This is a genomic window from Tenacibaculum sp. Bg11-29 (assembly GCF_002836595.1).
Classification (GTDB): domain Bacteria; phylum Bacteroidota; class Bacteroidia; order Flavobacteriales; family Flavobacteriaceae; genus Polaribacter.
This window is the reverse complement of sequence record NZ_PJBB01000003.1, coordinates 4,110,514-4,225,856: the sequence shown is the minus strand read 5'-3', so window position 1 is coordinate 4,225,856 and position 115,343 is coordinate 4,110,514. Positions and strand designations below refer to the sequence as shown.

General features: G+C 30.0%; 92 protein-coding genes and 2 pseudogenes (1 of these 94 running past the window's edge). 27 read left to right on the top strand and 67 right to left on the bottom strand.

Going from position 1 to position 115,343, the window contains the following annotated elements; genetic code table 11:
• Nucleotides 1-42: 42 nt before the first annotated feature.
• Genes CXF68_RS18960 through CXF68_RS18945 form a run of 4 tightly spaced genes read left to right on the top strand, consistent with a single transcriptional unit; the run spans nt 43 to nt 3,071 of the window.
• Entirely contained in the window at nt 43-957 is a 915-nt protein-coding gene (locus CXF68_RS18960; protein ID WP_101046758.1) for a DUF6268 family outer membrane beta-barrel protein, read from the top strand.
• Between the two features lie 10 nt (nt 958-967).
• Nucleotides 968-1,363 (top strand): hypothetical protein, encoded by a 396-nt coding sequence (locus CXF68_RS18955; RefSeq protein WP_101046756.1) that lies wholly within the window; start codon nt 968-970, stop codon nt 1,361-1,363.
• A 1-nt stretch (nt 1,364) separates the two neighbouring features.
• Complete coding sequence (locus CXF68_RS18950) at nt 1,365-2,276, top strand: NmrA family NAD(P)-binding protein (protein ID WP_101046754.1); 912 nt, start codon at nt 1,365-1,367, stop codon at nt 2,274-2,276.
• A 54-nt stretch (nt 2,277-2,330) separates the two neighbouring features.
• Entirely contained in the window at nt 2,331-3,071 is a 741-nt protein-coding gene (locus tag CXF68_RS18945; protein WP_101046752.1) for a diphthine--ammonia ligase, read from the top strand.
• A gap of 159 nt (nt 3,072-3,230) precedes the next feature.
• Here CXF68_RS18945 and CXF68_RS21070 read toward each other — a convergent pair whose 3' ends face one another.
• The 7 genes and pseudogenes from CXF68_RS21070 to CXF68_RS18910 all read right to left on the bottom strand — a co-directional run bounded on the left by CXF68_RS21070 (nt 3,231) and on the right by CXF68_RS18910 (nt 14,727).
• The gene (locus CXF68_RS21070) at nt 3,231-3,611 is read right to left on the bottom strand and encodes a DUF6122 family protein (protein ID WP_101046750.1); all 381 of its coding nucleotides are present in this window, start codon (nt 3,609-3,611) and stop codon (nt 3,231-3,233) included.
• A gap of 230 nt (nt 3,612-3,841) precedes the next feature.
• Nucleotides 3,842-6,604 carry an Ig-like domain-containing protein gene (locus CXF68_RS18935; protein ID WP_101046748.1) on the bottom strand — a complete coding sequence of 921 codons (2,763 nt, stop codon included), beginning with the start codon at nt 6,602-6,604 and terminating at the stop codon, nt 3,842-3,844.
• 72 nt (nt 6,605-6,676) lie between these two features.
• Nucleotides 6,677-9,337, bottom strand: coding sequence for a glycoside hydrolase family 19 protein (locus tag CXF68_RS18930; protein WP_101046746.1), 2,661 nt, complete (start codon nt 9,335-9,337; stop codon nt 6,677-6,679).
• 570 nt (nt 9,338-9,907) lie between these two features.
• The gene (locus tag CXF68_RS18925; protein WP_101046744.1) at nt 9,908-10,669 is read right to left on the bottom strand and encodes a TIGR02757 family protein; all 762 of its coding nucleotides are present in this window, start codon (nt 10,667-10,669) and stop codon (nt 9,908-9,910) included.
• A gap of 1 nt (nt 10,670) precedes the next feature.
• Complete coding sequence (locus CXF68_RS18920) at nt 10,671-11,222, bottom strand: CPBP family intramembrane glutamic endopeptidase (protein WP_101046742.1); 552 nt, start codon at nt 11,220-11,222, stop codon at nt 10,671-10,673.
• 314 nt (nt 11,223-11,536) lie between these two features.
• Nucleotides 11,537-12,190 (bottom strand): annotated as a pseudogene (locus tag CXF68_RS18915) (ABC transporter ATP-binding protein); the annotation flags it as partial.
• Nucleotides 12,191-12,261: 71 nt separating this feature from the next.
• On the bottom strand, nt 12,262-14,727 hold the full coding sequence (locus CXF68_RS18910) for a DUF5916 domain-containing protein (protein WP_101046740.1): 2,466 nt from the start codon (nt 14,725-14,727) through the stop codon (nt 12,262-12,264).
• 227 nt (nt 14,728-14,954) lie between these two features.
• Here CXF68_RS18910 and sucC (CXF68_RS18905) point away from each other — a divergent pair, with 227 nt between their 5' ends.
• The 3 genes and pseudogenes from sucC (CXF68_RS18905) to sucC (CXF68_RS18895) form a co-directional block, all read left to right on the top strand.
• Entirely contained in the window at nt 14,955-16,151 is a 1,197-nt protein-coding gene (sucC, locus tag CXF68_RS18905) for an ADP-forming succinate--CoA ligase subunit beta (protein WP_101046738.1), read from the top strand.
• Nucleotides 16,152-16,267: 116 nt separating this feature from the next.
• On the top strand, nt 16,268-16,831 hold the full coding sequence (locus CXF68_RS18900) for a hypothetical protein (protein WP_101046736.1): 564 nt from the start codon (nt 16,268-16,270) through the stop codon (nt 16,829-16,831).
• A gap of 35 nt (nt 16,832-16,866) precedes the next feature.
• Nucleotides 16,867-17,046: pseudogene (gene sucC, locus CXF68_RS18895) on the top strand (succinate--CoA ligase subunit beta); the annotation flags it as partial.
• A 148-nt stretch (nt 17,047-17,194) separates the two neighbouring features.
• On the opposite strand, the gene CXF68_RS18890 reads toward sucC (CXF68_RS18895), so the two are convergent.
• The 15 genes from CXF68_RS18890 to CXF68_RS18820 form a co-directional block, all read right to left on the bottom strand.
• On the bottom strand, nt 17,195-18,055 hold the full coding sequence (locus CXF68_RS18890; RefSeq protein WP_101046734.1) for an SDR family oxidoreductase: 861 nt from the start codon (nt 18,053-18,055) through the stop codon (nt 17,195-17,197).
• A gap of 57 nt (nt 18,056-18,112) precedes the next feature.
• The gene (locus tag CXF68_RS18885) at nt 18,113-18,694 is read right to left on the bottom strand and encodes a Crp/Fnr family transcriptional regulator (protein WP_101046732.1); all 582 of its coding nucleotides are present in this window, start codon (nt 18,692-18,694) and stop codon (nt 18,113-18,115) included.
• A gap of 95 nt (nt 18,695-18,789) precedes the next feature.
• A complete protein-coding gene (gene uvrB / locus CXF68_RS18880) occupies nt 18,790-20,781 on the bottom strand; it encodes an excinuclease ABC subunit UvrB (RefSeq protein WP_101046730.1) in 1,992 nt (663 codons plus the stop codon).
• A 65-nt stretch (nt 20,782-20,846) separates the two neighbouring features.
• On the bottom strand, nt 20,847-24,926 hold the full coding sequence (locus CXF68_RS18875; RefSeq protein WP_101046728.1) for a choice-of-anchor L domain-containing protein: 4,080 nt from the start codon (nt 24,924-24,926) through the stop codon (nt 20,847-20,849).
• 64 nt (nt 24,927-24,990) lie between these two features.
• Nucleotides 24,991-26,370 carry a T9SS type B sorting domain-containing protein gene (locus tag CXF68_RS18870; protein WP_157822008.1) on the bottom strand — a complete coding sequence of 460 codons (1,380 nt, stop codon included), beginning with the start codon at nt 26,368-26,370 and terminating at the stop codon, nt 24,991-24,993.
• Nucleotides 26,371-26,750: 380 nt separating this feature from the next.
• Nucleotides 26,751-27,599, bottom strand: coding sequence for an ABC transporter permease (locus tag CXF68_RS18865; RefSeq protein WP_101046724.1), 849 nt, complete (start codon nt 27,597-27,599; stop codon nt 26,751-26,753).
• A gap of 8 nt (nt 27,600-27,607) precedes the next feature.
• Nucleotides 27,608-28,507: an ABC transporter ATP-binding protein gene (locus CXF68_RS18860; protein ID WP_101046722.1), complete on the bottom strand. Its 900-nt coding sequence runs from the start codon at nt 28,505-28,507 to the stop codon at nt 27,608-27,610.
• 111 nt (nt 28,508-28,618) lie between these two features.
• A complete protein-coding gene (locus CXF68_RS18855; RefSeq protein WP_101046720.1) occupies nt 28,619-29,317 on the bottom strand; it encodes a response regulator transcription factor in 699 nt (232 codons plus the stop codon).
• Between the two features lie 10 nt (nt 29,318-29,327).
• On the bottom strand, nt 29,328-30,893 hold the full coding sequence (locus CXF68_RS18850; RefSeq protein WP_101046718.1) for a sensor histidine kinase KdpD: 1,566 nt from the start codon (nt 30,891-30,893) through the stop codon (nt 29,328-29,330).
• 109 nt (nt 30,894-31,002) lie between these two features.
• The gene (coaE, locus tag CXF68_RS18845) at nt 31,003-31,593 is read right to left on the bottom strand and encodes a dephospho-CoA kinase (protein ID WP_232771686.1); all 591 of its coding nucleotides are present in this window, start codon (nt 31,591-31,593) and stop codon (nt 31,003-31,005) included.
• Nucleotides 31,593-32,516, bottom strand: a complete 924-nt coding sequence (locus CXF68_RS18840; protein WP_101046714.1) for a CdaR family protein — start codon at nt 32,514-32,516, stop codon at nt 31,593-31,595. The genes coaE and CXF68_RS18840 overlap by 1 nt, the downstream gene beginning before the upstream one ends.
• A 78-nt stretch (nt 32,517-32,594) precedes the next feature.
• Nucleotides 32,595-32,912: a preprotein translocase subunit YajC gene (gene yajC / locus CXF68_RS18835; RefSeq protein WP_101046712.1), complete on the bottom strand. Its 318-nt coding sequence runs from the start codon at nt 32,910-32,912 to the stop codon at nt 32,595-32,597.
• Between the two features lie 2 nt (nt 32,913-32,914).
• Nucleotides 32,915-33,382: a DUF1573 domain-containing protein gene (locus tag CXF68_RS18830; RefSeq protein ID WP_101047597.1), complete on the bottom strand. Its 468-nt coding sequence runs from the start codon at nt 33,380-33,382 to the stop codon at nt 32,915-32,917.
• A 43-nt stretch (nt 33,383-33,425) separates the two neighbouring features.
• Nucleotides 33,426-34,364 carry a transcription antitermination factor NusB gene (nusB, locus tag CXF68_RS18825; protein ID WP_101046710.1) on the bottom strand — a complete coding sequence of 313 codons (939 nt, stop codon included), beginning with the start codon at nt 34,362-34,364 and terminating at the stop codon, nt 33,426-33,428.
• Nucleotides 34,365-34,441: 77 nt separating this feature from the next.
• Nucleotides 34,442-35,542, bottom strand: coding sequence for a Glu/Leu/Phe/Val dehydrogenase (locus CXF68_RS18820; RefSeq protein WP_101046708.1), 1,101 nt, complete (start codon nt 35,540-35,542; stop codon nt 34,442-34,444).
• Nucleotides 35,543-35,704: 162 nt separating this feature from the next.
• Between CXF68_RS18820 and CXF68_RS18815 the strand changes: the two genes are divergently transcribed.
• Both CXF68_RS18815 and CXF68_RS18810 read left to right on the top strand, forming a co-directional pair.
• Complete coding sequence (locus CXF68_RS18815) at nt 35,705-37,459, top strand: ABC transporter ATP-binding protein (RefSeq protein WP_101046706.1); 1,755 nt, start codon at nt 35,705-35,707, stop codon at nt 37,457-37,459.
• A gap of 83 nt (nt 37,460-37,542) precedes the next feature.
• Nucleotides 37,543-37,914 (top strand): PUR family DNA/RNA-binding protein, encoded by a 372-nt coding sequence (locus tag CXF68_RS18810; RefSeq protein WP_028888017.1) that lies wholly within the window; start codon nt 37,543-37,545, stop codon nt 37,912-37,914.
• A 143-nt stretch (nt 37,915-38,057) separates the two neighbouring features.
• Here the strand turns inward: CXF68_RS18810 and CXF68_RS18805 are convergent, their stop codons facing one another.
• From CXF68_RS18805 to CXF68_RS18795, 3 genes are read right to left on the bottom strand one after another with little or no spacing between them, the layout of a single operon-like run.
• Nucleotides 38,058-39,104, bottom strand: coding sequence for a chorismate-binding protein (locus CXF68_RS18805; RefSeq protein WP_101046704.1), 1,047 nt, complete (start codon nt 39,102-39,104; stop codon nt 38,058-38,060).
• Nucleotides 39,101-39,940 (bottom strand): alpha/beta fold hydrolase, encoded by an 840-nt coding sequence (locus CXF68_RS18800; protein WP_101046702.1) that lies wholly within the window; start codon nt 39,938-39,940, stop codon nt 39,101-39,103. Before CXF68_RS18800 ends, CXF68_RS18805 begins: the two co-directional genes overlap by 4 nt.
• On the bottom strand, nt 39,941-40,357 hold the full coding sequence (locus CXF68_RS18795) for a PaaI family thioesterase (protein WP_101046700.1): 417 nt from the start codon (nt 40,355-40,357) through the stop codon (nt 39,941-39,943).
• Nucleotides 40,358-40,415: 58 nt separating this feature from the next.
• On the opposite strand from CXF68_RS18795, the gene CXF68_RS18790 reads away from it, so the two are divergent.
• Nucleotides 40,416-40,901, top strand: a complete 486-nt coding sequence (locus CXF68_RS18790) for a hypothetical protein (RefSeq protein ID WP_101046698.1) — start codon at nt 40,416-40,418, stop codon at nt 40,899-40,901.
• 96 nt (nt 40,902-40,997) lie between these two features.
• Here CXF68_RS18790 and CXF68_RS18785 read toward each other — a convergent pair whose 3' ends face one another.
• From CXF68_RS18785 to CXF68_RS18775, 3 genes are read right to left on the bottom strand one after another with little or no spacing between them, the layout of a single operon-like run.
• The gene (locus CXF68_RS18785; protein WP_101046696.1) at nt 40,998-41,453 is read right to left on the bottom strand and encodes a hypothetical protein; all 456 of its coding nucleotides are present in this window, start codon (nt 41,451-41,453) and stop codon (nt 40,998-41,000) included.
• A 2-nt stretch (nt 41,454-41,455) separates the two neighbouring features.
• Nucleotides 41,456-42,043, bottom strand: coding sequence for a Crp/Fnr family transcriptional regulator (locus CXF68_RS18780; protein WP_028888023.1), 588 nt, complete (start codon nt 42,041-42,043; stop codon nt 41,456-41,458).
• 19 nt (nt 42,044-42,062) lie between these two features.
• Entirely contained in the window at nt 42,063-44,447 is a 2,385-nt protein-coding gene (locus CXF68_RS18775) for a TonB-dependent receptor (RefSeq protein ID WP_101046694.1), read from the bottom strand.
• 128 nt (nt 44,448-44,575) lie between these two features.
• Here CXF68_RS18775 and CXF68_RS18770 point away from each other — a divergent pair, with 128 nt between their 5' ends.
• Both CXF68_RS18770 and CXF68_RS18765 read left to right on the top strand, forming a co-directional pair.
• Nucleotides 44,576-45,196: an L-threonylcarbamoyladenylate synthase gene (locus CXF68_RS18770; protein WP_064966197.1), complete on the top strand. Its 621-nt coding sequence runs from the start codon at nt 44,576-44,578 to the stop codon at nt 45,194-45,196.
• A complete protein-coding gene (locus CXF68_RS18765) occupies nt 45,197-45,646 on the top strand; it encodes a hypothetical protein (RefSeq protein ID WP_101046691.1) in 450 nt (149 codons plus the stop codon).
• Here the strand turns inward: CXF68_RS18765 and CXF68_RS18760 are convergent.
• Complete coding sequence (locus CXF68_RS18760) at nt 45,638-46,636, bottom strand: glycosyltransferase family 2 protein (protein WP_101046688.1); 999 nt, start codon at nt 46,634-46,636, stop codon at nt 45,638-45,640. The two genes, CXF68_RS18765 and CXF68_RS18760, sit on opposite strands and share 9 nt — an antisense overlap.
• Before the next feature lie 47 nt (nt 46,637-46,683).
• Entirely contained in the window at nt 46,684-47,127 is a 444-nt protein-coding gene (locus CXF68_RS18755; RefSeq protein ID WP_101046686.1) for a type I restriction enzyme HsdR N-terminal domain-containing protein, read from the bottom strand.
• 102 nt (nt 47,128-47,229) lie between these two features.
• Between CXF68_RS18755 and holA the strand changes: the two genes are divergently transcribed.
• Nucleotides 47,230-48,231: a DNA polymerase III subunit delta gene (holA, locus tag CXF68_RS18750; RefSeq protein ID WP_101046684.1), complete on the top strand. Its 1,002-nt coding sequence runs from the start codon at nt 47,230-47,232 to the stop codon at nt 48,229-48,231.
• A gap of 55 nt (nt 48,232-48,286) precedes the next feature.
• Here holA and CXF68_RS18745 read toward each other — a convergent pair whose 3' ends face one another.
• Complete coding sequence (locus tag CXF68_RS18745; protein ID WP_101046682.1) at nt 48,287-48,934, bottom strand: CbrC family protein; 648 nt, start codon at nt 48,932-48,934, stop codon at nt 48,287-48,289.
• 289 nt (nt 48,935-49,223) lie between these two features.
• Between CXF68_RS18745 and CXF68_RS18740 the strand changes: the two genes are divergently transcribed.
• From CXF68_RS18740 to CXF68_RS18725, 4 genes are all read left to right on the top strand, one after another.
• Nucleotides 49,224-56,471 carry an HYR domain-containing protein gene (locus CXF68_RS18740; protein WP_198553859.1) on the top strand — a complete coding sequence of 2,416 codons (7,248 nt, stop codon included), beginning with the start codon at nt 49,224-49,226 and terminating at the stop codon, nt 56,469-56,471.
• Between the two features lie 3 nt (nt 56,472-56,474).
• Nucleotides 56,475-57,389, top strand: a complete 915-nt coding sequence (locus CXF68_RS18735) for a PorP/SprF family type IX secretion system membrane protein (protein ID WP_101046676.1) — start codon at nt 56,475-56,477, stop codon at nt 57,387-57,389.
• A 600-nt stretch (nt 57,390-57,989) separates the two neighbouring features.
• Nucleotides 57,990-66,257 carry an HYR domain-containing protein gene (locus CXF68_RS18730; RefSeq protein ID WP_101046678.1) on the top strand — a complete coding sequence of 2,756 codons (8,268 nt, stop codon included), beginning with the start codon at nt 57,990-57,992 and terminating at the stop codon, nt 66,255-66,257.
• A 3-nt stretch (nt 66,258-66,260) separates the two neighbouring features.
• A complete protein-coding gene (locus tag CXF68_RS18725) occupies nt 66,261-67,175 on the top strand; it encodes a PorP/SprF family type IX secretion system membrane protein (RefSeq protein ID WP_101046676.1) in 915 nt (304 codons plus the stop codon).
• 125 nt (nt 67,176-67,300) lie between these two features.
• Here CXF68_RS18725 and CXF68_RS18720 read toward each other — a convergent pair whose 3' ends face one another.
• From CXF68_RS18720 to rapA, 6 genes are all read right to left on the bottom strand, one after another.
• The gene (locus CXF68_RS18720; protein WP_101046674.1) at nt 67,301-67,987 is read right to left on the bottom strand and encodes a DUF6058 family natural product biosynthesis protein; all 687 of its coding nucleotides are present in this window, start codon (nt 67,985-67,987) and stop codon (nt 67,301-67,303) included.
• Between the two features lie 11 nt (nt 67,988-67,998).
• Complete coding sequence (locus CXF68_RS18715) at nt 67,999-68,442, bottom strand: hypothetical protein (RefSeq protein WP_101046672.1); 444 nt, start codon at nt 68,440-68,442, stop codon at nt 67,999-68,001.
• A 43-nt stretch (nt 68,443-68,485) separates the two neighbouring features.
• Nucleotides 68,486-69,409: a hypothetical protein gene (locus CXF68_RS18710; RefSeq protein ID WP_101046670.1), complete on the bottom strand. Its 924-nt coding sequence runs from the start codon at nt 69,407-69,409 to the stop codon at nt 68,486-68,488.
• Between the two features lie 411 nt (nt 69,410-69,820).
• A complete protein-coding gene (locus tag CXF68_RS18705) occupies nt 69,821-70,411 on the bottom strand; it encodes a hypothetical protein (protein ID WP_101046668.1) in 591 nt (196 codons plus the stop codon).
• A 470-nt stretch (nt 70,412-70,881) separates the two neighbouring features.
• Nucleotides 70,882-72,093 (bottom strand): leucine-rich repeat domain-containing protein, encoded by a 1,212-nt coding sequence (locus CXF68_RS18700; RefSeq protein WP_101046666.1) that lies wholly within the window; start codon nt 72,091-72,093, stop codon nt 70,882-70,884.
• Nucleotides 72,094-72,283: 190 nt separating this feature from the next.
• A complete protein-coding gene (gene rapA, locus CXF68_RS18695; RefSeq protein ID WP_101046664.1) occupies nt 72,284-75,109 on the bottom strand; it encodes an RNA polymerase-associated protein RapA in 2,826 nt (941 codons plus the stop codon).
• Between the two features lie 880 nt (nt 75,110-75,989).
• On the opposite strand from rapA, the gene CXF68_RS18690 reads away from it, so the two are divergent.
• Nucleotides 75,990-76,328, top strand: coding sequence for a P-II family nitrogen regulator (locus CXF68_RS18690; protein ID WP_101046662.1), 339 nt, complete (start codon nt 75,990-75,992; stop codon nt 76,326-76,328).
• A gap of 4 nt (nt 76,329-76,332) precedes the next feature.
• A complete protein-coding gene (locus CXF68_RS18685; protein ID WP_101046660.1) occupies nt 76,333-77,553 on the top strand; it encodes an ammonium transporter in 1,221 nt (406 codons plus the stop codon).
• 192 nt (nt 77,554-77,745) lie between these two features.
• On the opposite strand, the gene CXF68_RS18680 is transcribed toward CXF68_RS18685, so the two are convergent.
• The 19 genes from CXF68_RS18680 to CXF68_RS18590 form a co-directional block, all read right to left on the bottom strand.
• Nucleotides 77,746-78,108 carry a hypothetical protein gene (locus CXF68_RS18680; RefSeq protein WP_101046658.1) on the bottom strand — a complete coding sequence of 121 codons (363 nt, stop codon included), beginning with the start codon at nt 78,106-78,108 and terminating at the stop codon, nt 77,746-77,748.
• Between the two features lie 237 nt (nt 78,109-78,345).
• Nucleotides 78,346-79,113 (bottom strand): hypothetical protein, encoded by a 768-nt coding sequence (locus CXF68_RS18675; protein WP_101046656.1) that lies wholly within the window; start codon nt 79,111-79,113, stop codon nt 78,346-78,348.
• A 178-nt stretch (nt 79,114-79,291) separates the two neighbouring features.
• Nucleotides 79,292-81,442 carry an MFS transporter gene (locus tag CXF68_RS18670; protein WP_101046654.1) on the bottom strand — a complete coding sequence of 717 codons (2,151 nt, stop codon included), beginning with the start codon at nt 81,440-81,442 and terminating at the stop codon, nt 79,292-79,294.
• Nucleotides 81,443-81,643: 201 nt separating this feature from the next.
• Nucleotides 81,644-82,369, bottom strand: a complete 726-nt coding sequence (locus CXF68_RS18665; RefSeq protein WP_232771685.1) for a tRNA-uridine aminocarboxypropyltransferase — start codon at nt 82,367-82,369, stop codon at nt 81,644-81,646.
• A 209-nt stretch (nt 82,370-82,578) separates the two neighbouring features.
• Nucleotides 82,579-82,878 carry a hypothetical protein gene (locus CXF68_RS18660; RefSeq protein ID WP_101046650.1) on the bottom strand — a complete coding sequence of 100 codons (300 nt, stop codon included), beginning with the start codon at nt 82,876-82,878 and terminating at the stop codon, nt 82,579-82,581.
• Between the two features lie 220 nt (nt 82,879-83,098).
• Complete coding sequence (locus CXF68_RS18655; RefSeq protein ID WP_101046648.1) at nt 83,099-84,016, bottom strand: PhzF family phenazine biosynthesis protein; 918 nt, start codon at nt 84,014-84,016, stop codon at nt 83,099-83,101.
• A gap of 87 nt (nt 84,017-84,103) precedes the next feature.
• The gene (locus CXF68_RS18650) at nt 84,104-85,126 is read right to left on the bottom strand and encodes an OmpA family protein (protein WP_101046646.1); all 1,023 of its coding nucleotides are present in this window, start codon (nt 85,124-85,126) and stop codon (nt 84,104-84,106) included.
• 833 nt (nt 85,127-85,959) lie between these two features.
• Nucleotides 85,960-87,093 carry a hypothetical protein gene (locus tag CXF68_RS18645; protein ID WP_101046644.1) on the bottom strand — a complete coding sequence of 378 codons (1,134 nt, stop codon included), beginning with the start codon at nt 87,091-87,093 and terminating at the stop codon, nt 85,960-85,962.
• 311 nt (nt 87,094-87,404) lie between these two features.
• The gene (locus CXF68_RS18640; protein ID WP_101046642.1) at nt 87,405-88,406 is read right to left on the bottom strand and encodes a hypothetical protein; all 1,002 of its coding nucleotides are present in this window, start codon (nt 88,404-88,406) and stop codon (nt 87,405-87,407) included.
• Between the two features lie 145 nt (nt 88,407-88,551).
• Nucleotides 88,552-89,322, bottom strand: coding sequence for a hypothetical protein (locus CXF68_RS18635; RefSeq protein WP_198553858.1), 771 nt, complete (start codon nt 89,320-89,322; stop codon nt 88,552-88,554).
• 1 nt (nt 89,323) lies between these two features.
• Nucleotides 89,324-90,046: a hypothetical protein gene (locus tag CXF68_RS18630; RefSeq protein WP_101046638.1), complete on the bottom strand. Its 723-nt coding sequence runs from the start codon at nt 90,044-90,046 to the stop codon at nt 89,324-89,326.
• Nucleotides 90,047-90,173: 127 nt separating this feature from the next.
• A complete protein-coding gene (locus tag CXF68_RS18625; protein WP_101046636.1) occupies nt 90,174-91,634 on the bottom strand; it encodes a hypothetical protein in 1,461 nt (486 codons plus the stop codon).
• 127 nt (nt 91,635-91,761) lie between these two features.
• Complete coding sequence (locus tag CXF68_RS18620) at nt 91,762-93,282, bottom strand: SGNH/GDSL hydrolase family protein (RefSeq protein ID WP_101046634.1); 1,521 nt, start codon at nt 93,280-93,282, stop codon at nt 91,762-91,764.
• A 1,016-nt stretch (nt 93,283-94,298) separates the two neighbouring features.
• Complete coding sequence (locus CXF68_RS18615) at nt 94,299-95,402, bottom strand: alkene reductase (RefSeq protein ID WP_101046632.1); 1,104 nt, start codon at nt 95,400-95,402, stop codon at nt 94,299-94,301.
• Between the two features lie 7 nt (nt 95,403-95,409).
• The gene (locus CXF68_RS18610) at nt 95,410-95,913 is read right to left on the bottom strand and encodes a DUF1097 domain-containing protein (protein ID WP_101046630.1); all 504 of its coding nucleotides are present in this window, start codon (nt 95,911-95,913) and stop codon (nt 95,410-95,412) included.
• Between the two features lies 1 nt (nt 95,914).
• A complete protein-coding gene (locus tag CXF68_RS18605) occupies nt 95,915-96,298 on the bottom strand; it encodes a cupin domain-containing protein (protein WP_101046628.1) in 384 nt (127 codons plus the stop codon).
• On the bottom strand, nt 96,288-96,707 hold the full coding sequence (locus CXF68_RS18600) for a DoxX family membrane protein (RefSeq protein WP_101046626.1): 420 nt from the start codon (nt 96,705-96,707) through the stop codon (nt 96,288-96,290). The genes CXF68_RS18605 and CXF68_RS18600 overlap by 11 nt, the downstream gene beginning before the upstream one ends.
• A 4-nt stretch (nt 96,708-96,711) precedes the next feature.
• Entirely contained in the window at nt 96,712-98,484 is a 1,773-nt protein-coding gene (locus CXF68_RS20740) for a polysaccharide deacetylase family protein (protein ID WP_157822006.1), read from the bottom strand.
• Nucleotides 98,485-98,491: 7 nt separating this feature from the next.
• A complete protein-coding gene (locus tag CXF68_RS18590) occupies nt 98,492-99,151 on the bottom strand; it encodes an NAD(P)H-dependent oxidoreductase (RefSeq protein WP_101046624.1) in 660 nt (219 codons plus the stop codon).
• Between the two features lie 95 nt (nt 99,152-99,246).
• Between CXF68_RS18590 and CXF68_RS18585 the strand changes: the two genes are divergently transcribed.
• From CXF68_RS18585 to CXF68_RS18575, 3 genes are all read left to right on the top strand, one after another.
• The gene (locus CXF68_RS18585) at nt 99,247-100,101 is read left to right on the top strand and encodes an AraC family transcriptional regulator (RefSeq protein ID WP_198553857.1); all 855 of its coding nucleotides are present in this window, start codon (nt 99,247-99,249) and stop codon (nt 100,099-100,101) included.
• 95 nt (nt 100,102-100,196) lie between these two features.
• Entirely contained in the window at nt 100,197-101,042 is an 846-nt protein-coding gene (locus tag CXF68_RS18580; RefSeq protein WP_101046619.1) for a helix-turn-helix domain-containing protein, read from the top strand.
• Between the two features lie 278 nt (nt 101,043-101,320).
• Nucleotides 101,321-102,166 carry an AraC family transcriptional regulator gene (locus tag CXF68_RS18575; protein ID WP_101046617.1) on the top strand — a complete coding sequence of 282 codons (846 nt, stop codon included), beginning with the start codon at nt 101,321-101,323 and terminating at the stop codon, nt 102,164-102,166.
• A gap of 210 nt (nt 102,167-102,376) precedes the next feature.
• Here CXF68_RS18575 and CXF68_RS21245 read toward each other — a convergent pair whose 3' ends face one another.
• The 4 genes from CXF68_RS21245 to CXF68_RS21240 form a co-directional block, all read right to left on the bottom strand.
• Nucleotides 102,377-102,568, bottom strand: coding sequence for a biotin/lipoyl-containing protein (locus CXF68_RS21245; protein WP_369800554.1), 192 nt, complete (start codon nt 102,566-102,568; stop codon nt 102,377-102,379).
• A 389-nt stretch (nt 102,569-102,957) separates the two neighbouring features.
• Nucleotides 102,958-103,086, bottom strand: a complete 129-nt coding sequence (locus tag CXF68_RS21135; RefSeq protein WP_255398699.1) for a hypothetical protein — start codon at nt 103,084-103,086, stop codon at nt 102,958-102,960.
• Nucleotides 103,087-103,187: 101 nt separating this feature from the next.
• Nucleotides 103,188-105,056: an alpha/beta fold hydrolase gene (locus CXF68_RS18570; protein WP_198553856.1), complete on the bottom strand. Its 1,869-nt coding sequence runs from the start codon at nt 105,054-105,056 to the stop codon at nt 103,188-103,190.
• A gap of 110 nt (nt 105,057-105,166) precedes the next feature.
• Nucleotides 105,167-105,370: a helix-turn-helix domain-containing protein gene (locus CXF68_RS21240; RefSeq protein WP_157822005.1), complete on the bottom strand. Its 204-nt coding sequence runs from the start codon at nt 105,368-105,370 to the stop codon at nt 105,167-105,169.
• A 198-nt stretch (nt 105,371-105,568) separates the two neighbouring features.
• Here CXF68_RS21240 and CXF68_RS18560 point away from each other — a divergent pair, with 198 nt between their 5' ends.
• Both CXF68_RS18560 and CXF68_RS18555 read left to right on the top strand, forming a co-directional pair.
• Nucleotides 105,569-105,823, top strand: coding sequence for a transposase (locus CXF68_RS18560; RefSeq protein ID WP_101046613.1), 255 nt, complete (start codon nt 105,569-105,571; stop codon nt 105,821-105,823).
• A gap of 229 nt (nt 105,824-106,052) precedes the next feature.
• Entirely contained in the window at nt 106,053-106,238 is a 186-nt protein-coding gene (locus tag CXF68_RS18555; protein ID WP_101046611.1) for a hypothetical protein, read from the top strand.
• Nucleotides 106,239-106,563: 325 nt separating this feature from the next.
• On the opposite strand, the gene CXF68_RS20730 is transcribed toward CXF68_RS18555, so the two are convergent.
• The 4 genes from CXF68_RS20730 to CXF68_RS18535 all read right to left on the bottom strand — a co-directional run bounded on the left by CXF68_RS20730 (nt 106,564) and on the right by CXF68_RS18535 (nt 109,678).
• Entirely contained in the window at nt 106,564-106,716 is a 153-nt protein-coding gene (locus CXF68_RS20730; RefSeq protein WP_157822004.1) for a hypothetical protein, read from the bottom strand.
• Nucleotides 106,717-107,464: 748 nt separating this feature from the next.
• Complete coding sequence (locus CXF68_RS18545) at nt 107,465-108,127, bottom strand: CPBP family intramembrane glutamic endopeptidase (protein ID WP_101046609.1); 663 nt, start codon at nt 108,125-108,127, stop codon at nt 107,465-107,467.
• Between the two features lie 125 nt (nt 108,128-108,252).
• Nucleotides 108,253-109,092, bottom strand: coding sequence for a LytTR family DNA-binding domain-containing protein (locus CXF68_RS18540; RefSeq protein ID WP_101046606.1), 840 nt, complete (start codon nt 109,090-109,092; stop codon nt 108,253-108,255).
• A 100-nt stretch (nt 109,093-109,192) separates the two neighbouring features.
• Nucleotides 109,193-109,678: a hypothetical protein gene (locus CXF68_RS18535; protein ID WP_101046604.1), complete on the bottom strand. Its 486-nt coding sequence runs from the start codon at nt 109,676-109,678 to the stop codon at nt 109,193-109,195.
• 172 nt (nt 109,679-109,850) lie between these two features.
• On the opposite strand from CXF68_RS18535, the gene CXF68_RS18530 reads away from it, so the two are divergent.
• Nucleotides 109,851-110,219, top strand: a complete 369-nt coding sequence (locus CXF68_RS18530; protein ID WP_101046602.1) for a hypothetical protein — start codon at nt 109,851-109,853, stop codon at nt 110,217-110,219.
• Nucleotides 110,220-110,491: 272 nt separating this feature from the next.
• Nucleotides 110,492-111,445 carry a CpXC domain-containing protein gene (locus CXF68_RS18525; protein WP_101046601.1) on the top strand — a complete coding sequence of 318 codons (954 nt, stop codon included), beginning with the start codon at nt 110,492-110,494 and terminating at the stop codon, nt 111,443-111,445.
• A gap of 498 nt (nt 111,446-111,943) precedes the next feature.
• Here the strand turns inward: CXF68_RS18525 and CXF68_RS18520 are convergent, their stop codons facing one another.
• The 3 genes from CXF68_RS18520 to tssD all read right to left on the bottom strand — a co-directional run bounded on the left by CXF68_RS18520 (nt 111,944) and on the right by tssD (nt 114,485).
• On the bottom strand, nt 111,944-112,279 hold the full coding sequence (locus CXF68_RS18520) for a hypothetical protein (RefSeq protein ID WP_157822002.1): 336 nt from the start codon (nt 112,277-112,279) through the stop codon (nt 111,944-111,946).
• A gap of 125 nt (nt 112,280-112,404) precedes the next feature.
• Entirely contained in the window at nt 112,405-112,791 is a 387-nt protein-coding gene (locus tag CXF68_RS18515; protein WP_101046597.1) for a hypothetical protein, read from the bottom strand.
• A complete protein-coding gene (gene tssD, locus CXF68_RS18510) occupies nt 112,791-114,485 on the bottom strand; it encodes a type VI secretion system tube protein TssD (protein WP_101046595.1) in 1,695 nt (564 codons plus the stop codon). The genes CXF68_RS18515 and tssD overlap by 1 nt, the downstream gene beginning before the upstream one ends.
• Before the next feature lie 190 nt (nt 114,486-114,675).
• Here tssD and abc-f point away from each other — a divergent pair, with 190 nt between their 5' ends.
• Nucleotides 114,676-115,343: the start of a ribosomal protection-like ABC-F family protein gene (abc-f, locus tag CXF68_RS18505; protein WP_101046593.1), read on the top strand. It continues 964 nt past the right edge of the window; only the first 668 of its 1,632 coding nucleotides appear in the window; the start codon lies at nt 114,676-114,678; its stop codon lies beyond the right edge, outside the window.

Below are 115,343 nucleotides of genomic sequence, written 5' to 3'. Positions count from 1 at the left end.
TTTCGGGCAATATTTGTATTAAACTTAATTAATACAAATAAAATGATTCGTAAAAAAATAGTAATAGTAGCATTGTTTCTTATCTGTAAAATGTACGGACAGGTAACAGGTGATGTTTTTGTTTTAAATGAAGATAGAGATATGTTCTATTTACATTATACACCCGAAATACAGGATAACTCATTGTATGATTATCAAAGAATGAGTACCAAATTTGGGATAGCTCCAATAGTTTTTAATAAAATAGCCTTGTATAATACTATTGGTATGGATTATCATTCAATAGCATATAAAGGGAATAAATTACCATTTCTTAGAGATAAAGAAAAATATTACAATATAAATTATAGCCTATTAGCTCAGTATCGAATTTTAAGAAATTGGTCGGTAAATGCGTTATTTATGCCGCATGTTGTTGCAAGTTTTAATGAGAAGATGACAACGGACGATTTAAATATAAATGGAATTTTATTTGCTGAAAAAAGGTTTAGGAGAAAAGGCAGTAATAATTATTATGTATTAACTTTTGGTGTTGGTTACTTAACATTGTCTGGTAAAACAAGAGTAAACCCAGTAGTAAATTTTATGGGGAATATTAATAATAAAATAACTTTTGCTGTTGGTTTGCCAAATACTTATGTGAAATATAATTTTAATAAAAAACATGCTATTAAAATTTTAGGAGATCTGAATGATTTTACGGCAAGTATTAATAGGCCATTAGTACAAAATCAACCAAATGCTACAATTGTAGACCGTTCTATTTTTACTGCTATTTCGGCAGGAATAGAGTATAATTATTGGCTTTCTAAAAATATTGGACTCATGGTTAGGGGAACACACTCGGTTTATGAAAAATATGGTTTTGAAGATGCTAACGAAAACGAAGTTTATAAGTATAATACGAAACTGCGAGGTTATTTATCAGTCGGAATAAAAATTAAACCATTTAAATAACTAGCAAATTATGAAAAATGAACATTTAATAGAGACTAATTTTACAACCAAAAATCTTTTATTAGTTGCAATACCTGCTTATTTTTTTCCGTCAGTAATGTCTTGGTTTTCTGGATGGATTTTAGATAATACAATTTTAATGAAGGCGAGTTACACCAGCATAGCAATACCATCGTTGGTTGCAACAATAATAGTATACTTTATTTTACGACAAATGCAATTATTTAAAAAATTTCCACAAAACAAGTATGTACGAATTTTTGTAATGATGGTATTAATGATATTATTTTCTTTAATAATAATTAAGTTATTTAAACTTGAAGTTTATATGTTAGATATTATTCCTTCATCAATATTAGGTGCAATGATTACAACTTGGAAATTCCCTTTAATACAATATAAATAGTATGAATTTAAAAAGATCAACTATTGTTGTTTTCGGAGTAACGGGTACCGTAGGAGTAGAGGTTTTAAAAGAATTGAATAAACGCAATTGTTTTGTAAGAGGTGTATTAAGAAATACAAAACGAAAGATTCCAATAGAATTAAATGGGCAGAATAATAGGATTACTTATATAGCCGTAAATTTAGATTCAAAAGAAGAAATTAAAAGAGCGTGTATTAACTCTGATGCTATTTTTTTACTAACAGGAACTTCACCCAATCAAATAACTTATGAAACAAACATTATTGAGGTAGCTGAAGAATTAAAAATTGAAAGAATTGTAAAATTATCAGCACCTGTTTTACCAAACAATACGCATGTAGAGGTTGGAGATTGGCATCGACAAATAGAAAAAAAATTAGCAAAAAGTAATATTGATTATTGTCTTTTACAACCACATTCATTTATGCAAAATTGGGAACGAAATACGTTTACAATTAAATATTTTGGTAAAATATTCGGTGTTATGGAGAATGCAAAAAGGAATTATGTAGACGCTAGAGATGTAGCAGAAATAGCGGTACATTATTTACTAAAACCAGAAAATTTAAAAGGTGAGGCTATCGTTATTTCAGGACCAGAGGCAATATCTCATACAAGCATGGCAAAAAGAATATCTCATGTTACTAATAGAAATGTTGTTTATGAAAATATATCTAGAGATGAATACATGAAAAAGTTAACAAAGCAAGCTAAACTGCCAACTTGGTTGGCACGACATTTAGTAGAGATAGATGTTTTAGCAATTAAACATCCTGAGCCAATAATTGATACTGTTGAAGCTATTTTAAATAGAAAACCTAGAATAATGGATGCTTACTTACAGGAGTCACGTGATTTATTTAAAACATCCAAATGGAATTTTTTCACCTAATAAAGAAATTATAATCCTGCTTTTTGCAGGATTATTTTTTACATCTTTACAATTATGAAAAAAGCCTATTTTAACTGGAGTTCAGGAAAAGATTCTGCATTTGCATTGTATGAAATTTTACAGCAAAAGGAATATCGTATCGAAAAGTTGATAACGAATGTAAATGAAGATTATCAACGAGTTTCTATGCATGGGCTTCATGAAAACTTATTAGAAGCACAAGCTAAAAGTGTTAATATTCCTTTAGAAAAAATATATTTCCCTGCGGATGTTACGATGGATTTGTATAACCAGAAAATGAAAGATAAAACAACTGAGTTAAAATCATTAGGACTTAACCATGCTGTTTTTGGAGATATTTTTTTAGAAGATTTAAAAAAGTATAGAGATTCTAAATTAAAAGAAGTAGGTATTACTGGCGTTTATCCATTATGGAAACAAGACACGAAAACAATACTTAAAGAGTTTTTAAAATTAGGTTTTAAAACCATTACCGTTTGTGTAAATGCTAAGAAATTAGGAAAAGAGTTTGTAGGTAGAGTTATAGATGAAGATTTTATAAACGAGCTGCCAGACAGTGTTGATGTTTGTGGAGAGAATGGCGAATTTCATACTTTTTGTTTTGATGGTCCAATTTTTAAAAATCCAATTGAATTTGAAATAGGAGAGAAGGTTTTAAAATCATATACTTTAAACAAAGATGATTCTCAAAATTGTCATGAAGGTACTTCAGAAAAGGTTAAAAATTACGATACTAGTTTTTGGTATTGTGATTTAACTTTAAAAGAGGCGTAGATTATTTTAGATATGTAATTAATTTTTTGTGATAGCTGATAGTTTATAAATATGCTTAGCCCTGATTGAAGGATTTGTTTGAGCTCCTTGCAAAGAGCGAGTGCGGAAAGCGGGAATTAGCTTCAAAGAATTCTCATTATAAAAAATTGTGATTGTGTATTAAAATAGACTCGTTATTTGTTTTAAAATAGCTTCAGCGGGTGTGTTTATGTAGCATTGTTTACAGTTGTTGTACATAAATAAACAATCTATCAAATCAGTTAGCATGTGTAGTAAAAGGCCTAAACCAATAATGTTATAAGGTTTTTTAAAAAAGAGTAATAGTATATATATAGCGATTGCATAATAAGTATGTAAAAGGTGAAAACCGAAGCTACATCTATTGGCTTGAAAAATAGGGGATGAAAGAAGATGGTCTAAATCGACCAACATGGTAGTAACTAAAATTAAATACACCTTTTTATAATTCTTTCTGAAGAAGAAATAAGCAATTATAAAAGGAAAGCCAAAATGTAAAAAGTAATGAATAAAGGATTGCATAAAATAAAATTAAACAATTTCTCACTTTAGAGCTAATAATGAGTTGGTTTTGTTTCTGATAAAGAGGAGAAGTGATACTTCACATTTATAAGATTTTTTGTCATTGTAAATTTACAGAAGAATATTCATAATTAGAACTGGTATGAATAAATGATTTATGAAAAAAAGATCCCTCTACAGTTTTACCTGTAGAGGGGTTAATTTATAGCTTATATTCTATATTATGAATCTTATTTTTTAAACACTTTTTTGAAATAAACAGCATCATCAATGTAAATTTTAAACAGATATAATCCATTTTCAAATTTCGATAGATCTTGTGTAAATAAATCAATAGTCTCTATTTTTTCTTTATTATAAGATTGTGTTTTTACCAATAGCCCAGCTAGGTTATATAATTCTATTTTTATAGAAGAACTGTTTTTTGCTTTTATATCTAAATTAACAACACTTTTTGTTACCGAAGGAAATAATGACAATTGGTGAGGGTTTTTAGGAGAAACATTTGAACAAGTTCCTGCTTTAGACCATGCCATTTCCCAATATGTTCCAGTTCCTGGTGCATACGCCCATGCTCCTGGAGATGAACACCAACCCGGAACATCGCAATTAAAAAATTCGGTACCATTAACTACTTCTTGGTTTAAAGCGTAAGATGTACCTGCTACATATTGTGGTAAGTTTCCGCAATTTCCACCTACTACTTTAGAAACAGTAATACTAACAGTAGCAGACATTGTTGTTGCTCCGCTATTATCAGTAGCTATTGCTGTTAATGAATAGTCTCCTACAGTTGAATTTGAAATAGTATAACTATATGGAGTTGCAATACTTTCTCCTAATTTAGTTCCATTATTGTAAAATTCCACTTTTGTAACGCTACCGTCGCTGTCAGAAGCATTTGCGGTAATTGAAATGACATCGCCTTCATTAAAAGAGGTGTTATTACTAGGTGATGTTATTGTTACTTTTGGAGCTGCATTTACAATATCTGAAACAGCAGCTGTAATGATTGAAGATGTTGTTGTTGCTCCTTCATTATCAGTTGCTATTGCAGTTAATGAATAATTTCCAGCAGTTGAATTTGTAATCGTATAATTATATGGAGTAATAGTACTTTCGCCTAATTTGTTTCCATTATTAAAAAATTCTACTTTACTAACAGTACCATCACTATCAGATGCGTTTGCTTTTATAGCAATAGACTCTCCTGTGCTAAAAGTAGCATTATTAGATGGTGATGTTATTGATACCTTTGGAGCTTCATTAGTAATAACTCCTTTTTCTTTTACTGTAAAAACAATTGATTTTTCAGAAGTTGCGTTTTTATCATCAGTAGCAACGGCTGTAATAGTGTATTGTCCAAAAGCAGTAGGTGTAAAGCTAGCTGTGTAGCTCGATCCTGATGCTGTTGCATTAATAACAGTATTATTATGTTTAAATATAAAAGTTTGAACAGTTCCTTCCTTATCTGTAGCAGTAGCATTTAAAGTTATAGCAGCTAATTTAGTTACTTCTATTACTTGGTTATTAGCAGGTGCTTGCCATGTTATTGTTGGTGGGTTATTTACTGTATTGTTGTTTCCTGCTGCTTCATTAATAGCCTTTAATATACTAGAAGAAGAGTTGTAGTCTACATCTTGAGTTAGCTCCCATATAATAACTCCTTGATGGCCATAATTTTTTGAGTGGGTTATTTTTTTACCTGCAGCTTTAGGAGTATCAAAATATATTTTTTTACCATTTTCTCCTACAAATCCATTTAAACCACTAGTGTCTTTAGGATCGTAGCTTGTAGCAGCGTTAGGAAATTCTGCTATTACATCTTTATAAGGAACAAATTTAGATCCGTTACCACCATTTGGTTTTTTTTCAGAAAAATCATATCCATACATAGGTACTCCAAAAACTAACTTTGCTTTTGGTACATTAAATCCACCTGCATGATTCCAAGTTGAAGGTGCAATTCCCATCCAATACTCTAACGCATCTTCTGCGCTATAAATAGGATTGTCTGCAGTTTGTTTAGGGTATGTTCCAGCCGGAACTTTATAGAGTGAAGAATGAGGTCCTTCAGGAGAAGCAGCCCAAGAACCAGTAAAATCATAAGACATTAAAGCTACCCAATCCATATAATCAGCAATACCATCATCATAATTGTTACCATACCAAGATGTTCCGAATACAGCAGCAGTAATTAATTTATTTGGCATTTTAGCTCTTAATTTTTGACTTAATTTCTTCAGTCCAACTCCTGCTGGGTGTGCTCCTTTATCAGCATCTCCCCATTTACTACCACGTACACGACCTCCTTGATCTTTAGTACCTTTTATTGTTTGATCAGCCCACCAACATTCTAAATCTAAATCGATACCATCAAGGTTGTTTACGGTAACATAATTTGCGATTAGTGTTGCTATTTCGTCTAATTTTTGATCGTTATTAGAATATTTTGTCATCAACCATAAAAAAGCATAATCTGTTGCTCCACCAAGTGCTACGGATACTTTTACATTTTTGGCTTTTGCTTTTTGAAGCACTCCTAAATCGTTAAGTACAGAATCGACTTTTCTTTCTTGAAATTTATCAAAAGAAATAGAAGCAAAGTCATTACTATTGTAATCATCATTATTCTTTTTAAACATTAAAAAAGAAATGTTCAGGTTTGTTACAACTTCTGGATTAAAATTATTTTTGATATCATAATCAGCTACCCAAGTAGGTAAATAACCAATAATTCTTTGTTTACCATTATATGGAGCTCCTAAGCCACCATCGCCACAGGCACTTATTAATTCCCAAGAGGCAGATTTAGGGGTGTCGTTTGACCAATATTTACATCGATAGTTATTACCTTCATATGAGGCTTTTTGATCTTGTTTATAAGGTTTTTTAGCAGGATCCCATTCAGGTGAACATGCAGGGAAATTATATTGGGCTTGTATAAATAATGCACAAAAAAATAGTGCAAAAAATAAATGTATTTTTTTCATAATATATATAGTTAATTATATAGATAGCTTATGTTTTGTTAATTTGAAGAGTAAACTATCTAAAAAAAGGTTTTAATTATTTTTAATTATTTTTTTGAAATAGATGTTATTATCTATATGAATTTTGAAAAAGTATAAACCACGTTCAAAATTTGTTAAGTATTCAGTAAATGCTTTTATATTTTTCACTTCATTTTTAGAGAAAGATTGTGATTTAATTAATCTTCCTGAAATATTGTATAGATCAATTTTAACAGCAGAAGCATTCTTTGCTTTTATAGTAAGATCTACAATATTATTTGTTGCATTAGAAGGTATAGTATAATTGTAATTTTTTTCTAATTTATTAGAGCATACGCCAACACTTTCCCATGCCATTTCCCAATAAGTACCAGTACTAGGAGCGTAAGCCCATGCTGCGGTTGATGAACACCATCCAGGAATGTTACATTTAAATTTTTCGCCTTGATTAACAACTTCTTCATTCAGTTTATAAGATGTACCTGCTGCGTATTGTTGTGTTGTTCCGCAGCCTCCACTTACAACTTCAGATACTGTAATAGCAATAGGAGAAGATGTTGTTTTTGCTCCTTCATTATCGGTTGCTATTGCAGTTAATGTATGATTACCTACAGTTGAATTTGTAATTACATAATTATATGGTGTAGTGGTACTTTCACCTATTTTAGCTCCATTATTAAAAAATGCTACACTAGCAATTGTTCCATCACTATCAGAAGCATTTGCTGTAATAGCAATAGTTTCTCCTACATTAAAAGAAGTATTGTTGCCTGGAGATATAATATTTACTGACGGTGCTTTATTGTCAACTACACCTACTTTTTTTACAGTAAAAGTAATTTCTTTTTCTGTAGTGTTATTGTCATTATCAGTAGCTGATGCTATAATTGTTACTTTCCCGTATGCTGTAGGTGTATAATTTGCCTCATAACTATTTCCAGATAGAGTAGCAGAAATAGTAGTAGTACCTTGTTTAAAATTAAATGATTTAATAGTACCGTCAGCATCTGTAGCTTTAGCTTCTAAGGTTATTGATGAAAGTACATCTTGTTCAATAATTTGTCCATTAGCAGGAGATTCCCATGTTATAACTGGAGCGGAAACATCAATAATATCACATTCTTTAATAAATTCCCATACAGAATCTATGCCAGGGGTACTACCGCTACCTGCATACCATTTGTTTCTATAAATGATATTATTATATTTAACATAATTATCTTTTTTGCTATAGATTTTGGTAGAACTCCATTCTGTAATTTCTTGACAATCTATATTCACTCCATCCCAAACAATAACTTTAATTGAAGATGTTGCGCTAGTTCCGTTTACAAAAACAGCATTTGATGTTATTGTATGCGCTTTATAGCTAGACGGTGTCCAGTTAAATGTTACACCATTAAAGGTTTGATTTCCTATTGATGTAGTAACGCTTTTTAATTGCGTATTTTTTTCATCTATTACTAAAGTAACAGGAATCGCTGTAAATGTAGTTTGCTTGAATATTTGGTCATTTACAGGGCTAGAAAATGTAATTTGAGGTTTTTGTGCACATGGTTCAGCTGTTAAATCAGCAGAATCACCACCGTACTTACTCATGTCTTTACATCCACAATCAGAAAGGTCATTAACACCATCCATATCAGTTCCGACTTCATAAATAGTTGTAAATCTTTTATAATATCCAATTCGATCTAATACTTGAGGCTTTTCTGTTCCTTGTCCACATTCTACACCTCCATTAATAATATTTACTGTCATTCCTAATCCAGGTACCCTATTTTTAGAAATATCTAATTCATTAGGAATCCATTCATTTACCATTACATTGTGTGCAGAAGGTTTAGGGTATTGTGGAGTCATCCAAAACCAAATGGCTGTTTGAAAAGCTAATGCAGCATCTTCTATTATTTTTTCAGGATTATCTAGCAAAACTTGTTTATCTCCAAATATAAACTCACTAGCAGGACCATAATTATAATTGTATGACAATTGAATTGGACCTCTACCTTTATAAGATTTACCAGGCGTTGGTGGATAATTAACATCTGGATATGCATATGAAGCTTGCGTTGGTTCTTCTCTAAAGTGAAGACCCCATGAAAATTGCCCTCCTGGAGCCGTTGGCCAGCCACCTGTTGTTTCATGTGATATGTTTGCAAAAAAAGCAGTTATTTCTCTCTTTCTAGTTTCAAGATTACCTTCTTTTAAAAATAATCCGTAATCAACTTCTTCTATAAGAATTTCTTTTTCACTGTTTCTAGGAGCATCAAAATCAACATCTGATCGAATTAGTTTAGAAACATTAGTTATTTTATCTACGCGAGTAACCTTGTATGCATTTGTACCACACCTGCGTTCAAAAATTACTTTAATTTTACTCATTCGATTAATAGCATCAATAAAAGATTCGTATGTGTAAAAATCATCAGCAGGGTCTAATACCCAACCATCGCTTCCTGTATTTTTAGCTCCGAATCTATATGGAAATAAAGTATTCCATAGTTCTTTATTTATTAACTCATTAATTTGAGTTGATGTGTTAGGGATTTCTGTTTTGGAGGAGTATTTTGAAGTTAATGTTTCAGAATAGACCTCTTTTTCACTAGAAAAAGTTTGATTGATAATTGAGAAAAAGAAAACGAGAATAAGCATCCGAATTTTCTTATTCATTAACCAATAAATTTGTGAGGGGACTAGATTTTTTTTCATTGTTTGTGTTTTAAATTACTTATTAATAAGTGGTTAAATCTCTATTTTTAAAGCCCCTTTAAAAAATAAAATATGCAAACAACTTATTTTAACCTATAAATAACTTTAAGGTACTTACAAATGACAATGATTATTAGCCTTATTTTGCTAGTTTGTTAATACATGAAAAAACGATTTAGTATAATTTTCTTTCATAATTTAAATAGTTTTTATGTTTTTTTGTTGTTGTTATTGTTTGAAAATGAATTGGTTAAGTGTTTGTTTTTTTCTTGTTTATTAACTGTGAAAATGATTGGGATTATATGGTTTAATGGGGAGATATTGATGAGGTAAAAAAATATAATTGCTGTTTGTAGTTCAGATTAGGTAAAACCTTATGTGATTTGGTACTAGACTTGTAAAAGGAAGGTGTTCTTTTTTTATGTATTTATAGCATACGTAAATAAAAGTAAAATTAATTTCGGTAGAAAAATACGAATGTACTAAGAGGTTACTAAACATAGAATATAGGTACTAGTATAGTAAGGAGAGATAGTTTGTATTTATAGAGATGAATATTTTAATAGATGTTTAAAATTTTTCAAAAACACCCAAACCAAATAAAGCAAAATCATATTTTACAGGATCACCTTCATCAAAACTTCGTAAAGTGATATCTAATTCAGTTAAAGCTTTCCAGTCGTTTTGTTTTCTAGTTAAAATTCCTAATTTACGAGCTACGTTTCCTGAATGTACATCTAACGGACAATGTAAATGAGATGGTGAATGTGTTTTCCAAACGCCTAAATCTACTCCGGTTTTATCATTACGAACCATCCAACGGAGAAACATGTTTATTCTTTTAGATGCTGAGCCTTTTAAAGGGTCAGAAACATGCTTTAAGGTTCTTTGTTGATGGTGTACTTCAAAGAAAATTTGTTTAAAGTGATGTATTGCTAATTGATAGTTATTGGTATTTTTAGTAGCTAAAACAGCTTCTAATCCGTTATGGTTTGTATAGATGTTTTTGAGTGATTTTATAAAGAATTTAAAATCGTCAGCATTAAAAGTACGGTGCACAAAGCCATCAAAATTAGCTAGATCATCTTCAGTATGATTCATAACAAAGTCATATGGAGAGTTTCCTAGTAACTCAACCATTTTTAATGCATTACGAATAATCATTTTTCTATTTCCCCAAGCAATAGTTGCTGCTAAAAAACCAGCTATTTCAATATCTTCTTTTAAAGAAAACTGATGTGGAATTTGAATAGGGTCACTTTCTATAAAATCAGGGTTATTGTATTTTATTACTTTTTCGTCAAGAAATTCTTTAAGTTCTGTTTTGTTCATATTATATTAAATCTACTGCAAAACTAATTAAAACAAAAAAAGCATTATAGCTAGCGTGTAAAAGAATACTCCAAATTAAACCGAAGCGTACTCTAATAAAGCCTAAATAGCCACCTAAAATTATTTGTGGAGCTACTAAAATAGGAGCTAATATAAGCACATTAGTGGTTATATGAAAATTAGATAAATGGATAAATCCAAAAACAATAGCAAAAACGTAAAAAACTATTTTGAAATATTTCTTATTATGAAATAATGTTACAGGTGCTCTAAAAAATAACTCTTCAAATAAGGGAGCGGCTAAGACTGCAAATAGAAAAACTTTTGTTTTAGACATGTTTTTCATTAACTCTTCCATAGCATGTGTATTCATATCTATCCAACCTAAATGCTCTATTAGAGCAAATAAAGGAGATAATAAAGCTGCTGTAAGTATACTTATAATAAGTAAATGGAAGAATTTTTTGAATCGGTAAAAATTATCTCGATTGTTATCTTCTTCTAAAACAGGTGCTTTTAAATATTTAATTAATTCACTGAATGTCTCTTTCATTATAAATCTATTTGCTAATAAGTAGTTAAAAAGAGATGTTTGTTACAAAAGGATTTATTGTAATATTATTTTTTAGTAAAAAAAATGTTTTTTGCCCCAAAAATAAAACCGTATAGTCCCACTAAAGTTAAAGGAATTCCTGTAATTAAACTCCAATTTGTTCCAAAAAATATACCAATAGAACCTGCTGTTAAAGCACCGATACCTCCTAAAAATAATTTTCGGGCTTTATATTTATTATTAGTTGATGTTAAATTATTAGTTGAAGTAAATTCAGTACTAACATTGTTAAGATTTATATTTTCAGGATTTGTTATAATTCCGTCTTTCATAGTTAGAGTGCGGTCTGCCATTTCAGCTAATTCTTTGTTGTGGGTTACTAAAACAAAGGTTTGTCCGAATTTATCTCGTAATTCAAAAAATAATTTATGTAAATTTTCAGCAGAAGTAGAATCTAAATTACCAGAAGGTTCATCAGCAAAAATAACTGAGGGTTCGTTAATTAAAGCTCTGGCAACAGCTACACGTTGTTGTTCTCCGCCAGAAAGTTCATTTGGTTTATGACTTTCTCTATGCGATAATCCTAAAAAATTAAGTAATTCTTTTGCTCTTTTTTCAGTTTGTAATTTGGGTTTTCCACCAATGAAAGCAGGTATACAAACATTTTCTAAAGCTGTAAATTCAGGTAATAATTGATGGAACTGAAATATGAAGCCAATATGTTTGTTTCTAAAGGAAGAAATTTCCTTGTCACTAAAATTTTTTATAGAAACTTCGTTAAGAAACAACTCGTAATTTTCTGTTGTTTGTGGTCTATCTAAGGTTCCTAAAATTTGAAGTAAAGTTGTCTTTCCTGCTCCGGAAGGACCAACAATAGCAACAATTTCTCCTTTTTTAATATGAAGGTTAACACCTTTAAGTATTTCAACATCACCATAGCTTTTATGGATATTTTTAGCAACAATCATAGTTTTATATTCAATATAACGAATGTATAAAAAAGAAATCAGATAAACTTTAAAGGTTATCTGATTTCAAATTATAAATATTTTTTTACGTTATTGTAATCAATAAAATAAACAAGTCTAACAGAAAAAGTATGTCGATTAGATTCTGCTAAAAGATTTTCTATGTTTTCAGAAAATTTTTGATTAGCATCTTCATTATTATTAGATATAGAATTTCTGTAAAAAGCAATTAATTGACTACCAGGAGCGAATTGCCACAAATAGTTTACATCTAAATTCCAACTGTTAAAATTTTTATCATGAATATCATTATAATTAGTTTCAGTTAACGCTCCATCCGTTTTGTTTAATGTGTAAAATTGATTTTCATAAGGAACTTTACTCCAATTATGTCTAAAAGATAATGAAAGGGATGATTTTGTACTAAAACTATATTTACCTGTTAAAGAATTATTGTAGGTTGTCCAATTTCTTTGGCCGAAAATAATTTCATCTAAAAAAGGAGCATGAGTAGGGTTTTCATCTATATCATCTTGATCAATTTTATTAGCAAAACCTTGATCGTTATTTGTATGCCCATATCTAAAGCCATAAATTAAAGAAAACTGGTTGTTAAAACGATACCTAGGAGATATTCTAAAACCGTAACTTTCTTTTGGATTGTTTTTAAAGAAAGTATAATACCAGTTATAATCAATAGCAAATTTCTTTCTGTAGTCGGTAGACCCCCAATGATTTATGTTTAGTCTTTCAGGTCTTTTAAAATAAATACCACTAGTATTACCTTCTCTTGATTCATTAAAATCTTTTCTTTCAGTGCTATAGTTAAGGTTTGCTCCGAAACCAAAACGTTTTTTAGTTTGCGCTCTAAAAGATAAATGTAAGTTAGTACCTGTATATGTATCAGGTTTATGTAAGAAATTAACATTGTAACGCATGTTAATTCTATAATCATTAAAAATACCTTTTGGTTTTAATAATAAATACGAAGCGAAACCATAGATAGTTTGTTCGTTATTACTAAATAAAATACCTAAATCGTTTGGATTGAAGTTTTTATCTTCTAAATTATAACCAACTTCACCTCTCCAATTACCAGATTGTTTACCAATACTAGTATCAAAGGTGTAACCTGTATTAGGATTGTCTTCATCATCATAAATATTACTCATTTTAAATGAGCCATCTATATTGTATCTGCTTTTTTTATCCTCAACATGCCAAAGTAAACCAGTAACATTTGCATCTCTAAAACTACCATCTCTAGTAACATTTGTATTTATTAATGTTACTGCTGAATTTTGATTAAATTGTTGATCTAAAACTAAGATATTGTAATTAGAAAGAGGATTAATAACTTCTTTTCGAACCTCTTTTGTTGTGTTGTTTTGAATGGTAGCTTCAGTTTTACCCGTAATGGCATTAAAAAAACCAATACCTAAACCGTTTTTTGTTCTTCCTGAAATTTTTATAGCATTAAGCATTTGTACTTTTTCAGGTGAATCAATTAGTGTTTCTATATCTTCATCTACTGATGCTGAGTTTATAGGGGAACCCCCAACTCTACGAGAATAAAACAAACGTCCTTTTGTAAATAATTCAGTTCCTTCTGTAAAAAATTGTCTTTGTTCAGAAAATTGTTGTTCAAAAGGGCCTAAGTTTAAAGTTACATTATCAAAAGCAGTTTGACCAAAATCTGGGATTAAAGTAGCGTCTAATGTAAAATTTTCTGTAAGTCCGTATTTTAAATCCATACCAACACTCCAATCAAAATCTGTTTTTCCTTCGAAAGTACTTGTTGTTGCAGAAGCATATGGGTAAAAGTTTAAACGAGTAGGTGGAGTAATGTTTTTAAAGTTTTCAACTAAACCATCATATTGTGTCCAGCTTCCTTTAGTATTATCAATATGACTCCAAGTAAAACGAGCATTTATGTTTTTTACTTCTCTGTGAAAATTAAAGCCCCATGATTGTATAGGTCTGTTCGCAAAACGTAATGCTCTATAGGGTATTTTCATTTCTACAGACCAATTATTATCGTTTATTTTAATAGCGCTTTCCCATACGGCGTTCCAATTAAAATCTTCTCTACCTGTAGAAACTTTTGAGTCTGCTTGAACTCCAGCCGCTGTTACAATAAATGATGTTGGATTTTGCCCATCATCATTTGGGTTAATCATTAACATAAAAAAATCAGAATTACCTATACGATCTCTATTGTTAAATTCAGCAGGTATTTTAGAAGGATCAGGAGAGTACATTAAAGCACTTACGTATATTGCTTCATCATCATAGACTAATTTAACTTCAGTCTTATGTGTATTAGGCTCTTTTTCGCCATTAGTAGGTCGCATCATTACAAAATCTTTTGCGACAGGTATGTTATTCCATACAGATTCTTCTAATATACCATCTATTTTTGGCGGAGAACCCACACGAGTAGCATTTAATTTCTTTCTGCGTTTATTACTTTCTTGCGCTGTTATTCCTAAAGAAATAAATAAGAAAGGAACTAATAATGTGATGCTTCTGTACATAATTGATCGATGGCTATAAATAGTTACAAAAATATTTAGGATTTATGTTTTTAAATCACAAATTCATGTTAATTACCTTAAGGACACGTTAAAAAAGTATTAGTTACAGTTATAATGTTAAAAAAATGCAAAAAAATGTTGCAATAAAAAAAGTAATAATTATAATAAATAGTAATGTATTATAATTTGAATTTGTATTTTTGTTCGACTTTAAAAATTCATATCTAATGAACTTACACGAATATCAAGGTAAAGAAATATTAAACAGTTTTGGGGTTCGTATTCAACGCGGAGTTGTTGCAAATACACCAGAAGAAGCTGTTGAAGCAGCAAAGAAATTAACTGAAGAAACAGGTACAGGTTGGCACGTAATAAAAGCACAAGTACACGCAGGTGGTCGTGGAAAAGGAGGTGGAGTTAAGTTAGCTAAAAACTTAGACGAGGTAAAAAGTATTTCTAATGATATTTTAGGAATGATGTTAATTACTCCTCAAACGTCAGCTGAAGGTAAATTAGTAAATCAGGTTTTAATCTGTGAGGATGTGTATTATCCTGGAGCTAGTGAACCAGATGAATATTATATGTCGGTTTTATTAAATCGTGCAACTGGTAGAAACATGGTTATGTATTCTACTGAAGGTGGTATGGATATTGAAACAGTAGCAGAAGAAACGCCACATTTAATTTTTACAGAAGAAATTGATCCTTCTTTAGGATTAATGCCTTTTCAAGCTCGTAAAATTGCTTTTAACTTAGGTTTAAGCGGAGCTGCATTAAAAGAAATGACAAAGTTTGTTACTGCTTTATATACTGCGTATGTAAAATCAGATTCAGCAATGTTTGAAATTAACCCTGTGTTAAAAACATCTGATGATAAAATTATGGCTGTTGATGCTAAAGTTACTTTAGATGAAAACGCTTTATATCGTCATAAAGATTATGCAGCAATGCGTGATTTACGTGAAGAAAACCCTATTGAAGTAGAAGCTAAAGCTGCAGGTTTAAATTATGTAGATTTAGATGGAAATGTTGGATGTATGGTTAACGGAGCTGGTTTAGCAATGGGAACTATGGATTTAATTAAACAAGCAGGTGGTGAGCCAGCTAACTTTTTAGATGTTGGTGGTACTGCAGATGCTGAGCGTGTTGAAAAAGCTTTTGGAATTATTTTAAAAGATACAAACGTAAAAGCAATTTTAGTAAACATTTTTGGAGGAATCGTTCGTTGTGATCGTGTTGCTCAAGGTGTTGTAGATGCATACAAAAGTATGGGAGACAAAATTAATGTGCCTATTATTTGTCGTTTACAAGGAACAAATGCAAAAGAAGCAAAAGAATTAATTGACAATAGCGGAATGGAAATTATTTCTGCTACTGAGTTTCAAGAAGCTGCAGATAAAGTTGCAGAAGTTTTAGGAGCTTAAAAATATATTTAATTCTTAGTTAGATTTAGATACTTAAAACGCCTCACAATTTGTGAGGCGTTTTTGTTTTTTTAAATTATCTTGTTAAACTCTAAATAATATATAATTTACAAATAATGAAAAAAATATTATTACTAATTTTATTTCCTCTACAGTTAATCGCACAAGAAAAATCGAATTCTGAATTATTTTGGAATAAACTAGAAGCTCATTGTGGAAAGGCTTTTGAAGGAGAAATAATAGCAGGAGGAAAAGAAGGAGATGGTTTTACTGGAGAAAAATTAGTAATGCATATTCGTTCTTGTAAAGAGAACACGATTAGAATTCCATTTTTTGTTGGTGATAATAAATCTCGTACTTGGGTTTTTACAATGAGCACAGATAAATTAATTAAATTAAAACACGATCATCGACATAAAAATGGATTAGAAGATAAAATAACTCAATATGGTGGCTCTAATCCAAATATGGGATTAGAAAATATTCAATTCTTCCCAGCAGATAAACACACCGCGAGTTTAATTCCGTATGCTTCTAATAATGTTTGGTGGGTAACTATTGATAAAACAAGTTTTACCTATAATTTACGTAGAATAGGAACCGATAGGTTCTTCTCTGTAAAGTTTGATTTAACAAAAGAAGTTGAAACTCCAAGTGCTCCATGGGGAAGTGAGAATTAAAGGTTTTTCCTCAAAATAACAATTATGAGGTCTAAATATTTCAAGGGAGATATTATTCGAATCATGTTGCTCAAGGTGTTGTAGCTGCTTACAAAAGCATGGGCGACAAAATTAATGTGCCTATTATTTGCCATTTACAAGGAACAAATGCAAAGGAAGCAAAAGATTTAATTGACAATAGTGGAATGGAAATTATTTATACTGCTGATTTTTAAGAATCTGTAGATAAAGTTACAGAAGTTTTAGGAGCTTAATAATTAGTTTTTAGTTAAATATAAAAAAATCCTCACTTTGTAAAAAGTGAGGATTTTTTATTCTAAAACCTTGTTATCGATATTGATTTTTTTTGAGTTTTACTTTTATTCATTTTTGCTTCATTTTTTTTACTTCTTGTTCAAAAAAATCTTCAAGATGGTGAGTTCCGTATTCATTAGCAATGTGGTCAAAAGCCATAGATGTTAAAAAGAATTCATAAGGGCCGTAGGTTTTTGAAGATGTAAATGTTCTTAGAAACCAAATAATAAATCTTCTACTCCAATCTGGTAAATAACTAATTTTAATAGGTTTTTTCCAAGCTTCTAATGCTAGTTTGGCTAAATCGTTCTGACTTAAAATATCTACTCCTCCAGCAGTCTCTTCTTTAATTCCTTTACTCAAATTATCTACACAAACTTTTGCTAAATCGGCTCCGTGTATTGGGTTTAATTTACATTTACCATCTCCAAATAAATATACCTTACCGTTTTTTGCCATATTTAAGAAATCTTTCATATCAGAGAAGAATCCATTTGGGCGTAAAATAGAATGGTTTATTTTTGAGTTTTTAAGTTCGTCAACAAACTTTTCTTTAGCTTCAAATATTTTTAAGTTTTTTAGTTTGTCTCCGTTAATAGCTGATATATATTGAAAAGCTTCAACTTTGTCTTTTAATGCTTCTTGTAAAAGATTTGAGTTGCCTTGATAGTCAACATCCATATATGTCATTCCATCTTTTTGCTTAGTAATACCAATTGAAGAAAAAACCCAATCAATATTATTCGTTACCCCTTTTATGCTGTCTGAATCTGTAATATGTCCAATGAAAAAATCATCAACATCTTGAAATTTATTTTTTTGAGTTTCTTTTCTAATTAATACTCTTACCCAAAAACCTCTATTTTTAAGTTCTTTTACCACATATTGCCCTAAATATCCCGTGGCTCCTGCTACTAGTACTTTCTTCATTTTGTTTTATTTAACAACAAAATTAATTATTGCAGGTATTATTTTTCTTGACGAACGTCAAGAACGTTCTTTATTATATACTCGTTTTTTTATTCTACTTAAAGTTTCAGGAGATATTCCTAAAAAAGAAGCTATATATTGTTGAGGTGCGCGTTGAAATAATTCTTTTTTAGTTTTAAGCAACTCGAGGTATCTTTCTTCGGGTGATTTTGTTACGAATGAAGCAATTACTTTTTGACTTGTTATAAGTTCGTTTTCTACAGCTACACGTGCAATTATTTCCATTTTAGGTAGCTGTTTCGTAAGAATTTCAATATCAGATTTTGTGAAAATTATTAATTCTGTATGGTCAATTGCTTGATAGTTTTCTATGGCAGGGATATTAAAGGTAAAGCTTTCACCTGCACAAATAAATTGACCTTCGGTATAAAAAAAAGCTGTTTTGTCCGTTCCGTCAACATTATAGAACAGTCTAACACAACCTTTAGATACAAAGTATATTTCATTAGATATTTTTCCTTCTTCAAAAATTATTTCCTTTTTATGGTAAGTTTTTTTTGTGGTTTTTTTTTCAAGGAGTGACAGTTCTTCTTTATTTAAAGTGATATAGGTTTTAATATTTTCTAGTAATACATCCATTTTTTCAATTTAAATAATTCTTTTTAGATTATTTACAAGGGTAAGTTGTCTGTTATTTTTATGATTTTCATGGTTTGATAATTATTAAGTTATAACTACCCCAAATTTTTCCTTAAAACAGCAATTTCATCACGCAATTGAGCGGCTACCATAAAATCTAAAGATTTTGCAGCTTCTTCCATTTGTTTACGTTTTGCACGAATACGTTTTTCTATTTCTTCTTTAGGTAAATATTCTAAATCTTGTTCTGCTGCTTTTTGGATTGCGTTATCGTATTGATAGGTAGCAGTTGTTTCTTTTGAAAGTGTGTTATCTAATTTCTTGTTAATTTGGGTTGGTGTAATTCCGTTTTTAGTGTTGTAGTTTATTTGCTTTTCTCGGCGACGATCTGTTTCATCCATGGTACGTTGCATACTATTGGTAACTTTATCAGCATATAAAATTGCACGACCGTTAACATTTCTTGCTGCTCTACCAACAGTTTGCGTTATAGATCGGTGGCTACGTAAGAAACCTTCTTTATCGGCATCTAAAATAGCAACTAAAGACACTTCGGGTAAGTCCAATCCTTCACGAAGTAAGTTTACACCAATTAAAACATCAAATATTCCTTTTCGTAAATCTTGCATTATTTGTACACGCTCTAAAGTATCTACATCAGAATGAATGTAACGACAACGAATTTGAATTCGGGTTAAGTATTTTGCTAATTCCTCTGCCATACGTTTTGTTAAGGTAGTAACTAAAGTACGTTCATCTTTTTCTACTCTTATTTGAATTTCTTCAATTAAATCATCAATCTGATTCAAGCTAGGGCGTACTTCTATTATAGGGTCTAATAATCCTGTTGGTCGAATTACTTGCTCAACAAATACACCTTCAGTTTTTTGTAACTCATAATCAGCAGGAGTTGCAGAAACATAAATTACTTGGTTTTGTAATAGTTCAAATTCATCAAACTTTAAAGGACGATTGTCCATCGCAGCAGGTAAACGAAATCCGTATTCTACTAAGTTTTCTTTTCTGCTTCTATCGCCACCATACATTGCGTGTGTTTGCGGAATGGTAACATGACTTTCATCAATTACCATTAAATAGTCTTCTGGGAAATAATCTAATAAACAGAATGGTCGAGTTCCTGGTTCTCTTCCGTCTAAATATCTAGAATAGTTTTCGATACCAGAGCAATACCCTAATTCACGCATCATTTCTAAATCGAACTCAGTACGTTCTAATAAACGTTTTGCTTCTAAGTGTTTCCCAATTTCTTTAAGATAAGCTACGTGATTTACCATATCATCTTGTATTTTATGAATGGCATTTTGTAATACATCTGGTGAGGTAACAAATAGGTTTGCAGGGTAAATTGTTAATTCACTTAATTTTTCAATTACTTGATTGTCTTCAATATTAAAAGTTTCAATTTCTTCAATTTCATCTCCAAAAAAGTGAATACGATACCCACTATCTCCATAAGATGGGTAAATAGTAACAACATCACCTTTTACTTTAAATGTTCCACTTTTTATTTCTACTTCTGTTCTTGAATATAAACTAGTAACTAATTGATGTAAGAATTTTGTACGTGGTACTTGTTGATCTACCTTTATTGGAATTACATTTTTTTTAAATTCATTAGGGTTACCAATACCATATAAACACGAAACAGATGCAATAACTATAATATCTCTACGGCCAGAGAGAAGGGAAGAGGAGGTGCTAATTCGTAAGCGTTCTATTTCATCATTAATAGATAAGTCTTTTTCTATAAAAGTACCGGTAACAGGTATGTATGCTTCTGGTTGATAGTAATCATAATATGAAACAAAATACTCAACAGCATTGTTAGGGAAGAATTGCTTAAATTCTGAATATAATTGTGCAGCCAAAGTTTTGTTGTGAGCTAAGACTAAAGTAGGACGGTTGACTTCTGCAACAACATTGGCTACTGTAAAAGTTTTTCCAGAACCTGTAACTCCTAAAAGAGTTTGGTGTTTTTCTTCTGATATTAGTCCGTTAACTAATTGTTTTATTGCTGTTGGCTGATCGCCAGTAGGTTTAAAATCTGAGTGTAATTCAAAGTCCATGCAACAAAAATACGGATAGTTTAGGTGAAAAACTATCCGTATTTATTTGTTGTAAAAAGTTATTATTACCTTCTAAGTAAAGAGAAGTGCCCTTGATGTTGATGTATTTTTCCTTTTCTATCAACAAGTTGAATTTTAAACCAGTAATCGCTAGAAGGAAGTATTTTTCCTTTGTAGGTTCCGTTCCATCCTAGATTATCTATAGGCACGATGGCTACAATTTTTCCATATCTGTTAAAAATTGTAATGTTACTTGACGGATAAAAACTAGAATTGGCTCCTTTAATTCTCCAGGTGTCATTATTTCCATCTCCATTAGGGGTAAAGAATTTAGGGTATTGAATTACCGAGATTTCTAGCATAGCATCCGGTAAGCATCCATTTTTGTCATTAACTATAACTTTATAAAGTCCACCTGTAATATTTTCGAATAAAGGTTCGTCTTGAAAACTAGTTTGAAGGTTATCTTCATCTATAATAGCGAATTGATAGTCACCAATACCTAAATTTTTATTTTCAGTAATTATTTTTATAGAATAGTTGTCAAGTCCATTGTTATTAGTATCATCAACAATAACAATATCATCATCATTTAAAGTTGGATTTATAGATTCATTTACTACTATTTCTCTACTTCTTTTGCAAGAAGTACCGTCTAACATTGTTGCTGTAAGAATATAGGTTCCGCCTACGCTAACATCATAAAAAGTATCAGTACTAAGAATTTTAGCATCACCTTTTAATGTCCAGTTATAACTATAAGTTGCATTAGGATTGATTGGCTCTAATCTCGTTTGTGGATTATTTAAGCAAACAATTATAGGACTATCTACAGTAAAACTAGGTAAAGGGTTAATAATAATATTAAAAATTAGGTTTGTATTTACACAAGAAGTTTTATTATTAACTACTCTAACGTAAATTATTTGATTGTTAGCTGTGTTTTCATATTTGTTTTCATCAAGAGGTGAATTTCCTGATTGAGCATCAACTAAGTTTTGATGAAATGTAATATTGAAATTACTGTGTTCATTTATAGGGTAGTTTGTTAATATTTCTGGTATTTTATTTTTAAGTGTTATATCGCCATTAATTCCGTTAGCATCATCAGTATTAACATCTGTTTGATTATCACAATCTGTGTAATCTATGATGTTTAAAGGGATTTTTGGTTCTGGATGTATTATTAGTTGTAAGGTTGCAATGCCATACCTACAACCAGTTGTTTTATTTTGTATGCTAATATGAATAATTTCAGAAGCAGGATCATCTCCTAATAAATTTGCAGGGAAATTTGTCGTTGCAGGATCATTAGAATAGTTTGTTTTATTAAGAGGAAGTAGACCGTCAATAGCATTTTGAAGAGTTCTATGATAAGAAATTTCAAATAAGTTTGGGTCTCTACCATTAAGAACGTCTATATCTCTTTCAGATAAATTAATATTTTGGGAAAGCCTATTTCTAGAGTCACCATCACTAGAGGTTGCTATATCACAGATTTCTAAATTAGGAATTGCATTTATAATTGTAGGTAGTGGGTTTACAATGATATCAAATGTTACGTGATCATTAAAACAGCCAGTATTATTATTTACAACGCGTACATATATGGTTTGTTTGTCTCTAGTTTGATTGGTGTAATTAGTGTCATTTGGTATAGGTGAGTTTCCTGAGTTAGCATTACTAGCACTTGTGTGAAAAGTAACTGTATAGTTGGTTGTTGCTTGCGTTGCTCCTAAAATATCACTAACTTTATTTCTTAGGTTTATATTAGTATTTAAGCCATCATCAAAAGCTCCGCTATTAAAATCATCACAAAGCTCAAAATTAACTACATTATTAGCTATAGGTGGTTGTTGAGCCCAAATAGTAAAGCGACCAAGACCAGTACAATCATTATTTATAGTATTAATTATTTTAATATAAAGAGGTTGTGGTGTTATTGCTGGTACGTTTTTATTTCGATAATTAGAAAGATTGGTAATTTGGTTTTTAACAGCATCTCTATCAGCAATCGTTTCAAAGATTAAAACACCTAAATTAGGTCTGTTTGCTATTGGGAATAGAGCTTTTACATTATCTGTAACAGTATTTAAGTTAAAAAAAGTAATACCGTCAGTATCGTTGTTATTAAGATTGTTATTGCCGTCAATATCTAAAAAATCATCACAAGATCTAAATTCATTATTGTATGCTATATCAGTAGAGTAGCCAACAATAATATTAATTTTAGAAATACGATAACAGTTTTTATTAGAAAAAGTTCTTGCCCAAACAGAAACACCATTGGTTACCGGATGTGCAGTTTGATTTGTAATTTCAGCGGTGTCATTTATAGCATCACTTTCGGTAGGGTAGTATTTAAAAGTTTCGTTTATATGATTTGTTGAAATACTTTTTTGAGCAAGGGTTAAGTTAATAGTAGTGCTTAAATCAGGATCTGTATCACACTGTTTTAATGTTACAATATTATTTGTAATTACGGGTAATGGATTTACCTCTAAGTTAAAAGCTTTAGAAGTGTCATTACAAGCAATATTATTCTTGTTTTCTACTCTTACATAGATAGTTTGAGAGTTTATTGTTGTATTTCTATATAGAGTGTTTTTAGTAATTATATCTGTATTATTATCTGTTTGCGCACCAGATAAAGTTGTATGATATGATACATTGTAAATAGCAGGATCTAAGGTTCCTAAAATCTCATTATCTTTTGTATTTAATAGAAAATTATTGAAAAAACCATCAGTATCTCCTCCATTAATAATATCATCACAGTTTTGATAATTAATAGGGGTTTGAGGTATTGGTTTAGATGTAATAATCGATTTAAAAGAGGTGTCTACAAAACAATTTGTTGCACTTCTATTCCTTATTCTAATGTAAATAGTATCATTAGTAGTTAGGTTCGTATAGTTACTAGGTGTTGCTATTTCTGTAGTATACGCTATGTCAGAAAAAAATAATACTTCAAATACAGCATTGCTTTGACCATTTAAAATTTCATTTTCTTTGGATGATAAATCTATATTAACGTTTAAATTGTTATTACAAGTAAAAAGGGAATTTATTGCTGTATTATTTTTTGGGGCTGAAGAAAATTCTAAGACTATATCATCTTCATCTTTACATGTGCCATTGATAATTTTACAAGTGTATTTCCCATTACCTAAATTAGCTAAATAATCTTTTTGGGTTGCTAAAGGTATAATAACATCATCTTTATACCATTGGTAACTATCCGCAGTAATGTTTGAGGTTAACGTCTTTTCAGTTCCACAAACTGAGTTTCCGTTAGAAGATAAGAAATCAGTACCTAAGCTCAACCCTAAATTAAAACTACCTTTTTCTAAAAAAACAGCAGAATCAAGTCGACTATCTTTATTGTCAGCAATAACTAACTTTATATGATAAGTTACATTAGGGGTTACTGTAGCTTTTGCAATAAATACTTTTGTTCGTCCGTTAAAATTAGTATCACCAAGATTGTTACCTGCAAAATATGCTTCGTTTTTTGCAGGACATCCAGAAGCAATAGTGCCATGAACATTGACGACACTTACTGGTATAGTGGTACTAGGTATAACAGCTAAGTTTGTATAATTTGTTGTTCCAGATTTTCTTAATAAGAAGGCGAATCCATCTGCGAAACTACAGGGGTAATTACTTTGATACTCTTCTGAGGCCATTAAATATCGAAAACTAATATGATCAGACTTTGGAACAAAATCAAATTCTATGACGCTTGCATCTCTTAATTCTGGTTCGTTTAATGAATTACTTAGATCAGCATCGGTGTTCCCTGTTGTAGGGGAATCTAGATCACCAAAAATAGCTTCTCCTATCGGAAAAGCTTTTCCTGTAGAAATAACGATACCTTCTTTAAAAGGAAAATTACTTCCAGTTTTACTTTTAAAATACCCATAATTTTTGGTTTCAGTGTCTGAAGGATTTCCAAAAACAGATGAAGTTATATTTGTTACTTCGGTACAACTATTATCTATAAGAATTTTTTCGATAAGTTCTTTAGGAGAATATTTCGCTTCTATATGACTGCTCTGATTTACTTGTACAGTTGTTTGTGCTTTTAAGTGAGGTAACACAAAAAAGAATGCTATAATATTTATGTATAATTTTAATTTCATATTAAAGTTAAAACAGTTTTAAAATGATTTCCCCTACTTCTATTAGTAGTTGTATTATTAATGATTATCTTCTAAGAAGAGAAAAATGCCCATTATGTTGATGAATTTTTCCTTTTCTATCAACAAGTTCAGTTTTAAACCAGTAGTCGTTTGAAGGAAGTATTTTTCCTTTATAGGTTCCGTCCCATCCTAGATTGTTTATAGGCACGATGGCTACAATTTTTCCATATCTGTTAACAATCGTAATGTTACTTGACGGATAAAAACTAGAATTGGCTCCTCTAATTCTCCAGGTATCATTATTCCCATCCCCATTAGGTGTAAAGAATTTAGGGTATTGAATTACTGAAACTTCAATTTTAAAATTGGTTAAACAGCCATTCTTTCCATTAACCACAATCGTGTAAAAACCACCAGTAATATTTTCAAATAAAGGATTGTCTTGAAAATTAGTTTGAAAATTATCTTCATTTATAATAGCAAACTCATAATCATTGATAGTAATTTTTTTGTTTCCCGAAGTTATTTTGATAGAATAAATATCTAGATCGTTATTATTGGTGTCGTCAACAATAATGATATCATCATTGTTTAGCATTGGGTTTATATTTAAACTAAAACTGTCTGTAATAAAACATTCCGTTAATTTATTGGTTAGCCTTATAAAGATAGATTGAGGACTGTTTATGTTTCTATAAGCGTGAGGTGTTGTAATTGAATTTATACCTAAAATAGCATCATTATTAGATAAATGATAGGTGACATCTATATTAGTTTGAGTACCAATAATAGCATCGTTTTGAGTTAAATTAAAATCAGTAATATTATCATTAAGACCGTCATTATCGCATTTATTTATATCTAATGTATTATCAGGTAGAATAGTCTTATCAATTATGGGTTGATCAAAAAATGTAGCAGTCCCTGTCCATGTTAAATTGAAATTACTTTTACCTACAGGTCTGTCAATAACTAAAAAATACGATTCACCAGCATTAACATTTAACCATTTAACAAAACTATTGCCAGAAGGCCCTGGTCCTTCAGATGTATCAGTTTCTGTTTCATTCATGCCTGTTAAATTATTTGCTTGACCAGAAGATTTAGGGTTTGTGGTTGAGCAACGAATAGCTGTACCTAAATTGCTACATGTTGCTGTTGAAGGGAAAATAAAAAAATCAAAATCTTCATTAATGTCTTTATTTACAGGAGTTAAAGTGAATCCAAGAGTTCCTGTTGTTTTTATATGAAGTTTAAACCAAATGCTATTATTTTCCTTACTAGAACAAGTGTTTGATCCAGATAGTTCTTGTGCTCCGAAACCTGAAACAATAAGGTCAGAATAGCCACTGTTACCACAAACAGTAATTGCATCTTTACAATCGTTTTGAGAAAGTAAAATAGCAGAGGATAATAAAAACAATAGAAAAATAGTTTTTTTCATCATAATAAGTAAAATAAATTTAAAGTTTAGTTCTGAGATATTTTTGTTTGTTAAATAGCCTTTTTTACCATTCTATTTATAAAGTTTCGAATATAGTTTCTTTTGATTGTAATCTATTAATTCTAGAATGAAATTTATTAAAACTGCTGTTAAAATTAAAATATCTAATAAAAAAGATTTCTTAATTTGAATAATGGTGTAACACTTTATAATTTAAACTTATTGTTTCTTTTGTATTTAACGATAACTGTCATTTATTTTTCTAAAATAAATGACAGTTATCGTTAATAAAATTATATGTTTTTTGAAAATTAATTTTTAGAGATATTAAATACGGATGCTTAAAAGCTAAATCTAAAAAATTATTTGTATTTCTTATATTATAGATCTCGTTTCTTTAATAAAAAATATGAAGAGTATATAAAAATAAAAGTCCATACTAAGACAATAACAACATTAAGAAAGCTTACAGAATAATCTTTTGTAAAGCTTGTGCCTATTTGACTAGCTACAGATTTAACAGCTCCTAATCTTGAAAAGGGTTCTTTAATTAAATTAGCCATTGCTTCTAAAGGAAAGAACTGCATAATAGCGTTAACAGCCTCATCAGTACTAGTTTTTAAATCTTTAAATGTCCAATATAGGTAACCTTTAACGATACTTTCTACTATAAGCCAAACAATCATTGCAGCTACAGCAAAAGCGGATCTTTTAATTAGTATTCCCAAAAATAACCCAAAAGAAAAGAAACCTAATAGTTTAACGAAAAAAGCAAAAAGATAACTTAAATCAGAGAAAATTATTGAGAACTCATTAAAATCTGAATAAATTGACCCTAAGATTAATGAAATAACAAATACAAAAAAAGTTGATGTTAGAGCAAATATAATTACAGTATAAAACTTAGAAAGTACAAACTCTTTCTTGCTTAATCCATCTATTAGATTTTGTTTTAATGTCTTGTAGCTATACTCATTAGCCATCATAGATACTATTACAAGTAATAAAAAGAATTTAAAAATTGCTGCAATATATGTGTTAAAGTGCCATATATATGGAAAGTTAAAAATCCCTTGATCTGCCAAGTGAAATTTAATAGGACCAACATCAAATTTAATTGCAGCAACTAAAGCTACAGAAGTTAATAGGGCAAAATATATAATTGAAAGAACTTTACTAGCTCTATTGTGTTTTAATTTGTGAAACTCGATATATAAAAGACGTAGCATATTTTTTATTAGTTGTTGTTTGTTAAATCTAAAAATTGTTGTTCTAAACTAAGTTTTCGTTTTACTAAATGAGATACAATTATTCCATTTTCGTATAAATGTTTGTTTAATTGAGCTGCAGAAATTTCATTTTCTAAACGAGCAGTAACTAAATTTCCATCAACATTAACAGAGGCTACTTCATAATAATTTTTTAAAACATTTACTAGTTTTTCAATATCTGTGTCAGTTTTAACTTCTATAACACCGTTTGAAGCAACCATATTATCAACGCTACCACTATATAACTTTATTCCATTTCTTATAATAAGAACATGAGTACAAACTTTCTCAACTTCATCAAGTAGGTGAGAGGCTAATAAAATAGTTGTTCCGTTTTTTGCTATATCTTTAATTATTTGACGAATTTCATGAATCCCTTGAGGATCTAATCCATTTGTAGGTTCATCTAGTATTAGTATCTCAGGATCGTTTAATAACGCAGAAGCAATTGCTAAACGTTGTTTCATTCCTAAAGAATAAGTTTTAAATTGGCTATTTCTTCTTTCGTAAAGGTTTACTACTTTTAGTTTTTCTTCAATTTTATCAGAAGAAACACCTTTTATTTTGCATATCAATTGTAAATTTTGAATAGCCGTCATATAAGGGTAAAAATTAGGTCGCTCAATAATAGCTCCTACTTTTTTTAAAGCTTGGTGCGTAGATAGTTTTCCATCAAACCAACTAAATTTACCAGATGTTTCATTAACTACATTTAAAATAATACCTAAAGTAGTTGATTTACCACTTCCGTTTGGTCCAAGAATTCCATAAACATTTCCTTTTTTAATATCAAAAGAAAGGTTGTTTACAGCGTGAACTTTACCGTATTTTTTATCGAGGTTTTTTATTGATAAAATTGTTTCCAAGTTTTTCGGTTTTGTTGATTATAAGTATTTGACGACTTAATAGAATTATTGTTACAATTTATAAAAAAGAAAAGACTCCCTTTAAAAGGAAGTCTTTAAATAAAAAAGAATTTATATTTTTTCTAAAAGTCTAAACCCTTCACCGTGAATATTAAGGATTTCTACATTCTCATCAATTTTTAAATACTTTCTAAGTTTTGCTATATAAACGTCCATACTACGAGAAGTAAAGTAATTATCATCCCTCCATATTTTTGTTAAAGCTAATTCACGTGGCATTAAATCATTTTTATGAATAGCTAACATTCTTAATAGTTTACTCTCCTTTGGAGAAAGTTTTTGAGCTTCAGCACCATTAAATGAAAGATGACGAAGTTTTGAGTTAAAGTCAAATCCTCCAATCTTGAATTCAAATTGATCTGTTTCGCTAGATTTTTCATTTTCTTTACGCTGTAGAATGGCTTTTATTTTATGTAATAAAACTTCTGAGTCAAAAGGTTTATTTAAATAATCGTCACCACCAACTTGATAACCTCTTAAAACGTCTTCTTTTAACGTTTTTGCTGTTAAGAAAATAATAGGAATTTCTTTATTCGTAACACGAATATCTTTTGCTAAAGAAAAACCATCTTTACGTGGCATCATAACATCTAAAATACATAAATCATAATCACCATTTTTAAACATGATTAATCCATCTATCCCATCTTTAGCATGTGTAACATTATAATCGTTTAATGCTAAATAATCTTTAAGAACTGTTCCAAAGTTTGGATCATCTTCTACTAATAGTATTTTTTTACTTCCCATCTTCCTTATTTTATATTAATGGTAATTTTACTGTAAATAAGCTTCCTTTGCCTTTTTCGCTTTCAACATAAACGGTTCCTTGGTGACTTTCTATGATTTCTTTTACATAGGCTAAACCTAAACCATGACCTTTTACGTTGTGAATATTTCCTTTATGTTCTCTGTAAAATTTGTCGAAAACATATTTTTGAGCATTTCTACCCATTCCTATTCCTTCATCCTTTATCTTAAAGATAAAGTATTTATTTGTACTTTCTGTATATACATCAATTTTTGGGCTATTTTCTGAGTACTTTATTGCATTTTCTAATATATTTACAATTATGTTGGTTAAGTGAAATTGGTTACCAAGTACTTCAGTTGATATAGCTTTAAAATGTGAGGTTACTTTCCCCTTTTTATCATCTACTAATAACTGAATATGCTCAATAGCTTCTTCAATAGTGTCGTGCATATCAGTAGCATCCTTACTAATTTCAATTTGATTTTTTTCTAATCTAGAAATACGTAACACATTTTCAACTTGTCCGTGCATACGTTTATTTTCTTCACGTATCATTTTAACATAACGCTTTACCTTTTCTTCGTCAGATATTATCTTAGGGTTTTTAATAGCATCTAGGGCTAAATTTATTGTAGCGATAGGTGTTTTAAATTCATGTGTCATATTGTTAATGAAATCTGTTTTAATTTCAGAAATTTTCTTTTGTCGAACTAATTGATATAGTGATGCTGAAAAAGCAGCAATAATTATTCCAATAAATAATAAAGATAAACCTAAAATTTTAACCATACCTGAAAGTAAATTTTTGTGCTCATCAGGGAATTTTATATAAAGTTTGTATTTACTATTACCATTGTCATCTGCTAAAAGTGGATAGTTAACATCATTTGGATGTATGTTAAAATAACCAGATTTTAATTGAGTAGCTAAGTCATCTTCATAAACTCCATATTTAAAGCCTTGAATTATATTCATTTTAACTAACTCTTCTCTTATTGTAAAATTTAATTCGTTGTTACTTATACGTTGATCTATAGGGTATATTCTTTTGCTCTGACGAAACATGTGTTCTAGTTGTTGCTTATTCCAGTCAGAGTAAAGTTTAAAAGTAGAAAGATGATTCTCGTCTATATATGATTTAAAATCACTGTTTTTAGATTTTATTACTTGAGAAAAATAAATGTCTTCTTTCCCTGTATATCTTTTTATTATTATCGAATCATTATTAACAAAGTCTCCAGGTATCTTAAAGTTTTCTGCAAGTATAGTTCCTCCAAATGAAAATTTCTTTTTATTTGTTGTATCTATTTGTTGAAACAAATAAGTATTTATTTCTGCATCAGTTCTGTATTCATTGTTTTCAAAGAATTCTTGAGTGTTTTGAATAAATTCAGAGTACTCTCTATCCTTAATCTTTTCAGATGTACGAGCTAATGCTATTTTAACATTATTGTCAAACTGCTGTTGCTTATTCTTTATGGCGTCTTTAATCCAATATATTTGAATAGAAATAATCCCAACTAAAGAAATGCTCATTAAACCAACAATAAGGATGAAGATTTTCTTGTTCATTATTCAAAAATAAATCAATAAAGTGAAGGGAGGTATGCTTTTAACTTAGATTAACAAAGTTGCTGCAAAATTAAGATAATTTTAAGATGTATCGTTGGTTAAATGTAAATTATTTAATATTTTTTGTTAAAATATTATGAATTCTTAATATTTCTTTTTTAGTTTCTGTAAGTGTAAGGTTCTCAATCTTATAGTTAGATTGTAATATTTTTTTAGCCTCGCTCCATTGATTTTTAATCCTATTTCTAACAGTAGATTCAGTAGTGTTATCTCTCTTTAAAACTCGTTTAATCCTTATGTTTTCGGGAGCTGTTACTGTAATTATTTTATCACAAAAAATATTACTTCCATTTTCAAATAAAATAGCATTTTCGTATATAATATATTGTTTATTTGCGTTTTTAAGAATAAATTTTTGAAAGTGATCGTTAACTATAGGATGAACTATCCCATTTAAGATATTAAGTTTTATTTTGTTTTTAAAAACAATACTAGCTAAAAAGGGCCTGTTTAACTGATCTTTGATGTAGACTTCTTTACCGAATTCTGAAATTAATTTATGTTTAATATCAGGTGAAGAATGCATTAGTTTTTTTGCTTCATCATCAGCAATATAAATAGCAGTGTCTTTAAATTCTGAAAATATTTTTACAACTGTAGATTTTCCGCTACCAATACCACCTGTTACGCCTATTACCATTATTTATGAATTAAGAAGTCTATTTTTTCTGGGACTATCCTTATAAGTGTAATTATATCAGGTGATTTTTTTAACTTAGGGATTAAGTAAGAAGCTTCACTGTTTTTTTCTTGATTATAATCACATTCTATTTTAAATGAATTTTTATTTATTTTGTTGAAATTTTTCAATCCAACTTTGTAAATTATTTTTACTTTTTTTGGGTAAATATTTAATCCTTTAGGTGCATTTTTCACTAAAACAGGAATTTCAATTTCTCCTTCTGTAAATTTATCTACAGTAATATTTATTTCTGCTGTAGTAATATTTGTTTTTATGTTGTTTTGTTTAAGGATCGGTATGCTTATTTTAGAGCTTTCAGAAATGTTATTCAAGTTAATTTTTGCTAATTTTAAAAAAGATATTTTTTTTAATAAAGATTCTTCACCAGAAATTAAAACACTATCTGGTTTTATTGTAATAAGTTTAGATAAGTCGTGACCAAGTTGAAAAGTAATACTTAAATCTGTTTTTAGTGGAACTTTTTTTGAGTTTAAAGTTCCAATTTTTAACGGAATTGTATCTTTTAGAACTTGAGTTAATTCAATTCCTGACTTTAATTGCTTTTGTATCTCTGGACGAAGTTTATTAGATAAGAAATAATAGTTTATAGCTTTCTTTTTATTAATTTTTTCTAAATCTAACTTTATTAAATTATTAGATAGACTAGTAGATATTAAATTGAAACCACTTCCTTTTACTAGTAACGGAATTTTTTTTATAGGAGTGTCAATAATTGTTTTTTTGAGAGGCAAATTAGTATATACCAAATCAAACGTTATTTGAGTGGTATATTCTTTTGATAGATTTATTAATAGCCAAAATAAAACCGAGGCAGTTAGAAAGCCAAAAAAGGTTTTGGGTATGTTAAAAGTATTCTTCAAATTTATAAATATTATGCAATCTACATAAAAAAGAAAAAGGTGAGCTTATAAGCTCACCTTTATTATATAAAAAAAATATTATTTAATATCTGTATTATATTTTTTACTTAATTCCATTGAAATAGCAGAGCGTTCAAACTTCATTTTTCCTGCACCTGTTTCAACAGTAATTGTATTGTCATTGTCGTTAATTTCAACAATTTTACCGTGAATACCACTAGTTGTAATTATTTTTATTCCTTTTTGAACTGTAGTCTGGAATTTTTTTTCGTTTTTCTGACGTTTCATTTGTGGACGAATAATCAAAAAGTAAAAAACTCCAATCATTGCCACAAAAGGAAGCATACTCATAATGCTTTCTTGCGTACTTGCTTGTAAAAAAATAGTTATAAACATTATTATACAGTTTTCTTTTTAGGAGTTACCATTCCTGAAATCTTAATAACTTCTCTACCTTTTTCTGTATTAGTAGATAATGTTATAGATTTAGATTGTTTATTAGGTTTTCCGTTTGTGTTAAAACTTACTTGAATTTCTCCAGTTTTACCAGGTGCGATAGCTTCTTTTGGCCATACAGGAACTGTACATCCACAGCTAGCTTGTGCATTTGTAATTACTAAATCACCTTTACCCGTATTTGTTACAGTAAAAGTAGTTTTAACAACATCACCTTCATTGACAATCCCGAAATCATATTCTTCTTTATCAAAAGAAATAGATGCAGCTCCAGCGCTAATAGAAACATCTCTTTTCTCAGCTTTTTGTACATTCTCTTTTTTTACTTTTGATGCTGCATTTCCTTGTCCACAAGAAACTAAGATTCCTGTTGAAAGAATAAATGCGATTACTACGGCTATTTTCTTCATTTTTAAATATTTTAATTTAATTATTCGTAAAAATAATAATTTTTTATAATAATCCTCTACCAATTTTAACCATCTTATCTGAAGCTAAATAATCTTTTGCTAATTTATCTAAAACTCCATTGATAAAATATCCACTTTTATTTGTCGAATAATCTTTTGCTAACTCAATATATTCATTAATAGTTACTCTACTAGGGATAGATGGGAAATGTAAAAATTCTGTGATTGCCATTTTAATAATTATCATATCAATATCTGCAATCCTATCAGCTTCCCAATTAGGAGTTTTCTCTATAATGTCATCTTGGTATTTATGTTGGTGTAAAACTGTCTTTGTAAATAAGTTAGATGCAAATTGTTTATCTTCACTGTCTTTATACAAACCACCAAGTATAAAAGGATTCTGAGGTTTTTGTTTGTTTAAAGATTTAATAATCCAAGTGTTCACAAAAGGAATATCATCTACCCAAGAAATCATTTTATCTTCAAAATAATCAGCTAATTTTTCGTTAGGAGCAATAATTTCTCTGAAAAATTCTATTACAAATGCCTTATCTATGTGGTAAGAATCTTCAACAGTGCTCATGTATTTTTTATACAAGTCACTTTTTTGTAATTCGTCTAAAATAATATTGACGTATTCATTGTCAAGTTCCCAAAAATTAAGCTGGTTAAGTTCAGTATATCCTTCTAAACTAACGCTCTCATTAAGTAAGTTAATAAGTTTGTTGTCGATGAATTTGGTGTTTGGGTTTAATTCTTCTTTAGTAGCAAGCATTTTCTTCTTAGAAAGTGCAATTTTTTTATTTGCTAACTTTTGAACTTCAACCACTAATTGAAGGTTGAGAACATACAAATCATACATTTTTTGAATACTGTTTTTTAAGAATTTCTCCTCTTTTACAATATTATCACTTTGCGATTGCTGCATTGCATAAACCGACTGCATTACTTTAACTCGAATATGTCTCCTATTAATCATTTTAAAGAACTTTAAAAAAAAGAGCGATAGAAACTATTTCTAACGCTCTGCAAAAGTAAAACTTTTTTGTTTTTTATCTAGCTATTTTGCTCTTTTTTACGAGCATCAATTCTTGATTGAGCAATATTAAAAGCAGCCTGATGTGTTGTGATGTTTTCTTTCTCAGCTAAATTAAAAATATCTAATGTTGTATTGTAAATATTTTCAGTTCTTTTTATGCTTTCAGCCTTGTCATAGCCAGCAATTTCAGCGTATACGTTTATAATTCCACCAGCGTTAATTAAGAAATCAGGAGCATAAGCGATTCCTTTTTCTCTTAACAATTTACCATGTTTTAATTCGTCAGCTAACTGGTTATTTGCAGCACCTGCAATAACTTTAGCTTTTAATTGAGAAATACTTTCGTCGTTTACAGTTGCTCCTAATGCACAAGGAGCGTATATATCTACATCTAAACCGTAAATATCATTTCCTAAAACTACGTTAGCACCGAACTTTTTACTTAATTCTTCTAAACGAGCTTCGTTAATATCATTTAAAATAACTTTAGCTCCTTCATCAGTAATATGTTTTACTAAAGTTTCACCAACATGACCAACACCCTGTACTAGAATTTTTTTACCATCTAAGTTATCTGTACCAAAACGATATTTAGCAGCAGCTTTCATTCCCATATAAACACCATAGGCTGTTACAGGAGAAGGGTTTCCTGAGCCTCCAATAGCTTCAGAAACACCAGTTACATGAGGTGTTACTTCTCTAATAACATCCATGTCACGAGTTTCCATTCCAATATCTTCAGCAGTAATGTATCTTCCACTTAAAGAATTCACATATTCACCGAATTTACGCATTAAAGCGTCATTTTTTTGAGTTTTTGCATCACCAATAATTACAGCCTTACCTCCTCCAAGGTTTAATCCTGTAATTGCTGATTTATATGTCATACCACGAGACAAACGTAATACGTCGTTAAGAGCATCCCATTCACTTTTGTATTGCCACATTCTAGTACCTCCTAAAGCAGGTCCTAAAGTTGTATTATGAATACCAATTATTGCTTTTAAACCTGTATCTTCGTCATTACAAAAAACGATTTGTTCGTGATTGTCGAAAGATAATTGACCAAATACAGGGTCATTCTTAAGGTCTTTAGTATCAATGATTTCTGATGTCATTTGTTTTGTTTTTTTATTTGAGGTTTTTTTAAAAACCTCAAAAATTCGAATGCAAAAGTAAGAAATCGTTAAAACATAAGCAAAAAAAGAGCCTTAAATTATGTTATCTTTAAAGAAGAAGTCCTGTTAATTCGATTTTTATAACTTAAAACTATTTTTATATTGAAAGCATTAAAATACCTTAATAAATATTTTGTAAAGTATAAATGGAGGTTATTATTAGGTGTGTTAATTACAGTATTATCAAAAGTTTTGATACTTAAAATCCCTGATTTTGTTGGAGCGTCATTAAATATTGTAGAAGACTATCAGTTAAACAAAATGAATGATTTATCAGAAGTGAAAGCTGTTTTATTTCAGAATATCTTATTGATTGTATGTGTAACTTTACTTGGTGGTTTTTTTACTTTTTTAATGAGACAAACAATTATTGTAATGTCTCGAATGGTAGAGTTTGATTTAAAAAATGAAATTTATCAACAGTACCAACGATTATCAATTAATTTTTATAAAAAAAATAGGACGGGTGATTTAATGAACCGAATAAGTGAAGATGTATCTAAGGTGCGCATGTATTTTGGCCCTGTAATTATGTACTCTTTAAATATGTTAATTTCTTTTATTATTGGTTTTAGTCAAATGTATGCTATATCACCAAGGCTTACACTATATACTATGATACCGTTTCCTATTTTGTCTATATCAATTTTTGTATTGAGTAAACAAATTAATAAGCGGAGCATGGTTGTTCAACAATATTTATCAAAATTAACAACATTTAATCAAGAGTTTTTTTCAGGAGTTAGGGAAGTTAAATCTTATGCTATTGAAACCGAAGTAATTTCATCGTTTGATGAAATAGCAAATAGTAGTAAGGATAAAAATATTGATTTGCATAAGGTTCAGGCATTGTTCTTCCCGTTAATGATATTATTAATAGGTGTTAGTAATATTATAGTATTGTATATAGGGGGTAAACAATATATTGCAGGAGAAATTCAATTAGGTGCAATTGGAGCTTTTGTAATGTACGTAAATATTCTTACTTGGCCAGTAGCAATGGTTGGTTGGGTGACTTCTATGGTGCAGCAAGCTGAAACTTCACAGCAGAGAATTAATGAGTTTTTAGAACAAGTACCCGAAATTATAAATAATAGTGATATAACTACAGTAATTGAAGGAACAATTGAATTTAAGGATGTTTCATTGACTTATGATGATACTAATATAACAGCTTTAAATAAAATTAACTTAGTTATTAAAAAAGGAGAAACTTTAGCTATTTTAGGGAAAACTGGAAGTGGGAAATCGACAATTATAAATTTAATTTCTCGTTTATATGATGCTAGTGAGGGTGCCGTTTTGATAGATGGAAAAAACATTAAAGATTGTAATTTATATGATGTTAGAAGTCAAATAGGTTTTGTACCACAAGATCCTTTCTTGTTTTCAGATACGATACAAAACAATATAAAATTTGGTAAGGAAGATGCGAGTGAAGAGGAAATTATTGAGGCTGCAAAAAAAGCAGTAATTCACAATAATATTGTAAATTTTAAAGAAGGCTATAAAACTATTTTAGGAGAAAGAGGAGTTACTTTATCAGGGGGACAAAAACAACGAACTTCTATTGCAAGAGCTATTATTAAAAACCCTAAAATTTTAATTTTTGATGATTGTTTGTCTGCTGTTGATACTGAAACAGAAGAGCAGATTTTGTTAAATTTAAAACAAGTATCAAGTAATAAAACAACAGTAATAATTAGTCATAGAGTTTCGTCTGTTAAAAAAGCAGATAAAATTATTATTTTAGAAGCAGGAAAGATCATTCAGCAAGGTGTTCATAATCAGTTAATAAATGAAGAGGGTTATTATAAAGAATTATATAAACAACAGCTTTTAGAAAAAGAAATGTAATGTTTCGTTTTTCTAAGTCAATTATTTTGTTAGATTTGTTGAGTACAATTTTAAGTAAACAACTATTATTTAAGAAATGAATTATGAGTGAGAGAGAGAGAGTAGAACAAGAAGAAATTTTTTCACAAGTTTTAAGAGCAGGAAGAAGAACGTATTTTTTTGACGTTAGATCTACGAAAGCAGATGATTATTATTTAACAGTAACTGAAAGTAAAAAATTCACACATGACGATGGATCTTTCCATTATCAAAAGCATAAAATTTATTTATATAAAGAAGATTTTTCAGACTTCAAAGAAATGTTAAATAAAGCAACTGATTTTATTGTAAATGAAAAAGGCTCTGAAGTAATTAGTGAGCGTCACCAAAAAGATTATAAAAAAGAAGAAGAAAATGAAGGGGAAACAACAGCTTCAGCTGAAAGTTTTACCGATGTTTCTTTTGATGATATATAAATAGAACTATTGTGTAAAATTTATATGTAATTTTATACTTTAAAAGATAATCAATTCAAATTCAATTTACACATAAAAGCATTAACTTTTAAAAGTTAATGCTTTTTATTTTATATAATAGTAGTTGTGTTTTTTTACTGTTCTTATAAAACTTTTTTCATTGTTTTGGTTTTAGCTACAGTTTCCTTCCATTCATTTATAGGATTGCTACTTTTAGTTATTCCACCACCAACAAAAATAAAAGCAGTATTATCTTTAATTTCCATACACCTTAAATTCACGAAAAGTTCGGAAGTATTTTTGTTATCTTCTTTTAAATTTAGTTCGCCTAAAAAACCAGTATAGTAGCTTCTGTTGTAATTTTCATTTTTTAAAATAAATTCTTTAGAAGCTTCTAAAGGTAATCCACAAACAGCAGGAGTAGGGTGTAGTTTTTTTATTAGAGTAGAAGTTTCTGTAGATATCTCACCAGAAATTAATGTTCTTAAATGAAGTAAATTTCCCGCTTTTATAGTTTCAACTTTACTAGTTTCTAGTTTTTTGCAAACATTAGAGAGTTTGTCGGTTATGTAGTTGGTAACAAATTGTTGCTCTTCAATTTCTTTTGGTTGCCAAGAAACATCATTAGTATCCTTATAAATCTGTGTTCCTGCTAAAGACATTGTTTTAAAGTTATTACCGTTAATTTTTACTAAAGTTTCAGGGGTTGCCCCTAACCACATTCCAACCTTTGGATGAAACCATATATAGGTAAAAGCATTAGGGTAATTTGTAAGTAATCTTTTAAAAACTTGAACGGAGTTAAACTCAGTGATATTTACTTCTTCTTTTCTAGATAAAACAACTTTTTTAAATAAGCCATTCTCAATGGCTTTAATACCTTTTTTAACAACGTTAATATGTGTTTCTTCTGAAGTAGAATTGAGAGGAAGGTTGTTTTTGTGAATTAAATTCGGGGGAAGTTTAATTTCTTCTTGTTTAAAAATAGATTGGTCAACAGGAAGTAAAATTGCAATATTTTTATCATCGAAAGGTGCAAAAATAAAACCGCTTTTTGCATGTTTTTTAGAAGTATATAGTGCATTATTCTTTTGAAACCACCCTTTTAATACGTTTGTATTTGGTTTTCGGTAAACCACAAACGGAAGTTTGTTTTTGTGAGCGTTTTTTATTTCTGAAAATATATTCAATCTAATTGATTTAATAATTGTTGTTTAATTTCTTTAAAGTTATTCCAAACTAAACCATGTCCTGTATTTTTAATAGTAACTAATTTAAACTGTTTTTCAGGAAATTGGTCTTGCAAAAATATTGAATTTTTATAAGGAACAATCCAATCACTGGTTCCGTGAATACTAATAATATTATTTAAAGAAAATTTCCAGCTGTTTTCGAAATTTCGCAAATCTTTTTTATGAGATATTTTTTCTTTAGAAGCCTCTTTCCAAATTTTAGGAATCAGCCACCTAGTCAATTTCGATTTGTATAAATTAATAGCCCATGGCATTGGTTCAACTTTACTATAAACAGCAGGAGCTATTAAGATAATTTTTCTTATTTTTTTTTGTATAGCTAAAGCAATTGGCCCGCCATAAGAATAGCCTACAAGAATAGTTTTTTTAGCGTCCAGGTTTTTAATAACGTGATTTAACATATCGCGTTCAAAAGTAATACTCTCTTGTACTGAATTATTATCGTTGTAATTGTATCCAATCCTATCATAAGAAATCATATTAGCTTTAGTTAAAAGTAAGCTGTCTTTCAGGTATCTAATAAAATCGATAGAAGAACCAATAGTTCCATGAACAAAAACTAATGTAGGTAAAGTAGTATCTCTTTTAATTGTAAGCTTTCTATAATTATAATGCTTAAAAACTTCTTGGGTTATTATTGGTTTATGAATGCTTCCACTAAACTTTTTAATAACAGCTGCATCCGATTTTGGAGCAGTAAAAGTTGAAAACAAGTAATAAACAACGATAAGAATTACAAGAAAAAAGAGTCCTGTTATTTTTAATAACTTCATTTATTTTTTATCTAATATAATGTTGGTTATTTTACATAAAGAAATTAAGTTGTCATTTTCATCTGCAATTTTAACTTCCCATAAATGAGTAGTTCTTCCTTGGTGAATAGCTTTTGCAGTAGCAAATACAGTTCCTTCTCTTTTACTTTTTAAGTGATTAATACTTAGTTCGATTCCCTTTATTATTTTGCTAGCATCATTTAAAAAGAAAACCGAAGCACAGCTACCAACTGTTTCGGCTAATGCAGCTGTAGCTCCACCATGTAAAATACCATAAGGTTGATGTACTTTTGAGGTTACGGGCATTTTGGCTGTAATAAAATTATCACCAATTTCAACGAACTCAATTTGAAGTGTTTCCATTAAAGTGTTTTTATTATAACTGTTAAGTGTCGCTAAAGATTCTTGCTTATTCATTTTATTAAAAAATTATCATTCAAAAATACGTATTTTTGTGGCGACTAAAAATGATAGAATGTATAAAGTACGTGTAGTATTAGACACAAAAGAAGATGTTATTAGAACGCTAGTTTTTAATGAAGCAAAATCATTAGAAGATTTACATTTTGATATTGCTAAATCGTTTGGTTTTAACGGGCAGGAAATGGCTTCTTTTTATCGAACAGATGAAGACTGGAATCAAGGAGAAGAGATTCCGTTATTTAATATGGCTGAAGCAGGTGAGGAGGTGTCAATGGCTACTTGTATTTTAAAAGAAACCTTACCAACTATAAATGATAAGTTGATATACGTATATGATTTTTTACAAATGTGGACATTTTATGTCGAGATTGTAGAGCAGTCTAACGAAGATGTTGCTGAGTCTAAAATAATTTTAACAGTAGGTGAAATTCCTGATGAAGCACCAGAAAAAGAGTTTAAAGCTGATATTTCTGATGATCTAGATGATTTAGATGATGATTTTCCAAGTTTTGAAAATATAGATGATTTTGATTTTTAAGAATTAATTTTCATGTGAAATATTATTTGCATCATAAAAAAAGCCCCATTGTTTATCTAAAACAATGGGGCTTTTTTTATGAATAATTAAAAATTATTATAGCGGTTTAATACAACTTATATATACCCATGTAATAAACAAAATTTGTAAAGGAATACGAAAATATAAATAACTAATTCCTTTACCATTATAGGTCGCAGTTTGGTAATCTATTTGATTAATAGCTGCTTTAATGTTTGAAGGTAACATAAGTATAAAAAACAAAATTAAAAACCATCCAATTAAAGTATTTATTGAAGAAAAATGAATTGCGATAGCTGCCATTATTTCTATAAAACCAGTAAGAAAAATTATTTCTTTTTTAAAAGGTAATAAATTAGGAACCATCATAATCATGCCTTCTGTATATATAAAATGACCTAATGCTGTAAATAATAACATAACCGACATTGCAATACGACCTGAAAAAGGTATCATGTACTTATTATTGATAATTTTTATAAATAATAAGCTAACTATAAATGTAAAAAGTAAAACGATTAAAGGTTTCATTATTAATTTAGTTTTTTAGTATTAATAATTCTCTTTCTTATTCGGCTTAAAGCTTCAGGAGTAATACCTAGGTAAGAGGCAATCATATACTGAGGTACTCTTTGTATAACCTTAGGCCTCTCTTTCACTAAATTCTCATATCTTTCTTTTGGGGTGTTTAAAATAAAAGAAGCTTTAATATCACAAACAATAATGTATAAATTTTCAGCTAATTTTTTACCAAAAACAGTAAAGTTGGGTATAACTTTATAAGCTTCATCAACTACTTTCTTGTTAAATATAATTACAGTACTATCTTCAATAGCTTGTAAATAGCTAAGTGAATTTTTTTGAGTAAGAAAACTACTATAATCTGTACAAAAGTTTTTTTCAAAGAAAAATTGTTTACTGTATTCTTGCCCATCAACACTATAAAAAGATCTAAAAGCGCCTTCGTTAATAAAAGCAACAAAATCACACACTTTTCCTTGTGTTAGTAAAAAATCATTTTTAGCTATTTTTTTAACGACCGTATTAGCTTTGATAAAGTTCGAAGACTCTTCGCTCATAGAGATAAATTGCTTAAAGAAATCAATAACTTGTTTATGCATGGTTGGTAAACTTTTGTTGTTAAAATTGAAAACGATACCCAAAGTCTGGAAAAAAACCAGCTTGATTTACTTGTTCTACCGTATTGGTTGTTCTGTTGTACTTTTTTACAAAAATATTCTCTTTATCTGTAATATTTTGCAGATCAACATAGAATTTATGAGAACTTTTTCGTTTTTTACTATTAAAAGTTACTCCTATTTTTAAATCTAAGCGCATGTATTTGTCATATTGCTTGCTAAACGCATTGGAGTTATCTAGTATTTGATAACCAGCAACTTTTGAAGCTTCAAGATTTACAGGTGTAAAATATTTACCACCTGCAGTAACAAAACGAGTGTCTATTGAGAGTATCGTGTTTTTACTAGCTCCTAATTTAAACTCTTTTCCTGTTAAAAAATTAAAAACATACCCGTTATTAAAAGGTGTATTTCTTTCTATACCGTCACTTCCTTTGTAAGTACTATCGAATATTGAGCTTGTAATTAAGGCATGATATCCTTTACTAAATGATTTTTCTAAAGTAAGTTCAAATCCTTGATTAATTCCTGTACCAGCATTTGTTAAATTAGTTTTATCTGAAGAAAAAGTAAAATCGGCTCCTTCTGTTAATGAAGAATAGCTAGATGGAGTTTTATCAACCGCAGCATCTTTAATTATTTGATGATATAATTCTAATTTACCTCTCCATTTTGGCGCTATTTTCACATCATATCCAAGTACAAAATGATTACTTTTAATAAAATCAAGATTTTTATTAGGTTGTGTATTTATGCCATCTATTTTCTTATTTAAAAATACTAATGGGCTCGGTGTGTTTTGATTATGTAATCCATATCCAAAATTAAGAGCGTGTTTAGGATGTAATTGCCAGTTTATAGATGCACGAGGCTCAATAACAAATTGTTTGTTTAAATCACTATACATTGCATGTAGCCCTGTGTTAAGAATCAACTTTTTTGAAAGCCTATATTTACTTTGTATATACGGTTGAAAAATGGTGTAGTCACCTTTAATTTTTCTAATAGTAACTAAATCAGGATTACCATCGTTGTCGTTATCAGGCTGTTCCGATCTATCTTTTCTATTATAATCAATATTAAAATTTTCAGCTAAAAAACCTGTTCTTAACGTTAGTTTTCGATTTATTTTGGTGTTATACATTGTTGAAAAAATAAGACGAGTCTCCTTGTCTATGTTTTCTGTATATTTTAAATTACTTTGTAAAGGTGTATTTAGATTTAGTATACGTTCTTCCTTGTAATCATTTTTATTAAAAGTACCAGCTACAATTGTCTTTAAATAAGAATTATTTGTAAGTTGTAATTTATGTTTTAAACCAACAAGTGCTACATTAGATATAACGAAAGAGTTTTCATCTGGAGAAGAGAATAAATCATCTTTGTCGTAATCTTTACCTAAAAAATCAATACTAGAATCTCCAATAATTCCAAATAAAGAAAACTCACCTAACTTACTTTTACCAAAATCGATATTAAAAGAAATATCCATGTAATTAGGAGTATCACTAGTGCCACCACCATTTATTAAGCCTATTAAAGAATATCTGGCAGCAATTAAAAAAGAACCATTATTTTTTTTGTTAAAAGGCCCTTCGGCACTTAATTCTATTCCTGAAAAAGCACCCATTTGAAAAGAAAATTCGTTGGTGTCTTTATTTCCTTTTCTAAAACCTAAATCAAAAACACCACCAATAGCATTTCCGTATTCAGCAGGAAAAGCAGAAGTAATAAAGTCAGAATTTTTAAGCATATTTGGATTTAGAGCAGAAATTGGGCTTCCTGTAGTACCTAAGGTTGAAAAATGATTAGGGCTTGGTATTGGAATACCTTCTAAACGCCATAATAATCCGGTAGGTGAGTTTCCTCTAACTACAATATCATTTCTACTGTCGTTAGGAGCAGCAACTCCCGCAAAATTACTAGCAAGTCTGGCAACATCACTTCTTCCACCAGCATATCTACCAACTTCTTTAATACCAAACTGGCGGGCTGATATTGCTGTGAATTTATTTCTGGCCTTAAGTTTACTTGTGTTAGAGCTTGTAATAACTATTTCGCTAAGTTGATTAAAGTTTTCAGTTAATGTAATTGTAAGAGAAATATCTTTACCAGAACTTACTTCAATGTCTGGTATGGTGCTGTTTTCGTAACCCACGTAGCTAACTCTTATAACTTGTCTTCCTAAAGGAATATTATTAAGAGTAAAATAACCATCAATATCGGTAGTTGTACCTATAGGTGTTTTTGAGTTTAGTAATTCTATTGTCGCACCAATAAGAGGAAGTTCAGATTGCTTATCTATAACCAAACCTTTAATAACTCCATTTTGGCTGTATAAAAAACAACTTAATAAAAGTAAAAGAATACTGCTTATTTTTTTCATAATAAAATAAATGTTAATTTGATACAAAGATGTTTTATAACAATTATCTTTTCATTGATGATAATCAATAACGTATTATTTTAACTAAAAATTAGGAGTATTTATTTACAAAAGATTACTTTTATATTATGGCAGAATTTATAAAATTATATAACGATAACCCTAACTCTAAAGAGATTGAAAAGATTGTGAAAATCTTACAAAAAGGGGGGGTAATTATTTATCCAACGGATACTGTTTACGGTTTGGGGTGTGATATTACGAATACAAAAGCATTAGAGAAAATAGCTAAAATAAAAGGAGTTAAGCTTGATAAAGCTAATTTTTCGTTTGTATGTAATGATTTAAGTCATTTGTCAGATTATGTAAAACAAATTAATACAGCTACCTATAAAATTTTAAAAAGAGGTTTACCAGGGCCTTATACTTTTATTTTACCTGGAAGTAATTCTCTACCAAAAGTTTTTAAGAAACGTAAAACGGTAGGTATTCGTGTGCCAGATAATAATATTGCTCGTGCAATTGTTGCCGCTTTAGGTAACCCAATAGTTTCAACTTCTATTCACGATGAAGATGAGGTTATAGAATACACTACAGATCCTGAGTTAATTTTCGAGAAATGGCAAAACATAGTTGATCTTGTTGTTGATGGTGGTTTTGGTGATAACTATGCATCAACAGTAATAGATTTAACAGACGATTACCCAGAAGTAATTCGTGAAGGAAAAGGGAGTTTAGATATATTGTAAATGAAAAACTTATACGATGAATTTGATGAATGTGAAAATCAAAAAAATATAAAAAAAGCAGCACTAGAGTTTAGAAAATTATTAGAAGAGGAGATTAAGGTTATAAAAAATTATGAATTTGATCTTTTTCCGCGAGGGAGTTGTTTAGCTTCTTCAGTGTTATTGAGTTCTTTTTTAGAGAAAAGAGGTTTTGGTGTTTTTAAGCTTGTTTTCTCAAAAAGAAATGAAAAAACACATGCGTGGTTACAAAACCATTCTCTTTACATAGATATAACAGCTGATCAATTTAAAGATAATAAAGAAAAAGTAATAGTTGAAAAAAAAGAGAATTCCTTATTCCATAGAGGATTTCAAATAGATAATATACGAGATGTGGATAGGCTAGATTTTTATGACAAGAAATTGTTTGATTTAGAAAAAATAATCAATTCAAAATCTAAGCTATTTTAAATTCTCAAATTTTTTTCTTCCCAAAGCAAAATATTGCCAAATAACAGAAGTGTGTAAGTTGTAATTAGCTTTCTTCTGTAATAGTTTTCTTTTTCCTAAAAACTTAAAAAAGTTCACATAAAAACTAAAGTGCGCTTTTAAAATAGCAAGGGTATGTTTTGGTTTTAATTCGGTTAAAAATTTTAGCCCCGCAATTCCGTCTAGAATTAATCGAGAAAAAATGATAAATAAGAACCATTGTTTCGGAACATTTTTAACGACGTTTAATAAACTATTCCTGAAGTTTAAAAATGTTTTATGAGGGTTTGTTTCGTTTAATGTAGCACCGCCAACATGGTAAACAGTAGAATTACCAACATATTTAATATTAAAACCTTCATTTTGTGCACGCCAGCATAAATCTATTTCTTCTTGATGTGCAAAATAATCTTCATCAAAACCATTTAATTGATGATATACTTTTGATCGAATAAATAAACAAGCTCCTGACGCCCAAAAAATATCAGCAATATCATTATACTGTCCATTATCAGCTTCTAAATGATTAAAGAGACGTCCTCGGCAATATGGATAACCATATAAATCAACATAACCTCCTCCAGCACCAGCATATTCAAATTTTGTTTTGTCTTTAAAATCTAAAATTTTAGGTTGTATAATTGCAGTATTACCGTCTTTTTTAAAGCTTGCTAAAATAGGAGTTAACCAATTTTTAGTAACTTCAATATCAGAATTTAATAAACAGTATATATCAGCATTAATATGTTGTAAAGCGTCATTGTAGCCTTTAGCATATCCGCCATTAGTACTATTTTGTATAATTTTAACTGACGGGTAGTTTTGTTTAATGAAATTAATAGAGTCATCAGAAGATGCGTTGTCAGCCACATAAATTTCGGCTTCTTGATTGCTAAAATTTATGATACTAGGTAAGAACTGTTTTAATAATTTTTTACCGTTCCAATTTAATATGACGATTGCTGTTTTCAAGAGAGCGAAATTATAGTTTTATTGTGGTTTAAAAATGTAATAAATTGTTAATTATAAGATGGAATATCTTTTAAAAATATATAGGTTTCTTTTTCTTTATCAAGTTTACAAAAATAATGCTGTAATCCGTTTGTAACAACTAAATAATTGGCATTTAGCTTTAAGTTGTAGCGTGCAATTTGATCGAATGTGTCTTGAGCAATTTTAATTTTTGGAGCCTTACATTCTACTATAATATTGGGAGTTCCATCAGGTGAGAAAATAACAATATCTGTACGTTTTTTTAAATTATTTATAATCAGTTGTTTTTCAATAGAAATTAAAGAAACAGGGTAGTTTTTTTCTTGAATTAAAAATTGCACAAAATGTTGGCGAACCCATTCTTCAGGAGTTAATACGACATCTTTTTTTCTCAAATTATCAAAAATAAGCGTCTTATTTTCGTTACTTTTGAGCTTAAATGTATAGTTCGGAAGATTGAGTTTTTGCATAATTAAAATATATGTAAAAATAGAAAATCATTGCGAGTGAAACAGCAGAATTTTAAATTAAAGATAAATTTGTTATTCTAATCAGATTACCTATTAAAAGTTATGAATGAAATTAAAGCTATCATATCAGATATTAAAGAAGGAAACATTAAGCCTATTTATTTTTTAATGGGTGAAGAACCTTATTATATTGATAAAATATCTGATTATATTGAAAAAAATGTACTTGATGAATCTGAAAAAGGATTTAATCAAGTGGTAATGTATGGAAGAGATGTAACGATAGAAGAAATTATGTCATCTGCAAAACGTTACCCAATGATGGCAGATAAACAGGTAATCATTGTAAAAGAGGCGCAAGATTTAAGCCGTACGATAGATAAGATTGAAGCCTATGCAGCAAATCCACAAGCAACGACTGTTTTAGTTTTTAATTATAAATATAAGAAATTAGATAAACGAAAAAAATCATACAAAGCTATTGCTAAAAGTGGATTGATTTATGAGAGCAAGAAACTATATGACAATCAAGTTGCAGATTGGATTCGTAAAGTTTTAGGAGGTCAAAAATATAATATCGAACCAAAAGCATCTCAAATGTTAGTTGAGTTTTTAGGAACAGATTTAAGTAAAATTTCTAATGAATTAGATAAGTTAACATCTGTACTACCTAAAGAAACTATCATCTCTGATAAGCACATTGAAGAGAATATAGGTATATCTAAAGACTTTAATAATTTTGAATTACGAAAAGCAGTTGGCCAAAAAGAGATAGTAAAAGCAAATAGAATTATTAATTATTTTGCGCAAAATCCTAAAAATAACCCTTTAGTAATGAGCATATCTTTGCTAAATAGTTTTTTTACCCAACTATTAATGTACCATGGTTTAAAAGATAAATCAAAATCATCAGTAGCTAAAAATTTAGGAGTAAGCCCTTATTTTGTTGATGATTATAGTTCTGCTGCAAGGAACTACCCAATGCGAAAAGTATCACAAATAATAGGCCTATTACGAGAAGCAGATGTTAAAAGTAAAGGAGTAGGAGCTAGTCAATCTCACAGTGATATTTTAAAAGAATTATTATTTAAAATTTTACATTAAAATAAAAGTTGCGTTTTAATAAACGTAACTTTTATTGTTCTATTAATTGTTTTTACTAAATGTTATCAATGTAGCCTCTTTTTTCCTTACAAGTTAAACATTCAAAGGCGTAAAATGTACAATTGGCATATTCAGACTTATTAGGACCAAATTGACTTTCATAAAGATCATCACCTCCATATAAACAGATGTTTTCATAATATTCTTCAGCATTATTATTAGGTGCGTTCTTTAAGAAATCTTCATGTTGCCAAGTACCTATATATTTCATGAAATCATTACAATGAACTAACCATTTTGCACCTTGCCATGCTCTAAATGGTGGGGTATGTATTAATTCTAAAGGTTTTGATTTGTCTATTAAATCTAATTGCTTTTCTATAGGTAAAATATAAGAAGTGTAATAGGTAGATTTTTTGGTATGTGAAGAGTGATCTGCTTTTATAATCACCCCTTCTTTTGTAACTAATGCATCGTGTTCTATTTCTTGTACAAATCCGTATTTTCTGTCGCTAAGACATTTTAAACAGATACTTTTGGCTTCATCAATATTTTCGTTTGCAATAATAGTTATACTGTCATCTAGCTCTGCTATTGGAAAATCACTTTTTCCACAAAAGAAACAGCTATGTTTCTCATGATTTGTTTCAAAAATACTTTCTTCAATAGGAGATTCAAAATATTTAAAATGAATAGATTCCATATGCTGCTTTTGTTTTAGATGTATTAGTGTATGATTTATTAGGTTAACGATACTTAAGTAAAAAAATAAAATTAACCAGCTTTGTGAAATTGAAGTATTTCAGACCCCGAAAATAAAATAATTTTTTTTAGAAAAACACCCCCCTGAAAACAGGGGGGTAAAGTCTAACGAAAAGAACCTTTTATAGTGATGTATATAAATGAAAGAACAAATAATTTTGTAGAGTATAAATTATTATTTTAAAATGGGGAATTTAAAAAGGAGTATTAAGAGGTTTAAACTAAGTGTATTGTTTTTAACACTGAGTTTAATATATAGTAATAATTCTTGGGCACAACAGTTTTACCCTACAAATTTTGATGTTACAACTTTAAATGGAACTAATGGGTTTGTAGTACCGGGTTTGGTTACAAATTATAAATTGGGGCGTGAAGTACAGTTTATCGGAGATATTAATAATGATGGTTTTGAAGATATATGTTTGGGTAATGGTAATCAGACAGTTGGTGTAAACGATCTATCTGGAAGAGCCTATATTATTTTTGGTGCTTCAACTGGCTTTTCTACACCGTTTGATCTTACATCTTTAAATGGTACAAACGGATTTATTGTTGAGGGGATAGGATATGATGAAAGAAGGGGAACTACCGTTGCTGGACCAGGAGATATTAATGGCGATGGAATAGACGATTTAATTATTGGGACTAGTAGTTCAAGTTCAGACGATATGGTTATTTATGGGACTACAACCTTTCCTGCACTACTTAAGGTTACTGATATTAATGGTGCTAATGGTTTTTTGTTAGATACTCCGGGTAGTTATCAAGTTGCATCTTTGGGTGATGTAAACGGAGATAGTATTAATGACTTTATTATAGGAACACCACATTGGTCTGGACAATCATGGATTGTTTTTGGTCGTACAAGTAATTATCCAGCATTAGTTGATGCTACTTGGATAAATAATGCTGTTAACGGGTTTCGAACAAGTTCATTTCCTACTAGTAGACCTTCACTTAAAGTAGGAGGAGCAGGAGATATTAATAATGATGGAATAAATGATATATTAATAGGAGGTTGGAACAATAGTGCGAACCCTAATAGTTATGCATTGTTTGGGAAGAATACTTCTTTTGACGCTGTAGTAAATCTTGTAACTGTTGATGGAACAGATGGGTTTCTTATAGATAATGAAGGGAATAGTTTTATAACTGAAGTAGGACCGTTGGGAGATATTAATAATGATGGAATTGATGATTGCTTTTCAGAGAATAACATAATATTTGGATCTACATCTATTTTTCCTGCGAACTTACTCATGAGTAATTTTAATGGTACAAATGGTTTTGTATTGGAAAATTATGTAGGAAGCGCTGCTCCGACAGGAGATGTAAATTTTGATGGAATAGATGATTTTATAGTTGCTGGGGCAGACGATTATGTTGTTTTTGGTAAAACAGGAGGTTTCTCGCCTACCTTTAACTCAACAGCAATCGATGGTGCAAACGGATTTAAAATTCCATTAATTGGCTCAGGAGGAGGTGGCTCTGTTGATGGAGGTAAAGATGTGAATGGAGATGGGATTACAGATTTTATATTTGCAGATACAGGAGCTGGAAGTACAGGAGAAGTTTATGTCGTTTTTGGAGGTGATCATTATGCAATGCCTTTAAATGCAACGCATCCACAAGCAAATAACGAAACAACTACCGGATTCGATATACTTGTTAACGGACCAGAAACAGGAACTATACATTATGTAATTTTACCAGGTACTTTTTCTGGAGCTGTTAATCATAATACTATTTTAACAGGAACAGGAGCTATTGCAAACGGTAATTTTTTAATGAGCACAGCAAATGCTAACATTAATGAGGTTATCTCATCATTAACAGCAGCTACAACATATGATGTTCATTTGTTTTTAGAAGATGGTATAGGAAATAAAAGTATAATTTACCATTTAAATAATGTAACAACTTTGTCAGCAGGAGACATTACACCTCCTTCAATTACGTGCCCTGCTAATCAAACAGTAACATGTGGTACTACAGTAATACCAGATTATACAGGATTAGTAACAACGACAGATATTGTTGATCCAAGTCCTGTAGTTACCCAAAGTCCTGTAGCAGGAGCTGCTTTTGTAAGCGGTATGATAATTACAATGACCTCTACTGATGCAAGTCTAAATAGTGCTAGTTGTACATTTAATGTAACTGTTGGAGGAGATAATGTGAAGCCGACAATAACCTGTTTAATTTCAGAATCGTTATTTATCAATTCAACATTACCTAATTACTTTTTTAAATTAAAAGCTTCAGATAATTGCACTTCAATATTTAATCTTACGTATACACAAGTTCCGGCACAAGGAACAGTATTTACAGCAAATACAAATGTAACTGTTGTGGTTACAGATGAGAATGGTAATACAGAAACTTGTACATTTCTGGTAACAGTTAAAGGAGCTACACCACCTGTAAATTGTAATACTACTTCAGTAAATATTAATGATTTAGATGGGGATAATGGATTTCAAATAGATGGAGATGCAGTAAAAGCACAGTTAGGACATGATGTAAGAGGTGCTGGTGATGTTAATGGTGATGGTATTCAAGATTTTTTGGTAGGGTCACCTAATAAAGCCTATAATTATAACGCAGCCTATGGAAGGGAAAGAGGTAATTTTCCAGGAAATGTTTTTGTTGTTTTTGGGAAGGGAAATAATTTTCTACCAAATATAGATACGGTTTTATTAGATGGAACGGATGGATTTAAAATTCATAATGACATTCCAAATGGTGGTTCTCAATATTCAGGATATCAGGTAAGTACTGCGGGAGATATTAATAATGATGGAATTGATGATTTAATGTTTAGTGACCCTTTCCGTAGAAATCCATTGGGATCTGAATTGGGAACTATTTATGTGGTTTTTGGTAAAACAACTGGTTTTTTACCTGTTTTTAATCTGTCTAACATAAATGGTACAAATGGTTTTGTTTTTTTAGGTACAGATGCTTATGATCAATCAGGAAAATCTATTGATTCTGCAGGAGATATTAATAATGACGGAATAAATGATATAATAATAGGTGCAAGTACTGGTAGAGGTACAAATAATAGTGGTACATGTTATGTTATTTATGGAAAAACAGGAAGTTTTCCTGCGCTAGTAAGAGGAAGTGATTTAAATGGAACCAACGGGTTTATTATAAAAGGAGATACTGATGGAGAACAAATTGGTTATGGAGTTGTAGGATTAGGGGATGTAAATGGTGATGGTATTGACGATCTAGGTTTTGAAGGTGGAGGAAAGAAAAAAACGTATGTTCTTTTTGGAAAAACAGGAAGCTTTCCAGCTATTGTAGCAACCGCAACTATAAATGGTACAAATGGGTTTTATGCAGATATATCTTCTTTTACATCTAGTTATTATAGAAGTATAACTGGAGTTGGAGATGTTAATAATGATGGGATAAAAGACATGTTGTTTGGAAACAGGTTTCTTCTTTTTGGAAGGAATACAGGATTTACGACAGCAGAAGATATAACCAATTTAGATGGTATAAAAGGTGTAGAATTTATAGGGAGTACTTATAGAAAATCTAGTGCAGGAGGTGATTTTAACAATGATGGGATTGACGATTTAATTATAGGGCGTTCAAGTTCATCGATTGCTATTGTTTATGGTAAGAGTACTCCTTGGGATGCTACATTAAATCCATTTTCATTGCCATCATCAGAAGCTTTTAAAGTAACAGGTCTTTCGTCTGATTATTCAGTATCTGATTTAGCAGATATTAATGGTGATGGAATTACAGATGTTATCGTAGGAGAGAAAGAGAGATTGTATTATGATAGTAGTACTAGTTTAAACCCCGGACGCGCAAATGTAATTTATGGTTTTTCTGTTATCGATACTGAAGCCCCAGTTATTACTTGTCCTATAGATCAGGTTTTAGTATCAGGTAGTTTGTTGCCTGATTATATTTCTTTAGCAACAGTAACAGACAATTGCGATACTAGTCCCGTAATAACTCAAGCGCCTGTTGCAGGGGGTGTTTATACTCCTGGTATGACAATTACACTTACAGCAACAGATAAAAAAGGGAATTCAGCAAACTGTGATTTTATTGTAACAGATAATACTGATACTATAGGTCCAACAGCAACGAATCCATTACCTATTAATGTTCAGTGTTTGGATGATGTGCCATTGCCAAATCCTTTAGTTGTAACTGATGAAGCTGATAATAGCGGAATACCCCCAACGGTAGCTTTTGTAAGTGATGTAAATACAAGCCCTAGTGTTATTACTAGAACTTATAGCGTAACTGATGGAGCAGGAAATACAATAAATGTAACGCAAACGATTACGATAAGCGATACTATAAAACCAACAGCAACGAATCCGTTACCAATTAATGTTTCATGTATTGGAGATGTTCCAACAGCAGATATTACCGTAGTAACCGATGAAGCCGATAACTGTACAGGAACTATAACGATTGCTTTTGTAAGTGATGTAAACACAAGTCCAGGGCTTATCACCAGAACTTATAGTGTAACTGATGTTGCAGGAAATACGGTAGATGTAACGCAAACAATAAATATAAGCGATACTATAAAACCAACAGCAACGAATCCGTTACCAATAAATATTTCATGTATTGGAGATGTTCCAACCGCAGATATTACCGTAGTAAGCGACGAGATCGATAATTGTACAGGAACTATAACGGTTGCTTTTGTAAGTGATGTAAACACAAGTCCTAGTGTTATTACTAGAACTTATAGTGTAACCGATGTTGCAGGAAATACAATAAATGTAACGCAAATAATAAATGTAAGCGATATTGTAAAACCAACAGCAAGTGACCCATTACCAATAAGTATTTCATGTATTGGAGATGTTCCAGCCGCAGATATTACTGTAGTAACCGATGAGATCGATAATTGTACGGGAACTATAATAGTTGCTTTTGTAAGTGATGTAAACACAAGTCCAGGGCTTATCACTAGAACATATAGTGTAACGGATGCTGCAGGAAATACAATAAATGTAACGCAAACAATAAATGTAAGCGATATTGTAAAACCAACCGCAAGTGACCCATTACCAATTAATGTTTCATGTGCAGGAGATATTCCAACTGCAGATATTACTGTAGTAACAGATGAAGCCGATAATTGTACGGGAACTATAATAGTTGCTTTTGTAAGTGATGTAAATACAAGCCCAGGTATTATTACCAGAACATATAGTGTAACGGATGCTGCAGGAAATACAATAAATGTAACGCAAACAATAAATGTAAGCGATATTGTAAAACCAACCGCAAGTGACCCATTACCAATTAATGTTTCATGTGCAGGAGATATTCCAGCTGCAGATATTACTGTAGTAATAGATGAAGCGGATAATTGTACGGGAGCTATAATAGTTGCTTTTGTAAGTGATGTAAATACAAGCCCAGGTATTATTACCAGAACATATAGTGTAACGGATGCTGCAGGAAATACAATAGATGTAACGCAAACAATAAATGTAAGCGATATTGTAAAACCAACAGCAAGTGACCCATTACCAATTAATATTTCGTGTATTGGAGATGTTCCAACAGCAGATATTACTGTAGTAACCGATGAAGCCGATAATTGTACGGGGGCTATAATGGTTGCTTTTGTAAGTGATGTAAATACAAGTTCTAGTATTATTACCAGAACATATAGTGTAACTGATGCTGCAGGAAATACAATAAATGTAACGCAAACGATAAATGTAAGCGATATCATAAAACCAACAGCAAGTGATCCATTACCAATTAATATTTCATGTATTGGAGATCTTCCAGTAGCAGATATTACTGTAGTAACCGATGAAGCCGATAATTGTACAGGAGCTATAACAGTTGCTTTTGTAAGTGATGTAAACACAAGTTCTAGCGTTATTACTAGAACCTATAGTGTAACTGATGTTGCTGGCAATTCAATAAATGTAACGCAAACGATAAATGTAAGCGATATCATAAAACCAACCGCAAGTGATCCATTACCAATTAATATTTCATGTATTGGAGATGTTCCAGTAGCAGATATTACTGTCGTAACTGATGCGGCAGACAATTGTACAGGAGTTATAACAGTTGCTTTTGTAAGTGATGTAAATACAAGCCCAAGTGTTATTATTAGAACCTATAGTGTAACGGACGTTGCTGGAAACTCAATAAATGTAACGCAAACAATTACGGTAAGCGATACGATCTCCCCAACAGCAACGAACCCGTTACCTATTAATGTTTTATGTACAGGAGATATTCCTACAGCAGATATTAGTGCAATAACTGATGAGGCAGATAACTGTACAGGAGTTATTACGGTAGCTTTTGTAAATGATATGAACACAAGTCCTGGTGTTATCACTAGAACTTATAGTGTAACGGATGCGGCAGGTAACTCAACTGATGTAACTCAAACGATTACGGTAAGTGATATAATTCCCCCAACAGCAACGAACCCAGCAGCAATTATTATTTCATGTGTAGGAGATATTCCTGCAGCAGACATTACAGTAGTAGCAGGTGAGGTAGATAATTGTACAGGAACTATAACGGTAGCTTTTGTAAGTGATGTGAGCGATGGGAATAGTAATCCTGAGATTATTACTAGAACCTATAGTGTAACAGATGCCGTAGGTAATTTTACAAACGTAACACAAACGATTATTGTAAATGACAGTACAGCTCCAATAACAACCTGTCCTTCTAATAGTACTCAAAAAGTAGATTCAGGTTTATTAACGGCGGTAGTAACCTTTACAAATCCTGTAGCTACTGACAATTGCACCGTTGCAACAATAAATCAAACAGCAGGTTTACCTTCAGGGTCAGAATTTCCTATAGGAGTTAACACGATTAGTTTTGAAGCTACCGATGCAGCAGGGAATACAGCAACTTGTAGTTTTACTATAACTATTGAAGCAGAAGATCCACTAGTGTGTACTGTAGATGCAGGAACCGATTTTGATATTATCGAAGGAGATGAGGTAGCGTTAAATGCAGTGATTTCAGGAGCAGGAGTTATAGAGTGGTCACCTTCAGTTGGGGTAAGTAGTACTACGATAGCAAACCCAATAGCAAGTCCTACAGAAACAACAACCTATACAATTCGATTTGTTAATGCTGAAGGTTGTGTAGCAGAAGATACGATTACAGTTTTTGTAACACCATTAGAAAAAGATGAGACTAAATATGGTTTTTCTCCAGATGGTGATGGTATTAATGAATATTGGGAAATAGATGGCATCGAAAATTACCCTAATAACCAAGTGTTGATTTATAATAGGTGGGGAGATTTAATTTTTGAAACTACAGGTTATAACAATGCTTCAAATGTATTTAGAGGGATAGCAAACAAGAAAAGAAATTTAGGAGCAGGTAAATTACCAGAAGGTACCTACTTATTTCATATTAAAATTAAAGGTTCTCATAATTTAAAAAAGGAAAAAGGTTTCCTTATTCTAAAAAGATAATCAATGAAAATTAAAAATATAATATTGATAGTAGTAACACTATCAACAGGAATTTTTCATGCTGCATTTGGACAGCAAACCCCCGTTTTTGCAAATTATAGTTATAATAATGTAGTTATTAACCCAGCGCATGCAGGGTATTATCCAGATATTGATATTACAGTAACTAATAGAGGTCATTTAAATGGTATTGAAGGAAGTCCTAAGAATATTGGGGTAACAGTTAATTTTCCTAAAAGCTTTAAAAATGTAGGAATAGGAGCAGGTATTTCTAATGATCGAATAGGAGTAACGAATATTACAAGTTTGTTTGGCGCGTATTCATATAAAATACACTTTAACTCAGATAATAGTACTTGGTGGGATTACAATCCACATGTATTATCTTTCGGAATTACAGGAGGAGCTATGTTTTACAATGAGAATCTTTTAGATTTAAATATTAATAACGATCCTAATTTTGCAAATAATGTAAGTACAATTGTACCTACCATTGGAGCAGGGGTGTTTTATAACAGAGAACGTGTTTATGTAGGACTTTCTATTCCTAATTTACTAGGGAATTCATTGTCATCTAATGATAATATAAACATAAAAAGCACTTACTATTTTAACGCAGGATATCGATTTTTTGCTACACGTTTTAAGGAAGTAATGATAAACCCAAGTATACTTGTTAAGTATATTTCGGGAGCTCCTGTGCAAGCAGATTTAAACACAAAAATTAATTATAAAAATAAATATGAATTTGGTGTAGGTTACAGAACAAATTCATCAGTAAATATACTAGCAGGTTTTCATATCTCTAAGCGTTTTAGAATATTATATAATTATAATAAAAGTATTGATAACTCAATAATGGATACTCATGGTATTGTTTTAAACCTTCGTTTAGGAGAAGGTTTTGGAGGTAGATAAAACTTATAGGTATCTAATTTGTAAAGCATAACAGCTAACTTTTAAATAATGTTAGCTATTATACTTTATAATATACTCTTTGTAATAAGAAAAACATTTCAATTTATCTATGCTCATACTTTACCCTTTTTCCTTTCTATTTCAGAATAAAAAGAAACGATAGTTAATGCTATTCTTTAGTTTTATTATTCATTTAAAGAAAAAAAATATCATTTTAGTTTTCAGAGATTTCAAACAAGAACAGGTATAATTATCCACTGACCTCTGTAATTTTTTATCGTGACTGCACTTTAAATGCACTCTTTTTGTATTCTCATATTTGTTAACATCATAAACACTTTGTTTAGTAAAGGAATTCAAAGTACTAAAAGAATATATTTTATGTATTGTTTTTTGCGTAGAATATATTCGACTGTGAATTAATTCGTTTACCAAATCGAACCTGTCATTACATCAAAAACGAATTGTTTTTTTAGAAAAACACCCCCCTGTTTTCAGGGGTGGTATTTCTTCTATTAAACCCTTTTTATGGTGACTAATAGAAGAAATAGGTGTACTAATTTTGCTCTCTTACAAAGGATAGATACTAAAGTTTAAATTATGAAAAATAATAGTGTAAAAAGATTAAAATCAAAATTTAGTAAGATAGCTTGTCTATTGTTCTTAATTTTTAATGTTTTTGTTTCTTTTGGGCAAGGGTCTTCAAAATTACCAATATCAGGAACTGACGATACACAGCGATTTAGTGTGTATGGTGAGCAGATTGCAGATGATTTAGGTGAGTCAGTTAGCGATCTTGGAGATGTAAATGGAGATGGTATAGATGATATTATAATAGGTGCTCCTGGTATTAATGATGGAGCTACATTAAGGGTAGGTGAGGCTTATGTTATTTTTGGAGCTACAGGAATTACAACTGCTTCGATAGATGTTAATAATTTAACAGGTTTAAATGGTTTTACCGTGAGAGGCCTTAGTACATCGGATGAAATTGGGATTGCAGTAAGTAGTGCAGGAGATATAAATGATGATGGAATTAATGATGTATTAATAGGAAGTTCAGGAAAAGTAATTGTGATTTTTGGAAATACAACGGGGTTTTTACCAGTGTATACTATAACAGATATAAATGGAGTTAATGGAATAATATTAGAGGATACATTATTGCTGGGTAAATTTGGTGAATCACTTAGTAATATACCTGATGTTAATAATGATGGAATAAATGATGTTATTATTGGTTCTCCAAACAGTACTGGTAATGCTTATGTATTTTATGGAGGTTCTACAATAGGAAATACAGATGCCGCTTCACTTAATGGTACTAATGGCTTTAAAATTGAAGGATTCTCGCAAAGTAGTTCCGGACAGGTATTAAATGTGGGTAATGCTGGTGATATTAATGATGATGGTATAGAAGATATAGTTCTAGGATTTCCGAATTACGATGATGGAGAAACTAATTCAGGTAGAGTAGCCGTAGTTTTTGGTAATAGTTTGGGGTTTTCTTCTGTATTAAGTTTGTCTTCATTAAATGGAGTTAATGGTTTTATCGTAACGAATGACATAAAATACGATAACTTTGGTAAAACAGTTGGAGACGCAAAAGATTTTAATGGTGATGGAATTGACGATTTTGCAATAACGTCTGCTAATAAAGCTTATGTTGTTTTTGGTAAAACAACTCTTTTTTCTTCGCTTATAAAAATTTCAGATATATTAATTACAGACAAGTTTGTTTTTAATGCAGGATGGTTTCGAAATATTGATCAAATATCTGATATTGATGGATTATCTGATGTAAATAATGATGGAATTACAGATTTGGTAATTTCTTCACCACATTGGTCCGGATTTGCGAAGAGTGGGTCGGTCTATGTTCTTTATGGAGGTACAAGTCTTCCTTCAACTATGGGAAGCATGGATATTAATGGGGTGAATGGATATCATGTTTTTGATGATGTGAGGTATAGTTATAAAGGGTTTGGTGTTTCTGTGAGTAATGCAGGAGACTTTAATAATGATGGAACGAATGACTTTATCGTTGGAGAAAGAATAAATCTAAGTCATGTTTATAATAAAATAGGAGGGGCGCATGTCTTTTTCGGTAATACATTTGTTGATATAATAGATAATATAGCACCAATAATAAATTGTCCTAGTACGTCACAAGAATTATATGCCAATTCTGTATTACCTAATTATATTAATTTATTATCTAGCGTAAGTGATAATTCTTCTTATAATACAGACATGCAGTATACGCAAACACCAAGCGAAGGAACATTAATCACTTCAAATACAAATGTTGAAATAACAGTTACGGACGAATCAGGAAATACAAGTTCTTGTTCTTTTATGGTAACTTTAAAAACAACAACAGCAGAAATAAATTGCGCTACAACGAATTTTTCGGTTAATAATTTAAACGGAACAAATGGTATTGTTATTTATGGTGAAGACCCGCACAGTGAAACAGGGTATGATGTGAATACTGCCGGAGATGTAAATGGTGATGGAATTGACGATTTTATTGTAGTGGCTAAAGGTGATACTGTTAATTTTACGGGGCCATATAGTGCGTATCATATTGATGTACGCGGTGGAGTTTATATTATTTTTGGAACAAGCAGCGGTTTTCCTCCTAATATAGATTTAGAATACCTAAACGGAATTAATGGCTTTAAAATTAATAATGATAATTTACTTCACACTAGTACAAGTAGTGATATTCAGTTTTTTAAGGCAGATACTGCTGGAGATATAAATAATGATGGTTTTGATGATATAATAATTGGTACTCCCAATAGTAGGGGGCCTAGTGGTTCTAGTAGGGTTGGAAGCGCATATGTTGTTTTTGGAAAAAGTAGCGGTTTTTCTGCTGATTTTGACCTAGCAACCTTAAACGGGACTAATGGGTTTACAATTTCAGGTACGGGTACTAATGCGTATTTTGGAAATGATTTAGACAACTTAGGCGATGTTAATGGAGATAATATAGATGATATTATAGTTACCAATGGTACTTATTCAGGATCTGTAGAGTCAGGTAAATGTTTTGTTATTTATGGTTCAACATCAGGTTACCCTGCTTTATTTGATCTTTCGGGGTTAGATGGTACCAACGGTTTTAAAATTACTAGTGATGGTTCAACTGCTGAGAATATTGGTAGGAGTGCTGCTGGAGTTGGTGATGTAAATGGAGATCATATTAATGATATAGCTATTGGGGGCGCAAAAGATAGAAAATTCATTGTTTTTGGTAAACCAAGCAGCGCTAATTTTCCTAGTACATTTAATGTAGAAAATTTGAATGGAAGTAATGGTTTTGCTGTAGAGCATTCTACGTCAGCACTTGGGCAAAATGTAGAAAAAGCAAATGATGTAAATAATGATGGTTTTACTGATGTTATTTTTGGGAAAAAATATGTTTTATTTGGGGGGAATACTTTCCCTGCTGTATTTGATTTAGAAAGTTTAGACGGAACCAATGGTTTTTCTGTTTCAAGTACAGGAAAAGTATTTAGTTTCGCAGGAGATTTTAATAATGATAATTATGATGATTTAATTTATGGAGATTCTAGATCTCAATATATTATTTATGGTAAAGAAAATTGGGAAGAGTCTATTTCTACAAGTTCAAGCGCTCCAGGTTGTTTATTAAAAATATCTTTACTAAATAATAATGATCTTGTATCTGGTTCGTATGCAGGAGATGTTAATAACGATGGAATTGATGACCTTGTTTTAGGGCATTATAAACTACACAGTTCTAATTATAAAGTTAATGCAGATTCAGGTTTTGCTTATGTTATTTTTGGTAAAGATATACCTGATACAGAAGTTCCTGTAATTAGCTGTCCTACAAATCAAACTTTAACAGTGGGTAGCTTACTACCAGATTATACTTCTTTGGCTACATATACAGATAATTGTGATTCATGTATTATAATTACCCAAGTACCTATTGCAGGCAGTGTCTATACTCCAGGTATGACAATTACACTTACAGCAACTGATAAAAAAGGAAATTCAGTCGATTGTTCTTTTACAGTAAATGCCCCTACAGATATTACACCTCCAATAATTACTTGTCCTCCAAATCAATCATTAGCTTGCGGAGAGCTTGTTCCTAACTATTTAACACTATTAACAGTAACAGATGATATAGATACATCAGTAACAGTATTACAAAGTCCAGGAACAGGGTCAACTTTTGCTAATGGCATGACCATAACTTTTACAGCAACAGATGATGCAGGTAACTCAAGCACCTGCGACCTAATAATTAATGCCTCTGGTCCAGATACAACACCTCCTACTTTTGATTGTCCAAGCTCACTTACATTAGCCTGTGGAGCTACAATACCCAATTATGCAGAAGACCCAATTATGAATCTGAAAGATAATTGTAGTGCTAATATTTCATACACTCAAACCCCTGGAGCAGGTAGTCCTTTTTATGATGGTATTGAAATTAAAATAACATATAAAGACGAATCTGGAAACGAAGCTAGCTGCATATTTAATGTAAATGCATCTACACCAGATACAGAAGATCCCATTATTACTACTTGCCCTACTAATCAAAAGCTTAATTGTGGTGATTTTATACCTAATTATTCTGGATTAGTTACATTTACCGATAACTGTAGTAATACAGCATCATATAATCAAACTCCTCCCGCAGGAACTGTATTTACAGGAGACACTACTGTAACTGTGATTATTGAAGATCCTTCGGGAAACAGCAGTTCTTGCTTATTTATGGTTGAAGCTAATCCTGATACTACGAATCCAACGGCAAGTAATCCGATAGCAATAAATGTTTCCTGTGCAGGAGATATTCCAACAGCAGATATCACCGTAGTAACTGATGAAGCAGATAATTGTACTGTAAATCCAACAGTAGCTTTTGTTAGCGATGTAAATACAAGCGTTGGTATAATCACTAGAACGTATAGTATAACCGATACGGCAGGAAACTCAATAAATGTAACGCAAACTATTACAGTAAATGATACGGTAAATCCAACGGCAAGTAATCCAATAGCAATAAATGTTTCATGTGCAGGAGATATTCCAGCTGCAGATATTACTGTAGTAACAGATGAAGCGGATAATTGTACGGGAGCTATAATAGTTGCTTTTGTAAGTGATGTAAACACAAGTCCAGGGCTTATCACTAGAACTTATAGTGTAACCGATGTTGCAGGAAATACAATAGATGTAACGCAAACAATAAATGTAAGCGATATTGTAAAACCAACCGCAAGTGATCCATTACCAATTAATGTTTCATGTATTGGAGATGTTCCAACCGCAGATATTACCGTAGTAACCGATGAGATCGATAATTGTATAGGAACTATAACGGTTGCTTTTGTAAGTGATGTAAACACAAGTCCTAGTGTTATTACTAGAACTTATAGTGTAACTGATGTTGCTGGAAATACGGTAGATGTAACGCAAACGATAATTATAAACGATACAATAAAACCAACAGCAACGAATCCATTACCAATAAGTATTTCATGTATTGGAGATGTTCCAACCGCAGATATTACCGTAGTAACCGATGAGACCGATAATTGCACGGGAACTATAAGCGTAGCTTTTGTAGGTGATGTAAATACAAGCGCTAGTGTTATCACTAGAACTTATAGTGTTACAGATGCTGCAGGAAATACAATAAATGTAAAACAAACAATAAATATAAGCGATATTGTAAAACCAACGGCAAGTGACCCACTACCAATTAATGTTTCATGTGCAGGAGATGTTCCAGCTGCAGATATTACTGTAGTAACCGATGAAGCCGATAATTGTACGGGAACTACAACCGTAGCTTTTGTAAGTGATGTAAATACAAGCCCTAGTGTTATTACTAGAACTTATAACGTAACTGATGGAGCAGGAAATTCAATAAATGTAACGCAAACGATTACGATAAGCGATACTATAAAACCAACAGCAACGAATCCGTTACCAATTAATGTTTCATGTATTGGAGATGTTCCAACAGCAGATATTACCGTAGTAACCGATGAAGCCGATAACTGTACAGGAACTATAACGATTGCTTTTGTAAGTGATGTAAATACAAGTCCTAGTATTATCACCAGAACTTATAGTGTAACTGATGTTGCTGGAAATACGGTAGATGTAACGCAAACGATAAATATAAACGATACAATAAAACCAACAGCAACGAATCCATTACCAATAAGTATTTCATGTATTGGAGATGTTCCAACCGCAGATATTACCGAAGTAACCGATGAGACCGATAATTGTACGGGAACTATAATAGTTGCTTTTGTAAGTGATGTAAACACAAGTCCAGGGCTTATCACTAGAACTTATAGTGTAACCGATGTTGCAGGAAATACAATAAATGTAACGCAAACAATAAATGTAAGCGATATTGTAAAACCAACCGCAAGTGACCCATTACCAATTAATGTTTCATGTGCAGGAGATATTCCAACAGCAGATATTACTGTAGTAACAGATGAAGCCGATAATTGTACGGGAACTATAATAGTTGCTTTTGTAAGTGATGTAAACACAAGTCCAGGGCTTATCACTAGAACTTATAGTGTAACCGATGTTGCAGGAAATACAATAAATGTAACGCAAACAATAAATGTAAGCGATATTGTAAAACCAACCGCAAGTGACCCATTACCAATTAATGTTTCATGTGCAGGAGATATTCCAGCTGCAGATATTACTGTAGTAATAGATGAAGCGGATAATTGTACGGGAGCTATAATAGTTGCTTTTGTAAGTGATGTAAATACAAGCCCAGGTATTATTACCAGAACATATAGTGTAACGGATGCTGCAGGAAATACAATAAATGTAACGCAAACAATAAATATAAGTGATATTGTAAAACCAATAGCAAGTGATCCATTACCAATTAATGTTTCGTGTATTGGAGATATTCCAGCTGCAGATATTACTATAGTAACCGATGAAGCCGATAATTGCACGGGGGCTATAACGGTTGCTTTTGTAAGTGATGTAAATACAAGTCCTAGTATTATTACCAGAACATATAGTGTAACTGATGCTGCAGGAAATACAATAAATGTAACGCAAACGATAAATGTAAGCGATATTCTAAAACCAACCGCAAGTGATCCATTACCAATTAATATTTCATGTATTGGAGATGTTCCAGTAGCAGATATCACTGTCGTAACTGATGAAGCCGATAATTGCACAGGAACTATAACAGTTGCTTTTGTAAGTGATGTAAACACAAGTCCTAGTGTTATTACTAGAACCTATAGTGTAACTGATGTTGCTGGCAATTCAATAAATGTAACGCAAACGATAAATGTAAGCGATATCATAAAACCAACCGCAAGTGATCCATTACCAATTAATATTTCATGTATTGGAGATGTTCCAGTAGCAGATATTACTGTCGTAACTGATGCGGCAGACAATTGTACAGGAGTTATAACAGTTGCTTTTGTAAGTGATGTAAATACAAGCCCAAGTGTTATTATTAGAACCTATAGTGTAACGGACGTTGCTGGAAACTCAATAAATGTAACGCAAACAATTACGGTAAGCGATACGATCTCCCCAACAGCAACGAACCCGTTACCTATTAATGTTTTATGTACAGGAGATATTCCTACAGCAGATATTAGTGCAATAACTGATGAGGCAGATAACTGTACAGGAGTTATTACGGTAGCTTTTGTAAATGATATGAACACAAGTCCTGGTGTTATCACTAGAACTTATAGTGTAACGGATGCGGCAGGTAACTCAACTGATGTAACTCAAACGATTACGGTAAGTGATATAATTCCCCCAACAGCAACGAACCCAGCAGCAATTATTATTTCATGTGTAGGAGATATTCCTGCAGCAGACATTACAGTAGTAGCAGGTGAGGTAGATAATTGTACAGGAACTATAACGGTAGCTTTTGTAAGTGATGTGAGCGATGGGAATAGTAATCCTGAGATTATTACTAGAACCTATAGTGTAACAGATGCCGTAGGTAATTTTACAAACGTAACACAAACGATTATTGTAAATGACAGTACAGCTCCAATAACAACCTGTCCTTCTAATAGTACTCAAAAAGTAGATTCAGGTTTATTAACGGCGGTAGTAACCTTTACAAATCCTGTAGCTACTGACAATTGCACCGTTGCAACAATAAATCAAACAGCAGGTTTACCTTCAGGGTCAGAATTTCCTATAGGAGTTAACACGATTAGTTTTGAAGCTACCGATGCAGCAGGGAATACAGCAACTTGTAGTTTTACTATAACTATTGAAGCAGAAGATCCACTAGTGTGTACTGTAGATGCAGGAACCGATTTTGATATTATCGAAGGAGATGAGGTAGCGTTAAATGCAGTGATTTCAGGAGCAGGAGTTATAGAGTGGTCACCTTCAGTTGGGGTAAGTAGTACTACGATAGCAAACCCAATAGCAAGTCCTACAGAAACAACAACCTATACAATTCGATTTGTTAATGCTGAAGGTTGTGTAGCAGAAGATACGATTACAGTTTTTGTAACACCATTAGAAAAAGATGAGACTAAATATGGTTTTTCTCCAGATGGTGATGGTATTAATGAATATTGGGAAATAGATGGCATCGAAAATTACCCTAATAACCAAGTGTTGATTTATAATAGGTGGGGAGATTTAATTTTTGAAACTACAGGTTATAACAATGCTTCAAATGTATTTAGAGGGATAGCAAACAAGAAAAGAAATTTAGGAGCAGGTAAATTACCAGAAGGTACCTACTTATTTCATATTAAAATTAAAGGTTCTCATAATTTAAAAAAGGAAAAAGGTTTCCTTATTCTAAAAAGATAATCAATGAAAATTAAAAATATAATATTGATAGTAGTAACACTATCAACAGGAATTTTTCATGCTGCATTTGGACAGCAAACCCCCGTTTTTGCAAATTATAGTTATAATAATGTAGTTATTAACCCAGCGCATGCAGGGTATTATCCAGATATTGATATTACAGTAACTAATAGAGGTCATTTAAATGGTATTGAAGGAAGTCCTAAGAATATTGGGGTAACAGTTAATTTTCCTAAAAGCTTTAAAAATGTAGGAATAGGAGCAGGTATTTCTAATGATCGAATAGGAGTAACGAATATTACAAGTTTGTTTGGCGCGTATTCATATAAAATACACTTTAACTCAGATAATAGTACTTGGTGGGATTACAATCCACATGTATTATCTTTCGGAATTACAGGAGGAGCTATGTTTTACAATGAGAATCTTTTAGATTTAAATATTAATAACGATCCTAATTTTGCAAATAATGTAAGTACAATTGTACCTACCATTGGAGCAGGGGTGTTTTATAACAGAGAACGTGTTTATGTAGGACTTTCTATTCCTAATTTACTAGGGAATTCATTGTCATCTAATGATAATATAAACATAAAAAGCACTTACTATTTTAACGCAGGATATCGATTTTTTGCTACACGTTTTAAGGAAGTAATGATAAACCCAAGTATACTTGTTAAGTATATTTCGGGAGCTCCTGTGCAAGCAGATTTAAACACAAAAATTAATTATAAAAATAAATATGAATTTGGTGTAGGTTACAGAACAAATTCATCAGTAAATATACTAGCAGGTTTTCATATCTCTAAGCGTTTTAGAATATTATATAATTATAATAAAAGTATTGATAACTCAATAATGGATACCCATGGTATTGTTTTAAACCTTCGTTTAGGAGAAGGTTTTGGAGGTAGATAAAACTTATAGGTATCTAATTTGTAAAGCAAAAACAGCTAACCGTATTTAAAGGTTAGCTGTTTTGCTTTATAATGAACCCTTTTTATTAAGAAAAAGGGTTCATTATGTATTATTTCGTTGTTTTATTAATTGTATTTTTTTATTAAATCAGATAAAGAATTTGACTCTAATATTTGATCAAGATATTTACCTCTACTGCTTTTTACGCGTTGATATGGAGCAAATAAATTCGAAACTTCATTAAATTCATTATTTAAAAGAGTTAGTATTTTTTTGTTGCTGTCTGATAATTTTTCAGCACCATGTTTTTCATTAAAATCAATTAATCGTTTAACAGCTATTTCTTTTTTTGCAATTTCAGCACCAGTTGCGTTTAAAGTACAAATTCCGTAAATTCCTTGTAAATAGTATTGCCATTCTTGTTCAAAAGCTGAATTTAATTTATCAATATTTACAGTTCCGTCTTCTTCTGTTATATTATCATAACCAAAACGGTTGTTATTGTTATTAACAAACGTATTTGTAAATGCTGTTTTCAACGATTTTTTAAATTCAGAAGAGTCATTCAATTTTTTGTTTTTCTGTATTAAGGCAATTACACTTTTGGGATAGTATTTTTTGACTTCAGAAATTGTTTTCTGGTCACCAAGAGGAGAATTTATTTTGTAGGTTGTATTAATTTCATAAGAACTATTCGGAATTAATTCGTTTTCTATTAATGCATTTATTTCTTGACTAGAAATTTCTGAAATTTTGCATAATTCATTTAATTCAATAAAATTATCTTCAATGTATTTAATATCAATATCCATTGTTCGGTTTTTTATTTTTTTAATTCAATTAAAGACTTTTTAATAGATGCTATATCAGTATCCCTCATTCTAACCTTATTAAAATCAACAACTATTAATTTAGTAGCATCTTTGGTTAAAATAATAATTTTTTCATTCTTTACTTGTATTTTTTCGATGTTCGATAAAGTAATTTTACGAATCGAATCTGAAGGATTTGTTCTGTATTCTAAATAATTATCTGAGGTTTTAATAAACAGTTCTTTAGATTCCCCAATAAATTTTATAGCTCTAATAATTAAAAATAAACCAACCGTAATTCCAAGCGGTTTATCCCAATCTCCAGGAAAATTATAGATAAACTGATTTGTTTGTAGGTATTTATATAGTTGATAACCAAACGAAAAAACGAGAAAAATTCCTGTAGCTATAAAAATAGGTGCTTTTAAAGATCTTTTTTTTATTAAGTATTTCATGCTGTTTCGTAATGTGTGTTCGTATTTTAGATACCGAATGAAGTTATTTTTTATTCAAAATCCAATCTATTAAATCTTTTTTATCAACTATAGACCAACTATGAGGATGTCTTTCTCCGTTAGCTCTATATCCTTTGTTTACTGTAGGAATATATTCAACGTTATTAAACCCCGATTTTTTAAGAGTTTCTGAAAGTAGCTTTATATAATATGAATTCGTTTGGTCATAATCTGCCATTCTATTTTTTTTCCACCAAATTGTGTCTGGTTCAGTATAAAGTCTAATCTTAGTATTCTTTAAATTTTTTAAATTTGAAGTGTTGTTTGTGCTAAAAGTAAAAACAGCTTTGTCTTCATATTTTTTAATATCCTCTGCTGGGTTCCCAAAATTACGACCAAGAGTTTCTAATAACCAAGTACTTTCTTGAATAGAAGGTTTAGAAAAGTTTCGTTCGATATTTTTTTCAGAAGATAAATATAATGCAGCTAAATCGATAGGGGAGTCTACTATAAATACCCCTTTTGGAGCATTATAAGATTCTTTCATTGCTGCGATGTAATTACTTATTAAAAGGCTAACAACTCCGCCGCTAGAAAAGCCGCCAATAAAAATGTTGTCAGTAGGTAATTGATTATCTTCAACTATATTTTGTAAACTTTTTGCAAGTTGTTGTTGTTCGTTTTTCTCAAGCCATAATTTCTGATTTAAGTTAGATAATATAACCGCAATATTATTTTTTTTAGCAATCTCAAGAATTTTAAACTCTCTTTTAATGTCTTCAGCTACCTCAGGGTATCCACCAAACAAAATTAAAACAGCGTTAATACTGTGATTTGGCTTATATAGTTCGTAATCATCTTTTATAATTTCGGTAAAACCTGTATTTTCTTTGCTACTTTTTTCTTTTTGTTTACAGGAAACAAATCCGAAGAAGGTTAGCATTAAAATTATTGAGATTGTTTTCATTCTTTTAATTCTGTATAGCGTTTTTGTATTGTTTTTAAAATTAGGTTTTTTTGCTAATTAAACGTTGGCTTTAAGTAATTATTTATTTTCCCACAAAAAGAGATATTGTGTATAATGTTCTGGTTAACTAAGATTACACCTTTTGTGCTAGATTAATAAAAAAAAGACAGACTTTAGTTCGTTATAATTGTTTTTATAAGTAGGAGCAAGCATCAAGTTCATGTTTTATACAACTTAATTTCAATAAGCTTTATTCTCTGATTTCTTATTCATATCGACACGATCAGTAGATATAACCTTTAGTGTATTCGTTAGAACTTCGGGGCTAATAATTAAGTTAATAGTTAATTTTATAGCGGTTGACAATACTCGTTTACCTTTGAAACTTTTATAGAATATTATGGCAAGTACTTATTCAAACTTAGAGTTTAAAAAAGCATCTAACATTTTTTGTTCAATTTTTTCATCAACAGAGGTTATATTCATTGTGAATTCTTTTTTGTTAAATAATCGGCTAAAACCAATAGTTCTCATTTTTATACCATTAGGTAAATCTATTGAAATGTCAAATCTTTGAAATTTCAATCCGTTTACTTTTTGAGTAGATGAAACTGAGTCAAGTTTTGCATCAGGCATTTGTGTCTCAATAGTTTGGTATATCATCTTATTTACTCCAGAATATGTTTCTAAATAATCTCCATCAATTTTAAAATCAAAGGGTTGCCAATTTGCTTCGAAGTTATTAAACTGACCATTTTTGTATGTAAAAATAGTTACTGCTTGATTTTCTACTTCTTGTTCAAAAGTATTTTCAATAGCATTTATTCCTTTTGTTAATGTTTTATTCCATTCCTCTTTATTTATTGGTTTGAAATTTTCTGGAATATTTACGGTCCAATTAAAATCTTCTATTTTCAGCGTTTCTAGATCTGATTCCGCTAGACTATTGCAACTTAAAAATAGAAGTAATAGGGGTATGTAGTTAAAAATTATTTTTTTCATTTTTTCGTATTCTGTGTAACGTCTTTTTAATTAAGTACACATGGATTTTACGCTTTGTCGCTGTAACAAATTTATTCAATTTTCTTTGTAAAATGGTTCTGATAAGTAATTGTTTTTTTCAGGGAATAGGAAGGGCTAGTCATAATGTAATTGTATTAGCTACATGTATTAATAACTATAGTTAGTGAATATAAACCAAATGTAAAATTTGATAATTTTTTGGTAAAACATTTTTTGCTTGTCTATTTATTTGTAATAATTTCCCAAAATTATTTATAATAAGTTGATAAATGCAGGGTCGAAATAAAAGCGAACTTAACTATGTTTATTTTAATGGTTTATAAATTTAGTACTTATAAAATCAGGTAAGCAAATATTGTTTTCAGGCAGTTAAAATATATATCCATTTTAAAAGACATAATTACAATTCTTCCTTTTGTAAAACTTCGCTTTTAACATTTCGTTTTACTTTAGTCAAAGAGACCTTCTATGTTTACTTCATCACTAACATTCATTAATAAAACACCTATAATAACCTGTCCTAATGTGTTTGCTTCCACAGCTTCCATTTCTAGTTGACCTTGTCGAACGATGGCGAAATCATCATTTCCTTTAAGGGCAGAGGTGTCCCATGATATTTCATGACCATGGGTGCCTATTGAAGCAAATGTTAATAGCTTATTATTTTCTTTAATTTCCTTCAAATCAATTTTAAGAGCATCAGGATAGTCCTTGAAGTAGATACATATCTCTGTTGTAATTTTTGAAACCAAACTTACGCTATCGGGAATCATTTGGTGTATTTCTTTCGGGTTATCTATGGTGTTTTTAGAAAAGGATACGTTCAGTAGCTCGCCATCCATATCATCAGCTTCAAAAGCAAAAATAAATTCGTTCTCTTTTTCAGTTATTTCAACTAATTTTTTAGCAATGAGCTCTACAGCATCAAGAAATTTACCTTCAACAGCCCAACTCTTAAAAACCTGTTTCCAATAGTCTAGTTGCTCATCTGTAAAATTTCTAACTGTAAAATCTTTACTTTCCAATTGTGCTATATAGGGGATCTCGTGGTATAAAGTAGAGATATTTCCCTTTAGTTCGAGGTCTTCCATTTTTGTTAAACCATAAATAGGAGAAAAGTCACTGATTTTATTATCAGAAAGGCAAAGGCTTGTTAATTCTGTAAGATGTCTTAAAGGCTCTATAGAAGAGATTTTCGATTCAGATGCACCTAGATATTGTAATTTTTTAGAATTAGCCAATACATCAATATTATTAACACGACTATTATAAAAGCTAAGCGATTTTAAGTTCTTATATCCATTAAGGAAATTAAGATTATCGATTTTAACACTCGCAAAATAGATGTCTTCTAATTGAGTTGTTTTTTCTAACGGAGTAGTGTCGAGCACAGGGCAACGAGTAATTTTTAAACTTTTGAGTTTAGGAAAATTAGTAATTACTGATATATCTATGGTGAAATTATCTAGATAAGGTTTACCATAATTCTGATATTGTGCATATATCTTAATCTCTTCTATCTCAACACAGTTTTTTAAGAAGTTAATATTCGGCTCAATAAATTCATCTAAATGTACATGGGTTGTATCTAAAGACAATGAAAGTAGGTCCTCTTTAAGGCTCGAACTACTACCTGAAAATCTTACTGGTTTTTTATTCATTTTGATATTTATATAAGTATCTATTCTTTATCATTTATTCTTTCAAAAAACACGATTGGTTTGAGTATTAAAACCTGATTTTTTTTCCAAATTTCACATTAATTAAATCAACTTTATCAGAAAATTTAAGAGAATCTAATATATAATGAAATTTACTAATTATTTATAATTCACCTTCAAAATCGATATATTATTCTTTTCTAATTAATTGAATAGCATCCATTCGTATGCGTGCATTTTTAATGAGCGATGTTAATCCTAGCTGTTCGTTCAATGCTGTTTCAATTTCTTCAGGTCTAATATTGTTATTATTGCCTTGTAATATTTTTAAACGATCTATTTCATGCTTCAAAGTACGATTCATTCGAATTAGTCCGTTTGCTATTTCTTTAGTTCGTTGTTCTTCCGCAATTTCTGTAGCAACTTTAATCATGTTGGGAAGCAGTGTTTCTACTAATGTTTCATTATCAAGTAAAGGATCTATTTGCCCCGTACTTAATTTTTTATCTAAGAGTTCAATAGAATATTTATTTGTTACTTCCTTTCCTGTATGATCAACTACAACTCTTACTGGTGTATTTGGTAAAAAACGATCTACATAAATATTTTGCCCTGTTGGTGTTTCAAGAACAAAAATAATTTCTAATAAAAGACCTGGGCTTTTGGTTGCTTTTAAAACACCGTAACTAGCACTACCAGTTCCTGAACTTAAAACAACATCGATAGCATCGGTTGTCATTGGGTGATCCCAACTAAGAAAACTTATTTCTTCTCTGCTAAGGGCATGTTTTCTGTTAAATGTAACAGATACACCTTCTTGCGGTATAGACGGAAATGTTTCGGTGATTATAGAAGTAGGTTTTAAATAATAGGTTCGAGAAGGTCGATCTTCCATTTCAATATCAAAATGTCGAAATACCTTTGTTAAATACCTTTCTAGACTTTTGTCTTTGTCTTCTGATAGAATTTGTTTTATTAATTTTCCGGCTACTTTAGGGCGAAAAGAATTCATTTCTAGCAATCGATCACGACCATCTGCTAGATTTTTTAGAAGCGCTGTTTGAAAACTAGAAGTTTCAGAAATCAACGCTTTTATTTCTGAATTATTAGCCGTGTTTTCGTGTGCTTTTAAAAGAGTAAGCAATCGATTACCAAATAATTCAGCAATTTTATTTCCACCTTCAATATTGTTTTCAAAAGCATTTAAGCCTTTATGAAACCACTTTGCAAGCAAATGTTGTTTACTATTAGCAAGGTAGGGAATATGAATATGGATGTCTTCAGTTTGTCCGATTCTATCTAAACGTCCTATTCGTTGTTCTAATAATTCAGGATGTAACGGTAAGTCGAATAAGATAAGATGATGCGCGAATTGAAAATTTCGTCCTTCACTCCCTATTTCAGAACAAAGCAGTATTTGTGCTCCATTTATTTCAGAAAACCATGCCGCATTTTTATCTCGTTGTACTATGGTAAGATCTTCATGAAACATAGCTGTTTTTAAATTGGCATGTTTAACTAATGCTTTTTCTAGTGCCAGTACTTTTTCTTTGCTCTTACAGATGAGCAGTATTTTTGCAGGATGAATTTCTTTAATCGTGGTTAATAACCATTCAACACGCGGATCTTTAGCAAACCAAAACTGTTGTTTATTGGTTGTTTCGCTTGGAGTTACTTCATGCGTAAACTCATTGCTTAAACGCTCCATCCAGAGTTCTTTATCTTTTGTAGGCTCTAAAGAAATAAGGTGTGCTTTTCGTTTTGGAAACCCACTCATGGTAGCTCTGGTATTTCTGAATAATACTCTACCAGGACCATGTTGATCCAATAAATTCTCAATAAGATTATCCTTTGCTACACTTTTTTCTTTCGTTATTGCTTTTAGGTTTTCTTTCGGGAAAAGAGATTTTAAAATCGTGGTATCCTTCGTATTCAAATCTTTTCCGAGGTGCAATTTTTCAATAATATTAGCAATAGTTTTATGATCAGAAGATTCATTTACAAAATCATCGTAGTTGGCATACCTGTTAGGATCTAATAATCGGAGTCGGGCAAAATGACTTTCTACTCCCAATTGTTCTGGAGTCGCTGTAAGAAGTAATAATCCTTTTGCTACTTTGCTTAACAATGCTACAATATTATATTCTGTACTAGCCTTGTTAACCGACCATTCTAAATTATGAGCTTCATCTACTACAAGCATATCCCAACCAGCAGTTAATGCTTGTTTAGTTCGCTTTGCGGAATTTGCTAAAAACTCTGTACTACAAATAATAAGTTGATTGTCTAGAAATGGATTACCATCAGGAGCACTCTCGTCAAGTGAAGCACAGCGTTCTTCATCAAAAATATGAAACCACATATTAAAACGACGTAAAACTTCAACAAACCATTGATGTACTAATGATTCAGGAACTAGAATTAGTACTCTCGAAATTCGGCCACTTACTAATAAACGGTGTAAAATTAAACAAGCTTCAATAGTTTTTCCAAGACCAACCTGATCGGATAATAATACACGAGGTGCATATCTCGAACTTACTTCATGTGCAATGTATAATTGATGCGGAATAAGAGCTATCCTACCACCAACAAATCCGTTTACAGGCGATAATCTCCTTTCATATTCGTGTTGTAAAGTTTCTCTACGTAAAGCAAAGGCTTTGGGAGTATCTACATCCCCCATAAAAAGTCTGTCATCTACTCCGTGAATTACCGATACATCGCCAAGTGCTGCTTCCGATATTTTTTTGTCTTTTCCGTAATAGACATACAGATTGTCTTCTTCCTCAACACGTTTTATAACTAATGGCTGATTTTCGGTGTCTTTTATCGTATCGCCTGGTTTAAAAACAACGCGTTGCAAAGGTGCGTTTTCAAGAGCGTACATTCGTGTTTCATCAGCTGTAGGAAAATACAATTGTATTTTTCCTTTGTTGGAGTTCGTTAAAATACCAACACCTAATTCAGGTTCACCTTTACTCGTATATCTTTGATTAGGGAAAAAAATAGTCATATTTTTTAGTAGCTCTTTATGTTTGTAGAAAATGGAACTTATCTAGTAAGTCACAAATAGTAAATACAAGCAAAATTATAATAAATAGGCGAGGACTATGGATAAATTATAAAAGTTATTTATCGCGCCTTGGCACAAGTGTTTTGTGTTCGCTGAGGTTTTAAAAATACACTAAATTAAATATTGTTTCTTGAATTTTTTTTATGGTGAATGCATGAGTTTTAAATTATGTTTTTCGTAATTATTTTTATCTATTTGACGTTTTTGGTTGTTTTTATGTGTTTTTTTATGGTTATTTATCAATAAAAACACCTTTTTTTAAGGTGTTTTTAGATTTTTATCAATGAATGTATCACTTTTATCATATTGATATATTTTAGCGCTCACTTTTTTAACTTCATATTTTTAGATGCTTTTAAAAACCCTATTTTAAAAGATTGAAAAAAAAGCACCCTCTTTTTTGAGACTACACTTTGCTTTAAATGGTTTTATAGCTATTGATAACGTGTGGTTATTTGGATATAAGGTTTTTTTAACACAATTTTATGCACAGGTAACCAAACCTAAAATTATGTTTTACAGAAAGTTAATTACTATAGGTTTAATAATTATTTGACGATTAATTATTGTTAGGTAAGAACTAGCTAAGGAAAATAGGTTTAATACTTCTGGAAGTATTGATACTCTTTTTTCGAAAAACCTATTAATAAATGCTTTCGAAACAGGGGGTATATTACTAGATAAAGTAGCAAACGGATTCAGATTAGGAACGGTTAATTAATTGTTACATAAACATTGGCGGCAAATAAAAAATTAAAGGTAATAGAGAAAATATTCGCTGTTATTTATTCATTTTAAAAAACGATCTAAATAATTAATCATGAAAAAAATAGAAGCAATTATTAGAAAATCTAAATTCCGAGTTGTTAAAGAGGCATTGCATGAAGTTGGTGTAAATTTTTTTTCATACTGGGATGTAACTGGCTTAGGAAATGAAAAAGAAGGACATGTTTATAGAGGGGTTAGTTTTAGTACTAGCGACATTCAAAGACGTTACTTATCAATTGTTGTTAACGATGATTTTGAAGAAATTACGATAAAAACAATTCTGGATTCGGCTAATACTGGGGAAGTTGGAGACGGAAAAATATTTGTTAGTGAAATTAAAGATGCTTATAGAATTAGAACAAAAGAAAAAGGAAAAAATACACTAAACTAAAAATATGGATTCATTAATAATAAATAATGTATGGATGATGATCTGTACAGCACTCGTTTTTTTTATGCATTTAGGGTTTGCGTTTTTAGAAATTGGGTTAACAAGACAAAAGAATACAATTAACATTTTATTCAAAAATATATTTATAATAACAGTAGGGTTATTATTATACAGTATGGTAGGTTTTAACTTAATGTACCCTGGAGATTTTAATGGTTTTATTGGCTTTTCTGGGTTTGGGTTATCTTCTCCATTAACTGCTATTGGTTCTTTAGATTTAACATATAATAAAGGATATACTTATTGGACAGATTTCTTATTTCAAGGAATGTTTGCAGCAACAGCAGCAACGATTGTTTCTGGCGCAGTAGCAGAGCGTATGAAAATTTTACCTTTTATGATTTTTACAATCATTTATGTGGGGTTTGTATATCCAATTGCTGGTTCTTGGAAATGGGGAGGTGGTTTTTTACAAACTTTAGAAACTCCTTTTTATGATTTTGCAGGTGCAACTTTAGTGCACTCACTTGGTGGTTGGGCAGCTTTAATAGCGGTATGTTTATTAGGGCCTAGAATCGGTAAATTCAAAAATGGAAAATCACAAGCTATTCAAGGGCACAATATACCTTTGGCAACAGCAGGAGTATTGATACTTTGGTTAGGTTGGTTTGGTTTTAATGGTGGTTCTGTTCTTTCTGCCGATCCTGAGGCAACATCACTAACACTTGTAACAACATGTTTAGCTGCGGCTACAGGGGGTGTTTTTGCAGCTTTAGTTTCAACAATTATGTTTAAAAATTTAGATTTAACGATGTTTTTAAACGGAATACTTGGAGGTTTAGTAGCTATTACTGCAGGGGCTGACCAAATGCATCCAACTGATGCAGTTATAATCGGAGCTGTAGCCGGAATTATAATTGTATTTGCTGTTAGCTTCATCGATAAATTAAAATTAGATGACCCAGTTGGTGCTATTGCTGTTCATTTAATTTGTGGGGTTTTTGGAACACTAGCTGTAGGTTTTTTAGGGGAATTAGCGAGCGTAACACAGTTTTTAAGTCAGTTAATCGGAGTAGTTTCTTATGCTTTATTTTGTTTAGCAACTTCATTTATCATTATATATACACTAAAGAAAACAATTGGTATTAGAGTTAGTGAAATAGAAGAGTTAGAAGGTTTAGATAGTCATGAACATGGTATGAAAGCGTACCCAGATTTTGATTAATCAGCTATAGGGTTAATAAACATATTGGAATGATTAGCTTTTACTATGATTGATTTTTCTGTTGACCTAATAAATTTGATGTGAAACCCAACTTTCGTTGTGTTCTTTTAGTTTTCACGCTGGCGCAAGCGTTGCTTGTAGTTATGCAATATCTACACGAACAGGATGCTCGCGTTAGCGTGTGGGAGTATTTTAATTTTGCCTTGTAAATTCCATTGTCCAATTTGTTTCCCATTCTTTTGCTTTTTCATCAAAATAGGCTTGTTCCCAAAGAGCAGTATTTTCAGATTTCTTTTTCCAAGTAAACTTCAATTTGTATTCTTTTCCTAGATATAGTTCTTTACCATAAAACTCTCCAATTCCATTTTTAAATGCACCAATCACTTGTTCTTTCAAATAGTTTTCGGGACTTGATGTATCTGCCCAATAAATTGTCCAAATATTTGTTTTAGGATTAACCATTCTGATACTAAACCCGATAAAATCGTCTCCAAAATGAGATGATTTCATTTCGTCCATTAGGCCTAATCCATTAAGAAATGGTTTAGTCTCCATTTTGGCGGGAAATTCAATCCATTAATTACAATCTTTCAGTCGCTCTTTAAGTTTTTTGTTTAGGACATTCCATTTTCCTATTAAAAAATCAAAGTTTTTAATTTCTATAAGAGTATTATTTACTTTTGTATTTATATCCATATTCAATTTATTACCCACATTAACGTAAGCGTGGCAAAGTATCTACATGGGCTGGATACTCGCGCTAGTGTGAAAATTTAGTTTATAATTCTTTATTTAAAAGCGCTTTCTAAGTTTTTGAAAGATACCTTTTATGATCATTATAACTATTTGCAATACAAAAACAACAATAAAGGCTGCAATTACAGCAGGAATAAGCATTAAACCGCTAATTACAAGCCAACCTGCAGATAAACCAGCTAAAATTAATCCACCAATAACTATAATCATTGTTATAATAGAAACAGGTTTCACCCAGCTATCTGCTTTGTCTGTATAATTGGTTTTTTTTAGTATAAATCCTTTTTTGCCTTTAAAATTATCAATTTCTATAAAAATATTATTTTTACCATAAATATTGTTTGTAACATAAAATTGTTCTTTTTTACTTAACAGTATAGGGGCTATTTCTAGTAAATTTTTATCATATTCTAAGTATATAGAAATAGATTTACCGTCATCATCATCTTCAATATTTTCTAGTTTAACAGTACCTATATTTTCTGTTTTCGTTAGCGTTCCTTCTAGAAAAAAGAGCGAATCAAATGGTAGCATTTCTTCCGTTTTATAATTCAGACTAAATCCTTTAGCAGAAATATCATCTAATGTTGAGTCTTCACATTTATAAAAATTATCATGCTCTTTTTTTATATACGCTACTTTTTTATCTTCAAGATAAATTTCCATCCAGTTTACTTTATTTCTTCTTTTTTCTCTATTAAAAGAAATTATAGTATCTGGTACTAAAATTTTCACATGCCCTGAAGACAATTCATGGCTGGTGTAAACTTTTGTTGGTTTTAAAATTCTTAAATAATTTTTCATAGAATAATTAGTGCTTTATAAGCAATTTGAGGTTACATCTCGTTTTATGATTTTTTTTGTTGTTCTAAATCGTTGTTTTTTGCACTGGTACAAGCATCTTGATAACGTTTCTATATATCTTAAATTTATAGTTTTATTCTCATGCCTACTCGAGCTGTATGTTTTGATAGCAATTATGTTATAATTCTGTTTTGTTGTTGAGTATTTTTACAAATCTATGATTATCATTGAAATAAATTCTTGCTATATTTAATGCTTGATTATATTTTTCTATTGATTGAGATTTATTTTTATCATTGTATTTAATCAAGTCTCCTTCTAAATTTAGTAGATATGCATCGTATATTGTTACTTCTTTACTGAAACAATTTATTTTTGTAAAATGTGCTTTTTTTAAGAAATCTAAACCTTCCTTATATTTTTTTTGATTTAATTTTGATTCAATAATATTTGAATAACATATAAGTTGATTTACATTTTGTTGTTTACCATAAAAATCATCTAGTTTTTTAATAGCGATAGTGTATAATGAATCAGCTTTTTTATAGTTCTTTCGATGTAATTGGTTTGTTGCTAGGTCATTGTAAGCAACGCCTAATTTAGACGATTTATTAATTCCAAAATTTTTATGGCATTCAATTGTTACTTTAAAAATGGAATCAGATAGTTTTGAATTGAATCCAGTGTTAATATTCCCTAAATCGTTATGAAAAGCTGTAGTGCTTGGATAAGTACTCTCATACTCTGATAGAAAATTAAGAATACTTAAGTTAAGGTTATTTTTATCATAATTAATATCTAGTTCGTCATTTATTTGGGCTATTTTTAATTTGATTGAATTTTTTTGGACCTCTTCAAAGTTTTTAGAACTATTAAGAGCTTTTAAATAATATTTTTTTGAGTCAATATAATTACCCTTTATAGAATTATAATAACCTAAAAGTTCATCTACAAATGATTGATTGTATTTTTTGTTATCCGTTTGTGAAATTAAATCTTGAGTAATTTCTATTTGTTTTTCAAAGTCCTTATAATTTGAGTTTTCAAGTTCTAATTTTAGTAATAATAGATTTGAAAAAAATAAACTGGAAGATATATTTTTTTGTTCAAAACATTCGCAAGCTTTTTTTGCAACCTCTAAAGCTTCTTTAATATTCTCTTTTTGGAGAATTCTAATTTTGTAAAATAAGTACCGACAGTCGTTATTTGAAGTTATTTTTTCATATTTTTTTAAATATGTTTTTGCAGTTTCGGTGCTGTCAGTAATCAAATAATTTTTAATTAATCGAATATAGGTGTTCTTAAATGAATTAATATTATTAAGACTGTCTTGATTTAAGATAATTAGAGATGCTTTGTTTAGGTCTATTGCATCACTGTAATATGAGCGAGTGTAATAATTATTAGATGCGTTTTCTAAAATATAATGATAATCTATATCAAGAGTGTCTTTTACTTTTAGGTAATTATCAATTAAATAATCAAGTTCAGAATCATAATTTTTATAATCTAAAAGTTTATTATATGTTAATAATAGATTATAACGATTCCAATATATATCACTTTCTGTAGATTTTACATATTTTGGTTTATGTTCCTTATGGGTTAAAATACTATCTGCTTTTATATAATTAGATAAGGCATTCTTAAAGTCATTTTTATTAAAAAACTCATCTCCATTATCTATATAAGCATTTGATAAAAATTCATACGCCCCAGAAAAATCTTGATAATATAAAGTGTCATAGTTTTTCCATTTTTTTCCACATAAAATTGCTTCATTAGCTTTAACAATAGCTAAGTCATATTTTTTTAAATTCATATACTCTTCATACTCATCTATTTTTTCAAACATTAATAAGTTATTAGAGAGACTAGAATCAGGAGTAAGCATTCTTAATAATAAGCTTCTATAAACATTAAAATGAACGCTAGAAAAAGCAAAAAATGAAGTAAAAACAGCTATAGTTATAGATCTTAAAAAGATAAATTTAAGTTTTTTATTGAAATCATTTTTTTTATAAACCCATAATCCAATTAATAAAATCGAAAATATGATATTTATTGAAACTAAAACCTTTCTAAAAATAGATACTGGTAGCCATAATGTAAATGTGAAAACACCTAAAGCAGAGCCTAAAATTATTCCTACTAATATATTTAGTTTGTTTTTCTGAAAATTAAAAAAATATAAACCACCTACGATATAGCAACCGCTTAGAATAGAAGAGCTTATTAATAGAGGGATAGTGAAATGAGGCCCGAATATTAAAACTCCAAGAAAAAGAGATAAAATAGATGTAATTAAAATTTTCTCACTTTTTTTCATTTAGTTTTTTGATTTTTGTAATGTCTTACAACTAGTTATAAGCAGAACTTTATTCGATTGATCGAATTATTTAAGATGTAATAAAGAGAAGTTCTAGCAATTTTTTCTTTGTATCAAATATAAGAAAACCAATAAGTTGTAAAGTATAAAGTTTTTAAGAAGTTATTGACATTTTATTTTTTACTGATTCAGTAATTACAGCTATTCTTGTTTAAGAATAATATTTCTTTGTGTATTTTTCTTATACCTATTCTTAGGAATAATCTCTTTGTTTGCCTTTGTAGAATAGTTTTTACTATTTGGATTTAGAATATATTCGAGTTGATATTCAATCATTTTTTCAAAAGGAATAAGGAAGTTCTTCGTGTCGCATTGTTCTAAGTCACCTTTTTTAAGTAGGTTTAATACAGTGCAAACAGATTCAATCGTACTAAGGCAAAGAGATTCTGGCTGTTGCTTGATAATAAATTTTGATTTTATTTTATTATCAAAACTCACTCTTTGTAGTTTTTGTAAGTTCTTACTTAGTTTAAGCATTTTACGGGCGCAAGGCCATGTACCATCGAGAATGAAGATGTATGGATTAGTCCCCATAAAAGAATTTATTTCTGTACTTTTTCTTGTAGATAAGTTAAAATTATCTTTTCCAGGATACAATAAGAAAGAACAAGTTTTTTCATCAGTCAATATTTCATTTACACGGGTATTATTGGTGAAATCTACCCCAACAATAACTTCTGAATTTTCAAGTTGAAGATTCGTAATATGTCCCGTTCCATTTTTTTCTCTTTTATACTCCTTTGGGTGCATCAAAATAATAAAACGAGTCTTGGTTTGTAAAGTACGAATGTGTTTACAAATACACGTGCTTGAAGGTCGCATGCATTTGTAACATTTTATTCTTGGGTTTTTTATTTCTGCTTGCAAAGTGATATTTTTTATTCTCTAATTGGTAATAACGTTTTACGCAATTATATCGCAAAGCTACTTAAAAAACTAAGTATTTGTTGATGAGATTTATTTTATAAAAAAAGCAACACCAATAAGCGATAAAAATAAAGTTTTTAAGGCTTTACTTATTTCCTAAAGCGTCTTGGTTGTGTTTTTATTCATTAATTTCCTTTTCTGAAATTAATTCATAATAATTTAATAATTGCTTCAATCCCACTACAAAAGCTATGACGATAATCAATTGAATTAAAATGAGAGCCAATTCTTATATATTCGCTTGAAGTACAACCTCCATATTCTTTTTTTCCTATTTTAGATTTTAAATAGACCTTTAGCGAGTCCATTTTAACTTGCGATACTAAGTTACTTCTTCCAGTTCTTTTTGATTTTATTAAATATGTATTATCCTTTTTACGGACGGTAAAATATTCCTCACTTCCACCAAAACAACCCCCGTTTTGAATTTCAATATCAAAACTCCTCATACTAAACACTTTTTCAAAAGTTTCCGTATCGTTTTTTATTCTTGGTTGACAAGAATAAATCAAAGTGATTAATATTATCAGAAACAATTTTTTCATATGTGTTACAACGTTTAATATAAGAAACCTAGGGTAGGTAATAAGTACTACCGTTTCGGTTTATTACTTAGTTAAATATAAATATTTCGCTTTTATCTTTTTTTATACAGCTGTAACCAGTTGGCTATACTTTCCATTTGCCTTTACTTAACTCAACAACTTGTCCACCAATTTTTAAGGTGTATTTATTGTTTTTTAATTTTCCATCTAAATGTATATATGATTTTCTTTCCATTTGAAACCCTTGTTCTACTATTGCTGAGATTTCAGATGATTTATTTTTTAATAGATAAGCAAGCAAACAACCATTTGCACTTCCTGTAGCAGCATCCTCGATTAAATTTTCATTTTCGATGCAAAACATTCTAGTATTGAAGTTATTTGATTTTTCAAAAGTTTGTTCGGTAACAAAAAATAGAGAAGTTGTTAGTCCACTTATGCTATTGGTTTTGTACTTCTTTTTTTGGGTTAAAAATGCTACAACTTTTCGTGAATCGAGTGCTATTTGGTTAATTTTTTCTAAATTGATTACAGGAATAATGATATACGGTAATCCTGTAGTTATTTCTTCTATTGGTTTTTGTATGTTCAGAACATCTAACTCTAAATTTAATCCTTCAGCAATTTCTTGATGCTTGAAAGTTGTTATAAATTCTGGCTCGGCTTGCTCCATTACAAAATCACTATTATCAACATCATTGATAGAAGATAAGTAAATACTAATATTTGAATGTTTTAGATTTAGTGTAATATTCTCTTTTGGTTTTGGTAATAAGTATTTTGAAATAATAAAAGCTGTTCCTAATGATGGATGACCAGCAAAAGGTACTTCATATTCAGGTGTAAAAATTCTAACATCAAATTTTTCATTGTTATGATTTTTTTTTATGAATGTTATTTCAGGAAAATTAAGTTCTCTCGCAATCTTGAGCATATTCTCAGCAGAAACTTTATTTTCGAAATCAACGAAAACAGCTAGTTGATTTCCTCCGTATTTTAATGAGGTAAAAACATCTACTAAATAATAATCTATTTCTGTCATTTTTTTTGCTTGTAGGTAACGTTTCTTGTATGGTGCGTTTTGCAGCCTGTAGGGAGCATATGCATTATACAAATTGTTATGCTCTTTTTATATTTTTCTTAATTCAACTCTTCTGTTTTTTGTTTTTCCTTCTTCTGTTGAATTATTTTCGACAGGTTTAGTTTGTCCAAAACCTTCACTTTTTAATCTGGATTCATCAATATCTTCATCAGAAATCGCCATCAGAACCGAACGAGCTCTGTTTTTAGATAATTTCATATTGGATAATTCATCTCCAACATTATCGGTATGACCTTCGATACTAATTTTTAAATTAGAGTTTACTTTCATCATTTTGACTATTTCACTTATTACATCATATGAACTGGCTTTAATTCTAGATTTTCCTGTATCAAAGTTGATTTGTAAGGTTGCAAAACCTTTAGCGTTAATTTCCTTTAGAATATCATCAGCAGTAAATTTTACGATAGTTTGCTTAAATTCTATTTCTTCAACTATAGCCATTCTCTTTTTGAATATTTGAACACCTATTTTTTTATTTACTTGCTTTATAACCCACATCCTTATAAGCTCTCTATCATTATGCTTGACGGTATATTCTCCATCATAATCACTCCAATATTTTTCGTAATATACATCTGTCATTCCTCCTTTGTTAACTTGTATGGCGCCTATAGACTCTAAATAATCATTAATACTTTTATCAAAATAGTATTGTTCCCAATTCGCATTTTCGTCTTCTGTAGAGAAATTCATAAACTCAACTTTTCCCTCTATATTAAATGTAGTATTTGAGGTTTTAGAAAACATTTTTAATTTACTGAAATTTAATTTTTTAGAATATGATGATGAACCTATATCCTTAGCAATTATACCCTTTGGTGGTTTTATAAAAGGGAAGTTACCTATGTCTTTAGTGCTTATTGGTATTTTTTCCCAAGAGAATTCGGTTTTAATCTTGTTTTTAACATTATTGTTTTTTACCTCCTTATTATTGGAGTCCGTTTTTATTTGGTTTTCTGAATTCGGAATATTTTTTGATTGTTCTTTGTCCTTGCAAGCAAAAAGAGAAACTACTATTAAAAGACTTACTAAATAGATATATTTCATTGTTGTAAGATATTAGTTTTTTATTTTTAGTAATTGAGTATAACTCCATTAATATGGAGTACCAAGATAATAAATCTTTAATTTCTCTAAAAGAGTTTATGGCAACATGTTTATAAATCTCTGTAGTTCTCTAATCTACGTAATACTAATACATCATTATTTCTACCCAATTAAAAGATGTTTTTAGTATTGTGTGGTTTTTGAATATATCAGTAAATTTTGTATAATGTGTTTATATTAAGTGAATACATACTTAGCTTTTGAAAAAGAATATTTTGTTATGTTTATTGTAACAGTTTTTACATTATAAAAAATAAATAGAAGAAACCTATTGAGAAAAGTTTCATGAATAATCATTTTGTCTAAATGACAGTTAAGAGTTTTAGTCTATTTCTCTATATATTGATTCAAATATGATTCTAACTTTTTTTCATTTTTTAGATATTCTATTGGATATTATAACTTTATATTATTACAAAGATGTAATGTGTTCCAATCTTCCATTTTAAATTTGAATATGCGTAGTTGCGGATTTTATTCTAATTACCTTTCAATTTATCACTAAACTCTGTTCAAAAGAGACAAACTTTGAGTTTAGCACAAAGACCACAATTACGCATATTTTTTGTTAGATACTGGTTTTATTCTTTTCTAACTTCTCTAATCTTGGCTATAATTCAAGAAATTTTGTTATTCAACAAGGCCAATTATTAACTTTTTACATGCAATACTACTTTTACGGTACCTCATTTTTAGTCTTCCTATTTTTAAGTAATAACATGCCACTTAATTTTGACATTGTCGATGATATTTTGTTTTAATTAGTAATCGTCCTAGTTATCACTATTCTTTTCGTGGTACCAACTTCTTTTATTTTTTACAACGATTAATCCTTCTGGATGGATATATTCTTCTCCTTTAATATCCGAATATTTAGCCCATGTACTTCCTTTAGAAACAGAACGTTCTCCATTTGTATTTTGGTTTTTTGTATATACTACGGATTGCATAGCATCATACTTAGAAGCATCCCTTACAATTTCGTTATAAGCAGTAGCAATATCACTTTTACTTAAGTTAAGTTTCTCTTTTAAAGGGGTTCCCCAATCTGTTAAACACTTTTCAGCTAAATCTCTAACAATCTTGCCAGGAGCAAATAATTCATCGTTTCCATCTCCTCCATCAATCGCTGCATTTCCTACTACAGTAGCGTGTCTTCCTCGAATTGGTAAAACAGTGGCTTTAATCATTTTATCAAGCTCAGGAATTACAGGAGCAAACCCAATACTTCTTTCATCATGTGCATATACTGCAAAGTATTCTTTCACATTGTCTGCAAGCTTAATACGATCATTCCTAAATTGACCTGAACCAGGAACAGGATCTACCGCAAAAATATTCACAGGTATTTTTTTTAGAGAAGGGTCTTTTGCCATAGCATTAGCTAGCATATGGCATGTAACACCACCTCGGCTCCATCCAATAATATTTACAACTGACGGAAGTTTTCCGTTTCTAAAGATTTCAGCTTTTTTTGCTTGCAATTCTTGAGGGGTTGTTTTACGATTTGGATATTCATAAATATTTCGTATCCAACCAATATTTTTTGCATCTGGAACTTCTACTTTAGCTTTTTTTAGAATTTCGTATTCTTCTTTTGTCATATTTTTTCGACTCCATTCATACTTTCCTTTAATTACTGCAACGGCATGTGCTACATTTTCTTCCCATCCTGCACCAAAAGCTTTTCCTCTAAAATCAGCATAATTACCTGGTTGAGTCCATTTTTCGTCCTCTAGGAGATTTCCACTACCTGGACCATCTACAACAATCCAATCTACGAACTCTTTTCCTTCATGATTTGTTGCTAGTTTGGAAATAAGTTCTCCTGCATGATAATTTTTGTTATAATTTGCATCCCAGTTGTTTGAGCCTGTTCCACAAAAAAAGATAGTAAATACTGACATAATTTTTTAAATTTTAATTGTTTCGCTTACTCTATATCTGTTTTCAGCTTCCCAGTTATAAATGTATTTTTTAATACTAATTTTGACGATTGCTACCTTGTTGATAGCGAGTCTGTATTTGTTTCTTACTTTATTTAGATTTATTGTTTTTCAGACCTGAAATTTTTAATAAGTTGACACAATTGTAATTACCATTTGTTTTATTAAAAGGTAGCATAAACCAAAACGCTGTTTTATTATTGAAATCAATATGTATAGAACTATCTAACCAAACCTTTAGAAACTATTTAGATTAATAGTTAAAACTCTATTTACATAAAATAAAGAACTACAAGAACTATAATAGCGGTAATAAAAACTAACGGAAACCCGAGCTTAAAATAAATCAATAGCTTTTTTTTCTTTACAGTTTTTCGGTATACGAGTAATATAATTGAGCTGGTAATAGATATATAACTAAGAATAATAACAGACTCTAAAAATGTATTATATGGTAGTTTAGGTAAAAGAGAATTAGAGAAAAAATTAAATGCAACCACGGTTAAAAGTAAAGTGAACCCAATATTTAATTGATCTGTATAGGATTTAATCCAAAAAATAACCCAAGAAGAAAATACTATTAAAAATAAAGGAAAAAGAACTTGCCATAAATAATAGCCTGCTTTTCTTTTAAATTTAATTACAAAAGATGCTCTAGAGTACATATCTTCTTTGTTATTTGTACCTTCAAAAAAACCTCCTTTATATTTCATAACCTTTATTTTGGCGTACTGATCTTTAATTTTCCATTCGGGATCTATACCACTAAAAGATTTGTCGTAAAATAAGTCTGGATTAATAAATACAAGCTCGTCTTTTTTGTACAAAAAGGATTCGAAATTTATTTCAAAAAACTGTGTATCAAAAGGAAACGTAATTAAATTCATCTTAGAATGAAAATGACAATTAAAACGTCTTCTAGATACAACGAACCCATCTTCACGAATAGTTAAAACTTTATTGTCGATAATAACATTATCCAGTTTATTCATGAATTCTATACCAGGCATCCAAAAAAAATGTTTTTTTAGCTCTTCTATTTGATTATCGTAGTATATTGCTTTACCATTTGTGAAATTTGTATTTTTAATATCAGCTTCACTAGCTTTCCATTTTAAAATTAAATATCCGTCAACTTGAAAAGTTGAATTGATAGTCTCTATATCATATATTTTATTTACATAAAGTTCAATTGTTACTTGTTTTGATTGAGCAAGTAATAAATTTAAAAAAAAGAAATAAAAACCAATAAAAAATACATTTCTAATTTTCATACTATTTACTTAGGTTTAATGTTGTTTATTTTTTAGGTAGGTAACTACACTTAGCTAATTATTGACATCGTTTTAGTTTAAAATAAAATTACTAATGGGCTGATGGTTTTAAATTGCCAATTCTAAATTATAATAGTTACAATTTCTAAATAGGTTGTAATACATAACCAAGTATCAACGTCTTAGTATCGTTTTGATGCATTAAAATTACTTGGTTAATTAGAAATTTTTTTTCTTGGTTCGTTTTATTCTGAGGAGAATTATAAACCTTAGATAAGATTCCGTATTCAAACCAAGGACGAACAACTTTTAAAATAGAATATTCTACTTTATGGTTTTTATGGCGAAATAGTTTAGTATCGGTTTTAATCGAATAGTTACTTAATAAGGTAATATTAGTCTCTCCAACGAATGTTTCTATTTTATTTAATGATTGGTTGGCAAGCACTTTTTTAATTAAGCTACATTTTGAATTAACTTCAAAAGAATTTGTTGTACAATCATAAAGAACTAATTGATTAGAATAAAAATCATCTAAACTTTGAGTTAATGGATAAAATTTAGCCTTATCTTTTTTATAAATTGTATTAAATATTTTATTAAAAGAATATAACTTATTTAATTGCATTCTTACAGAATCGGCATTCATCGATTTTGAAGATAAAAATGATAGCGAGTTAGAATCAATATTAAAAAATACGCGTTCATAAAATAAATGTTCTTTCTCATAATCAGAAAGTTCAAGTTCAGCTATACGTGATAGAACTTCAGAATAGATGGGGGTGTCATTGTTTATACGGTTGTCTTTGGCAACATAATTTGCTTTACAACCTGTACAAAGTAACATACCAACTATTAGTACTAGTATGTATACTTTAGTGTTTAGACGTTTTAAGAAGTGCATATAACGGTACATTCTATTGTTTTTCGGTATCTTTATTTTTCTCTTTATACTGATCTTCTTGTATATCTACCCCTGTAATTAAAATACCTAATGATGAGGTAATTCGCTCGATAACACTATAAAGTATTCCAGAAATCATGCCTCCAAAAAAAGCAAAAAGAAACTTCCCAAAATATATTTCAGAGGTTTGAATTTCTGGAATATTAATATATAGAATTTCAGAAAGTATAAATCCAGAAAAAATTCCTTCAATTAAATACTCCACTCTAAAAAACTTTATTTTTTCACTAATTAAAGAATGTAATAATCTAAAAGATGTACCTAAACCAGCAATAACAATAGAAAACATTAAATTATAAAGTAGCATATAACCAGAACTATCTAAAATAGTTACTTGGCTACTTTTTTCATTGATACTATCTAAAACAGCTAAAGAAACAAATAAAACTAAAAATATAGCCGCAATTATAGAAGCTTTGGTTGTCTCTTCTGTTTTAAACAAACCATTAACATTACCAAAAATAGATTTTCTATTACTAGCAACGATGGTCTCTAGTTTTCCTTTTATAAAAATTAATTTATTTAAGGGGAATGACTCTCCTGAATTTAAAGCTTGAATATCTTCTACTATTTCATTTGGAAGTTCAACACTTTTAATTTTTATTGCTCTTGAAAATATACGGTTAATACGCTTTATTAAAAAGTTTCTATATTTTTTATTTGTATCTATTGTCATTTTATTAATAGCTTTTATAGTATTTCTTATAATGACTTATTCGAAAACCTACAACAGCAGTGTGCATATAGTTTAAGAATTTTTAGCCAAATGATTATTGCATTCTTTAATTGGTGAAAAATAATATTTATGTAAAATCAGAAATATCAGGGTTTGTATTAGGAATAGCAGGATTTTTTTCACATACAAATCCAATTAACTGCATTCCTTTAATTTCGATTGCACCTTCACTAATATTCATTTTTAACTTACTGTCAGATTCTTCTCTACTATAATTTGCAGATATAGATATTGGGCCAAACCCTCCTTTGGTTTTGGTATCTAACTTGCTAGAACTTTCTTTTACCGCTTTGGCAAGAGAAGAAGATTCTATGGTAACGTCTTTAATAAAAACAGCTGATCTTGAAAGAAAAGGAAATTGACCTTTAGGTGGTGTTTGTCCATCTGAAAATAAAGTTACCGGTGAGTTTTTTGAAAATCTCCAGCCAGAACTTCTAAGGAATTCAGGTGAAAACCAAGGTCTAGAAATTGGCGCCTGAGCGAGTGAAAATGTAATCTTGAATTTTTCTTCTTTAAGATCTAATGAAGAGTTTTCAGAAGAGTAATTAGTTTCGTTTGATCCTGAATAAAATCCCCAACGTGCTTTTACACCAACTTCTAAAGATTGTGAAACTTTATTCTCATGTTTATCTACCTCTTCTTTATTAAAGGTAAATTTTGTCCAGTTATTTTCTGTAAGAAAAGTAGCAGGGTACAAGGTTGTTTGATAAAAATCTGTTCCTGAAGTAGGGTTGGTTATTTTTGCACTTTCAAATCTGGTTAATAAATCTTTTTTATAAACCTCTAAATTTCGTCGAGTTATAGAATCAATTGTAGCAACAATTTGCTGATATTCATTTTTAAATCCTTGAGAAACCCAAGCATCATAAGCAGCACCCATTTTTTGACGAAGAACCTTACCATTTAAAGCAAACTCTTGTACAGCCCTAGCATCATTACTATTTAAAGCATCTAACTTTAATGCGTTAAAAGCAATTAAGGCATCTCTATAAGCACTTTCGTAATCTAAGTAGGCTTTTTTTAATTTACCATCAACAACTTTTGTCTTTTTCTCGCCAGTAATTATATCTTCATATTCAACTGTTTCAGATAATAATTTTCTAAATCTATTTATTTTATTCTGTTGATCTTCTGTTAACTCTTCATGTGCAACTTCAGAAAATCTTAAAAAAATATCATAAATATCATTAATACTTTCACTTTTAGGTGAGTATATTAATTGAGTTTTTGCGTCGTCTATAAACTTACCAGCAGTAGGAATAGCATTTACTAAGTTAGAGAAGTTTTCAGCAGCAATATATCGCTCTCTAACGATATCAGCTTTTTCTCTTCCTTCTCGGTTTCCTAATCCTTGTTGACTTCCAAAACCATAAAGATTAAAGTCTAGATCTTCAAAAGAAAAAGGTATTCCTGGCATAACCCAAGAGACAGCAAAATCATCTGAAGATAATTGATCTGTACCTGCTGTTATGGTATTAAAAATTTTTGATAATAAAGATTGAACGACTTGTTCTGGTTTGTAATCCATAGTAGTTATTTTTTATTTAATGGTTAAATAATTTTGAATTTGGTGTTACTAAGACATACTATAAAAACTTGTATTTAAGAATTTAAAGGGATAAGAATTTTAGCATGTATTTATTAAGAAAAAAGTTTTAAATACTAAGAATTGATTCTTCGGTAAAAGAAGTTTCTGCTACACCATGTTCAAACGCATTTGAAATGAATGATTCGCCTAAAGAAAGATTAGGGAATTTTTTAGCAAACTCAACAGCAATTAATGTAGCAAGAAGTTTGTATGCAGCTTCTGTAGGATGTGCTTTATCTGAGGTTGCAAAAAAACCAAATTTTTGAGCAATAACTAGCGTTAATAACTCTTTAAATGAACTATTCTTATCCGTTCTTGTTAATACATCAGATAAGGTATTGTATAGCGCTACATCTCTATTGTATAAATCACTAGTTAAAGATGTTAGTAAGTTTTTTGAAGAAATTTGATCAATTACAGCTTGAATTTTATGAATATCTTCAGCATGTTTGTTTTTCTGCGTCGAATAGTATTTAATAGCAAATTCTACACGATTTATAAATAATCCTGATGTTAATAGAATTAACTTTAATGCTTTTGTAAACTTCTTATTTGTTTTTTGGATTTTAGGTAAATTACCCAATAACATCTTTGAAACATCTTTATGTAAAACAATCTCATTATCAGTTTTTAAAGCTGCTTTTATTTGGTTATTAATAGCATCTATAAACTCCTTTAATAGGGTAGCTTCTTTTTCTTTTGATAAATCGATTGAATTTAAAAAATCTCTTAAAGCTTTTGATAATGATACAGGTTCATGAGAATCAGAATAATATTGAACAGGAACGCCAGCTGCTTGATCTATTTTAATAACATCTAAACTATATAAGTTCTGTTTTAAAAAGGTGAATGCATCAAGTACAGTAAATCTACTATCATTTTTAGTTAGAAAAGCTTCTTTAAGAAGGCTGTTAAACTCTATTGTAGCATTACGTAAGCTTACAACTTCTTCAGATTTTGGATTTTCGATATACCTTACTGCACCAGAAGGATCAGGATTGTTAACAATTATAAAAGAGTTTTCACTAGCGCTATTATGTGCTTTAGTAATCTCGTCAACCTCATGACACAGTGCTGTTATACGCTGTACCGTTTCTTGCATTAACTCAATACCTTTTTTGTTTGTTACAATATCATTTAAACCAAACCAAACTACAAATAAGTTGTTATTCGGTTTATCGTTTTCTGTTTTTTCTAAATCTTTTTTATAGTCGTTAACTTGTTCTTCAAAAGTTGTAAGAGCAAATTTGTGTACCAAACCTTTTGGAGTATCAGCAACAGCTCCACCAGTAGCATAATTACAATATGATAAACTATTGTCTTTTGAGCCTGTTCTAGAATTTTTTAATGATAAATGATTTGATGTAAGTTCATTTGTTTCTGCTGGAGAAAGTCCGTCAACTAAACTACTACCACCTGACCATTCCCATATAAAATCTGTCCAGTTTTTATTGTCACTAAATCTTTTAATCTTGTTTACTCTTACTTCTCCAATTAATCGACCAAGAATACCTGTTGCTGTATTTGCTTTTACACCAATATCAGAAAGACTATCTCCGAAAATAACGATTCTTTCTACTTTTTTCATTTTTATTTATTTTAGAATTATTTATTGTAGCGCAAAACTATATGTAATAATGTATTTCAATTTGATGATAATCACAGTTTGACTAAAGTCACAATTTGACTAAGATCACATTTTAACTCAAGTTGCATTTAATATTTTTGCAAGGAGATAATTGGTTGTATCATTATTATAAACAAAGATTTGCGTTTGTTTTTTTTATTTAAAAGTTATTATTTAGTTTAATGGTCTATGAGTTTTTGCTATAGACTCATTCACGCCATAACCGAATATTACGATATATGATAACCTCAATTTTTAGGCGTTAATTTTTAAACCTTCTTTTAATTTTTTTTCAGTTTTGTGTTGCTTGAATCCTTATAACTAGACATGAGTTTATACCAATTATAGCGGTAAATATTATCATGTTAGTTAAAGGAAGGTAATATTGTTTTGTAGCGCAATGAAAGAGTTTCCTATTATTTGTTAAATCAAAACCTGATTTTTGGAAAATTATCAAACATTTTACTTTTTATTTCCTCTATGTTTTAGGTAGTTCTTGTGAGTCTTCCATAAACTATTTAACACATTGACTATTATACTTCATTAATGGATTTTTTATTGCTAAACCCAATACAAAGTGACTTGTTGTATCTAGTTTTATTCATGATTTTTTGTTTAAAAACGTTATTGCAGTACAACGACTTAATATCCCCCAGATATCAAGAACAAACATATTACAGCTTACTTCGTGACTCGAAATGACAATAATTAAAAACAATGCAATTTCTTTGATTTAAAATTCTAACAAATATTCTAAATCTAATTTTTGTGTTAAATAGTTTGTAGGTATGTCTCTAATAAAAGGATTCTAACATTTATTTTCATCTATCAATTTTTATAGCTTGTTAATTACACTACAAAGGTATGATGCATGAAAAGTAATTAAATTGTATAAATACATTACATATTTGTATAATTATGCTAATAATTATAGCAAAGCGTTTTTATACTACGAAATATTTAGATGTTTTTGAACTTTAACCTATAAATGAATAATCGGTATAACCTCTTGCAGTACCTCCTCCAAATAGTGTATGATCGTCGCTAATTTGATTCATTTTTGCATTTAGTTTCACACGTTTTGGATAATCAGGGTTGGTTAAAAATTTTCTACCAAAACCGACTAAATCAACCAAATTATTTGCTAATAATTTATTCGCCTGTTGAGGTGTTTTATTTCCTGTTGCTATTATTGTTTTACTAAATACTTCTCTTAATTGAACTCTAAAATCAGTCGGAATTTCAGGAGCATCATCCCAATCAGCCTCACACAAATGAATATAAGTAACCCCTAATTTTTCTAACTTTTTAGAAGCTAACATAATTGTATCTAAAATTTCAGGGTCATTCATGTCTTTAAAACTGATAAATGGTGACAAACGAACCCCTGTTTTTTCACTTCCTATTTCGTTAACTACTGCTTGAGTGACTTCGGTTAATATTCGAACTCTGTTTTCTTTGGTTCCGCCATATTCATCTTTTCTTATATTTGAGTTGCTTCTTAAAAATTGGTCTATTAAGTAGCCATTTGCACCATGAATTTCTACACCATCAAAGCCTGCTTCAATTGCATTTTTTGCAGCTATTCTAAACTCTTCAATAACCTTATTAATATCGTTTTTTGTCATTTCTTTTGGATCTTCGACTGGTACAAAAGTTGCGTCTCCATTTGGTGCTCCATCAAATATATAAACCGTAGTTTCTTTAGCTATCTTAGCTGATGGTGCTAATGGTTGTAATCCATTTACTTGTGAACTTGAAACACGACCAACGTGCCATAGTTGTAAGAATATTTTACTTCCTTTTTTATGAACTTCATCAGTTACTAGCTTCCAACCTTCAATTTGTTCTTGTGTATAAATACCAGGCGTTTTAGCATAACCTTTTCCTTGCAAAGAAATTTGAGTTGCTTCAGTTATGATAATCCCTGCAGATGCTCTTTGTCCATAATATTCTGCCATTAAAGTATTAGGAACATCATTTGGTTGTGTGGCTCTTGAGCGTGTCATAGGTGCCATTAAAAAACGGTTTTCTAATGAAATTCCGCTCATATTGTATGGTGTAAAAAGTGTGCTTTTCATAATTGTATTATTTTATTTGTTTTTTGTTTAAATAGATTGTTAATTTCTCTCGACTAAATAGGGTTGTAAACCCTGCAAATATTCCAATTAATAGCGGAACTAATAATTCGGGTACTATGCTTTTTAATGAAACCCCTGAAGCAAAAAACAGTACTGTCCCCAAAAATGTTGCAGGTACAAACTCACCCCAATCTTCAATTATTTCTAAGAAAATTAAAATGGTTGCTATCCAAAAAACGATAAATGCGGTAACAGATAATTCATAATTGGTAGGTGCTATAGTGTTTAAATAGGTAATAGCATAAGTACCTATTAATGCAATAAAAATTCCTACAAAAAAAGCCAATAGCATTTTAAATGATTTTTTCATATTGCAAGCATGTAAAAAATAGTTTGCCCATCCAAAAAATACTACCCAAGCCTTTACTGCCAACCACCCTGAAACTAATATTACAAAGGCAGCAATGAGGCCAACTAAAAGGGCATGTATAAGTGCGTTTTTATATTTCATTTTATTTAAATTCTACTGTTGTAAATATCAATGTAGTATTTCCAATATTTTCTAAATTATGAATGAAGAAGTTTTCTTCATTCAACTCATTAAAATGTTTGATATCATTTTTTTCGTATTTAGTTTCAGTTACTGTTCCGTCAGTATAAAATGAGCGTGATTCACCTTCATTTTTAATGGTGTAGAAATACGATTTGTTGTGCTTATGAAATGGTAATGATTGGCCTATTGGTAAATGAATACTCCAAACTTTAAATTCGCCTGTCTCTAATAATAAATGTTCACCTACAATTGTATTGTTGGCATCATTTTGCATAGTTTTTTTTAATGCTATTGTCCAAGGAAAACTCCAATCACCTTTTTTATTAATCGTTTTAATTTTCATTCTTATCTCTAATTAAATTATCAATTGACCAACTATTTTTTTCTGCATTAGAAATTAAAAAATAAAAGAATAAGCCATAAATCATTTGCATACCAGCCCAATCCCAATTTTCAATTAATGTTGAACCAAATAAAAGGATGATAATTACTATTGCCCCTGCAATACTTGCTCGATAGGTGAATAATCCCAAGATTAATAACAATCCAATTCCAAACTCTACAAAGGGTAACACACTTCCCCAAGCAAAAACTGCAAAAGAAGGCATTAGGCTGTCTTGAAAAGTTGTTACCATCCAATCTCTAAATCCGTTCAATTTTGAGAAACGAACCAATCCGTGTCCTAAAAAATTAATACCCATGGTTATTCGTAAAAAAGCAAATGCTGTTTGTTGTGGTGTTGTTTTATTCATGATTTTATTTTTTAAAGTGATATTTCACTAGTTTATTATTTAGCATTAAAGGGATGAAGACTGATTTTGTGTTTTTATCAAAATAAATGTCAGCAGTTCCTTTAGGTAAATTTAGTACCTCGGTTGTCGTACCTGTTTCGTTTGTATAGTATAATAGTTTACCTGCTAACCAATCGGACAATAAGAAACCATGAAGCGTTTCGCTTAAACCATCTAAATTTCCAATAGGCTTGGTTATGTTTTCTATGGTTTTAGTTTTGAAATCAACTTTTTGTAACGTACCTACTATTTTAGTTTCGTAGGTTTTAGGGTTAACCTCTTTTCCCCAATTTGCTACAAATAATTGGTCTTTTGAAATATAAAGCCCATTTGGCATATTCAGATTTTCATCTTTTAGCCATAGTTCAACTTTTCTTTTTCCTTTTTTTTGTAATTTATAAATACCACTAAAACCAAAAGTATTACTGGCATATACATTTCCCTTTTTATCTACAGCAATGTCATTTAAAAAAGTAGCATCTTTTGCTTTAAAGGCTAAAACACGTCGAGTTTTAATGTCTATTTCTACAATTTTATCAATATCTGTAACATATAATTTATCATTATAGATAACCAATCCTTTTGGTGCATTTAATTCTGTTATCCACTTTTGTTGAATTATTTTTCCATCTAAACCTACTTTAGAAATATAACCATTCCCATTTTTTTCGGTAGGGTCTCCGTTTATATTAGACACATATAAAGCATTGTTTTTTATATCTAAAACGACACTTTCAGGATTTTTAAAACCTAAAACTTCCCAATCTTTTTCGAGTTTAAATGGTAGTTTGGTGTTCACAATTGTTGTGTTATACTCAATTTCTGAATTATCAACTGGCGTATTTGGATCATCTTTAATCATATTTGCAATTTCATCTTTTCGCATAAAAACAACTCTTTTGTGTTGTTTTGCGTACTGTATAAATTTATCGACAACCTGAACTATTGCGGGACCACCACCAATGCGATCGTGTAAACTTATGCTCATCATTCTTCTTTTTGTAGCTCCTTCAGCATATAGTTGGTCAAATTCGAATTTTAATTGTGCCAAAAACTGATCTGGACTCCAATTTTTACCCGCTATATTTACAATGTCATTGTTACGTAATGTATATGGCATTACTACAAAGTTTTTACCTCTTACTTTGGTTACAAAAGGCTCGTCTCTACTTAAATCATCAATGTGATATAAAAAGCCAAGTTCTTGCAACACTTTTAAAGTGTTTGGACTTCTACGTAACCAATTGGAGTTATAGCCAACGCCTCTTTGTCCTGTAATGACTTCTACGGTATCAATTCCCTTTTTTACAAATGCTAATTCGTCTTCATAAGATAAATTCCATTGGTCGCTCCAAGCAATTCCATGCGCTGCAATTTCGTGTCCACCATCTACAATGGCTTTGGCAACTTCTGGATATCTTATAGCAGCTTCTCCAACTACATGAGAGGTTACATGAATCTCGTGCTTTTTCCAAAGGTTTAACATTCTGTAAATTCCTTCTTTGGCACCATAACGAAACCAACTTTCGGCTGGTAAATCGGGTTGTCCTTTAGGTAAAGGGTTTCCTGAAAACGGACTTTCTGCTCCTTCTTGTTGTCCACCTGTTTCAAATTGCATTGAAAAAGAGATAACCAATTGTGCATCATTTGGCCAATAACTTTTTGTGTCGTTTTTTTGTGCTAGAACTATAATTGTTGAAGCGAATAGTAGAATTGTTAAAAGGACTACATTTTTCATATGTATTTTATTTAAAAGTTATTATTTCGTTTAATTTTCTACGTTTTTTTTGTTTTGGTTCATTTACCCTATAACCAAATGCTACCATATACGATAAGCCATATTTTTGGGTGTTAATACCTAATTCATTTTTTAAAATCGTTGTTATTTCTTTTTGCTTAAAACCTTCAATGGGGCAAGAATCAATACCTATCATTGCAGCGCTTGTCATCATATTAGCTAATGGTATGTAGCTTTGTTTTGATGCCCAATCAAAAAGCTTTCTATCATCGGTTAAATCAAAATCAGATTTTTGAAATGTCTCGTACATTTTTCCTTTACTGTCAACAACATCTTCAGGTAGCTCTTGTACGTTTTTCATAAAGTCTTTAATGTAAGCACTGTTGTATTTAGTCATTTCACTTTTCATTGCTAAACCAAGTATAAAGTGGCTTGCTGTATCTAGTTTTGCTGTTGCTCCCCAAGCGCTGTCTTTTAATTTTTTGCGTAAACCTTTATTTTGAACAAGTACAAAGTGCCAAGGTTCAAAGCCAAAAGAGCTTGGAGAAAGTCTTGCGGTTTGTAAAATGAAGTTGATGTCTTCATCGGATATTTTTTTTTCGGTATCGAATAATTTACAAGCGTGTCTATTATTATATGCGTCCAGTATTTTTTGTTTGTCTATCATTCTAGTGCTGCTTTTTGATACTACAAAATTAGAAAGTGTAGTACGTGTTTTTGATGTATAAATACATTGTATATTTGTATAAATACATCTTTATAATGTCGCAACGATTTTACATCACCAAAAACTTGGATGTCCTTCAATTTGAAGCAGCCAACGAATGGGGATATTCACGGCACAAGCATAACTTTTTTGAACTTACCTATATTTTAAAAGGTAGTGGGCAACATCTTTTAAATGAAAGTGCTATTGACTATAAAAAAGGTGATTTATTTTTTTTAACTCCTAAAGATGAACATGAATTTGTAGTTGACGAGCCTACAACTTTTGGAATTATAAAATTTACAGAACAGTTATTCTTAGAGAAGGCAAATTTAACTTCAAGTACACATTGGCGAAAAAATTTAGATACGGTTATACTTCATGCTAATAATATTCCTAAAAGTATTATTAGTTATGATGTTGATAGAATTCAATTATTTTATTTGTATGAATTGATAAAGAATGAGATAGATAATCCTTTGGTTTATGGTAGAGATGTTCTGCTAAATTTATTTGGCGCTTTATTGGTGGTGGTTTCAAGAAACTTAAAGTCAAACCTTATAAAAATAGAAGAACGATATAACTCTGAAAAGGAAAAAATTGATTCAATATTAACTTACATAAGGCAAAATGTACTTGATAAAGAATTAATTAAAATAAAGTCGATTGCTGAGACTTTTTATATGTCTCCCAACTATGTAAGTATTTTTATAAAAAAGCACGCAGGTATTTCTATTCAACAATATGTATTGAAAACCAAGATAGAAATGGCAGCGCGTCTTTTGAAGCAAACTAACTTAAATATTTCAGAAATAGCAGATAAGACAGGTTTTTTAGATTCTAGTCATTTTAATAAGATTTTTAAAAAATATACAAGTCACAATCCCAGTGCTTTTAGGTGGTTAATTTAGTATTGATTTTTGGTAATATAATACAGGTTTAGAGTATGTAACAAGTGTTTCTTTAGTACGAATGCATAGTATTTTTGTATAAAGAAACCTTCACAATGTCGCAACGATTTTATATTACTAAAAATTTAGATACCCTTGAATTTGAAGCAGCCAACGAATGGGGATATCCACGGCACAAGCATAACTTTTTTGAGTTTACCTATATTTTAAAAGGTAGTGGACAGCACCTTTTAAATGAAAGTATTATTGACTACAAAAAAGGTGATTTATTTTTTTTAACTCCTAAAGATGAACACGAATTTGTAGTTGATGCACCTACAACTTTTGGCGTTATACAATTTACTGAACAGTTATTTTTAGAGAAAGCAAATTTTACTTCAAGTACGCATTGGCGAAAAAACTTAGATACCGTCATATTTTATGCGAACAATATTCCTAAAAGTATTGTTGCTAATGATGTTGATAGAATCCAATTATTTTATTTGTACGAATTGATAAAAAATGAGATAGAAAGCCCGATGACTTATAGTCGAGATGTTCTACTTAATTTATTTAATGCTTTATTGATGCTCGTTTCAAGAAACTTAAAGTCAAGCCTTATAAAAAAAGAAAAATCATATAACTCTGAGAAAGAAAAAATAGATTCAATGTTAACTTACATTAGGCAAAATGTGCTCGATAAAGAATTAATTAAAATAAAGTCGATTGCTGAGACTTTTTATATGTCTCCCAATTACGTAAGTGTTTTTATAAAAAAGCACGCAGGTGTTTCTATTCAGCAATATGTATTGAAAACAAAAATAGAAATGGCAGGACGTCTTTTGAAGCAGACTAATTTAAATATTTCAGAAATAGCAGATAAGACAGGTTTTTTGGATTCTAGTCATTTTAATAAGATTTTTAAAAAATATACAGGTGATAATCCTAGTGCTTTTCGATAATGAATTTGAGATTAGTGAGCATTGGATAATGACGAGTTATTTTTACTTTTTAAGGTGCGGAAAAAATGAAATGCACTTGATTGTTGGTTTAGCTTTTTAATTTGTAGTAAACGATTGTGTATAGAATTTAAAGAACTGAACTTCTATTACGCTTATGCCTTATTATGCTTTTTTTGTACTCAAATAACTTCTTCTTATACCCTAAAATTAAGGCTTTAGAGCACTTTCTGAAAATTTAGTAGGAGTGGACAGTATTTTTGCATGAATACACCTTCACAATGTCACAACGATTTTACATTACTAAAAATTTAGATACCCTTGAATTTGAAGCAGCCAACGAATGGGGATATCCACGGCATAAGCACAATTTTTTTGAGCTAACTTATATTTTAAAAGGTAGCGGGCAACATCTTTTAAATGAAAGTAGTATTGACTACCAAAAAGGAGATTTATTTTTTTTAACCCCTAAAGATGAACACGAATTTGTAGTTGAGGCACCTACAACTTTTGGACTTATACAATTTACAGAACAGTTATTTGCAGAAAAGGCAAATTTTGTTTCAAATACGCATTGGCGAAAAAACTTAAATACCGTTATATTTTATGTCAATAATATTCCTAAAAGTATTGTTGCTAATGATGTTGATAGAATTCAATTATTTTACTTGTATGAATTGATAAAGAATGAGATCGGGAATTCTATAATTTATAGTCGAGATGTTCTGCTTAATTTATTTGATGCTTTACTGGTAGTGGTTTTAAGAAACTTAAAGTCAAACGTTATAAAAACGGAAAAATCATATAACTCTGAGAAGGAAAAAATAGATTCAATATTAACTTACATAAGACAAAATGTACTTGATAAAGAACTGATTAAAATAAAGTCGATTGCTGAGGTTTTTTATATGTCTCCCAATTATGTGAGTGTTTTTATAAAAAGGCATGCAGGTGTTTCTATTCAGCAATATGTATTGAAAACTAAAATAGAAATGGCAGTGCGTCTTTTAAAGCAAACTAACTTAAATATTTCAGAAATAGCAGATAAAACAGGTTTTTTAGATGCTAGTCATTTCAATAAGACTTTTAAAAAATACACAGGTAATAACCCAAGTACGCTGCGATAATAAATTTGCTATGAGTGAGCATTGGAAAAAGGCAAACTATTTTATTTTTAGAGGTACTAAAAAATGAAATTGTTTCTGTATAACCAAAATAAATAGTAATTATATCAGAAGAATAAGCTCAAAATACTGAATGATATTACTTTGAGCTTAGTGTAATATTAATGAATAATTTATTTAGTTTTTATACTCTTCTATTTTAAAAAGTTCTATTCAGCGTGTTAGTTTTTGATTTAATCTGCACGTGGATATTATTTTTCCGTTGTAAAAATTTTCAAATTTCATTATAATATTTTCGTTCTTTATTTCACAGACAATGTCTCCTTTTTTGATAATATCTCCTCGCTTAAAATACCATTTTGTTAAAATAAAACCTTTTTTATTTCCTAATTCAGGTGAAAATATTGATTTAATTTTAACTTTTTCTAAAGTGGAATCGGATTCGATTGAGTCAGTTCGGTTTTCTTCTTTACTTCTTAAATCCGGGCTGCTTTCTAGGTCATTTATAATTTTATTTTGTTTTTCTTGAAAAGAAATAATTTACGTATTAAAGATTTTATCATACCTAATTATTGGTAACGTTTGCTATATTGTTAGTGGCGTTTTAAAGAATCGAAATTTTATTAAAAGACCCTAACTTCAATTTTTATACTATGTAGCCATTAACTATAGTTCTAATTTTTCTTTTCTAGCTGTTCTTCAATTTTTGAAACTCTTTTTAATAAAGGTTTTAAAATTTTGCTTTCATTCTCAATTTTCGAGTTTTGGTTTTTCAATTCGTTAATTTCTTTTTCTTATTTAATAGTATATAAAGTCAATTCTTCAATTTTTTGCAATAATTTAATTTGAAAATCACCAATATTAACACCGTTTTTCTTCATTTCTTTTGCTGATGTATTTTCTGGTAAATACTTAAAATTCATTACTAAATATATCTTTAAAAACAAGCAGTTGTTCATTTTAAGCTCACTTAATTTTAGTTTTTAGAAAGCTAAACAAAAATAAGCCCTTTTTAGGGCTTATTTTATTTCTTTTGAATTACATCCCAATGCTCAGCGATTTTTCCATTTTCAAGTCTAAATAAGTCAGCGAATAAATGTTCTTCACCAGCAAATAAGCCTTTAGAATAGGTCATTACCATATCTCCAGCTGCAAAAGTAGCTAACACTTTTTGATATTGCAGTGCTACATCTTGTTTTTGAAGGTTTTGCATGAATTTAAATAACCCTTCAACATTATTTCCTACCATTGGATTGTGTTGAATTACTTTTCCATTTTCAAAAAAATCTTGAATAGTATTTATATTTCCTCCAATCCAAACATCGTTTAAGAATTTTTCTATAAATATTTTATTTTGATTTGTATCTGGATTAACTGTCAATGTTTTTACACCATCAAACATTGTTAATCCTTCAATTTGTTGTTCTGGCACTTCTTGAATAGTGGGGAAAAATGTATCTACATTTCCATTTTTATCTAAATTGAATAAAATCATTTCAGCATATTTTCTTCCATCTTTTTCAGTTTCTATATGTGCTAATACTTGGTTTGAATTAGTGAAAAATCTATGCAGATTTGCTGTTTCACCATTGCCAGAAAAATAATGACTAAACAACTTGTCGTCGTCTTCATTATTAAAAATTGGTCTGTATCCAGCGTTAATTCTTCCATATTTCAAATCGTATAGAATCGTTTTTGTTTTTTTTAAGAGTTGTTGTTCACTACCAATTCTATTAAGAATGTTCGCAACTTTATCTGGTTTTGAGAAATTTGGTGTATGACTACTTTTTATTGAATATGCCTTTAGCACATTGCCATTGTACATAGCTCGTTGTATTTCTATAGGAATGGCTCTATCCTCTGTACATTCTATATAGTATTTTGGAATTTGTCCATAATTTGTTTCCGTGATCTCTAACTCATAGGTTAAAGGAGCGAAAGGTTCAGGTACAATGTATGGTTTTGCTCCATTGAATGCTTCTTTTGGAATATCGTGTGCAAAAGCATTTTGTATTTCTTCTTCATTTACTAATGCATATATTTTATCTTCTGATAAGTAGAAATTATCAACAGCCGTAGAGCCTTTAACTCCTTGGACAGCATTGAAAAAAGAACCTTTGTTTGGAAGTAAAAAGGCAGTTAAATAAACTAAGCTTTTTATTTTTTCAGGTCTTAATTCTGCCACTCTGCTAATTGTTATCCCATTAAAACTATGTCCAACTAGAATTACAGGGCTATCTTGTTTATCAACAATATCTATAAGTGTTTCTACATAATCATCCATAGTAATATCGACTGGAGAAGTTTTGTTGATCCCATGACCTGGTAGGTCTGGGGTTAATACTGTGTGACCATTTTCTTTTAGGGTTTTTACTATACTTTCCCATTGCCACGCACCTAACCAAGCAGCGTGTACTAATACATACGTTTCTTTTTTGTTCATTTTACTATTGTTTTTAAATTGCTTTATTACCTCAAAATGATCTTTTCTTAATTGCCAAATACCATTTGTTTTTACCCAAGTTTCGTTTGTAATTATACCTTCACCCACATTCATACTCCAATTTGAAGAAATAATAGCTTCGGTTTCACTTACTGTTTTTATTTTTGTATTGGTGTATTTTAAATCTGTGACACCAGATTTTACAAAAGGAGTCCAAAATTTACTTATGGCTTTTCTTCCTTCAAAAGTTCCAAAAGGTTTGGCGACCATAACAGCATCTGTTGTATATGCCTTTCCAACTTCTACCGTATTTCCTTTATTGAAATTTGAAATCCAATTTTTGCTGGCTTTTAAAACCTCTTTTTCTACTTTTTTCTGTGCGTTTGAGTATCCAATATTGAAGATCGAAAGCAAAACGATAGCAATAAGTGGATGAAATTTTCGGTTCATTTTTTTGTTTTAATTTGTTATTAATTACAATGCAAAAGTAAAACGAGAAATGAAGTAGCACCTGTGCCTTTTGATACAAGTGGGGAAATAAAATTAATAAAGGTGATTTTTTAGAGTAGTTCTATTTGCTTAAACCTTAAGTTCACTATGCCTGAAAGTTTAAATTGTTTCAATATTTTTGAGACGACTTCTCTTGTAGTACCTATTTCTTTTGCTAATTGGCTATGAGAAAGGTTTATTATGTGAGATTGGCTTTTTGTGCCTTCATATTTTAGGTAATCTATTAGTCGTTTGTCTATTTTGTTAAATGCCAATTTTTTATATTTTAAAAGCCAAATTAAAAATTTGGAGGAGCTTTGTAAATGAGAAAAAACCTTAGAGTTTAGTCCTTATTAGCTATATTTCATATACATTGTGCTTGTTGCACAATTTTAAAAATAGTTAAAAAAGAGTTATCTTGTATTATGCAAGGCAAGAAAATTTATCAGGAGAAATTATTTAACAATTTTTAGTTGAGTAACCAAGTTCCTAAAACAAAATTTTACAGACGTTTAACTGCTTTTTTAGACTTAGGTTATTTATATTCTTTTACCAAAGAATATTATGGAGTAAGCGGTCAAAAAAGTATCGACCCAGTATTTTTTTTAAAATTACCTTTAGTAGGTTATTTAGAAAATATTATTAGTGATCGTAAGCTAATATCTCATTGCAGCATTCGTTTAGATATTTTTATGATATTGATGAAGAATTATCATGGCATTCTATAATAAATCGTACATGCTAGTTATTTCTAGAAGCGGTATTTGAATCAGTTTTCACACATGTTTTATCAATGCGTGTAAATAAAGGAATGATAAATGGTTATACATAAACTATGCTTTTTTAGAAGCCAAGAGATTGATCAGTTATATTCCGCCACATGGAACCTACAAAGGTTGTCCTGACAACTTTACTTATAATAAATAAGAAGACCACTATTTATGTCCCAAAAGCAAAATCATTCCGTTTAAAAAGGTTTTTAATGAGAAGAAGAACAATACTAAAAAGAAAGAATATCGAGCTTCTTCAAAATTATGTAAAGGATGTGAATTGGTAGAAAGTTGTTTAGAAAAGTCAAAAGAGAATAAATTTACTATTACCTACTATCGAGAAGAATATGAACGTAATATTGCTAGAATATAAAGTAAGCGAGGCAGGTATATGAAAACCAAACGGCAGAGTACTTTAGATCCAGTTTTTGGAACACTTACTCAGTTTATGGGCTTACGAAAGATAAATACAAAAGGAATACAATAAGCAAATAAGGTAATGCACCTATCTGCTGTTGCTTATAATTTAAAGAAGTACTTAAAGTTTATAGCTAAAAAGGTGAAAAATGATACAAGGATATCGTTTTTACATATTTTATCTAAATATGTCTTTAAAAACAAAAAGACTTTAGTTTTAAGCTCAATTATCGAAATACTTTTTTCAGAGTTTATGGCTTTTAAAGCTTGAATACATTTCCTTAATGTTGATTCATTTTCATCGTGATATCTTCTATAAAGGTTCTCATTTGTTTCAAAGGTTCAGAAAATCTATCGTCCTTAATTTCCGATTTTACAAATTGTTTATTCTGTTTCACTTTCCATTTAGTCCCGTTTGTCATTTCTGTTATCATTCTGAATAATTCAGATTTGGAAGTAGTATAAAGTTCAAAATCCCCGTTTTTATTAAAAATAAAAGTAGAGTTTTCAAAACCGTCTATTAGAGTTGCTAACTGTGGATTTGTTGGTTTTTTAATGATTTTTTCTGCTTTCCATCCCCATACATTCCTTTTTTATTCAAAGTTTGACCAAAAGAAGCTAAACTTAAGGTAGTTATAAATATTAATACAAAAAATTTTCTAATTTTTGTTTTTTTAATTGTTTGCAAATCGTTGGATGTAGAACTTTATTCAGTATATCTGGTAGTTTAAGCTATAATAAAACGAAGCTCTTGCAATTTTTTATTTTATCAAATATAGCAAAATCAATAAGCCGTAAAGAGTAAAATTTTAAGAAGTTTTTAAAAGGCGCTTACTTGAATTTTTATACAAGTAGATTTTCTAGTTCCGTAGTCTTTTTTTATAAGTTATTTAAACTTTACGATGTGAAGTTGAAAATCTGTACACTCGAATTTTTTTTTAAAAACTGAGCGTACAGCATTGTACACTTATTTATTATTTTAAAAATTGAGTGTACATAAATAGTATTAAAGAAAATATCTTGATGTAATAGATTCCTTCATATTGGTGTAAGTGTTTTGCTACTGTTTTTATACAAATAAAATTTTTAAGTATTTATTTCTAATTTAATACAGACACGAGGAGGGGTGAGGGCATATTTTATCTCTAAAATTAAAGATGTAAATGTTATTTGTTGGTATTGTTACCCTAAGCCAAAGTAAATACAAATTAAAGCAATGGTGTCAAAAAAACCGTGTACGGCAATAACAAACCACAAATCGTATTTACGTAAATAGAATATCAATGCTAATAGCGCTCCGACAATTCCTGTAACAAGTTGCCCTGTAATTCCTTGATAACTGTGCATAAAGCCAAAAAAACAAGCTAATAATACGATATTAAGCAGTATACTGACTTTGCTTTCTCCAAAGAATTTTACAAATTGTCGCATAAAATAACCACGAAAGATTATTTCTTCTCCAAATCCTGCAGAAACCCACACTAATGCTAAAGCAATTAAACAGGCAGGAAGATTTCCTTTTAATTGGTCAAAGCTAGAATAATCTATAGAAGCTCCTGTGAGTTTTGTAATTCCAGGAACTAATACAAAAACATAAAAAGCAAAGAGGCCTAGTGCAACTAATGGAGCAAGGACAAAGATATTTTTGAAGGTGAATTTTTCACGTTTAAAACCAAGTGCAGAAAATGGTTTCCCTTTGTATTCTATATAATTCGCTATAATGATTAGTATAGAAATAATGATGTTTTCGATGAAGTCGATATGTATTGGTCCAAACCATAAAAAGCAGATGATTGCAATGGTAATTAATGGAATTAATACTTGTGGTAAGGAAATCTTGTTCATTGTTTTTGATTTTAAATTCTAAACGAAATAATGAACAAAATAGCTGATAACCTCTTTAAATACGTGTGTTTTTACTGAATGGTCATAAATTTATAACTGAATAGTCGGTATTTTTTTGATACCTTTTATTGAAACCAATCGATAAATGCTTTTCGTTTGTAACGACTGATATTAATTTCAGCAATCGCATCGTTTTCGATGGAAGTTTTTAATTGGATACGCAACTTGCCATTTTCAATTTTTTCAATTTGATCTACAGCATCTTTGTGAATGATAATTTGTCGATTGGCTCTAAAAAATAATTGATCGTTTATTTTTTCTTCGAGTTCATTTAATGTAAAATCGGTGGTAATTATTGTGCCGTTATTTTTAACTGCATACACAATTTTGTTTTCGCTGTAAAAGCAGGTAATATTTTCATAGGTAAGCTTCGTCATTTTGGCGCCAGTTTCAATCGTAATTTCAGCATCTTTTATAGATAGCTTATATAAATTGTATATGTTTTGTGTGTATGATAAACCTATGAGAATAAAACTTATTAATAAGCTAATTAGTAAACCAATTAATAAATAGTAGAATTCTGTTTGGGCACCTACAACTATATTTAAAAGAATATTTACAGGAATATATATGATTGTAATATATCCTAGAGTAGAAGCCATAAACCATGAGATAGTTACAGCTTCTACTTTTTTAGAGAAATGCTTTTTTTTGTAAAATTTAAAATTAAGAGATGCTATGATTTCGATGAGAATACATAAAAGAATAGTCGATAGAAAACCTTCTAAGGGAAATCTATAGGATTCATTATAATATGGAAAGCTATCGGGTGTTGCTAAATGATTTAGGACTAAGGAAAAAAGAATTAATATAATTACTTTCTTAAACCAATACCATGTAGCGCGACTTATAAATGTATGCCATACTGTTTTTATGGTATTCTTGGTTGGTTGTATAGTACTCATGAATTAGAAGCTCTTTTTTGTCAGATTCAAAAGTAAAGAATTATTTTTTCTATAAATTGTTACCAAGGATATTACTTGTCATTCACATTTACTCTTTATATTAATTCGTTTTTAGCTGAACAATTTTATTGATGTCGTCAAAATCAGAAATTATTAATTCCATTTCATTATTTGGGTACATTTTCTCTTTCCCAAATTTCTCTTCACAAGCTTTGAAGTTAGATATAGCGTTAAATTTCTCACCAAAATTTGAGATAATTCCTTGTGGGTAAAAACATAAAATATGAGTTTTAATTTTTTCTCCGATTTTATATTTCATTTTTAACTTATTCCAGTTTGATTCAAATCTGATCATTGATTTTTTCCATAAAATGTCAAATTCCTCTTTAGAGCTATAGTTCATAAATTCTAAACTGTCCTTTAGATTTCCTTCTGGTAGAAAAAATGATTCGTGTTCAATAGTTAAATACGTATTGGTTAAATTATTTTTTGTCTTATAGATGGCTCTTTCACAATAGAGCTCTTCATCCAACTCTAGAAAGCATTCTGTGTTATTTTCGTCTTTATATTTAAAATAACTTTTCATCTTTGATTGTTGTTTTCAAATGTAATATAACAATTTTAAATGTGTTATGTAAAATTCTTTTAGGGAGATTAAATATTTATTACCTTGGTGCGTATATAATAAAAATAAACATACTAGTGTGTTTATCTAACTGTTGTACGTCATTTAAAAAGAACTCTTTATACTCTTGAATATGCTGCCAAAAAAAGAATTAAACATCTATCCAAAAACACCTGAAAACATAGATGCATTAATATGCTTTTATTTTGATGATTACGAATTAGATAAACAAGGATCTAATGAAATGCTTATGAAAAAAACATCTTTAAGTTTAAATCAAATTGAATTTATTGCAAGAAAATTATCCGAAGCTTGGAATCCTATGTTCAATAATTTTTTTTATGGAAAAACTACTATATCTAATCTAATGCGTTATGGAATCGACGGATTAACAAAATATGAAAAAGATTGGAGTTTCGGTCCTAATAGTAAAGGGAGACCAAAAATAAAAGAATTTTTAGCTTTCGTAAAAAATACAGAAATTGATATAAGTTTTCTTTAAAAAAACAATTAAAGCAAACGTATAACAAAACCTAAAATTAATGCGGTGGTTTGGTGTTAAATCAAAAAGTCTGTGTAATTTTATAAGGTCGCCAAATCTGTTGGATTTGACATTTTAATAATAAAAAGAAAAACGCAAACAAAAAGTTTTGGCTTTGTGAGAAGACGGAATCTTTTCAGATTTCTTGGTTCCGCACTAATCTTAGCTCAGGCTTTGGCAACAATAACCACGAAAGTGCAAACCGAATTAATGAAATCACTATTATTAAGAAAATGAGTAAAACCATTAATATTGACTTCTTGTGTCCTAATTGTAAAAATTCTGAAAACATTACTTTATTTACATCAGTTACTGCATCTGAACATTCAAAATTAAAAGAAAGATTTTTAAAAAATGAGTTGAATTTTTTTAACTGCAAAACCTGTAATTCGAGCTTTAAAATTGAAGTTCCAATTTTGTATCACGATATAAATAAGCAGTTTGCAATTTGGTATTCTAAAGACAAAAATTTCGTACCTGAACCACCAATAATTAATAACTATTTATTTAACGCAAAACTGGTGAATGACTTACAATCATTAAAAACAGAAATCCTTCTTTTTGAAAATCAAATAATTTCAACAAAATTTGAACAACAAAAATTACATGTAAAAATGGATTATAGTAAATATGAAAATATAGATGAGTGTTTAATTGATTTTAAGCATATCCATAAATTAAATGATATTCAATGTAAGTTTTGTAATAAACCAGACATTACCTATGGTTTTTCTATTATTTGTGAACACTGTGGCAAAAACATTAATACAATAAGTAATAAAAAACTATACGTAGCAATTAGTTTGTTTGGAATATTTAATCATTATTTAAATCATTTAACATTTGAATATAAAAATGAAATAGAAAAAAGAATAGAAAATACTTTGTCAGAAATAAAATTCGACAACAAAATAAACAATTTTTCTGACTTAAATAATTACCTCAAAAAAATCAAGCTAATCGGAAACAAAAATTATTTATTTATCTATTTTAACGATAAGTGGGAATTGAAAATTAATGAAGAAAAATTAGATGAACTTTATAATATATCAAATAATCCTGCCGAAATAATTATTATGACAACAGCCTTGACAGGTTATATAAATCAAAATGTACTAAATAATGAAAAGGGATTTATTTCATTTATGAAAAGATTTTTTAATATAAATAAATGGTTTCCGAATTAATTACAGTTGCGAACAAAGAACTGAGGTAGAAGACAAATTTTCTACCCACGGAATCGGTAAAAAGAAATCAATACTGTATGGGGAGTTCTTGAAAAATGAAAAATTATTTCGATTTTAAAGTTATAGTATCCGGTTTTTTGTTTAAAAAGGTATATTCAACTGTTTCTCCACCTTGACTCCAAACTGTTTCTACTTTTTTTATTTCATATCCTTTTTTAGATAAAATTAAACTATAAATAAAATTTGGGCCTCTATACAATTTAAAATATCCATTTTTAATTGAAATAGTAGATTGAAGTCCATTTAATTCTTTGACTATTACATTTGTAAAGGGTTTTTATTTTTATCAATTACAACACCATGATAATACAGTTGTTTCTTATTACAAGATAAAATAAATACAAATAAACAAATACATACTATTTTTTTGTCTTTAATGTAGTACACATTGAACTAGGTTTATTATCCATCTTCCATTTATATTTTCTGAGATGAAGATTAGTTAGGTAATGTAATTTTTTTTAAATGTAGTGTATCCGCTTTCATATTTAAAAATTTATATCTAATACTTTCACCATGTTGGGTTCCAACAGTTTTCATAATTCTAGTTTCAAACCCTTCTTTTGAAAAAGTTAATTCAGAAAGGAAATTAGGATTTCTATATAACTTAAAATAACCATTGTTGTTTGAAAAAGTTGACTGAACCCCGTCGGTTATAATTACTCTTGATAGAGGTATTTGCTTTTCATTAAAAATAATTCCATGGTAATATGTTTGTTCATTTTTACAAGATAACATTGTCGTTATGTAGAAAAAAATTAATACTATTCTCATTTCATTTTTAATTTGCTTAGCTATAATAAACTTAATACATCTTTCTTGTTTGCAACAATCCTTTTGTAATCATAGGTAAAAGGATCATTGTTGTAATATTTCATTATAGTAAAACGTAAATTATATTAATTATTCCCATTGTTAGGAATGTCTATTCTTTTAACTTCTCGCATACGAACCGTATCAGACCATTCCATTAAGAAACGAGTTATATTTCGCACTCTACCACCATTATATGAAAAAGCAAAAACAGTATCTGTAATATATCCTTCTTTTTCAAGAACTAAATCATCAACAAAAGTTGAGCTTCCTCCTTTTAATAAAAAATAGCCATTTTTATCTGTATAAACATACTTAGCAGAATCAAGATGTCTTTCATAAATTCTTACCTTTTCTAAAGGTGTATTCTTCGAATCATAAATATACCCTCTGTAATTATCGACTAGTTTATAAGATTTATGCCAACAGGCTGTAAATAGGAGTAAAATAAGAATACTTATTAATTTTCTCATTAGTTTAATTTTAATTTAGTTAACCATATAAGCCCTAATAGGTCTTTTTCAGAAAGTACTCTTCTTTTAAAATAGTCATAGGGACGAAAATCATCTGCATATTTCATTAGGTCAATTTCTTTCCCTCCTGTAGGATATCTTGTTCCTTTAACAGGGCTTTGAATAATCACACTTGGATGTGAAGTTCCTTTATGGGTGTATGAGTGGTATTTACCCTTTAATTGATCCAATAGTTGATGCCCTATTTCATGAGCAGCAGTTTCCTTAAATTCTTTAATTGCTTTTGATGGGATTTGATACTCCCATTCATTATCTTTTAGATAGCCTTCTTTGTAAAATAATTGTCTTGACCCAAACCAATTATGAGAGCGGTTAAAGGTTCCGTTTTCTAAATTCGTGAAATAAATTATTTCAGGAGCTATCATGCCATTAAGATTGTGTTTACAGCTTAAAAACACTTCGTAAAGTTCTTCATTTATGTAAATACCTTTACCTATATTAGTGCTGTTTCTTCCCCAATATTTTTCTATACCCTCTAAAGCTAAATTCTTTAAAGCTTTAAAATCATTGTTTTTGTTTCTAGTTTTTATGGGTAGTTTTCCATGTTTTTTTATCTCTTTTTCAGGTATTTTATCCCAAGGGTAATGAGTGGTAATAGGCGCGTAACTGCCGCTACCTGTATCGTAAATGTCTTTTTCCGTTCCTCTTTCTCCACCATCTGTAAGATTCACACGAAGTGTAACATCCATACGTTTGGTGTTTTTATTAATTTTAGTATCTACCCAAGTTACCTCATTATACTCAAAAGAAAACTCACTGCTTTCTGCTGTTTTTTCTATACCGTTTCGTTTCCCTTTTATGCGAGCTTTTAGTTTACCCGTAGTAAAAATAGTACTATCATAAATACCATTCTTATCAAAACCATCCCATTTAACATGGTATTTTCCTTTTGGGTAATTATTTTGCGTGTTTTGGCTATTAGTAGTAGAATTAGACGGATTTCCCGAACCTTTTGCCGTTACAACAACTTCATCTAATGTTTGTTCGCCTGAATAATACGACTGAATAATTTTATTATCGTGTAAAAACTCTACTTGAAAATCGTCAATACCATTTTCGGTAATAGCTATTTCAAATTCAATGTTTTGGTTTTCGGGAGATTTGTTAAAGGCAGGAATTCCTAGCGGAACTAGTGTTTTCTTATCGGTTAAATGTTGTATACTTAAGTTAAAATTTTCGTTTTTCTCTGTAGCTTGCACAGGCGATTGATAACTTTCTTCTTCAATAGGTGTTATATGCCAACTTCTATGAATTTTACAACCGTAATTTTGTATTGCAGGAGAAATTATCATTTCTACCCTCATCCCGCCACCGTTAGCATCAAATTTAAACTGATAATAAACAATAGGAGCATCTTTAAAATACCAGTCTTTTAAATTGTCGCCATTTGCATCATAGAAAACAATTTTTCCATCGTCAATAGGATATCCTCGTTTATAAAGATCATAATTAACAGTTTTCATACGTTCTAAAAACCGAAAGTTTGCTTCGAAGTCGAAAACTAGTTTAAGTAAACCACCTTCATTATAAAGTATCGGAGTACCTTTAAATTGATTGAACTTTTTATTATAGTTGGTTTCTACGGTTAATAAGTCTAATATGTGCCCCAAAAAATGCAATTCTGATTTTGCCATATTCTTTCTAGTCAATAAATTATAAATAGAATCTTACTCAGGGGTATACTAATAATTAGTATGAGAAAAAGTAAAATTATTGCAATTGTTTTTTTTGTCAAATATAACAAAATCAATAAGTTGTGCGGCATAAAGTTTTTAAGAAATTATTGACACTTTTTATTAATTTCGCAGCTCAAAATATAGATGCATGATTACTGTAGATCAATTAACGGTTGAGTTTAGTGGAAAAACCTTATTTAAAGATGTTTCGTTTGTAATAAACGAGAATGATAAAATAGCCTTAATGGGTAAAAACGGTGCAGGAAAATCGACCATGATGAAAATTATGGCAGGTGTTTCTAAAGCTACTAAAGGCGGAGTTAGAAGTCCGAAAGATACAGTAATTGCTTATTTACCACAGCATTTGTTAATGGAAGACAATTGTACGGTACGCGCAGAAGCATCAAAAGCGTTCGATGCTATTTTTACGATGAAAGATGAAATGGAATCGTTAAATAAACAACTTGAAACGCGTACCGATTACGAATCGGAAGAGTACATGAAAATTATTGAGCGTGTTACCGATTTAGGGGAAAGCTATTATGCTTTAGAAGAAGTAAATTACGAAGCTGAGGTAGAAAAAGCACTAAAAGGTTTAGGGTTTAAGCAAGAAGATTTTGAACGTTTAACATCAGAATTTAGTGGTGGTTGGCGTATGCGTATTGAGTTGGCTAAAATTTTATTGCAAAAACCCGATTTAATTTTATTAGATGAGCCTACCAATCACGTAGATATTGAGTCTGTAATTTGGTTAGAAAACTTTTTATTAAATAAAGCAAAAGCAGTTGTCGTAATATCGCATGATAAAGCGTTTAT

Bases quoted from the DNA above. Each gene is read 5' to 3' on its own strand.
- CXF68_RS21135 (WP_255398699.1), bottom strand. From the start codon at position 103,086: ATGAATTTTAAGTATTTACCAGAAAATACATCAGCAAAAGAAATGAAG.
- yajC (WP_101046712.1), bottom strand. From the start codon at position 32,912: ATGTTTATAACTATTTTTTTACAAGCAAGTACGCAAGAAAGCATTATG.
- holA (WP_101046684.1), top strand. From the start codon at position 47,230: ATGAATGAAATTAAAGCTATCATATCAGATATTAAAGAAGGAAACATT.
- CXF68_RS18745 (WP_101046682.1), bottom strand. From the start codon at position 48,934: ATGGAATCTATTCATTTTAAATATTTTGAATCTCCTATTGAAGAAAGT.
- CXF68_RS18645 (WP_101046644.1), bottom strand. From the start codon at position 87,093: ATGTCAGTATTTACTATCTTTTTTTGTGGAACAGGCTCAAACAACTGG.
- CXF68_RS18785 (WP_101046696.1), bottom strand. From the start codon at position 41,453: ATGAAACCTTTAATCGTTTTACTTTTTACATTTATAGTTAGCTTATTA.
- CXF68_RS18650 (WP_101046646.1), bottom strand. From the start codon at position 85,126: ATGAAATATATCTATTTAGTAAGTCTTTTAATAGTAGTTTCTCTTTTT.
- CXF68_RS18780 (WP_028888023.1), bottom strand. From the start codon at position 42,043: ATGCATAAACAAGTTATTGATTTCTTTAAGCAATTTATCTCTATGAGC.
- CXF68_RS18600 (WP_101046626.1), bottom strand. From the start codon at position 96,707: ATGAATAAAACAACACCACAACAAACAGCATTTGCTTTTTTACGAATA.
- CXF68_RS18615 (WP_101046632.1), bottom strand. From the start codon at position 95,402: ATGAAAAGCACACTTTTTACACCATACAATATGAGCGGAATTTCATTA.
- CXF68_RS18570 (WP_198553856.1), bottom strand. From the start codon at position 105,056: ATGAACCGAAAATTTCATCCACTTATTGCTATCGTTTTGCTTTCGATC.
- CXF68_RS18690 (WP_101046662.1), top strand. From the start codon at position 75,990: ATGAAAAAAATAGAAGCAATTATTAGAAAATCTAAATTCCGAGTTGTT.
- CXF68_RS18610 (WP_101046630.1), bottom strand. From the start codon at position 95,913: ATGAAATATAAAAACGCACTTATACATGCCCTTTTAGTTGGCCTCATT.
- CXF68_RS18955 (WP_101046756.1), top strand. From the start codon at position 968: ATGAAAAATGAACATTTAATAGAGACTAATTTTACAACCAAAAATCTT.
- CXF68_RS18720 (WP_101046674.1), bottom strand. From the start codon at position 67,987: ATGGATATTGATATTAAATACATTGAAGATAATTTTATTGAATTAAAT.
- CXF68_RS18705 (WP_101046668.1), bottom strand. From the start codon at position 70,411: ATGAAAAAAATAATTTTTAACTACATACCCCTATTACTTCTATTTTTA.
- CXF68_RS18515 (WP_101046597.1), bottom strand. From the start codon at position 112,791: ATGAGAAAATTAATAAGTATTCTTATTTTACTCCTATTTACAGCCTGT.
- CXF68_RS21070 (WP_101046750.1), bottom strand. From the start codon at position 3,611: ATGCAATCCTTTATTCATTACTTTTTACATTTTGGCTTTCCTTTTATA.
- CXF68_RS18655 (WP_101046648.1), bottom strand. From the start codon at position 84,016: ATGACAGAAATAGATTATTATTTAGTAGATGTTTTTACCTCATTAAAA.
- CXF68_RS18675 (WP_101046656.1), bottom strand. From the start codon at position 79,113: ATGAAAAATTATTTAAGAATTTTAAAACCAACAAAAGTTTACACCAGC.
- CXF68_RS18890 (WP_101046734.1), bottom strand. From the start codon at position 18,055: ATGAAGAAAGTACTAGTAGCAGGAGCCACGGGATATTTAGGGCAATAT.
- CXF68_RS20730 (WP_157822004.1), bottom strand. From the start codon at position 106,716: ATGATAACAGAAATGACAAACGGGACTAAATGGAAAGTGAAACAGAAT.
- CXF68_RS20740 (WP_157822006.1), bottom strand. From the start codon at position 98,484: ATGAAAAATGTAGTCCTTTTAACAATTCTACTATTCGCTTCAACAATT.
- CXF68_RS18710 (WP_101046670.1), bottom strand. From the start codon at position 69,409: ATGAAAACAATCTCAATAATTTTAATGCTAACCTTCTTCGGATTTGTT.
- CXF68_RS18730 (WP_101046678.1), top strand. From the start codon at position 57,990: ATGAAAAATAATAGTGTAAAAAGATTAAAATCAAAATTTAGTAAGATA.
- rapA (WP_101046664.1), bottom strand. From the start codon at position 75,109: ATGACTATTTTTTTCCCTAATCAAAGATATACGAGTAAAGGTGAACCT.
- CXF68_RS18855 (WP_101046720.1), bottom strand. From the start codon at position 29,317: ATGGGAAGTAAAAAAATACTATTAGTAGAAGATGATCCAAACTTTGGA.
- CXF68_RS18885 (WP_101046732.1), bottom strand. From the start codon at position 18,694: ATGGATGTATTACTAGAAAATATTAAAACCTATATCACTTTAAATAAA.
- CXF68_RS18620 (WP_101046634.1), bottom strand. From the start codon at position 93,282: ATGAAAAAAGTAGAAAGAATCGTTATTTTCGGAGATAGTCTTTCTGAT.
- CXF68_RS18875 (WP_101046728.1), bottom strand. From the start codon at position 24,926: ATGAAATTAAAATTATACATAAATATTATAGCATTCTTTTTTGTGTTA.
- CXF68_RS18755 (WP_101046686.1), bottom strand. From the start codon at position 47,127: ATGCAAAAACTCAATCTTCCGAACTATACATTTAAGCTCAAAAGTAAC.
- CXF68_RS18810 (WP_028888017.1), top strand. From the start codon at position 37,543: ATGAGTGAGAGAGAGAGAGTAGAACAAGAAGAAATTTTTTCACAAGTT.
- CXF68_RS18580 (WP_101046619.1), top strand. From the start codon at position 100,197: ATGTCGCAACGATTTTATATTACTAAAAATTTAGATACCCTTGAATTT.
- CXF68_RS18925 (WP_101046744.1), bottom strand. From the start codon at position 10,669: ATGAACAAAACAGAACTTAAAGAATTTCTTGACGAAAAAGTAATAAAA.
- CXF68_RS18535 (WP_101046604.1), bottom strand. From the start codon at position 109,678: ATGAAAAGTTATTTTAAATATAAAGACGAAAATAACACAGAATGCTTT.
- sucC (WP_101046738.1), top strand. From the start codon at position 14,955: ATGAACTTACACGAATATCAAGGTAAAGAAATATTAAACAGTTTTGGG.
- CXF68_RS18935 (WP_101046748.1), bottom strand. From the start codon at position 6,604: ATGAAAAAAATACATTTATTTTTTGCACTATTTTTTTGTGCATTATTT.
- CXF68_RS18530 (WP_101046602.1), top strand. From the start codon at position 109,851: ATGCTGCCAAAAAAAGAATTAAACATCTATCCAAAAACACCTGAAAAC.
- coaE (WP_232771686.1), bottom strand. From the start codon at position 31,593: ATGGTAATAGGCGTAACAGGTGGTATTGGTAGCGGAAAATCTACAGTT.
- CXF68_RS18795 (WP_101046700.1), bottom strand. From the start codon at position 40,357: ATGAATAAGCAAGAATCTTTAGCGACACTTAACAGTTATAATAAAAAC.
- CXF68_RS18715 (WP_101046672.1), bottom strand. From the start codon at position 68,442: ATGAAATACTTAATAAAAAAAAGATCTTTAAAAGCACCTATTTTTATA.
- CXF68_RS18830 (WP_101047597.1), bottom strand. From the start codon at position 33,382: ATGAAGAAAATAGCCGTAGTAATCGCATTTATTCTTTCAACAGGAATC.
- CXF68_RS18640 (WP_101046642.1), bottom strand. From the start codon at position 88,406: ATGAAAATTAGAAATGTATTTTTTATTGGTTTTTATTTCTTTTTTTTA.
- CXF68_RS18945 (WP_101046752.1), top strand. From the start codon at position 2,331: ATGAAAAAAGCCTATTTTAACTGGAGTTCAGGAAAAGATTCTGCATTT.
- CXF68_RS18790 (WP_101046698.1), top strand. From the start codon at position 40,416: ATGTATAAAGTACGTGTAGTATTAGACACAAAAGAAGATGTTATTAGA.
- CXF68_RS18585 (WP_198553857.1), top strand. From the start codon at position 99,247: ATGTCGCAACGATTTTACATCACCAAAAACTTGGATGTCCTTCAATTT.
- CXF68_RS18765 (WP_101046691.1), top strand. From the start codon at position 45,197: ATGAAAAACTTATACGATGAATTTGATGAATGTGAAAATCAAAAAAAT.
- CXF68_RS18525 (WP_101046601.1), top strand. From the start codon at position 110,492: ATGAGTAAAACCATTAATATTGACTTCTTGTGTCCTAATTGTAAAAAT.
- CXF68_RS18575 (WP_101046617.1), top strand. From the start codon at position 101,321: ATGTCACAACGATTTTACATTACTAAAAATTTAGATACCCTTGAATTT.
- CXF68_RS18625 (WP_101046636.1), bottom strand. From the start codon at position 91,634: ATGGATTACAAACCAGAACAAGTCGTTCAATCTTTATTATCAAAAATT.
- CXF68_RS18800 (WP_101046702.1), bottom strand. From the start codon at position 39,940: ATGAAGTTATTAAAAATAACAGGACTCTTTTTTCTTGTAATTCTTATC.
- CXF68_RS18820 (WP_101046708.1), bottom strand. From the start codon at position 35,542: ATGACATCAGAAATCATTGATACTAAAGACCTTAAGAATGACCCTGTA.
- CXF68_RS18850 (WP_101046718.1), bottom strand. From the start codon at position 30,893: ATGAACAAGAAAATCTTCATCCTTATTGTTGGTTTAATGAGCATTTCT.
- CXF68_RS18950 (WP_101046754.1), top strand. From the start codon at position 1,365: ATGAATTTAAAAAGATCAACTATTGTTGTTTTCGGAGTAACGGGTACC.
- uvrB (WP_101046730.1), bottom strand. From the start codon at position 20,781: ATGGACTTTGAATTACACTCAGATTTTAAACCTACTGGCGATCAGCCA.
- CXF68_RS18680 (WP_101046658.1), bottom strand. From the start codon at position 78,108: ATGGAGACTAAACCATTTCTTAATGGATTAGGCCTAATGGACGAAATG.
- CXF68_RS18930 (WP_101046746.1), bottom strand. From the start codon at position 9,337: ATGAAAAAAAATCTAGTCCCCTCACAAATTTATTGGTTAATGAATAAG.
- CXF68_RS18725 (WP_101046676.1), top strand. From the start codon at position 66,261: ATGAAAATTAAAAATATAATATTGATAGTAGTAACACTATCAACAGGA.
- nusB (WP_101046710.1), bottom strand. From the start codon at position 34,364: ATGATTAATAGGAGACATATTCGAGTTAAAGTAATGCAGTCGGTTTAT.
- CXF68_RS18685 (WP_101046660.1), top strand. From the start codon at position 76,333: ATGGATTCATTAATAATAAATAATGTATGGATGATGATCTGTACAGCA.
- CXF68_RS18545 (WP_101046609.1), bottom strand. From the start codon at position 108,127: ATGAACAAGATTTCCTTACCACAAGTATTAATTCCATTAATTACCATT.
- CXF68_RS18900 (WP_101046736.1), top strand. From the start codon at position 16,268: ATGAAAAAAATATTATTACTAATTTTATTTCCTCTACAGTTAATCGCA.
- CXF68_RS18590 (WP_101046624.1), bottom strand. From the start codon at position 99,151: ATGATAGACAAACAAAAAATACTGGACGCATATAATAATAGACACGCT.
- CXF68_RS18635 (WP_198553858.1), bottom strand. From the start codon at position 89,322: ATGTACCGTTATATGCACTTCTTAAAACGTCTAAACACTAAAGTATAC.
- CXF68_RS18660 (WP_101046650.1), bottom strand. From the start codon at position 82,878: ATGAGGAGTTTTGATATTGAAATTCAAAACGGGGGTTGTTTTGGTGGA.
- CXF68_RS18775 (WP_101046694.1), bottom strand. From the start codon at position 44,447: ATGAAAAAAATAAGCAGTATTCTTTTACTTTTATTAAGTTGTTTTTTA.
- CXF68_RS18960 (WP_101046758.1), top strand. From the start codon at position 43: ATGATTCGTAAAAAAATAGTAATAGTAGCATTGTTTCTTATCTGTAAA.
- CXF68_RS18540 (WP_101046606.1), bottom strand. From the start codon at position 109,092: ATGAGTACTATACAACCAACCAAGAATACCATAAAAACAGTATGGCAT.
- tssD (WP_101046595.1), bottom strand. From the start codon at position 114,485: ATGGCAAAATCAGAATTGCATTTTTTGGGGCACATATTAGACTTATTA.
- CXF68_RS18735 (WP_101046676.1), top strand. From the start codon at position 56,475: ATGAAAATTAAAAATATAATATTGATAGTAGTAACACTATCAACAGGA.
- CXF68_RS18605 (WP_101046628.1), bottom strand. From the start codon at position 96,298: ATGAAAATTAAAACGATTAATAAAAAAGGTGATTGGAGTTTTCCTTGG.
- CXF68_RS18630 (WP_101046638.1), bottom strand. From the start codon at position 90,046: ATGACAATAGATACAAATAAAAAATATAGAAACTTTTTAATAAAGCGT.
- CXF68_RS18870 (WP_157822008.1), bottom strand. From the start codon at position 26,370: ATGAAAAAAACTATTTTTCTATTGTTTTTATTATCCTCTGCTATTTTA.
- CXF68_RS18520 (WP_157822002.1), bottom strand. From the start codon at position 112,279: ATGAGAATAGTATTAATTTTTTTCTACATAACGACAATGTTATCTTGT.
- CXF68_RS18770 (WP_064966197.1), top strand. From the start codon at position 44,576: ATGGCAGAATTTATAAAATTATATAACGATAACCCTAACTCTAAAGAG.
- CXF68_RS18865 (WP_101046724.1), bottom strand. From the start codon at position 27,599: ATGCTACGTCTTTTATATATCGAGTTTCACAAATTAAAACACAATAGA.
- CXF68_RS18910 (WP_101046740.1), bottom strand. From the start codon at position 14,727: ATGTACAGAAGCATCACATTATTAGTTCCTTTCTTATTTATTTCTTTA.
- CXF68_RS18920 (WP_101046742.1), bottom strand. From the start codon at position 11,222: ATGAAAGAGACATTCAGTGAATTAATTAAATATTTAAAAGCACCTGTT.
- CXF68_RS18670 (WP_101046654.1), bottom strand. From the start codon at position 81,442: ATGAAAAAAAGTGAGAAAATTTTAATTACATCTATTTTATCTCTTTTT.
- CXF68_RS18700 (WP_101046666.1), bottom strand. From the start codon at position 72,093: ATGAATAAAAAACCAGTAAGATTTTCAGGTAGTAGTTCGAGCCTTAAA.